The following is a 115,343-nucleotide window of genomic DNA, read 5'->3' as shown; positions in this document are numbered from 1 at the left end:
TAACGCTTCTTATTGTCATAGTTTTATTAGACAAATTCCAGTAGGTATAATTCCAACTAGTGAAATAAAGCCTAATAATGCGCAATATTTAGACCACCCAATATCAACAAATCTTCTTGCCTGAAACAGATAACCAACAAGAATAAGTAAAAAAAATAATATTTTTAGAACTGTCAATCACAATTACACCAGTTTCATCAAGCAAGGGGGTAATTCCTCCTCTAGGGCTCTCTAAATAATTAACACCAGTAACTGTATCAACTACAATTTTATATCCTAATTGAGTTAAAGATTCACTTTCTTTTTTCAATGAAACGTTCTTTTTTATTTGGCTTCTCCGTTTTAACCGGAGATTTAAAAAGTTGTTGTTCTTTCACATGATTATCTGGATCAACTCCAAAGCGTATTACATCTAATTTTCTATCGAGATAAAAAGGTAAACCATTTTTATTAACTGGCATAAATATTCTCATTACTGCTTCTCACTTTTTTTGTTTTGCCTATCTACTATCCTTTTGTCTTATTTCATATTTCCGTCAAAAAAAGCAATTCCTACTGCACCTGAAGAAAAGACAAATTCTAAAGCTGACCAACGAAACAGTACCGTCAAAATTAAGATAATGAATATTACGATCACTAAAACGGCGTCTTTTGTTCCATGTGCTGATTTCGATCCCCCAATGATCATATGTTTTTCGAACTACCATTTGTTATCCTCCTTATAACTATATTCTTTAATCATTTCCTTGAATTCTTGTTTTGTTTTAGGGTTCGTTCGTATGACTTCTTCAGCTAATTCTAAAAATACCTGTTCAACCTTTTCTGTCATGCTCTCAAAAATAATCAATGGGTTCTCTTCTTTCTTTACTCGATTCTTATATCTTTGGAAGTTTGCTGAATAAAGTCGCCCATTTGACATTATCTCAATCCCATAACCTGTTACTAAAGGATTTTTCAACAACTGAATAATTTTCTCTCTATTTTCCATTATAACTACTCCTGAATTATTTCTCACTAAGTAACTGTTCTTCCTTTGCTTGTTTCTTAATTCGTTTGAGAGTAGATAAAGAAATACCTGTTTTTCTTTCCACTTCTCGCATGCTGTTTGTTTCCATTAACTCTAGTGCATGTTTGTATTTATCATTTAGAACTCTTTTCGGACGTCCTTCTCGATAATTTTTATTGTTCGCTCGATGCCACTGTTTCCCTTCTTGCGTTCTCGTCACGATTAAATCTCTTTCAAATTGCGCAAAGCTACCCAGAATATTCATCATTAACGTTTGCATAGAGTCCTTCTTATCAGGTTCAAACGTTAAGTGATCATCTAAAAAAGAAATAGTCACACCTTCATGATTTAATGTAGAAATAATTGAATTTAAATCAACGATACTTCTGACCAAGCGATCAATTTTTGGCTCCAAAACTTTATCTCCAGCTTTTACAATTGAAAGCAGCTCTTCTAATTCTTTTCTTCCTTCTTTTTTTGTACCTGTATATTTCTCACTAAAAATTTTTTCTGCTCCAGCTTCTTCTAATTTTCGAATTTGGGTCTTGTAATCTTGATTACTAGTACTCACTCTTGAATACCCATAAATGGCCAATTTTCACTCACCTTTTCTGAACATAAGTTTTTGACCTCATAAATATTTATCTATCCTTATGGTTTATATTTGATTTCTTATATTTCCTCTTATCATTATAATTCTTATCTATAATAAAAATATGATAGTACCACAGATACTATTAATGCTATTAAAACTAATACTAATGTCAATATATCATTGGATAAAATTGTCTTTCTTCTTCCTCTGTAGTGCGGATTTACGCGTATGGTATTGAAATCTGTAAATGCAAAGTCAACTGACGGAACCAAAAAAACTAAAAGTACAAAGTAAATAGCTCCAGAAATAGCAAAAAATGGTATATTCCATATTAATGAACCACAAACTCCTAATAACAATGGTAAGATTACAAAATTTAAATTTTTCATTTTTTTCTTCTTCATTAAATTTGTTCCTCCCTTAAATAATTTCTTATGAAAAATATTACAAATATACTCTTAAAATAAATTGTACTTCAATACAAATTTACAACCAAGCATATCTAATAGTAATAAACATGTACAGGCTAACAGTAATCTGTTGACTTCACTTATTTTCATCATTATTTATAAAATCTTTAGCTGTTAACTTGGCACTATATGAATCTATTGGTTCTATATTATAAAATGTAAAAATTTTAACCCTTATATTGTTCAATAATTTTTCTTCTTCTTTTTTAAACATATTTGATAAAATAAGCATAAGCCAAGAAACAAACGTAGCACCCCCATATGTTCCAGCATCCACTATAAATTTAGCATCCTCAGATACATCCGACTGTTTTATGTCTTTAGCTAACGCATTCATCGGTCCCTTTACAATAAACTGAACTGTATTAGCATTTAGTGCTTGTTGAACTTCTTTAGCATTTGTAGCTACGTATAGATTTTTTTCATTTTTAATATCTAATAATTTCCTCAAAGTTTGTTCTGGTAGAATTCCAACAGCCTGTGCAAGAGACTCAACTATTTTTATACTGTAAGTTTCTGGATTTCTATTGTTGGCTTTTGATAAAACTTGTTCTGATATCCCTGTTTTTTTAGATACTTCATATCTTGTCTTACCGTAATCTTTTAAAAAAATATCAATATACATAATATCGCTCCTTTTTTTACTCAATTCTATTTTAGTAAATAAAGACAAAAAAGACCATTAAAATTGTTATTTCAGTCCTAAAAAGTGACTAGAAAACTATACTTATTTGAATGATTCTGTCTTATTTTAATTACTGTCTTTTGGAACAAAAATGAAGTATACTCAACTTGAATGACCTACTAAATTCCTAACAGTAATCACCATAAGAAAAGAACCAACAAGGTATAACCTATTGGCTCTATTGCATTAGTAACTTCATACTAGTTATTATTATATTTTATTTTCAGCAAATTTTTCTAATTTTTTCTTTATACTAGCAGCATTTTTTGTTTGTAAATCTATATATGATACAGGCAATCCAGTGTTCTTTATTTTTTCATCAAGATATGCCATATCTATCTCATTGTACATAATAATATCTGCATCAGGCATATCATTTTTAGCTATATCATAACTAATAACGGATAGATTCCATTCTGGTAGTAATTCTTTTTTTAGTTTGTCTTGAAATTTTTTTGAGCTTATCCACATCATACCAGAACCACTGCTTCTAATCACAACTCCATCAGTATTTACTGTATAAATTCATACTACACTTTTCATATTTATTCTCTCCTTAAACTATAATAAAATCTACTATATTTAGTCTCCAACCAACGAAAAACAAATTAGCTGTTCATCTGGTAAAATGCTGACTAGATTTCTCAAAAAATATTTGATCTAATTTTTAGTTTTTTGTTTCTTAATTAAACCAATAGTACAATTTTTCTGAGATAACCATTATCGAAAAAATTAAGATAGCCCCCTGCAATAACAACTACTGCTTTGATAAATCAAATCCATTATAATAAAGATCTTGACAAAATTGTAAAAGCACTAGCCTCCAAAATATTAAAAGATTGGTCGGTTTTAAAAAATCTTTCTTCTTCATACTATCTCTCCATCTTTTAAAATATTCAATTCAAAAAAAGTAAACTCTCATATCTAATTTACATTAAAAAGTGTATCTTTTATTTCCTGCCAATAAGTTTTCTTCCCAATAATAAGGGATAACTCACCAGTAAGACCATAACGACTGGTAAAATTACTGGATGGATTTAGAATTCCTTTTATAGTATAAAATGTTCCTTGGTCGGTGGTTGTACTGTTTTCTGAAATTTATTTTAGCGTACCATTGATTGTTTTAGTGGCAACACCTTTTTTATCTAGCTTAAAGTGAACATCCATTCCTGATTTAACTCTCATACTTTCACTAGTAGGTAAAAGAGCGGTAAAGCTAAGTTCTGAGTTTTTATGTTCCGGATAAACTTCTGCAAGCGTCGTTCCTTTAGGAACTTCCAGCTGATTTTCTACTTCTGCGTTTAAGTGAATCGTTCCCGTAATCGGTGCTTTCAATGTACTTTGTGTGAGCTGCTCATTGATTGTTTTCAGCGCTATGTCATTTTTCTTTTGGGTCTCAGTTAGTTCTGCTACTTTCTCTTTAGCTGTCGCTAAAGCTAACTCTTTACTTTGTTTTCCTTTCTCTTTTTGGCTATTTATCTCATTTTCATTCGTGCTAGGTACTACTAATTTTGCCTGTTCTGCCTGCAATTGTTCAATTTCCTTTTTTTTCTGAGTGATCAACTCGTCAATTGTGGCCAATATTGTTGCTTTTACCTGCTTCTTCTGTTCTTCTGGTGCGTCAGTTAACTGAACTTTCCACAGCTGATATTTAGAAGTGATTTCAGGTGAAAATCCCTCTAGGGATTGTTCATCAATCCACGCCGTTCGTACTTGTTCTAATTCTCGTTGTTCTTTTTGACGCATAGTCAGCTGTTTCTCTAATTGTTCTTTGGCTTTATCGTATGTTTCTTGTTCCTTTTGTGTCGCTACTTCACTTTGTTTTAAAGCGTAGAGCGTCGCTTCTTTTTCGGCAAGAAAGCTCTTTACTTGATTACTGTAACCAAAGGCATCCTCTGTTTCAAACAAGTTCTGTTCACTCATCAAACTATCAATAAATATTTGTGCAGCACTCTTTTGTTGTTCAATAGTAGTATTTTCTTGTTCTATTTGTGTTTTTTCATTTTGTAAGGAGGTTGTATCAAAGGTTACTAATAGTTCACCCTTTTTTACTGTTTGGTTTTCTTTTAGATTATTTGCTTTTATCTTTGCTTCTATTGGTACTTGTAGTTTTTCTACCTTTTGTGCTGTCAGTTGAGCAGGCGTTCGAATCACAATTTCTTTTTTTGCAAAAACTAAAAAGAAACCACCTAAACAAAGGAAAAGAATCACTGGATATAAAACCCAGCGATAAAAGGTATGGTGTTGTTGGCTATAAATACTTGATTGATCCAACCAATCTTTTTGTTCCATAGATACTCTAGTCCTTTCCTAAATATCCCATAACCGCTGATATATCCCTTGGTTGTAGCGTAGTTCAGCATGGGTCCCTTGTTCGACTAGTTGTCCTTCATGAAGAACTAGAATTTGCTCACAATTTTTAGCGATTGATAAATGATGGGCAATAAAAAGTACAGTTTTATCTTCTAACGTTAATAAATAGTCAAGAATGGCATGCTCTAATAATGTATCTAAACCACTTGTTGCTTCATCTAAAATTAAAATATCAGTATTCTTCAAAAGAGCCCTTGCAATCGCTAATCTTTGTCTTTGCCCTCCAGAAAGATTAGTGCCTCCTTCCTCTAAAATCGTATCATAACGTAAAGGCTGTTGCTCAATAAATGTGCTTAACTGAACCGCTTCACAAACTTCGATAATTCGCTCAAAACTAGGGATTTCTTGTAAGCCAAAAGTTAAATTTTCAACAATCGTTCCACTGAAGAAAAAGGATTCTTGAGGAACATAGGTAACATGTTTTCGCAATTGCTGAAACGGAATATCTAAATGATTCATCTTCCCATAACGAATAACTCCCTCTGAAGGAGCATAAAAATTGACCAGCAATTTGGCCAAAGTTGATTTCCCCGAACCACTGACTCCTACCAAAGCAATTTTGCTTTTAGGTGGTATCGTGCAAGAAATATTGTTTAACGTTGGTGCTTTCATGTTATAAGAAAAGGATACATTCTCTAAAGCAATTCCTTCTCGGAATATTTGATTGGAAATTTCACCGAATGAAGAATCATTTGTTTTCTCTGGCTCAATTGCAAATATTTCGTTTAAGCGCTTATTAGCTACTTGCGCTGTCTGCATTTTAACTTGTAAATTGATAATATTCTGTAAAGGATCCGTGAAGAAAACCAATAATGCATTGTAAGTAATAAGCTGACCAAGGCTAATTTTTCCTTTCATCACGTAAAAAGAACCTAACCACAGAATAAGTGCACTGCTAATTAATTGAATAGTCTGTTTAATTCCTTGTTGTACGTTGTCTAAGGTAACCGTCCGAAAGGATTTTTTCATTAATTTGATAAATTCTCTATCTACTCGATCATATACTTTTTCTTCCCCACTATAAGCTTTAATTGTTTCAATACCCTTTAAGCTTTCAATAATACTTGAATTTAGGGTAGCACCGGCAGCCATTTCTTCTTGATTGGCTTTCTCATAGCTCTTGACGAAAGTCAGAATAGCAACTACATAAAAGGGTAATGAAGTCAAAGTGAGTAAGAATAACGTTCCATTTTGAATCGCCAAGGTAATTCCTACCAATAGCACCATACCTATATCTAAAAAAACAGATAAAGTAGCACTGGCAAGTGCATCGATAATTTTATTTGCATCTAAAAAGCGAGAGATAATTTCTCCTGATTTCCGGGTTGCGAAAAAGTTCATTGGTAACGTGAGTACATGTTTGAAGTATTGAAGCATCACGGCCATACTCATACGCTGACCCAATACAACTAAGAGATAACTCCGACTATATTCGAATACTACACGAAACAAATAAACAAAAAGTAGTCCAATTGAAACAATGTTTAACGTGGACTTTGCTTGGTTGGGGATAAAATAATCTAACAGTCCTTGAAAATAATAAGAACTACCAATACCAAAAAGAGTAATAAAGAGAGAAGCTAAAACGATATGGAACACCAATCCTTTTTGGCGCCAAATAATGGGCAAAAAAGAACTTAAGCCTGCCACTTTTTCTCGAGTAGGCGAATACGATTCTTTTGGTGTTGGTAAAAGTAAAATACCTGTCCACTCTTTGGAAAACTCTTCAATTGTTTTTTTTACTTTTCCTTTGGCGGGGTCAGCGATTAATAAAGTCCCCCCTTTTACTTCATGGACAACTACATAGTGCATATAGCTATTGTCAATTATCACATGAGCAATTAAAGGTAAAGGTAATTCTTTTTCTTTCCACACCTCACTGCCAGTTTGAATAGCAGGAGAATCAAAGCCAATTCTTTCAAATGTTTTTTTTAAGCCAAAAGCAGAAGTCCCTTCTAAGTCTGACCCTGATAATTCACGTAATTTATGGATTGGTATTTCTGATTTATAGTGTTTTAAAATCATAGCGACACAAGCAACGCCACAATCTTTTTCATCTTGTTGTAGTACATAGGTAAATGATTTAAACATAAGTTGTGATCCTTTCAAAAATTACTAAGAATTAAGATTTTTTAGATGTTCCTTAATCCTTGTTGCTTTACCTAACGAAAAAGATCGTATTAAGTTAGAGTTAAAATAAACGGAGCGTGTCTTGAAATCAATTTTTTCAACCTGCTGAAGGTTAGCTAAACATGAACGATTGATTCTAATTAACATAGGATATTTTTTTTGCAAGTCTGCTAGTTTTCCGTAAAATTCATATTGTTCATTTTTTGAATACACGATAACCCTGTGAGGGAGTTTCGAGGGCTCAACAAAAAGGATTTCCTGTAAGTCAAGAGTATAGGTTTGAGACCCTACGGAAAAAATGAATGCTTGCTTTTTGTTGTCTCTTGTCGCATCAATTCTTTTTTGTGCAAGGCAAAGCAACTCTGTAATCTCTGCTCGATATGATTCTAACGGCTGATCTTTTATAATAAAGCCTAATGCCTCCACTCGCCTCTGTATTGTTAATGGTAACATTTCATCATGTGTCGTAATAAAGATAATTTTAGCTTGAACATCTTGTGTACGTATCTTTTCTGCTAAATCGATACCATCAATACTATGATTTAAGTCAATATCTAAAAAGTATATTCCTTGAACAGGTTTAAACTTTTTTAGGTATTTTTCAACTTCTACAGGACTTTGTGTTTTTAAACTAATTTTAAACAGATCATTATGAAATAAAATAAAATTTTGAATAATCGTATCTAATTGATTTAATTGAATTAATTGGTCTTCACAAATAATAATTGGATAACTCATTTCTTCTCCTTACTCACCACATTAAAATAATTTGAGTGACGAATTGTTTGGAATTTTTTTTGTATTGAACAAATATATTTTTATTCTTTTCTTTTATATCTTGAATAGTATTTAAACCTAAACCTTCGTGACCCACTTTCGTGGAAATGTTAGCTTTAATCAACTCATTTAATGAAAGGCTTGTTTCTTTACAACTATTTTTGATTAAAAATTCAACTTGTTCATCATCTTGATAAATCATCACAGAAAGACTTTTATTTTCGCTTTCTTTTGTTGCTTCTATTGCATTATCGAGTATAATTCCTAATATCCGAACACAATCAAATATAGCAATAGGTATATTTTCAATTATTTCAGTACATTCAAAGCGACAGTGAATCTTATGCTCACTTGCTTCATAAAATTTAGAGATAAGCAGGCTTTTTAGAAAGTCATTTTTTACATTCTTAAAGTATCTATATTCAAAAGTTTTTATAGAAAGATATGAATCTGAATAATTTTCTAATTGCTGAATTTGATCCAACAATTGTTTTGTATCTCCATTTAAAGCAAGTTCTTTAAAACTTAATAGTAAGTTCTTATAGTCGTGTTTAAACTTCGATAAACGTTCTTGATTTTTTTCTAACTGATAAGTATATTTTTTTAGATTTTTAAGTTCTTGAACTTCTATTTTTTGTTCATAATCTTCTTTTTGTTTAATATTTATTTTAAGAAATAAGAACAGAACGAATATTGTCTGAATAACCAAAAAAGTGGCTACTCCCATAATAAAATTATCGAATACTTGATATTGATGAGCTACATAGGAAGAAAATAAAGATATTACCCACAAATAAATCATAAATAATAATGTTGTTTTTGTGCTATATCTTTTAATAAAAATTGAAAAATTTACTTTTTTTACAAAAAAAGTAAATCCCACCAAAAATAAAATTTCTATGGCTATTTGAATACCAACATATGCATACCCTTTTATACCATTGTGAGAAAACCCTAAAGTCATAATTGTTGAACTTAAAATAGACATACCATACTTTATAAGTATACTTAGAACAAGACTATTCAAGAGAAGAACGTCCTGTTTTTTCTTTTGTTTTAATATTAAATAGCTACTCAAAACAGGAACAAAATCAAAAAAAGAACTAAATATTTCAAGAAAAAAAGTAATTCCCATAAAAATTGTTATTTTTAAACCATTTTTTCTCACAGACTTTCTATTAAATAAAAATATTAAAAAATAAAGGCAAACAATATCTACGAACATACGAAGTAAGTATGCTTTTGTATCAATGATAATCAAGAAATCACCTCCTGATTAAATCATACCAAATTATTTCCTTTACTAACACTTTTTAAATAAAGAGAATATGCATTGTGCTAAATTCGAAGCAGCCCCTCCTTGTTTAACTACACTGTTTCCACCTGTAATTTTTTTTAATTGTTGTTCTGTGTATTCTTTTCCTTTTAATTGTTTCGTCTTCATCGTTTTATTAAACTCCTTACTAATACTAAAATTTTGTATGGTTAGTATGCCACACATTCAGCCTCACTATGAAAAACATTCCTGAAACGCACTTAAATAATTCCTGAAGGCTATAATCCAGTATTATTTACTATTCAAGAAACATTACTGGGGTATTTAGGAAGGTTTTCCCAAGAAATAGAAAAGTTATGCTATAGTCAATTTGTACTAAAAATAATTTAAAAGGAGCGTGTGTAACATGCAAAATACTAAAGAGTTAAATACTATTCAATTACAACAAATTACTGGTGGAGGAAACGTAAAGCAGTGTGGAGCGGGTATTCTAGGTGGGGTAATCGCAGGTAGCACTGGTGGTCCAATCGGTCAATTTCTTGGAGCTGTTGGAGGAGGTATTGCTGCAGGGTGCTTATCAAAATAATATCTACAGTAATTTGGTTTAGTTTAATACTATTCTTAATTCTAATAAACGGAGAATTTTCTTTAAAGAATTATCTTATGGGTGTAATAATTTTTAGCATTGGATATACGATAATCAGCTACTTTTATAATTATAAAAATAATAGGTAGTGAAATAAAAATATTTTGGGGTTTAAAGATTTCCTAATCACTTGAAAAACGTAAATCTTACAAAAGTTTTATTGATAAAAAATAATCGCTATGAATTTGAATTCATAGTGTAAAAACAAGTAGGAGAAATATTAGTTGGGGTTCTAATGACGGATTTTGGGAAAGAGTAGGAGTTAGACCAGCGGTATTTTTAGCACCTCTAGGAATCTATTTAGCAAAACAAGCTTTTGAACATACTGATCAAATTGGTAAAGGAATTAAAAAAGTCTGGAATAAATACTAATGATATTAAATATTATTAACAAATGGTGGATCGACTCTTCATACATTGAAAAAGTATTAGCTTTTTTTATAGGTTTCTTTATAGGTGATTTAGTTAATGAGTTACTGTATAAATATTTATCTATAGATAGTTTCGTAATAACCACTATAAGCGGTATTTTTTCTTTATTTTTAACTTTTTTAATTTTTCAGATAGTAAAAGATAAATTTAAAAAAAGTTCATAAAATCTGTATATTGTTAATGATAAATGGGAGTGTAAAATAAACTGTGTAAGTTGCTAATTCTAGATAAAGCAACTTCACAGTTTTTCTTTTTGTTTTGATCCAAAATTGGATAAAATTAGACGAGGCATGATTACACTATGACTAAACAAAAACGAGACAAAAAATCTGTGGAGTTAGCCTAATCCATTATTGATGCCTATCAGCCTGAAAGTGTAGAAGATATGCAAAATGCTTTGAAAGACATTTTTGGCACCATGTTTGAAGCTATCTTACAAGGCAAATTGAATCACCATTTTTTGAGTACTTTTTACAAAGATCGATTGCTTTTTGACTGTAATTCATAAACTTCACTTCTTCTTATTGATGTCAATCAATATTGGTCTTATTTTTGTATGCCTCTGTTATAAAGTTTTTATCAGCACAAAAAGAATTTATGATAGAGTATCTATCTTTTATTTGTACTCCCTTTGAATTGATGTATTTAAACAATGCACAAAATACTTTTCTCTCTAAGGAGTTTGGGTAAAACGCAACATCTAAGTTAAGGGCTATTCTATTTTGATTTTTCTGAATAATTATGAAAGTAAACTCTTCCCTTGCAAAATATAAATATCTAGGACGAAATATTACTGATGTGTTGAAGCCTTTAAATCCATCAGTGTCAAAATTAATTTTTCCAAACTTAATTTCTTTAAACGGTACAAACACCTCTTTCCGCTTCCCGATGGCACCCTTTATTATTTCTACAAACGGAAAGAATGTATATTTGTTTTGATAAGGACTATAGATAATACTTTGATCCGTAATTACAAAATATGAATAATACCTTCTAAAATCATAAAAACCAGAGCCGTAAATCATGAAAAGTAATAATATGGCAAATACAATACTAAATAAATTGAAAAATATTAAAGAAAAGACAAATATTATACCGGGAACAACGAAAAGACAAAGTAATGGAAACACTGATTGTGGTTTCCCGAAACAAAAAGGTATTGAAATATTTTTAATCGTAATATTTTTTTGATTATCATTCATTTTAATTCCTCCTTTTTTATCTATTATAGTTTGCTGTTTAATATTTATGAAAAATTATTATATTTTATCTGACAGATATCGTTCTTGTATTAATTAATATATATTGTAATTGTCCCTATAGGAGAAACAAAACAAAGAAATTCCTATTGATCTTTTTTTAGTTTTCAATCAAACCTTTAAAATTATTAGGTGTATAAATAATAATTTTTCTATCACTATTACCACTTTTTTTAAATAAATCAATAGAGAAAAACTGCTTGATTGACTCTGAATCTTGTCCCCCATAACATGAAAAATCTATTGTCGTATCTTTTTCATGTTATAATCCCATTATTTATTTGTTACCACCAAATAAAAATGCACTCATAATTTTAAGTTAATTAAAGCAAGTCTATGTGTATCTGTCAATAATAATTAATAAAAGATATTTTTTATTAAAATAAAATATAAAAGCAACTAAATTAGAATCCTTTGTTAATTTATCATTAATATCAATATCCTCCTTATATTTTTTATGTTGAGACATCAAAACTTCAAATACCTTACATAAATTGTTTTTCGCATTTCGGTTTATTAAAATGCTTCAACGTTTATTCATAATTGCTAGATTGTCAATAGAAATGTATTTATACAAGAGAAAGCTGACTATGGATGAAAGCGTTGAGGATAGAAGGCTCTTCTCAAAGATTTAATAAAAATCATTTTCTTGGTTCTCTTTAAAGTAGCTTCTAAGATCGTATGGTGAATAAAAACCACGGTCCGTTACCACTGCGCCGATAAATTCAGGCGGAGTAATATCGAATGATGGATAGATCGCTTGAACACCATTCAATGTATGCTTAATTCCGTTCAGCTCCATCACTTGTTCTGGATCGCGCATTTCGATTTTGATACTGCTTTTATCTTGTTTGTCTGCATCAGGAATTCCTGTAACAAAATAATGAACGCCAAAGCATTTGGCTAGCAGAGCAATCTGATAAGTTCCTACTTTATTAGCAATATGCCCATCTTGTGAAATACTGTCTGCGGCTGATGTAAATAAATCGATTTTTTGCGAGCTCATTAAGTAAGCAACCATATTATCGGAGATCACTGTTGTTTCAAAGCACATTTCCGTACAGCAGCTGGCAGTTAAGCGAGCTCTTTGCAGGTAGGGACGTGTCTCTGCACAAAAGAACTTAATGTCTTTCTTCTGTTCGATGGCTTCTCGTAAAAGCATTCCAATAATGGTTTCACCATAACACTGATCCGTCATTTGGAATTTTTTCGATTAAGAACTTAGCGACTTTATTCATCGTAAAGTAACGACGATTTAAAGAATCAATCGTATTTTGCTTGATCGCTTCTGTTGGTATTGTGCCATTGTCTAAAGCATCCTTTATTATATCCAAACATTTTTCAGTAATCAAACGCACGCGATTGGCGGTGGTCGGTCTGGCTGTCGCGATCGTTTCACTTGCTTCTGCTAAATAAGCTATTTGATAGCTTGCTAAAGTCATACCCATTCCTGATGCTGTGTATGGGCCGGCACTTTGTGTGACCATATCCTTGATGGCCTGCGCAACCTCTTGATAGGTACGACAATCGACAAATTTAATTTCTCAGGGGTAAATCCGCCGATCAAGAATGCGAACTTTCCCATTTTCATACCAAGCAACATTCTCATATTGTAAAAGCTTTGGCATCATATAGTCTTGACGTTCCATCTAAATTTCTTCTTTACATTGGTTAAAAAGATCTACCAGTTCTTTTCCAGTAGTAATATTTACCCGATTTTTTATGAGATATATTCCATACTTAACTAACGATCTCTCAGCCTGTATTTTCTGATCTTTAGCGATTAGTAAGAGTTCTTTGACTTTCGAATCCCCGACAACTCGACGAATGATTTCTGTCCCGGTGCATCCTAAGGTATCAGCCATAATAGCTTTCAAATAGCTTTGTTTAAATTGTTCATTTCGATAAAGCTTAAAATGAACATTCGTTTCATAAATTGGCTCAGATATCTATCGAAGCCAATCCACCGTTTCTCGTGAGCTGAATAGAAATAGCAAAAAAGATTACTCTCCCTCTCGTGCAGATAAAAAGTATAAACTCCGCAGAAAGAATTGTGGACGACACAAACTCTTAGATGACTCACGAATTTGGTCAATTGTTCGCCGGCTATTCGTTGATCTGCAATGGTCACCGGAAGAAATTTCTAATCGGTTAGCTTACGAGCAAGCAGATTTTCATATCAGTTTTGTGACGATTTATCGGGCAATCTACGATGGAAAATTTGAGATAAATCCTTTATCTCACGGGAATCAAGGCTTGATTCGCTCTTTACGTCATAGAGGAAAAACACGTCATACTAAGAACCACACAGAAACTCGTTGGAAAATCCGAATCACAAACTCGATTTATGACCGTCCACAAGCTGCTGAAAAACGGAGTGAAATTGGGCATTGGGAAGCCGATACAGTGGCTGGGAAAACGGGTGGGGCCTGTTTAGTAACGTTAACAGACCGCAATTCTCATTTCCTTATAGCAGGTAAGGCACAAAAGAAAAAAGCACAATATGTTTGCGAAAAGATGATTGAACTATTCAACACAATTGACAGAGATCTTGTCAAAACTATCACTCCTGACAGAGGAAAGGAATTTTCTAAACATTTTGATGTTACAGAGTCTTTGGACAATGTGCCATTTTACTTTCCAGACCCTCATGCCCCTTGGCAACGAGGAACAAATGAGAATACAAAGGTTTGATTAGAGAATATCTACCAAAATCAAAGGAAATGGATACAGTAGAGGATTCAAAGATTTATCGAATGGTTGAGAAGTTAAACAGCAGACCAAGAAAATGTTTAGGTTGGAAAACACATTATGAAGTCTTTTTCGATAAAGTGTTGCACTTGATTTGACAATTCACCGTGCTAAAAAAGTACAAAGAATTGGAAAGGATGTGGAACCAGAAATATTTGTAGAATTAGTCAAAAGAATGAAAGAGAAATTAACTCTTACTGCATTGCGTCAACTTTTTGGGATTTCGTGAGCTACCTATTATCGTTGGACTCATCGAAAAGTCTTGGGCAAGTCAAATGCCCTTGAAGAAGCTGTTCGTCACCTATGCTTCCAGCATAAGCTTCGATATATATCAAAATATTACTGCGTTTATTAACTAAGAATACAAAGTTAATAAAAATACTATACAAAAGATTATTCAGAAATATCATTGGAATTGTCGTGTAAAAATGAAGAAACGTAGTAACGTGGAGCAACCTTATACGGTTGTCGAAAACCAGTTAAGCAGACAATCTTCTTCAGATTTCCAATTGATTCCTCGAGTATTCCTAGAAGCGAAACTAGTCATTGACTGTTTTCATGTTGTTCAACACCTGAACCGAGCCTTTAATACTATGTGGATAAAAGAGGTCGCTCGATTGAGAAAGGAAAACTAACACATACAAGCAAATAAATTGAAAAGCAATTGGCGTTTTTTGTTAAAAGATCGAACCATAATTGATCATTTAAATTATAAAACATGTCGTAGTTTTCTAGAACCTAATTTTCTCTATCTAACAAAAGCTATGATTATTGATAGACTTCTTGACTTATCGCCTAAACTTTGTTTTACCTATCAAGTATTTCACGAATTAACAGAATCTTTCCGAAGAAAAAATCCTCAACAATTATTTGAACAATTATGCACTATTCCAGAAAAATTAGATGAAACGTTTAGTAAAAACATAAATAATTTATTAACCTATGAAGAAGGGATTCGTAACGCCATGATTTATCCGTATTCCAACGGAAAGGCAAAAGTAATGAATACACTTATAAAAGCAATGAACGGGTACTTCAAGTAGGTGCTCTGTATTTATCAATCATAATAACTACAAATTAATTACTCAAATTCTATTATAGTCATTATATTTATCTCGTAGAAATCAAGTATTACATACTGCAGATGGCAATCTATAAATCAACATTTTTCAATAGTGAAGTAATTTTTTCGTGAGCGGGAAATAATCCCCACATATAAATTCCAGGCCCAATTCCTTATATTTATTTACAATCATATTTTATAAATAAGTGGTACTAAAAAACCGCCTCACAAAAAGAGGCGATTCAATTATTTTAATTAGGCTGCTAATTCTTTTGCTTTATCTTGTTCTTCTTTTAACAGTTTATTGTCATAGAATCTGATAAATGGAAACCAGATTGCAAAAGCTAATATTGCACATAACAAAGCTAAAACAGCTGCTTTCCAGTCACCACCAGAACCAATGAATGCTCCAATTCCTATAGGAGATGGCCAAGGCATTTGTGCTAGCATTGGTTTAACAATTTCAAATTTAATAGCAAAATATGCTAAAGATGCTGAAGCCATTGGTGCTAAGAAGAATGGTAATGCTAAAAATGGGTTGTACACAATAGGCATACCAAAAATAATCGGCTCATTAATATTAAAGATACCTGGTACAAGAGAAGCTTTTCCTAGAACTTTTAATTGATCTGATTTTGCCACGAAAGCAATAAAGATAATCAATCCTAATGTTGCTCCAGAACCACCAACAGTTACATAAGAGTTATTGAATTCACCAGCTAATGGATAATTTGCCCCTGCAGCATTGGCAGCCATATTGGCTAGTACGATTGGCGTTAAAAAAGAAGTAATAATATTTGCTCCATGGATCCCGACAATCCATAATGCATGGATTAAGAAGTAAATTACCATAATCCCTAGCCATGTATTGGTCAAATTAGTTACAAAACTAAACGGAATGTAGATTACTTTAAAAATATCTGTACCAAGTACAATCAAAATACCATTAATAATCATTACAACAAAGGCGATTACAAAAGTTGGAATTAATGCGGTAAAAGAACGTGCAACACCTGGTGGCACGACATCCGGCATTTTAATTACTAAATTACGTTTTACACACAAGCAATATAGTTCAACTGCAATAACAGACATGATAATACCAGTAAAAATACCAGACGTCCCTAAACGTTCAGCAAAAGATCCCATACGAATCCCATTTACTACTTTTTCAGCATCCGTAATAGAGTTAACTAACGTCATTTTCCCCCCTTCCCAGACAATTTCAGGGATACACATAAAGAATGCTAAGACTGCTAAGAGTGCCCCTGTTAAGGGGTTAACATTTAAACCTTGTTCATCTCGTTCAATAGATGTTAATTCATAAGCGAAAACGATTGAAAAATAAATGGCTAAAATACCCATTGTCATAGTATTAGCTACCATATATAAGTCACTGATCTTGAAAAAACTAGCTTCAAATATTCCCTCTAACCCAGAAAATGCTACTGGCAACACGTTTAAAACCAAAAACATTGAACCAACAATAGTAAATGGAATGGAAGCCATTCCGGCTGCCATGACAGCGCGTACTATTTTCATTTGAGCAACTTTCCCCATCGGTCCCATTAAATATTTTTGTAAAAAGTTAAACATATCTTACTCCCCTTTCATAGATACAACGATTTTTCATATTGTTTAATACATTGATAGTGCTTGTCATTATTGCTACTGATATCTCGTAAACGATGTTGAATCCATAAACATAAAAAACAACCAATTAAAAGTACGGCCACAATAAAAGTACGGCCATTTATTCCTTGCTTCATAAAAGGAAACAACACTTGGAATAATGGCGTAAAAGTGGCTAGTAACAATCCAACATTGACGATTAACTGCAACCAGTAATACCCCCTTGTCCGCGGTGTTATATTTTGAGGTGTACTGTACAATTTTGCTTGTTCAAAGACAGCTGGTAAAATACTGAGAATTAAAAGAGCTGGAATAAAAATCATTTTTCCTTGAACTAAAAACAATGCAATCAACCAGTATAAATTAATAAAGAAAAAGCCCGCGCTCAGATAAAGAACGAAAAGATAACGATTAAAATACATTGTTTTAAGACTTAGCTTTTTACGATTTAAATTGAGGGCTTTTTTATCGGCATCTTTCATGATTTTACCTCCTTTTAATTTTTTATATTTTGTGCAATTTGCTCATAAAGACATTTCATTTCTTGGGCAACTTCTAGTAAGGTCATCGTCGTCATCAAATGATCTTGTGCATGAACCATGATAATTTCCATTTCAATTTTTTTTCCGCCAGCATAATCTTTTAATAATGCTGTTTGCGATTTATGTGCTTGTAAAATTTCCTCATTTGCTTCCGTTAAGAGCTGATCTGCATGACTAAAATCACTTTTTCTCATAGCTGCAAATGATTTATGAATAGTAGTACGGGCGTTACCGCTGTTTAAAATAATCTCAAAAGCTGCCACTTGAATTTCTTCACTACTCATAACCTTTTCAATGTCTTGTGTCATAATCTTCCTCCTTCCTTTTTACATTAGTTGTAAAAATAGTTGCCTAAAATTCGCAAAAGTTGGTTCTGCTAACATTTTTTCCTGAAATGATAAACAATCTACTAACTTCACAATCGCTTTAGTCATAACGGTAATTTCTTTATTTTCAATATAAGAAGGAGAAATCAAAAAGACAAAATGAATTTTCTTTTCTTCATCCCAGCTCATTCCCCCTGGAATCAACGCTACAGCAATTTTGGTAGATATCCCCACCGGTAGCGCCGGATGCGGGACTACAATACTTTCACTAAAAATAATCTGTCCCATTTGTTCACGGTGATTAATTTGTTCTAATAATTCCTTGGGATAATTTTCAGCTTCATTAATACGTAATAATTCTGCCAATTCTTTTAAAACCTGCTTTTTGGTTGGCTCAACGTCATAGAGTTTAAAATATTTTTCTCCCATCTGTTCCATGAGCATGTTTTCTTTACACTGATTTTTTATATCATTTAACCTAAGGATTGTTATCTGCCGGCTTTTGGTACTAATTTTATGAATCGCTTTACGAATTCTTGAAACATCATCATCATTTAGAAAAACACTAACCTGAATAACTGGAATGAGAAAAACCATAGCCGAAAAATCAATAGAAGAAATGATTAAATCTACATCATTTAAACTAGTCTCGTTAATTTCATAATAGCCCTGAACATTGGTAACTGTAATATGATTATCAAATTCATTAACAACTCGATTTTTTAACAATTGTGCGCTGCCATAACCAGTAGCACAAATAATCAAAGCTTGGACCTTTTGCATATCTTTTGCTTTTTCCATCGCCGCCATTACGTGTAAAGTTAAATACGCCCATTCATCATCGGTAATTTGATAATCCTTTAAAACTGGAATCTGACCTAAATATTTTTTAGTCAACTCAAAGGCCTGAGGATAATTATTTTTTATTTCTCCTGTTAATGGATTATCCAAAGAAATTTTTCTTTCTAGTCGAACTAACATCGGCTTTAGATGATCCAATAGGCCACTTTTCAGCTGGTAATCTTCGCTTAGAGAATAACCTAGACTGTTACTTAATAGCGCAATAGCCTGTGTTAATGCTCCTTTTAGTTCTTGATTTTCTTTTCCAACAGGATGATTTGATTTTGCCATTAAGTGTAAGGCAAGATAAGATATCTCTTCTGAGGGAAATGCAATTTTAGAAGATATCTCTATCCGGATGACTATTTTTCTAGCAACTTCATATTCTATCTTTTCAGAAATGTCAGCTGTTATCCCAAGTTCCTTAATTTCAAAACCTTCTTTTAAACGCTTAATACTTAAGGCAATATGCAGAACTAAATTTTGAATTATAATGTCAGATATTTTTAATTTAGCCTCTCTAATCTCATCCAAAATAATAATCGTCAATTCTTCAAAACTAATATCTTGAAAAAGTGGACTATTACCTAGATATTTTTTAAGCGAATTAGTATAATTTTTCCCAAAAAAAGTATCTAAAATAAAATGACGTTTACTCCGTTCATCACCCTTAACAAAAAGACCCACACCATGCTTTGAAGCAAGTGTTAATGTGTATGGTTTTAGTTTCTCTTTAATTTTTTGCATATCTTTACTCAAAGAAGAGCGACTAATAAACAATTCTTCAGCCAAGTCATCTAAATTTATTGTTGCCTCTTCAAGTAACAGCTTATTTAGAATATAATTTCCCCGATCTGTAATATCAGAAATTAAGGGGGGCTTTTCTTCATTAATTAAGGTAATCTCTTGTTTTGCCAAAAAAAGATCAAAATTCAATTTATTGACAATGGTCAAACAATAACCATAACCTTGTTTGGAAGTGATCACGCCCCCATTTTCTACAACAAGTTCTTTTAGACGCGTGATATATGTGCGGACTGTACGGTCAGACAATGACAACTCAGAGGCCAAATGCTGGCTAGTAACAAAATCATCTTGATACTGGATTAAGCGCAAGAGCAATTCTCTTTCCTTTGGTCTCATTATCTTCCCTCATTTTCTAAATATTTTCTTCAATAACTTCACTTAATTTTTGAATACCCGTTGGAATTGGCACATAGGCTTGAAATGGAATACTAACGACAGGTTTACCAACTTCTGAACCTAATTTTTTAAATTTATCTAAAAACATGGTCGTTTGTGGCGAAATTAAAAATAAATCAAAATCACTCGTTTTAATCATTTTGTCACCTTCTGTCGCAGAGACAGCATCAACAGCAATTTCTTCTCCTTTATTTTTAAAGTATTCTGTTGTTTTTGCTGCCATCATTGAAGATGACATCCCAGCTGCACAAATTATTAAAGCTTTTTTCATATCCATACACTCCCTAAATTTATCTAAATTTTTTCACCATTTGCTTTTATCACTTCTTGATACCAATAAAACGAATCTTTTTTACTTCTTTCTAAAGTTCCATTGCCTTTATTATCTTTATCAACGTAGATAAAGCCATAACGTTTTTCCATTTCTCCCGTTCCAGCCGAAACTAAATCAATACAGCCCCATGGGGTATACCCCATCAAGTAAACCCCATCTTCAATTACTGCTAACTTCATTTGTTCAAGATGTGATTTTAAATAGGCAATACGATAGTCATCATGGACACTACCATCTGCTTCTTTTTTATCGTAAGCACCAAAACCATTTTCGACAATAAATAATGGTAAGTGGTACATGTCTGTAAACCAGTTTAATGAATAACGTAAGCCAACAGGATCGATTTGCCAGCCCCAATCAGAGGCTTTAACAAATTCATTACGTACTAAATCTTTTGTTTCGTCATAATCATAGTGAACATTTTTTCCATGGTGAACAACTGCATGAGACATATAATAACTAAAACCGATATAATCGACCGTGCCTTCTTTCAATGCTTTTTCATCTTCACTTGTAAAATCAATTTTAATTCCTTTACGTTCCCAATACTTCAAGATGTGATTTGGATAAAAGCCATGAACATGAACATCACAGAAGTAATAACGTTTCTCCATTGATTTTAACGACATCAATGCATTTTCAGGCTTGTCATTTAACGCATATAATGGGGCAAAGGCAATCATACAGCCAATTTGAAAATCTGGATTAATAGATTTTCCAATTTTTACCGCTTTGGCACTAGCAACAAGCTCATAATGAGCAGCCTGATACATAATGGCTTCTCTATCTTCTCCTTCTTGATAAAAAATACCAGAGTTTGTAAATGGGGCAAAATCTTCATGGAAGTTTGCTTGATTATTAATTTCGTTAAACGTCATCCAATAGTTCACTTTATCTTTGTATCGTCTAAAGCAAACTTCAGCAAAGCGGAGGAAAAAATCAATTAACTTGCGATTACGAAATCCACCGTACTCTGTTACTAAGTGATAAGGCAATTCAAAATGTGATAACGTTACTACTGGTTCAATATTATGTTTAAGACATTCATCAAATAAGTCATCATAAAATTTCAACCCCGCTTCGTTAGGCTCTGTCTCGTCCCCATTAGGAAAAATTCGTGTCCAAGCAATTGATGTTCGAAAACATTTGAAACCCATTTCTGCAAAAAGGGCAATATCTCCTTTATAACAGTAATAAAAATCTATTCCTTCATGATTTGGGTAATATTCGTTTGGTAAGACACCATCTGTAATGGCACGGTATTGGGTTGGGGAACCTACAGTCATAACGTCAGCAACACTGACACCTTTGCCACCAGCTTGCCACGCACCTTCCAATTGATGAGCTGAAACTGCCCCACCCCAAAGAAAATCTTTTGGAAAACTCGTTGTCATTTCTTCTCCTCCTTATTTGTTATTTACATGTATAGTATATTTCGAAACCGCTTTCTTAACAAATGAAATATTTCCTTAGTACTCCGGAAAAAAATTCCATTATCCTCTTTGAAACAGTATCTTTATAAAAACATCGAATTCGTCTGTTTTCTCCTTATTTCATAAAAAAATAGCGAAAGATAAGCTTGACGTTATCTAATTGTGATATCAAATTATTAGGTATTGGATTTACTTATTTTATTATTTATATATTATAGAACTTTCTACGAACTAAAAATCCTTGTCAGACAGACAAGGATTTTTAGTTCGTTTACTATTTCTCAAATAGTAAAGTTATTTTAATCTAGTTTGCTCTCTTTTTATTATTTTTTGTGTGCTAAGAAAAGTCTTAAAAACTTTTCTATCTCCTTCAGTATAAAAAGCCCATACTACCTGCCAACAAAACTCTGGTAAGCATAGCAAGTGTACATACACTTGCTGGGTAGTTACCCACTAATCGAAAAAAAGAGCGGGAAAGTTCCCTGTTCTTTTTCCATTTTGGTGCATGTTCCAAAAAACTGGTATGTTCACTCAAAATTTTGGTCTACTTACCATGTGCCCATGTGTGAAAATCACACGTTTATTTACCGCGTCCAAGATTGTGATTGAAAAAGCACCTACTTGTTTAAATTCATTTTAACTTGAATTCAATAAGTGGTGCTTTTTTGTCTCAGTTTATTTGGGTAGTTCCATTGTTAAAAAGAAGAACTTTAATTTTCTAGAAAAAGTAATTTCCATATTTACAATCTAAAAATTACTTGTATTTTTAATCGCCACCCGAAAAAATCTCTTCACGATTATAGATTGGTGTACGCCTTTTCAAATCTTCAAGTGTCCCCACTTGTTTACCTTTTGAGTAGTAGCCGTCTAATAGGCCTAATGATTGGAAAATCGTTTGTTTGTAAGCAATCTCTGCATTCCATTCTGTTGTATCAAGGATTTGTAAGGCTTTATGGATCGCTTCAATACCTGTTTCACCTGGAGCGCTGATCAATACACCGTGGCTGTTCAACAGCAGCATATTAGGCAGTTCCAGCTTCTCTTTTTCCATATAGTTGGAGACGAGCTCCGCTAATTCTGGTGAGCAATTCGGTTCAAAATCAAGCACAGGTACATATCCGATCTTTTGTGTTGCCTCTGTCAGATTCGGCATGTCTAATCCGGCAGTAGCCCAGAACATTGAATTAGGCGCATGGGCATGCAACACCGATTTGATTTCTGGATTTGTATCATAAACTGCCTCATGTAAATTAATTTCCCGCGTCAGTTTTCCAACGCCGTCTATTACTTTTCGTGTATGAGGTTCAACTACTAAAATTTGCGCTGGTGATACTTCCCCTAAATAGGCTTCCGACATCATCGTTGGCGTCATAATAATATATTCTTTACCGTCTTGATCCGTTGTTTTGAATGAAAAATTACCGCCTGCGACATTTGTGTTCTTTCTTGTAAAAATCAATTTCACAATTCGTGCTAAATCTTCACGCTCTCTCTCAAAAATCATCCGTCCATCTGACATAGTTGAGACCACCTTTTCTATTTTTTGAAAATTTTTTTACTAGTAATAGCCTTTTGTGCCGCTTGCCTAACCTGCATCGCCTCTTCGTATTTTTTCCTTCGGCGTTCGTCGTATTCCTTGAAAAGCACAGGATTTCCATATTTATAAACACAGATGGCAAGGCCGATGGCAATAAAATTGAAGATTATTTGCTGCATCATAAAGGCTAGGATAAAGCTTATGATCGCAAGAAATAGAACAAACAGCCATTTAGTTTTCTCTTTATTTTCGCTTCTCTTACTCATTTACTTTACCTGCCCTTCAATCACACTATTCCCCTGCGACTTTTGCATTCCTGACTTTTTTATCTGCTGTTTCTTCATATCTTTGGCTTGGAACTTTTGCTTTGTTCATATATTTGTATAGCCAAACGAACATCCCAATAAAGACAACCGCACTAACGATTCCTAAAATATTTCCTTTAAAGGCTTCCGCAAACAGAATTCTAAATTCCGGTCCTTCGATTGAAGACCATGTAATCTGCTGACCTTTTTTGATTCCTTCCACCGCTCCTGTTTTATCTGCTAAACCTGTTAAAATTGGTGTTAAGTACGTTGCCGAATACAGGTAGATTGGCATTGAAATGACACCCATGATCAGCATTCTAACAAGATTCCCGCCAGTCAGCAGCAGACCGCCTACTGCGATCGAATAATTGATAATACCAGCTAGCGGCAATACCGCATTGCCTGGTAAAATAATCGCGTAACCAATAAACACAGGAACTAACAGAATCGCCGTAACCCAAATTTCAGAACGACCAGCCAAAACCGGCCAGTCTAATCCGATATAAACTTCACGATCCTTAAAGCGTTTTTTCATCATTTCCGACATTGCATCTGCCAGTGGAGAGAGTGATTGCATAAACATTTTTGAAATCATTGGGAATAACGCCATCGCTGTTGCAATTTGGATCGCTAAATTCAATGAACCTGACACACTATATGCTGCAGCCAGCCCAAGACCCAGACCGATAATGAAGCCCATCACAGAATTTTCAGAGAAGACCCCGATTTTTTTCTTCAATGCTTTGGTATCTGCCCGCTTATTAAAGAACGGAATCTTGTCCATGATTACATTGATTGGCAATAACAATACGGCCGAAATATTCATTAAATGCGTAACTGTTACAAAAGGAATACCAGTCAAATCCTCAATATGACGCTGGAACATATCCCCCATCTTCAATTCTAAAATGACTTGAACGATTGCCGTAGCAAAACCGGCTATCAAACTACCGCTAATAAAGTAAACAAGATAGGCGGTTAAGGCTTTTCCCCAAATATTCCACATGTCGACATTCAGCGTTTTGGTCCAATTTAAGACCAACATCACAAAATTCACACCAAGTACTACTACAAAGAATACAAAAGCATACGACCAAGACCATGTGATACTGGCTGCACCTGTCCATCCTAAGTCTAGCGCCGGCAGGTTAATCCCAGTATTTTTCGCTAAGGCTTCTGATGCTGGACTGACAGCATTGGACATAAAGCCAATGACCATAGACATGCCGGTAAAGGCGATCCCTAAAGTAATCGCTGACATAAAGGCCTTCTTGAATTTCATTCCGGCAACAAGTCCTAAAATCAAAATAATCAATGGAACAAAAATTGCTGAACCTAACCCTAAGATATAATTAATAATGTCCTGAAATATTTCCACACTTCTCACTTCTTTCCCTACTTATTTTTTTGTTCGTTATTCAACCAACGCCTTGATATCATCATAGATTTGATCAGCACCCATCCCCGTTAAAAATGGGATTCCAGGGAAAACCTTTACGCCAAGCTTATCAGCCTTCTCCAACACCTCATCATCTGGTTGTGCGACATAAACATAAATTCCAGTGGATGGCAGTTCATTTTGAATTGATTTATAATCCACTGCTTCAACCGGGAAATCAATTCCATCATCTTCTAACAAACTAGCGATCTTACTAGCAATCGTTTGACTCGTAGCTACTCCACTTCCACATGCAACAATCAATCTTCTTTTCATCTCAAATTCCTCCAGCTTCTATAATTTATTGTGTTTAAACTTCTGATTAAATATTTTGAGTAAATAATTGATAGATCTTTATTTTGTCCTTTTCTTGCATAAAGGCTGTAACAAATTCTTCTTTCATAAATAATTCCATAAACGCTTGAAGCAATCCGACCTGTCCTTTAGGATCCTTGATACCAAGGAAAAATAAGTTCCTTACCCCCATTTCCTGACTGTCCCCCATCTGCTTAACCTTTACCTCATTTTTCAGCCTTGCAATGTAAACAAAGGGGCTTTCGATATATTCAGGATTGGAATGCGGCAAAGCAATATTTAGATGCTGCGTAATCAGTCCTGTAGGAAATTGTCGTTCCCTCATAGTGATTCCCTTCATATACCCTTCATTGACAAAGCCCAAAGCCTTCAATTCTGCAGCAATTTTCTCGAAAACCTCTGTATAACTTTCCCCATCAACTTCAAGATTGATCAGTCGCTCATCAAACATCTCTTTATAGTTCATTGATGACCTGCTCCTTTCCAACATTTATTGAAATATTTTGTTAATATTTGTTAACTTATGTTTTACAATGTAAATATACAACGCTTAAATTTATTTGTCAACGCTTTCTTTTCTTTTTGTTTCAAAAAAAAAGATTCATTAAATGAAATCACAAGACTTAAACAAACATTAACATAGATGAACATTTTTTCCTTGCTTTTTCCGACTTTAAATGTTATTAATTAATGTATAGACACGGTCGAATGAATTATGATCGATTGTAAGAGTTTACTTATACGAGGTGATTTCATGTTAAAAAAAGAGCGACAAGAAAGAATTTTGGATTTGTTACACAAAAATGACTACTTATCCATTCCAGAAATATCTTCAAATTTAGGTGTTTCGGATATGACGATCCGCAGAGACATCAATGAGCTTGCCGAACAATCTTTATTAGTAAAAATCTACGGCGGTGCGCAAAAGCTTGAAAAAGTTGAGCAGGAACTCTCCACTCAAGAGAAAATTGATACAAACGTTCCAGAGAAAAGGTTTATCGGAAAAGTGATGAACAGTATTATTTCAGATAACGATACGATCTACATCGGCGCTGGAACGACAATGCTTCATGCCCTGCCAGAAATCAAAAAAGCAAACTTATTTGTCATCACAAATAGTCTGCTGGCTTTTAATTATTTGATTTATAACACGGATTATCGTGTGTTACTAGCTGGCGGTGAATTCTCACGAACGACTGAAGAGTTTTATGGCGAAATTGCGGAAAAAAGCTTTGACAACTTGAATATTGATATTGCCTTTGCGTCTACCAATGGCGTCTTTGATAACAACATCACTACTGCCAATTCAATCGAAGGCTCGATTCAACGGGTGGCCTTTGCTCACTCTCGCAAGAAGTGTGTTGTTGCTGACAGCTCTAAATTCAATCGTTCAGATGTTTATACTTTCTATTCATTGTCTGATATAGACTATTTAGTGACTGACTATAAATTATCAAATAGCTTAAAGGAATACTATAGTACCTTTGTAAAAATCCTTAAGGAGGAGAAAAAATGATTTTGACCATTACACTAAATCCCTCAATGGATTACACTTATTTTATTCCTTCATTAAATTTGAACCAAGTAAACCGTGTAGAAAATCCCCCCACATCAATTGGTGGCAAAGGTGTCAACGCCGGCAGGGTAATTGCGCAATCCGGTGAGAATGTCATATTGACTGGTGTTCTAGGTGGTCCCGTTGGAAAAATGATTTTGGATACCTTGATTGCTGAAAATCGTTACCAGCTCGAATTTTTGACGGTTGATGGCAACTCACGAAACGCAATTACCATCATGCATAATGGCAACACTCATACTGAACTAGTAGAGAAAGGACTTTATCTTAATCAAAAAAATGAGCAGCTATTCTTTGAACATGTTGCTCATCTCTTAAATAAATACACGATTAATGTAATTTGTATCTCAGGATCCGTAAATTCTGATGATCCTAATTTTCATCTCCACCTGCTGAGCTTCATTCGATCGATTGTAGGCGAGCAATTTCCAATTTTAATGGATATTTCCGGTGAGCAATTAGAAAACATACTCACCCAGCAGATCGTTCGTCCCAATTTTATCAAGCCTAATATCCATGAATTAGAAGAATTAGTTGAAAAAAAAATCCAAACAACGGAAGAAATTATTGCTATCTTGCATAAACCGATTTTTGATAATATTGAAACAATCATGATCTCTCAAGGCGAAGATGGTGCGATTGTTAAACACAATTCAATAGTCTATAATGTAAAAATTCCAAAGGTGTCGATTGTGAATACTACCGGATGCGGTGATTCTACCGTTGGCGGAATGGCATTCGCTATAAGTAATAACTATTCATTTGAAAATTCGATCAAATATGCAATGGCTTGCGGTATCTCCAACTCTTTATTCGAAACAAATGGTACTATCGATAAAGACCAGACCTATCGCTTTATGGAAAATATCCATCTAGTAAAAATTAATGAACTAAGTGCCAATAAATAATAGCTACTAAAAATCGCTTTTTCTTTTGTACTAATATGCATATATAACTGCAAAAATTTTTGACTTCTATGACATTATATTTGAATCAATATCTTAGATACATTTTAGTAAAGATAATTAAACCATTCTTTTTTCTGATTTTCAAATGCCTGTTTAGTTAGATAGTTAATCTAACCAAAAATTTAATTAAGACTATAAAAATCTTCTACGTAACTAATCAAACTCTATAATTTCTGATGTTGGTATTTTTACCAACATCTTTTTTATATGAAAAATGAATTGGTAATCCCATTCCGATTTCAGCAGTATCCATAACTGCTTCTGAGAGTGTTGGAAGTCCATGAATAATTAATGAAATATCTTCAAGAGTTAAATAGTTTTCAATTGCCATTATTAACTCAGTAATTAAATCACTTTCATTTACTCCTACAATCTGAGCTCCAACTAATTCTTTTGTATCACTTAAATAAACTAATCTAACAAAACCACTTGTTTGATTTAACGTTATAGTGCGTCCATTTGCCTGTAATGGAAATTGGCTAACACTGACATTAAGTTTCTCAGTTTTTGCTTTTTATTCAAATAAACCAACCATAGAGACTTCTGGATCCGTAAAACAAATAGATGGGATACAGCGATAATCTTTAATAATATTCTCTCCTGCAATGACACCAGCCGCAATTTTAGCATCATAACTCGCTTTATGAGCTAAAACTAAACCAGTTACTACATCTCCAATGGCATAAACATTACTTACAGAGGATTGATATTTATTATTAACCTGAAGTAAACCATTCTTTTCGAGTTTCACGCCTATTTTTTCTAGATTTAGTTTCTCTGTATTAGGTCTTCTACCCACTGTTACTCAGTTATAAACTATAATAAAATTAGATAATTTCAATAAATAACAAAGAGGGTGTATTTATGGAGAATCTATTCGATTATAAGAAAAAATACAAAGATTAGATTTTTGGAAAGTTAGTTTTTGTATATTTTTTGCTGGCATTATCTTAGAAGGTGTTTCTAGATTAGCATTCAATAAAGCAACGCTAGTTTAGTACTATTGGCAAGATTTTTTCTTAACTGGGCCAATATTACATTTAATCCTTAATTGGTTGATGTTTGCACTTATGCTAATTTCTTTTTATTTCCCATTTAAACGACTACAAGATACTAACTTAAATAAATGGTTAGTTTTATTAAATGTAGTCCCCTATTTAAGTTGTATTCCATTCTTAATTTGTCTATTTAAAAAAGGAGCATCAAAAGATTAAGGAACTGATCCAATAAGCTTAGACAAAATAAAAAAGCACCTCTTGTTGAATTCAAGTTAAAATGAATTTAAACAAGTAGTTGCTTTTTCAATGGTAAATCGCGTATCTTATCCGATTCACATCAAAGAAATAGCTATACTGATAAAAAAAGAATATTCCTGTAAAAACGATTATGAAATAATTAGGGATTAAAAACAAAACACAAGTAGAAACATGGTTGCGTTGGTACCGTAACGGTGAGAATCATTGGTTGGTTCAACCAGTTGTAAAACAGTATTCTTATAGAAAAGGTCCAGAAAATCAATCCAATGAAAAGCAGCTTAAAATGAAAATAAATACTTAAAAATGCACATTAAAGTGCTAAAAAAGTACAAAGAATTGGAAAGGATGTGGAACCAGAAATATTTGTAGAATTAGTCAAAAGAATGAAAGGAAAATTAACCATTACTGCATTGTGTCAACTTTTTGGGATTTCGTGAGCGGGACCCTGCAAAAGTTTAGTTAACGGTCGGATAGATTACTTCCTTTCTTCGCATCAAATTATTGAGGAGTTATCATAAATTTTGTATGGATTCTTTTGTTTGGATAGTAGTCTTCTAAATAATCTTGGATCAACACCTTCATCTCTATTTTACTTTTATACTTGTTGGGTTCGATTAATTATCGTTTGATTGATCGATGAAACGATTCGATTACCGCATTGTAAATAGGAGTTCCAGGTTGTCCCATTGAATGTGTGATGTGGTGGTCGGTCGACAGCTCTTGACAGCTAAGAGACCGATATTGGCTACCTCTATCGGAATGAATTACCGTAGGAAATTCTCATTTATAAATTTGTAATGAATTGATGACAATTTCTTTTTTCATGTTTGAATCCACCATATAGCAAAGTGGAATACGAGTTGCTAAGTCAATGTAGGTGAACAAATAAAGGCGAGCATCATTACAAGGAATGTAAGTAATATCTGTCACCCAAACAGCATCGATTTGGCTCTGTTCAAATTGTCGATTCAATAAATTTTCTTTTACTATGCTTTTCCTCTGCCATAAGAAGATTGTCGTCGATGAAATCCTTTTGCGCATAAATTCATTCTACGCATAAGGATTGCCATAACACGTTTATTGGTTTCGATTCCCTCATCATAAAGCTGTTGAGCGATTCTTGGAGTCCGTATCGACGATATTCTGAAACCCATCGGGAAATTGTTAGACGAGATATGTTGTACTCTTCAGATATTATTTTGGTAGCTACTTTCTTCTCAAGGATATCCCGTAAAATCTTTAGTTTAAATTCACGATCATATGTTTTTCTCAATAGAGTTCATTCCTTCCGGTAATGTAACTGATAGTCAAGAAAAGTGTACCATAGTCCCTATTGGTATTTGCACTTGATAATTCACTAATTATGACTGGATCTTTTAGGATCTCAAACAATTTCATTATTTGAGAATTATCTGATATTTTGAAAAATTCGTTGTAATAACCAACTGTACTCGGTAATACACTATTGCAATAGTTAACACGGATTCTTCCGATCCAATAATGAGGGTCTTTAAAAGTTGGAGTTCTTCAATCTTGCTTATTGTCCCAATGTGCACATCCAGTAAGAATACCTCCGCTCCCCCTTAAAACCACCAATTGCCGCACTGATTCCAATATTATCAGCACAAGTATATCCATCTCTACCGAAAACAGTTTTCATTTCCTTATTTGCATCATATTTAACACATCCTGACTTTTATTTTGAACAATTTCTTGTTCTAAAATCAATTTATCATGTAAAATGCAGGAATTGTTAGAATACTCATAAGACATAGATATCACATCAAACCTTTTCTTCGTTCATGAGATGCTTTGGAGCAATTAATCATGGTAATTTTATGTTTAATTGTTGGTGATAAAACATAGAATCTTGTAACCCATGTACTTCTTCCCTTATTATTTCACTAGCCCCAAATCAGCTAAAATTTCAGACACACTAGCAATTTTAGTGACTTTATTAATTCCTTTACCGCAGGGAATACAAGTTTTTTTTGTTGTAGCTATTCGTAATTTCAGCTGTTGTTCAGTCAAAATCACTTTTGTTTCACTGACTTCCTTTGCTAGCAATACTTTACTAGTTTGCGGTAATGAAGATTCTTGACTAATAAGAAAAAGCGTACCTACTTGAATACCAGCAGCGCCATTTTGCAAATGTTTTTCTATACTATCTCCGTCCGCAATGCCTCCCGCTGCAACAACTGGTAAATTTGTTATCGGTAAAATTTCAGATAAAAGGATTTCCAGCGGCACCTCACCAATATGTCCTCCCGCTTCGCTTCCTTCTGCTACCAGACAATCTACCCCAGCACTGATAACTTTTTCAGCTTGTTTTTTGCTACCAACAACCGCAATGACTTTGATATGATTTTCTTGCAGCCGGTGAATTATATCTGATTTGAAACCAGCACTAACACTAACAATGGGTACGTTTTCTTCAATAATAACTTCCACCAACGCTTCAACATTTGATTGTTGCATCATTAAGTTACAGGCAAAAACATTACAGGTTTTATCTTTTACGTTTTTAATTTCCTGCCGCAATTCTACTGGTGTCCGCCCATAAGAAGTCAGTGTCCCTAATGCGCCACTTTGAGAAACCGCGGCAACAAGCTCGGAGTTAGAAATGCGGGCCATTCCGCCTTGAATAATCGGACATTTTAAATTAAACAGTTTAGTAATCATCTTTGGCCCTCAATTTCAAAAGGGACTTTAATTGCTGGTTGATAAACTTCAATCTTATAACCGTTTACGGAAAAAATTTGACCAGTTCCTGTTTGAGGTAAGTTGGCAAGTTGATATACACTTTCAGCTACTTCGGCAGCCGAACCGATTTTCCAAGATGCAGGAAACGGTTGCCGTTTTTTTTTGCAATAGTTACTGGTTTTTTCAATAATCGGCGCCGTCATATCAGTCAAAGCAGCCGGTGAAATAGCATTTACTTCAATTCCAGTTTTTTTCCCTTCTAACGCTAAAGTTTTACTTAATCCAATCAATCCTGCTTTACTGGCAGCATAATTCCCTTGTCCGAAAGATCCATCAATACCAGCTAAAGATGTCATGAAAAAGATTTTTTTCACTCCAGTTTGGGTTTGCATTTGTTGAAAAATAGCCTGCGTCATTGAAAAAGTGGCAATTAAATTAACCGTCAGAACCTCTTGCCATTGCTTTTCTGACATTTTGCTAAAGCTTTTATCCTGACAAATTCCGCTGTTAAAAATATAAATGTCGATCTTACCAAATTTATCAAGAACTTTTTCAACGAAAACCTCACTGGCTTTAGCCTCTTTAATATCCAATGTTTCTATATATAGCTTTTCTTCCCCAAGATGGTCTTGCCGCAAAGTATCAGTGTGCTCTCTTTTGCTGGAAAATGTAGCTACTGAGCAACCATTTTTTAAATAAGTTTCAACCAACGCTCGCCCAATTCCTCGAGTACCTCCCGTGATTACCACCATTTTAGACATTTCCAATTACTCCTTCTCCAACTTTTTTCCCACAACACCATACTTCAAACATATGATTATCTTTTCCAAATAACTCAATTTGTGTTTCAACCATTATCTTAGCTAAAAAATAATATGAAAAGTTTCGAGTTTCTTTTAATTGCCATTTTTCTATCAAAATTTCTTCAATGCATGCCATAAGCTGAATACCAAAAATTACTCCTGTTTGATGAATAGGATTTTCGTCTCTCGAAAAGGCATGATAAGCTTTTAAATCCTCCTGCGAAAAACTAAATACTGCTAACAATTTTAACGTAGATCTTGGTTTTGCATTCAGCATATAACATGTCTTCCTTTCTAATTTGTAACGAATAAGTCCAAAAAGCAATTTTTTCTTTTGCTATAGTTTCAGTTCTCACTAATGACACATCATATTCTTCATCTAACTGTATTTCGTTTAAGCAATCAATGTGTTGTTCCACTAATAAATGCTCTTTATCCCTTAACTCAGGAACAGTAAAATAGCTCCATAAAGTTAATAAGAAAGCTTGAGGCCAATTTGAACCCTTATACCCAGTTATTTGTTTATACTGACTGACTTCAGAAGCAGAAATATGAATTTGTTTTTTCATTATAACTAAACCTTTCGTAGAAGTAGTGAGGTGCCTTGACCTCCACCGACACACATCGTGACTAAACCTGTTTCTAATTGCTGTTTTTGTTGTAATTCTGTTAATAAGCGACGAACTAATATAGCACCTGTTGCACCAAAAGGATGACCAAAGGCCAACGCTCCACCAGAAGAATTGATTCGCTCTTTTGGCCACTTTCCTACACTCACACAGGCTATAGTTTGAGCGGCAAACGCTTCATTTACTTCGATACGATCGATTTCTGCAATACTTAGCTGATTTTTTTGCAATAATTTTTCAGTGGCATAGACTGGACCTAAAATAAATTCTGCTGGTAATATACCAACAGATGTACCATCGATAATTTCTGCTAAAGGTTTGATCTGATAAGTTCGACAAAAGTTTGCATTGGCCACCAGTAAAAAAGCAGCACCGTCGTTTAAGGGACAACAATTTCCTGCTGTTAATGTGCCATTTTTTTGAAAAACCGGAGGTAAAGCAGCTAACTTTTCCCGACTTGTGTTAGGACGTGGACTTTCATCTTCGGTAACCGTTCGAAAAGGAGTTATCTCATTTTGAAAAACACTCGCTATTTGGGCTGCTTGATATTTTTTTTGACTTTGGTAAGCGTACTCATCTTGCTCTTCACGACTGATTTTTAATTTTTGTGCTAACTTTTCGCAAGCTTCCCCCATCGCTGGATCACCATAGCTTTCAATACTTAAGGGTGCTCTAGCTAAAATTTGTGGATTACTGCCATAAAGTCGCTTGGGACGTTCCATCAACCAAGGAGCACGACTAGTGCTTTCCACACCACCACAAGCAATACAGTCGGCCATGCCGCTTTTAATCTTTGCCGATGCCAACAAAATACTTTCTAACCCTGAAGCGCATTGGCGATCAATGGTGAATGCTGGAACTTCAACAGGTAACCCCGATGCTAAAGTTACTCTACGCCCTAAATTCCCACCACCACCGACTACATTACCAATAATTACTTCATCGACGTTATGCAGATTGTTCCGTTGCAACAGTTCTTTTAGTAAACTTCCACCTAATTCTTCTGGTGATACTTTCGCTAAAACGCCACCGTATTTACCAATTGGTAAGCGGGTAGCATCAATAATGTAGACTGATTCCATTTTATGCTCCTATAATTTGTTTAATTTTTTTCCACTATCTCCATAAGCCAGTAGATTGACTGTCAAGATGGTATCAATTTTCCCTTTGCTATACGCAGTTTTTGCGATAAATTGATTTACTTCCGCTAATGAAAGCGGCTGGTCTTGCCACACTATCTCTGCGATTACTCGTTCGCCTAATTTTTCATCTGGTCGACCATAAACTACTGTATCTTGAATTTGCGGTAATTTTCGTAATAGCTTTTCTATCTGCAAGGGAAAAATTTTTTCTCCTTTACGATTGATTCGCTCATCTTTTCTACCATAATAATAAAGCTCACCAGTATAGCTCCCTAAATCACCAGTTGCAATTGCATTTTGTGGAGGATAAATTTTTCCTTTTTTCAAATATCCTTGAAAATTTATAGGACTTTCAACAACTATTTCTCCCACCCCATCACCTTCATCTTGCAAAGTAACCTTCACTTTAGGAAAAGTTTTGCCTACACAATGTTCATCCGGAAAAGGTTGGTAATTGTAACTAATAAAACTCGTTTCTGACGCACCATAAAAATCAAATAATCTAGCTTGCGGACATTTCGCTACAATTTTCTTTCTCTGAGTCAACGTGACAGTTTCACCACCTAAGATGATATCAAAGTTACCATGTTTTTCTTGTTCTACTTCTTCCAACCCATGTTGAAACACCGTCGGTACTGAAAAAAGCTGGAGATTATTTAAAATTGTTGACGTCAGTAAAGGATCTGTTAACTTTTTCACTCCGACTAAAAAAGTTTGTCCGGAGCATAAAGTTTGTAAGAGTACATATAAGCCTAAGGAATAATGCAAGGGCGTTAAACAAGTCACGTATTTTTTTGGTTGAAAAACTGGAATGGAATGAAAAATTTTAAAGCTTTCCAGCCAACTAATTTGATTGCGAATAAATCCTTTTCTCTCACCAGTTGTCCCCGAAGTAAACCCAATAAAAAGCGTATCTTCAGGAAAAATTAGAGGTGGTCTATCTGATTGAAAATAAACAAATTCTCTTCCCCATAATATCGAAGTGGAAAATTCTCGAGAAAGTTTTCTTGCGTATTCTAATGTGTTTTCTGATGACAAAGGTACAAAAATTTTTTTCGCTAAAATGCAACCGATCAGTTTATAAATCGTTTCAAGCTGCGGCTTCATAGGAAGAAATACCACTGGTTCAGATAATTTTTGAATTCTTTGTTGATACTTCTTACTGATTTTCTGTAACTCTCCATAGCTAATTGCTTGATCATGATCTAACAGCGCAATTTTTGCTGAAGGTATTTTATCAAAAGGAATCATTTTTCTACCCCAAGGTAGGTGAATTTTTGTAATCGTTGATGAATAATCGCCGCGATAATTGCTTTAACCGTATCAATCGGAACAAAAAAAGCTGCCATTTTCAAACCTGTTAGCCATGAAACATGGCTATAATATGCCAGAGAAAAACTTCCCATAAAATCAATAAATAGAGTACCGCCAATCAAGTATGCTAACATGATTTTCCAAAAACTTTGTGTACCTAATTTTTCCAAAATCAAACAAATAATTACGGAACAAAACAAATAGCCTACTAAAAATCCACCACTAGGACTCAAAAAAATTGCAGCGCCTCCCCGACCACCAGATAATAATGGCAACCCTATAAAAACTAAACTTAAAAAAAGCCCCGTCGTCAGCACGCCGTATTTTTTCCCTAAAAAGCCTCCCGCTAACATGATGATCATATTTTGTAAAACTACAGGTATCCCTAAAGCTGGAACTGGAATTGCTACCATGCCTGAAACTATTGTTAAGGCTAAAAATAACGCCATTTTTGCCATAGTATCAGTACTTAATTCTTTTGATGCTTTTATTTTCGTTTTCATTTTTATGCTTCCTTTTCCACATTTTTTAATTTTCAGCTAAAGCAATGGTAAAACCTAATTCCCATCTTTATATCGGTAGCAATCGTAATGTCATCTGTAGTCAACATATCTCCCGAAATAGCAGCGTTTGCTCCTGCTTGAAAACAGGCACGACCTTTATCTGCTAAAAGTTTTCGGCCACCAGCTAAACGAATAAAGACATTCGGTAGAATAAAGCGTTATAACGCTCCGATTTGGTAAACTTTTTCTATCCCTAAAGGCACGCGATTTTCATATTCTGTTTCTAAGATTGGATTTAATATATTTATAGGAACACTTTCAATACCTAATGACTATAAAGAAAAAGCCAGATCAATTTGGTCTTGCCAACTTTCGTCCATTTCAAAAAGTCCACCACTGCAAACAGTCATTCCACAAGCTTGTGCTGCCTTAATTGCTGTTACTTTATCGTGAAAAGTATGGGTTGAGCACATTTCTGGAAAGTAATTTTCTGACGTTTCTAAATTATTGTGCATCCGTGTCATGCCAGCTTGATACAACCGATGATATTGTGTTTCTTCTAATAAACCCAATGAATCGCAAATTTTTACTAGTAATTCTACATTCATTTTTTCAACAACATTACACAGTTGATTAACGTCTCGAGTATTTAATTGTTTCACAGAAGTGGCAATTGAATACCGTAAAGCGCCTTGCTCCCCATTGTATTTTCTCTAACCATAAATTTTTTCCATTAGCAAAAGTGGATACTAAGGTACCACTGCTTGGCACTCCACTGATTACACACAAAATTTACAATCTTCATTACACATACCACTTTTAGCATTAATAATCGTACATAAATCAAATAGGTTGCCTCAAAAATAATGGCGAATTTCATTGGCTGCCTGTGTCACTTCTGCTAGTGGCTTTTTGCAATAATATCGCTACTTCTTTTTTTGAAAGCTGGTCTTTGTTTTTTTACCTTTTCTTTTAACTTCTTCACTTTACTCATTTAACTTTTGAATCCAATCTCTTTCTTTTGTTAACCAAATTATAAATTGTGGTTAACAATAAAATATCACACTTATTTCCACTTGGCAATAACTTTTGTTGTAAAAAAAAATAATGATATTCAGCTAATATTAGATATAAATATAAAAAAGACTTTTACTTGTTAAAAAAGTTTAAAAAAATCCCTCTCCAAATTAACTATGCATCTATTAGCAATCCAACATACAATTCGAGTATTTCTAACGTTAGCATCGTACTACGGGTATGCCTCGAGTTTAATCTAATGGTAACTCCCTTTTTCCTTATATAATTTTAGATAAAACAGCACAGCAAACAAGAAATGATAGGCTCCCTATAAATCCTGCAAATAAAAAGTCAACCATAAATTACTATAAGGTTCATCTATTTTTGAAGGCACAACAAATATAACCACCGAAAATCGCTGGTTTCAAATTGATTCTTCCTGGATAGTATTATTCGATTTCTGGGAGAAAAAATAGATATTCTTTTACTCGTCCGTAATAGATACGTAAAAATTTATTTGCACCTGCAGTCATATAGACATAGTAAGATTTTCCTTAAGCTCTTTTTCTTGAAATGAACATATAAACAGGCTCGTCTTAAGTTGAGCTTTTCACTAAGACATTCATTACTTGGAAAAGTGTCTTGCGAAGCTGAGCAGATCCACGCTTACTAGTACGGACACCTTTCATTGCCATGATCACATGGTATTCGGTCAATTGAGCCATTTGTAAACGAAGCTGCTCAATCGCCTGCATAATCAACGTTTTTGTCATTCGATCTTTTGGTAAGATAGCAACCAACTCTTTGGACTCTTCATAAATTTGTGCAGGTTTATTTGGCTGAAAATCATAACCTTTACATCTGTAAAACTTCTGATATCGTTCGATGAAAGCAGTAAAAGACATGTTTCTAACACAATCAACATACCAAAAAATTGTGACAAAATCGACCCATTTCTGGCTCCCGTTACTTCGAACGGGATTGGCGAAAAAAGCATTAACTCCGGGGAAAGTTTGATCCAAAAGATAAATAAAATTATTTTTGTGTAGTGACCCCCAAAAGTTAAACTTTTGGGGGTCACTACATCTTTAATTGTCTTAACTCCCTTCAAATAATAAATTCTACATAGAGAAGAGAATCTACTTCCTATTTTAAAAAGACTTATTTTCCTATTTTGAGAAAAGAGAAGAGAAACAAAATCCTTAAAAATAGTTCCCCTATAAGGAGGTTTCTATGTAGTTAAAACTATTATAACTAAACGTAAATAAAATAAATTACATAATTATTATTTCTATTTATTCAAATAAAGTAGTCTATCTAAGCAACTATGTTAAGTATTATACAAAAAATGCGAATAACGAGTCTTTTTTGAGAGTGTAATATTAACTGTGTAAGTAACCACTGGGCTATGGTACACTTTTTTGACTATCAGTTACATTACCGGAAGGAATGAACTCTATTGAGAAAAACATATGATCGTGAATTTAAACTAAAGATTTTACGGGATATCCTTGAGAAGAAAGTAGCTACCAAAATAATATCTGAAGAGTACAACATATCTCGTCCAACAATTTCCCGATGGGTTTCAGAATATCGTCGATACGGACCCCAAGAATCGCTCAACAGCTTTATGATGAGGGAATCGAAACCAATAAACGTGTTATGGCAATCCTTATGCGTAGAATGAATTTATGCGCAAAAGGATTTCATCGACGACAATCTTCTTATGGCAGAGGAAAAGCATAGTAAAAGAAAATTTATTGAATCGACAATTTGAACAGAGCCAAATCGATGCTGTTTGGGTGACAGATATTACTTACATTCCTTGTAATGATGCTCGCCTTTATTTGTCCACCTACATTGACTTAGCAACTCGTATTCCACTTTGCTATATGGTGGATTCAAACATGAAAAAAGAAATTGTCATCAATTCATTACAAATTTATAAATGAGAATTTCCTACGGTAATTCATTCCGATAGAGGTAGCCAATATCGGTCTCTTAGCTGTCAAGAGCTGTCGACCGACCACCACATCACACATTCAATGGGACAACCTGGAACTCCTATTTACAATGCGGTAATCGAATCGTTTCATCGATCAATCAAACGATAATTAATCGAACCCAACAAGTATAAAAGTAAAATAGAGATGAAGGTGTTGATTCAAGATTATTTAGAAGACTACTATCCAAACAAAAGAATCCATACAAAATTTATGATAACTCCTCAATAATTTGATGCGAAGAAAGGAAGTAATCTATCCGACTGTTAACTAAACTTTTGCAGGTCCCATCTGACTATTGTCCCACTATCTTATTCCGTGAAAATTAAATTTTCTATACCTACTCATTGGCAATATTTCAGGGTTTTCTAGAAACAAAACAAGTCAGTTTAACAATCGGTCGAACATTATTTTTCAAAATTACTGCGGTTTTTTACTTTCCACCACTAGTATACTACAATTTATGCCTTTAATCCTTCATGGTGAGTAGGTTCGCGAAGTCATATATGTTCCAAAACTATTTAATATGACTAATACTATTAAAAAACTACTCCTAGGAACCACTCTATTTATTAAATAGGAAATACATGTGTTTAGTAAGAAAAGAAAGAGAGAATTTATCAGTAATACCCATGATAGATCAATGCTTCGTAAGGTCTTAAAGTAATAATTTTGGACAATACCCTCGAAGAATCATAGTAGTTTGATAAAAGTAATTTGAAGTTATCTAAGTTAAACTCATCAGGCACTTCATAATTTACTTTGTATTTTGAAAATGAGCAAATGACAATTAATTTTTCATTGTTGTATTCGCGGACATAACTATATATGTCTGAATCTGTTTCATTAATCAAACGATAATCACCTTCAATAATCACTTCATAATTTTTACGTAATAAAATTAATTTTTTGTAATGATAAAAGACTGAATTTTTATCATTTAAAGCATTCTCAACGTTAATCTGCTTATTATCTGGAGAATAAGTAATCCAAGGAACTGTTTCTGAGAAACCAGCATTTTCTTCACCATTCCACGGCATTGGTGTCCGAGCATTGTCACGAGATTTCAAATAGGAAACTTTTTTAATATATTCTTCAGTTTCACCATTTTCTCGCATTTCTTGAATAAAATATCTTGTTTCAATATCTTTATAGTCCTCTAAAGAAGGAAACGGCACATTTTTCATCCCAATTTCTTCCCCCTGAAAGACATAAGGCGTACCCTTCATCATATGCAACAATGTTCCTAGCATCTTACTCGATTCCACACGATAGTTTTCTTCATCACCAAAGCGGGTTACCATACGAGGTTGATCATGGTTATTTAAATAGAGGGAATTCCATCCGTTTTTTAATTGATATTGCCATTTTGTTAACGTGTCTCGCAAATCACTCATTTTAAAACGAATATCAGAAAATTTTCCGTATTTTCCATAATCCAAATGCATATGATCAAAATGAAAAACCATATTTAATTCTTCTCTTTCTGGATGAGTATAAAGCTTGGCTTGTTCACTATTCGTATTTGGCGTTTCCCCAACAGTCAGAACGTCATATTTACTTAATACTTCTTGATACATCTCGTGCAAAAATTCATGTACACGAGGACCGTTGGACGCACCCGCATAATAGGATTTGGTGTACGCTAAGCTCGGATCTTCTGGATAATCGGGACTCTTACTGATTAAACTTATAACATCCATTCGAAAACCATCTACACCCAAGTCAAACCAATCTTTCATCATATCAAAGATATGTTGACGTACCGCGGGGTTCTCCCAATTCAAATCTGGCTGTTCTTTCGCAAAACAGTGCAAATAGTATTGCTTACGGCTCTCTACATATTCCCAAGCAGGACCACCGAATGTGGAACCCCAATTGGTGGGTGCGGAACCATCTTTTAAAGGCTCTTTCCAAATATAAAAGTCCGCGTAGGGGTTGTCTTTGCTTATTTTGGATTGCTTAAACCATTCATGTTGGTCGCTTGTATGATTCACGACTAAATCAAGAATTATTTTAATCCCCAGTATATGTGCTTCTGTTAATAATTCTTTAAAGTCTTTAATATTTCCATATTGCGTTAAGGTTTTTGTATAATCACTAATATCGTAGCCATTATCTACTAATGGTGATTCAAAGATTGGATTTAACCAAATCACATTGATGCCTAATTTTTTTAAGTAGGGTAGCTTTTCAATGATTCCTTGAAAATCACCAATCCCATCATTATTCGAATCCTTGAAACTTTGAGGGTAAACCTGATAAACAACGCTACTCTTCCACCATTTTTCCTCCATTACTCATCATCCTCATCCATTTCCTGCGCTTTTAAATAGTCATTAACATATATAAGTTGATTTCTTGCTTCTTCGATTGCTTCATGAATCCTCTCTTTTGAAAGCTTATTTTCTCCTAATTGTAAAATAATAGTAATGATTAATGGAAGATTCACTCCAGTGATTAACTCAATTTTACTTTCTGATAATTGTTTAACAAATTCTTGATTTACTGATCCGCCTAATAAGTCAGTAAAAACAAATATTTGTTCATCTTTACTAAAACCTTTTAAACTTTTTATAATTTGTGATTCTATAGAAATGTTATCAATATATGCATTAATGTCAATCACTTTAACTGTATTCGGTACAATATATTCTAAAGTATCTTTAAACCCTTTTGCCAAATAATGATGTGTAGCGATAATAATTTTTTTCATTTATATAACCATTCCTTTCGCATTTCGCTTAAGGCACAACACCCAATGAAAAGAAATTTTTTTCCTCACGAAACTTTTTGTAGTAAACTTTTTTGAAGGTTTAAAATCATAAAAATACAAAGGGGCAAAATATCACCCCAAAAAAAACTTCTCTTCTTAACAACAAGTTGACTTATAAAGTGAATATCTACGTTTTATAACCGTATCCATTTATTATGACGCTACACCTAATACACCGAAAAATGCACCAATCAATGAAAGAACAATGATAGAAAAAATCACTTTTAAGAATCCCCATTTTTTCTTTTCCATCAACCAATAAACAATAAGTGTTAACAAAACAGGTAGCAATGCAGGTAAAATCTTATTAAATATTTCTTCTTGTAAACCTAGAGAAACATCACCAAAAGTAAATTTAAGTGGTGTATAAACTTTAACAACTGTTGCAATCAAACTTCCTACGACAGTCAACCCCATTACTGATGCTGCTTCCGTAATGGTATTTAATTTATCTGCCATATCTGTAATCAAACGAGTTCCTGATTCATAACCTAAATCAAATAATTTTATTCTCATCCATATTAAAGCAACATTTAAAACTATCCATATAATCGCACCTAAAGGATTACCATCTAACGCCATATATCCACTAATTGACCCCATAATTGTTGGATAAAGCACCCATAAAAGAGAATCACCTATACCAGATAACGGACCCATTAACGATGTTTTAATTGAACGAACCGCTTCTAGTGCCCCTGTTCCTTCCTTTTCTTGCATTGCTATATCTGCACCGATTACGAGAGGACCCATATATGGTGTAATATTAAAATATTCGTATTCCATTTTCATAGCTTCAACATAGTCATCATCATTTTTGTAAATTTTACGAAGTGAGCGAGCTATTGACCAAGCATATCCCGTTCCTTGCAAAGTTCCATAGTTTACATTATTACTTCCAATAAATGACCAACGCCAAGCGGCATTTCTACGTTCTTTTTTTGAAAATGTTTTTACTTCAGACGATACTGTTGTGTTTCTATTTTTATTCATCAAAGTCATCTCCCATCTCGATATTGATTGCCTCGTCAGTAGAGACCACCAGTTTCTTACTTGTCAGTTGGTTATACGTATATATTGCTAAAGAAAATCCAATAATTGAAATTGCCAGAATCGGCATTGAGGCATAAGCAGCCATTACAAAACCAACCAATAATGCCCAAATATAGCGGCCTGTGGGCATATAGCGCATTAACATTGCTACCCCAACGACTGGTAGCATTCCACCAGCAACGTTTAGCCCCGTTGTTACCCATTGAGGAACCCATTTAATAATTGATTGAACTGCTGTTGGTCCAAATGCAACTAAAATTATCATTGGAATAAAAGCTTGCATTGCTACTAACAAAATACTTACAAAATTAATTGTTTGCATTTTCTTGAATTCTCTTTGTTCTAAATATTTTTTTGATTTTTCAGTAATAAATGAGTTTAAAGTACGTGTTAATACATCTAAATTAATTGCTAAAATACCAACTGGTAGGCCAATTGCAACTGAAGATCCAACATCTAATCCAGTGCGTGCATTTAAATAAATAGCTACAACTGTTGCTAACGCATAATCTGGAACCGATGATCCCCCAAGGGCAGCAACTCCTAAACTCATTAGTTGAAATGTTCCTGCAATCGCTAATGCTGTTGGGAGATCTCCCATAATCAACCCAGCAAATAATCCTACAGTTACTGGCCAAGTGTTCATGATTGTAATACCTCGATTATCAATCAAAGCATACATTGGTAATAAAATAATTAGGATATTCTGTAAAAATTCAGGCATAATAATTTCCTCTTTTCAATTTTATCGTATTCTGTACGTCTTGTTTAATAACAAAAATTTATGTCAATCGCTCCTTAGTCCTTCTAATTCTATAAAACTTATATATCTATAAGAATTTTGATAATGGTTCTTCTTTATCTGATGGTGTAAATTGATAAGATATTGAAATACCCTTATCAGATAATTCTTTAAGTTGGCGCAACTCTTCTTCCGAGGCGGCAAAGCTTTTTGCATATTTTTTTCGATCTTCCCGATCTAGCATTATCCCAATATTTACTTTTGGTATCTCTACCCCATTATTCACTAAATCCAGTAACACTTGTACATTATTCACTACGAGTAATACGTTGTGGTTGTCGTACTTTTTCGCTTTAAAATTGGTGATTGCTGTTTCTGTATCAATTAAAGACATTCCAGTCCCTGCTGGCTTACTCATACGCATTGCTGCTTTTCTAGCCTCATCTCCTGCCACAACATCATCAACTACCATAATCCGTTTTGCTTTCACTGCACTTGCCCACTGTGTCACAACAATTCCATGTACTAACCTTTGATCAATTCTTGCAATAATTACTCCCATTTAAAACAATCCCTTCAATTTTATTTATTAACAAATATTTCGTCTAATTTTTCTTCTAGCCGTGAACCTTCACGACAAAAAACAGGTAACGTCTCGATTGAAATGTTAATATTATAAGTCCGACCACCAATGAACTTCTCTTTTGTAAAAACATCAATCCAATTAGTATCATTTGGTAAATATATGACCATATTTTCTATAGATTCTTCTACCACTGGTACAATAAGTAACGAACTTCCTAGCATAAAATTAGTTGTCTCTTCCCATGCTTTTTTATCTTCTGGAAACTCAAAAAATAAACTTCTCATAATTGGGTAACCTTGTTCTGAACTCTCCTGATAAATAGAGAGTAAATAATCTTTTAGCTTTTCTCTAATACTGATAAATCGTAGGAGTATACTTTCAACTTTATTTCCAAAGGACCAAATCTCATTTGGTCCACCACTTGTTCTCACTCCCCCACCGTCTAGTCCAATTTTTGGAGTATGTGGTTGTCTATCACCATGCATACGTAAAATTGGGCTAAATACAGAAAATTGGAACCAACGAATCATTAACTCTTTAAAAGCAGGGCTTTCACTATTGCCACTATGAAATCCAGCGATATCACTTGTCCACCAAGAAATACCACTCATCCCCATATTCAATCCAATTTGAATTTGTCTTCGGAGCGATTCAAATGAACTATCAATATCTCCAGACCAAGCTAATGCACCATATTTTTGTGAATTAAACCAAGCAGAACGAATGAGCACGGGATTATTCGACCACTCTCCATTATTTTGAGATTGAACTGCTCTAATATAATGATAGGGATAACGACTAGCAACTTTTACCAATTCCCCTTCATAAACAGTATAGTCTTCATGATTATACCTATTCATTTCTGGCTCTGCTTGATCCGCCCAAAAGAGATCAATTCCATTTTTTCGATAATTTTGATCTAACAAACTCCTAATCTTAGAGGATGTTTTAGGGTTTGAAAAATCTAAAATTTCCTTGCCATCAAACATTTGATTTTCTCCATAGTGCGACTGAATAACCAACTTATTTCTATGATATTCTTCATAGTATTTACTATCCTTTGTAACAGTTGGCCATAACGACACCATTAATTTCGTTTTTGTTGCATTTAAAGTTTTCGTAAATTGATGGATTCCCTTCCAATATTTAGAATCAAATTCAAAGTCTCCATCTGCTGTCCAATGGAAATAATCTATAACCAAGACTGATAAATTAACTGATCTTTTCTGGTATCCTTCATATACTTTCCGGAGTTCATCGATTGTTTGATACCTTAGTTTGCTCTGCCATAAACCTAAATATTCTTGATTTATTTGAGGCGCTCTCCCAATCATAGTGGTCAGGTAATCCATGATTGTTTTTGGATTTTTTCCTACCATTACTATATAATCAATCGTTTGAGTACTCCTACTTGTCCATTTTTTCTGATTTTTACTAAAAGTGACCTCACCAATCGATGCATTGTTCCAAATAAATCCATAATTCTTATTCGATAAATAAAACGGTATTGTTGTTTGAGAATTACGCTGCATTAACTCATAAGATCCTAAATTTTTATCTAGGTTTTCTTCTTGGTAACCACCTAAACCAAAAATTTTTTCAGAAGGATCTCCTTCAAATCTAAGAATCGCTTCGTATGTGTAAGCGCTCTTAAACTTGAATGTTCTTGGTGATATTTTAAGTGAAGAGGAAGGCGAATCACTTATTGGTATGTGATCATCTATACCAATTGTTCGTCTCACATCGCTCTGTTTCCTTGAATATTCTTCTAAAACTTTAGTGTCTTTATAATAAAAAATAATTTTTTCTCCATCATAAATCACTTTTAGGTCATTGTTTAATAATTGAATCAACGTTTCAGTTCTAGTGATGGAGATTGTCACTTTCCTGTTTTTCTCTAATTCTTCGATTCCCTGATTCTTAACGCCTCGGATGGATGGTTCAGGAGAACTTATAACCCTTACAGAATCTCTCCCCCACTCTTGAACTGCTAATGATTGTTCGCCATCTCTAATTATAAAAGAAGTTGGCGTTATCTCAACTTCTTGATTGAGAAACACAGATCACCACTTCCTTTCCTCAATAATTTTAATTGAAGTTCTTCTTTGCATATTCAAGTACGCCACCCATTTTATCAATAGCGGATTTTCTTACAAAGACTGGAATTTGATGAAGCGGCGCATCCACATTATAAGTAGTTCCGCCTGCTAGTTCTTCATGGGTGTAAAGATTAATCCAAGTATCCCCTTGAGGCAAGTAAACATCTCTTTCTCTACCTAGATAGTTCATGATTGGTGCAACTAATAAATCCGAACCAAACAGATAGGTATTGTCAACTTTCCATGACATTTCATCATTAGGATATTCATAAAATAATGTTCGCATTAACGGCAACCCATCTTCATGTGCTTCTCTCATTAAATCGTGAATATAATCTTTTAACAGTTCTCTCACTTGTAAATACTTTTGTAAAGCGTCTTCTACTTCTGTACCAAATGACCAAATTTCATTTGGTGCACCAGTAGGCATTGAACCTCCTCCACTATTTGATAATGGGGCACTGTGTGGCAAACGGTCTCCATGCATTCTTAAAATAGGTGAGAACGTTGAATACTGGAACCAACGTACTATCAATTCTCTAAATTCTGTATCTTTCGGGTCACCCCCATGGAACCCTCCAATATCCGTCGTCCACCAGGGTAATCCAGCCATACCAACATTTAATCCTGTATTTACTTGATTATTAAAGGATTCAAAACTTGAATCAATATCACCTGACCAGCCAAGAGCACCATATTTTTGAGCTCCCGCCCAAGCACCCCTTACTAAAGTAATCACACTATGATTTTTTGAATTCATACCATCATATATCATTTTCAAGAACCCTATTGGATAAAGGTTCGCTGTCTCTAACGCTTGACCACTTTCATAGCGATAATTATCAAAATCATAAACTGCATATCCTGGTTCAGCCACATCTACCCAGTAGTAATCAATTCCCAATTCTTTATAGTTATGTTTGATACGAGACCAGACATAGTCTCTTGCTTCAGGATTTGTCGTATCTAAGAAAACCGTGGTTCCTTGAATCAACATTGTCAAGCGAACACCTCTGTTCACATTAATTAAGTAACCACCTTCTAAAAAATCATTATAATTAGCTGCATCGGATTGAACTGTGGGCCAAACAGAAATAATTGGTTCTACTTTATATTTTTCTTTCAATTCTTGAATCATTTTTTCCGGTTCTGGCCAAAAGTCAGAATCAAACTTATACTCGCCTTGTTTTGGCCAGTGGAAATAGTCAATCGCAATCGTTGATAATTGAATTCCCTTACTATCATATTTTTTGACGACATCAAGAACTTCTTCTGGGGTACGGTATCTTAGTTTACTTTGCCATAAACCTAACATATTCTTAGGCATTAACGGGACTTTCCCTGTTACTTCAGCATACTTTTTGGAAATTTCTTTTAAATTATCACCTGTTGTAATCCAGTAATCAATTGAATGTGTTGCTTGCATATGCCATTCTGTTATATTTTTAGCAAAAGTAACTTCTCCAATTCCTGGGTTGTTCCAAAGGAAACCATAATTCAAACTCGACATATAAAACGGTATCGACATTTGAGAGTTTCTCTGCGAAAGTTCTAATTTAGTGTTTTTTAAATCTAAAAATTCATGCTGGTATTGTCCCATCCCATATATTTTTTCATTTGAAGTTGATTCAAAACGTGTCATCGTTTCAAATGAACCACCATAATTTGCTCTGAACTCTCTTGATTTTAATTTTAAGGTTGAATTAAAATCCTTGGTAATTTCGATTGTACCAACATCTTCCGCCCCATCATCGTGCTTAACGGCGCGTAGACGAATAAACTCTCGTAACAATACTCTGTCGTTCTCATCATAAAAAGTAATGCGGTCTCTATGGTCAATCACTGCTTTAATACGACCATTCTTCACAGTAATCTCATTATCATGATGCTCTAAGATTTCAATCTCACATGGTTCCAATTCTTCTTTTGCTATTAAAGCAAAATTTTCATCATTATACTTTCTATCTGCAAATGAACGTACTCGAAAGCCATCCCTTCCCCATGCATCAATCCTTAGTAACTCAGAGTCATATTTTTTCTCAATATAACTTTTGTGAATTGTAATCATTGTTATCCTCCTTTTTATTATAGAATTCCCTAATTCACTCGTATAAATATTGCAGAATAGCACAATTTTATTTGAAAACTTCAGCATTTTTCGCTTTCATCCTTGAGAGTGAATAGGTTTGCCAATTCATGAGTGTTTGACAAAGAGCCTTTTTGTTATTAGTTATTCCTTAACAATTCTGCACATATTCCTTTTGTCGCAGGATACACTTCGCGATATAGCGCATATTGTTTTTCATATTTTGCAACATTTTCCACGTTCGGTGTTGCTGCTTTTCGATAGGATACAAAGGTTCGTGCGCATGTTGGTAAATCTTTAAACCAACCAACACCCACAGCTGCTAGCATCGCTGCCCCTAAGCCTGGGCCTTCTTCTACGGTTAAACATGTAATTTCCGTATTAAAGATATCGGCTTGCATTTGCAACCAGTCTTGATTTTTTGCACCGCCACCAACGGAAACAATTTGCTTGAATTTTTTGCCAGTAATTTCTTCCATTAAGTTTTGGCTATCTTTTAAAGAAAAAGTAATACCTTCTAATACTGCTCTGACAAAATGTTGCAGGGTATGCTTCGTATTAATACCAATAAAACTTCCCCGTATCTGACTGTCTGGATACGGAGTTCGCTCACCCACAATATAGGGTGTAAATAATAGCCCCTCCGTACCAGGAGCAATCTGATCAATGCCCGTCAACAGTTCATCAAAACTTAAATTTTTTGCGAAAGTGTCTTTAAACCAACTTAAACTATGACCAGCAGCAAGCGTGACCCCCATCGAATAATGGGTATTAGGTAAGCTATGGTTAAACAAATGTAAATCCCCTTGATAATCAGGTAAGGCGTGATCTTCAAAAGATAAGAAGACCCCCGATGTCCCAATACTTGCCATTCCGATATCGCTACTTAAAATCCCAGCACCTAAAGCCCCACAAGCATTATCTGCACCACCTGCAAAGACTTTGATAGATTGTTTAAAGCCATATTTTTCAACAAAATTGGCTTTTAACGTTCCCGTTTGCCCTTGGGAGTCAATGAGCGTTGGCAAGTAGGCGGGTGGAATTGCAAAAGTTTCTAAAATCGTATTTGACCATTGTTTCTTTTGTACATCAAGGAGTAACGTGCCGGCCGCATCAGAATAATCCATGTGTTGCGTACCAGTTAACCAAAAACCTAAGTAGTCTTTTGGCAGTAAAATGTGACGGACTTTTGCCCAAGTTTCTGGTTCATTTTCTTGTAGCCATAAAATCTTTGGTAAAGTAAATCCTTCAAGTGCCTTGTTTTTTGTCACTTGAATAAGGGATGCACCCAGTTTGGCCATGATTCGCTGGCATTGTTTTGTCGTTCGAACATCATTCCATAGAATCGCTGGTCGTAAAACCTTTTGCTTTTCATCAAGTACGACCAAGCTATGCATTTGGCCGGAAAAGCTAATTCCGACCAAATGTGCACTAAAATCAACGACTTGCTCTGCGAGAGTATCAAAGACTTTTTCACATGCTTTTGTCCATTCAACAGGGTCTTGTTCACTATAATCGGATTGTAAATGAATTAATGGATATTCTATACTGGCCCGATAAATGACTTCTCCTTGCTCATTTAACAATAACCCTTTTAGGGCACTCGTTCCTAAATCTAATCCTAAGACATATGCCATATTTTTTCTCCTTTAGCGTTTAAAATAAGTAATCATTTAAACGTGATTTGACAAACTCTAAGTGATTGGACTCCACTTTTATTTCTTCATTTTTCAATGCATAATAAGTTAAACTTTCTAAATCTTCATCACCTGAGACAATGCTTGCGCCAATCCCTGTATGATAGCTTGCATAACGTTTTTCTTTGATTTCATCAAAGAAGCGGTCTTCTTTTAGCGCAGCCGCCGCTTTTAAGCCACGTGCATACGTGTCAATGCCAGCAATGTGCGCTAAGAATAGATCATCCATTTCAAAAGAAGAACGGCGAACTTTCGAGTCAAAGTTAATTCCACCAGGGGCAATTCCACCATTTTCTAAAATCTCATACATTGCTAACGTCGTATCAAAGACATTCGTTGGAAATTCATCCGTATCCCAGCCAAGTAATGGATCGCCTTGGTTGGCATCAATCGAACCTAATGCATCGTAACAACGCGCTACGTTTAACTCATGTTCAAATGTGTGACCGGCTAATGTTGCATGGTTAGCTTCTAGATTTAATTTGAAGTTGCCTTCTAAATCATATTTTTGAATAAAGGCCATGGCTGTTGCTGCATCAAAATCATATTGGTGCGTAGATGGCTCTTTTGGTTTTGGTTCAATTAAGAATTGAGGTTTGTGTCCGATTTTTTCACCGTAAACAACTGCCATTTTGAATAACCGGGCAATATTGTCTTGCTCAAATTTCATATCGGTATTTAATAGTGATTCGTAACCTTCACGACCACCCCAGAAAACATAATTTTCGCCACCTAATTTTTTACTAATGTCTAAGCCTTTTTTCACTTGTGCTGCGGCATACGCAAAAACATCCGCATTGCTTGAAGAAGCTGCCCCGTGAACAAAGCGAGGATTCGTAAACATATTCGCAGTATTCCATAATAACTTAATTCCTGTTTGATCCATTTTTTCTTTAATCAAATCGGTAATTGTATCAATGTTTGCAAAAAATTCTTCTAAAGAATCTCCTTCTGGCGCAATATCAATGTCATGGAAACAGAAGTATTCTACGCCTAATTTTTCTAGAATTTCAAAAAAAGCTTCTACGCGATTTTCCGCTGTTTTCATTGGTGTTTCGCCCCACCAGTTACGCACATTGGTTGCATCACCAAAAGGATCTGAACCATCTTGAGTCATGGTATGCCAATAAGCAACCGCAAAACGTAAATGTTCTTTCATTGTTTTCCCTAATACGATTTCCTCTGGGTTATAGTGACGATACGCAAAAGGATTGTCTGTATGTTTCCCTTCGTACTGAATTTTTCCGATGTTTTCAAAATATGCCATGTTTGTTTCCTCCATTTTTTGTTTTTATATTTGCTTCCTTATTTCCCATCCTTTATAGTGAGAGAAGGAAAGGAGTGAGCTGATGTCTACTACTGAATTTGAATTAGTCGAACACCATAAGTTACAAGGAATTAAAGCCTTTTTAATTGATATGAATTATCGTCGACCACATTTGCATTCGGACTTAGAGATTATTTATGTCTTACGCGGAATTCTCGTTTTAACGATCGATTCAAAAACTTATTACGTGCGTAAAAATGAGTTTATTGTGATTAATGCTTACCAGCTACATGAATTAGCGACGCCACAACAGGTAAAATTGTTAATTTTACAAATCAAACCAAAAGAATTTGAAGCTTTTTTTCCACAAATTAATGAAATTCTTTTTCAAAATCAAGTTTTAACCAAAACCAATTTGGCGAATTTTACGCCTGTCAGACAACATTTTTTACAAACTTGTCTGGTTTATTTTCAAGAACAATCTTTCTTTCAGTTAGAGTGTCATGGCTATGCAGCTTTAACGCTGTTTGCCTTAATTGAACAAGTACCGTATGATACGGTTTCTGAAAAAGAACAAAATACGCTTTTATCACGTGAAGAGCGTCTTCGCCGAATAATTGATTATATCCAACAACATTTTCATGAAAAATTACTTTTAGCCGATTTAGCTAAATACGAAAATTTATCCATCAACTACCTTTCTCATTTTTTTCAAAATCATCTCGGTATGTCGTTTCAAAATTATTTAAACCATATTCGCTGTGAGAAAGCTCGTTCCTTAATCAAAAATACCAAAATGAGTTTACTAACGATTAGCGAGGCTTGTGGTTTTTCTGACTTGCGTTACTTAAATCGAGCGTTTGGGCATATTTATCACTTAACACCCAAAGAATATCGTAAACAACTACAAATTGATACAACACATCCTGAAAGAGAACCCAAAAAAAATTTTCGAGAACAGGAATTGATCCATAATAAAGCCGAAAGTCTAGTCGTTACATCTCAATTATTGGTAAACGACTTCTTTGACAAATAAGTGCATTGCGTTAAAACGCTTTCATTTTTATGCCTTTATCTTAACAAGGTTTGTTTGGAATTTCTTGAACGTTCTTACTATTTTTTATAGACTATCTTGCTATTTTACTTCATTCATGGACAAATCGTTTAAAGAGTTTAATCATAACGACCCTTCAAAGAGTGGTTTGCTCTAAAACTATAAGTTGCTTTACTAGCAGCTGTAAATGGCAGTATTAAAATGGTTCTTTCCTGACTATGATACTATAGTTCTGCAATAATCATTTTTGTTCTTAAAGTTCGAAAAGAGCAGCGACCAAACATAATTTGTTTAATCTTTTTCAATTTATTTGCTTTTCCTTCAACCAGTCCATTTGATAGTTCTGGATAGATCATGGCATTTTCTATGGCATATTTGTCTCGTTCCAGTCCATTGATGAATTTATTTAATTCTGAGTTTTCCAGTTCTCTGACTTGTTCCACCCATTGATTCAACTGCTCAAAACTGCAATCAGACAAGATTTTTCGGAATTTCTGAACGAATTGGATAATAGTGACCAACAAAGGCGAGCTTTCAAGAACCGTTTTTGACACATTATCTAATTGACTCCAGTTCAAAGAATATTTAAAAATAAGCCGATTGATTGGCCTTCTATATACTTTGGGTCGTGACACATCAGTGTACGTTTTAGTTAGAACTTGTTTATAACTTCTTTGAAAGGTTTCTAAAGTGCGGTCTTAACCTGCTTCGACCAAGACTTCATAGGCTTGATTTAGCTTTGAGCGGATAGTCATTGTTTTTACCAATAGATTTTTATACTGATCCAAGCTGATAAGTGTTTCTTTTCGCTGATGTTCTGCCAATATAGTGACCGAACGGCCCCGATACCGTTTGATGATTCTGGTATCCAGAGAAAAATATCGACTAATATTAGCGAAGAGCCAACATAATTCTCTTTTTTGACAAACTTGTTCTACTAAGTTCTGTTTGACTTACTGACTGATCGTGGGTGCTGTTCTTTCAGGCGACAAAACCTTTTCAGATTTTGTTTATATTTGACTAGGAATCAACGGTCCAATAGCTTGAAGGTCATTGACGGTAAGTGATTTTAACACATGGAAACGATCGGCAATTTGTATTGCTTCAGGAAAAGCTTGAGAAATGGTATTCCGAAAAGCTGCTGTGCCATCTCGAATGACAAAGGGCATACTATTCCTTTATCTTTAGTCAGTTTGATGACCTCTCTGACTTTCGGGCGGCCATGTCCCAGACCGTTGGCAATAGCACGAACACTAATACTTCATTAGCCAACTCCAATATCCTACAATAATGATTCATAAAAAAACTCCTGTATAAGAATTTGCACAAGATTGTACATCATCATTATATAGGAGGTATTGTCTATAAAATTGAAGGTGGTACTTTATGGTACTATTTGTGTCACTGAGTGGTAATAATCGTGTCATTGAGTGGAATTTCGGTCAGGATTGCTTTTCTTTCTGCCCATAATAAAATCACCTCATAGACTCATTTCAAGAAAAACTGTGAAGCAACCATTTATACATGATTATTGGCTAGTTACATAGTTAATATTACGTTACCTAAAAAAATGGTTATGTTGCATAAGTTTAAAGAAATTCCTTACTTTTTTAGTACAGAAACATATGCTAAACCAAAATTCATTACAATATCAGCTCATTAAGTACCAAGGATACAATACTCCCTATTGAGCTAACTTTAAAATTTCAAAGATATCTTCATTGTAAAGTGGTTTTAAATGACCAACATGTTGAGTGTTTCCATTTGTCGCACGATTTGCCATCGATTCAAACTGCTTATCATCAATACTCATTTCATTCAATATTGTTCTCATACCCAATTTAACAAAGAATTCTTTCGTTTTTTCAATTGAATACTCTATGATTTCTTCATCAGAACAGATAATTGGATCAATATTAAAAATCCGTACACCATATTTTACGAATTGTTTAGGGTTAAATTGACTAACATATTTCATCCATGCTAAAGTAACAACACACATCTCTTCACTATGAACAATTCCATATTAACCACTTAATTCGTGCTCAATTCGATGAGAACCCCAATCAGCTTCACGTCCTAGTTCTAAACTATTATTGTGAGCAGTGATAGCAGTAAGAGACATTTCTGCCCTTAAATTATAATTTTGTAAATCTGAAATCAACTTAAGCCCTTTTATAAGTGTCAATTTAATAGCTCCCTCTAATAAAAAATCTGTTAAATCCGTATGTTCTACTTCACTAAAATAGCGTTCTAAAAGATGGGATAAAATATCAGCAGTACCAACGGGCTATGGTACACTTTTCTTGACTATCAGTTACATTACTGAAAGGAATGAACTCTATTGAGAGAAACATATGACCGTGAATTTAAACTTAAGATTTCTCAGGATATCCTTGAGAAGAAAGTAACTATCAAGAGACTCTCTGAAGAATACAGTATCTCTCGCCCAACAATCGCTCGGTGGATCTCAGAATACCGTCGATACGGAAAAAATGCTTTTGCCGGACAAGGAAGAAGATTACCTGATAAAGCATATTTCTACATTCTTGAGCAGGAAAATAAACGACTAAAAGAGGAAAATGACATTCTAAAAAAGTTCAACACTTTTGTGAAGCAAAAAAAGTAGTTCGTTTTGAGTTTGTTCACAAACATCATCAACAATATTCAGTTCAAGCATTATGCAAAATTTTAAATGTAAGTAGGCAGGGATATTATTTATGGCGGAATCGTCGTCCAAGTAGGACACAACTCCGCCATAATTTTTAAAAGAGAATATCAAGCGAGTCTTCTACAAGCACAAAGGTCGATACGGATCTCCAAGAATCGCTCAACAGCTTTATGATGAGGGAATCGAAACTAATAAACACGTTGTGGCTGTCCTAATGCGTGAAATGAATTTATGTGCACAAGGATTTCATCGACGAAAATCTTCTTATAGTAGGGGAAAAAGCAATTGAAGAAATTATAAAAGAAAACCTGTTTAATCGTCAATTTGAACAGAGTCAAATCAATGCTGTTTGGGTGTCGGACATTACTTACATTCCTTGTAGTGATGCTCGCCTCTATTTGTCCACCTATATTGACTTAGCAACCCGTATTCCACGTTTCTACATGGTAGATTCACGCATGAAAAAAGAAATTATCGTCCAGTCATTAGAAATTTACAAAGGTGAATTGCCTACGGTAATTCATTCCGATAGAGGTAGCCAATATCGTTCTCTTACCTATCAAGAACTGTTGACCGACTATCATATCACACATTCAATGAGCCAACCTGGAACTCCTGTTGATAACGCAGTAATCGAATCGTTTCATCGTTCAATCAAACGAGAATTAATCGAACCCAACAAGCACAAAAGTAAAATAGAAATGAAGGTGCTGATCCAAGACTATTTAGAAGACTACTATCCAAACAAAAGAATCCACACAAAATTTATGATGACTCCTCGACAATTTGAAATGAAAAAAATAAGTAATCTAACCGGCTGTTAATTAAAGTGTTGCAGGTTCCGTTGTTCTTTCTCAATCAGAAATTTCTTTCAAATCTGGAATAGTAATACTGATTTTATTTTTCATAGATAAAAGCCTTCATCTTAAATAACATTTCAAATTTCATTTTTTGAACATTGTCCGTTTTATTAAGCTTCCTGATTCATTAAACCATTAACGAAATACGTACATAATTATACCAACTATACCAACGTATATAACTGTCAACAATTACTGTAGCTTCTTCAATACTTTTAAATTTTGTAAATATACATATTCACTTTTTTAAATTGATTGATAGCTGTCAATTCTCCCGTTATCTAGATAATACCCTTTTTCGGGAATAGAAATGTTTGATACCATATCTACTCAGATTATATATGTCTTTAGCTTCTTTACTTTTTTGCAATTCTTGATGGAATGCCTAATTCACTCATCAATTTATAAACAAGCCTTTCACTGATACCCAATTGAAGTGAGTGCAGAAAAATCACATTTTTGATTGCGATAACAGGTACTTCTCAAAATATCAAATAACTCAATCAAACTCACAATCTACAGTTCATTGATATGCTGGTTAATAAAATTAACAATGTTTTCTAGAGTCATTACCTTTTTTGAGAGAAAAGTTTTTTAAGAACACCAATTCCTTAATTTTCTATTCTAACTCTTGTTGAACTTTTTGACTTACTTTTATAGGACAAACAGAATAAAAACCAAGCATTTTTAAATCATGAATTAGATACCATTTTTCCAAGTTGAAACCGTTCCCGTACTAGAGATGTGTAACCATATTGAAATACAGTAGCTGATCCCTCCCTCCAACAGGCATTACACAATCTGAATTTTTAATTGTTTCGGTTAATAATTATGTTTTACCATGATAAAAAAACTCCAAATTGATTTTGCTAAGTTTGATATTATTTTCTTAATTTATACTTTCCGTTACTTCATAATTTGTATTACAAATTAATTTATAAGTTTATGTATAGCAATAATGGTTATGCTAACAATACATTTGACATTTGTTTTTTGTCTTATTTAATTAAAATTTCTTTACAATGAAACTAGTTACATGTCATAATTACGTTAGTTGTCATTTGCATGGTGATCAACTCCTTTAATCGGCCAGCTGTGCAGTTCAGTTGGCCATTTTACTGTATGCATAGAAAAATAGCTACACACCCTACGAATGGATTCGCAATCCCATTCATCCCAAAAGGTTAGAAGCAAATACTATAGTATACTAATGGTAACACGGAAAAAGACACCATCATTTTTGAAAAGAACATTATGTATATTGTTAAACTGCCTTGATTTGTTTCTCGAAAACCCCGAAACATTACTAATGAGCGTGCATATAAAAACTCATTTTATATGAAATAAAAAGCTCTTTTCCTAAAATTTTTGTTCCAGAGTAACCCATACAAGATCTACGTGAATTAGCATGTTTAAAGAAAATGTGGATTCAATCTCAAAATAGAAAAAAATCGAACACACAAAATTTTACAGACTGCTAGGATTAAGTTAACTTCATACATGACCGATATATTTGGATTACCTAGAAGAAGTTTAGTAAATCTACTGATCAATGAAGGAGGATTACTGTCACAAAAGTTGAAGTATCAGTTTATACTTCACTAAAATTTAAAATATCAGAATTAGGTGTCAAACGTGACACAATGGTAGTTTTACATCTCATTACTAGAATTATCTATTATATGTTATTAAGAAATGCAGCCTTCAGTTACTCTTAAGTTAATTAATAATAACTGAAGGCCACTTTTCAGAAAATAAATTTAGTTACTTCCCACTTATCCTTGTCTTTTAAGCCTTCTTTTTATTACTAAAAACATTGAATATATTGACAATAATATACCACTTATTAGTAAATAACTCGAATTATTTTCTCCTGTTTCAGGTAATTTATTATGGTATTTTTTATTGTTTCTCCCCAGCTTTTCTACTGTCGGATTAGTTACTTCTGCCGTTGTTTTTGGCGTTACTTCGATTGGTACTTCTACTTCCTCTGTTGATCCATCTAGGTAGGTCACTGTTACGGTTACAGTTCCTTTATCTCCTGCTGCTTCTGTGCTTGGGATTTGACTAGGGGCTTTTACTTTTAATGTTGTACCTGCTGGTACATTACTTACTTTGCCAGTTATATCATTTTCTGTAATTGTTGTCCCTTGTTTTACTACCAATTTTTCTACTGTCGGATCAGTTACTTCTGCCGTTGTTTTTGACGTTACTTCGATTGGTACTTCTACTTCCTCTGTTGATCCATCTAGGTAGGTCACTGTTACGGTTACAGTTCCTTTATCTCCTGCTGCTTCTGTGCTTGGGATTTGACTAGGGTCTTTTACTTTTAATGTTGTACCTGCTGGTACATTACTTACTTTGCCAGTTATATCATTTTCTGTAATTGTTGTCCCTTGTTTTACTACCAATTTTTCTACTGTCGGATCAGTTACTTCTGCCGTTGTTTTTGGCGTTACTTCGATTGGTACTTCTACTTCCTCTGTTGATCCATCTAGGTAGGTCACTGTTACGGTTACAGTTCCTTTATCTCCTGCTGCTTCTGTGCTTGGGATTTGGCTAGGGTCTTTTACTTTTAATGTTGTACCTGCTGGTACATCACTTACTTTGCCAGTTATATCATTTTCTGTAATTGTTGTCCCTTGTTTTACTACCAATTTTTCTACTGTCGGATCAGTTACTTCTGCCGTTGTTTTTGGCGTTACTTCGATTGGTACTTCTACTTCCTCTGTTGATCCATCTAGGTAGGTCACTGTTACGGTTACAGTTCCTTTATCTCCTGCTGCTTCTGTGCTTGGGATTTGGCTAGGGTCTTTTACTTTTAATGTTGTACCTGCTGGTACATCACTTACTTTGCCAGTTATATCATTTTCTGTAATTGTTGTCCCTTGTTTTACTACCAATTTTTCTACTGTCGGATCAGTTACTTCTGCCGTTGTTTTTGGCGTTACTTCGATTGGTACTTCTACTTCCTCTGTTGATCCATCTAGGTAGGTCACTGTTACGGTTACAGTTCCTTTATCTCCTGCTGCTTCTGTGCTTGGGATTTGGCTAGGGTCTTTTACTTTTAATGTTGTACCTGCTGGTACATCACTTACTTTGCCAGTTATATCATTTTCTGTAATTGTTGTCCCTTGTTTTACTACTAATTTTTCTACTGTCGGATTAGTTACTTCTGCCGTTGTTTTTGGCGTTACTTCGATTGGTACTTCTACTTCCTCTGTTGATCCATCTAGATAGGTCACTGTTACGGTTACAGTTCCTTTATCTCCTGCTGCTTCTGTGCTTGGGATTTGACTAGGGTCTTTTACTTTTAATGTTGTACCTGCTGGTACATTACTTACTTTGCCAGTTATATCATTTTCTGTAATTGTTGTCCCTTGTTTTACTACCAATTTTTCTACTGTCGGATCAGTTACTTCTGCCGTTGTTTTTGGCGTTACTTCGATTGGTACTTCTACTTCCTCTGTTGATCCATCTAGGTAGGTCACTGTTACGGTTACAGTTCCTTTATCTCCTGCTGCTTCTGTGCTTGGGATTTGACTAGGGTCTTTTACTTTTAATGTTGTACCTGCTGGTACATTACTTACTTTGCCAGTTATATCATTTTCTGTAATTGTTGTCCCTTGTTTTACTACCAATTTTTCTACTGTCGGATTAGTTACTTCTGCCGTTGTTTTTGGCGTTACTTCGATTGGTACTTCTACTTCCTCTGTTGATCCATCTAGGTAGGTCACTGTTACGGTTACAGTTCCTTTATCTCCTGCTGCTTCTGTGCTTGGGATTTGGCTAGGGTCTTTTACTTTTAATGTTGTACCTGCTGGTACATTACTTACTTTGCCAGTTATATCATTTTCTGTAATTGTTGTCCCTTGTTTTACTACCAATTTTTCTACTGTCGGATTAGTTACTTCTGCCGTTGTTTTTGGCGTTACTTCGATTGGTACTTCTACTTCCTCTGTTGATCCATCTAGGTAGGTCACTGTTACGGTTACAGTTCCTTTATCTCCTGCTGCTTCTGTGCTTGGGATTTGGCTAGGGTCTTTTACTTTTAATATTGTACCTGCTGGTACATTACTTACTTTGCCAGTTATATCATTTTCTGTAATTGTTGTTCCTTGTTTTACTACCAATTTTTCTACTGTTGGATCAGTTACTTCTGCCGTTGTCTTCCTCTCTTTTAATTTAGCAATAATGTTTGGTATAGAACTAATATAATCATTAATATCTTTTTGAGTTGTAGGAGGTGTGTTTACATTGATAACTAAATCGTCTAATTCTTTCTTAACTTCAACTCCATTAACATATTTAGGATTACTATCAATCTTCTCCTTTTCTTCATTAATTTTTTTTACTAAATCAGTCTCATCATATATGTGCACATTAACATTTACAGTTACAAGTTGCCCTTTATTAGGACCGGAATCATAGTATACATTACTACCATCTAATCCTTTAAGTGTGTATTTAATTGTAGTAATACCATTTATTCTTTTTGATTCTACAATGTTATCATTAAAATAATATTCATTACTATTAGGAGATTTAAAATAGTAATCTACTTTGTAACCTTCTGGAAACACAATATATTTTTCCGGATTCACAGCGTCCATGGAACTAGCATATAGTACTGAACCACTAACATATTCTGGTTTTAAATTTATATAAACTGAAGAGTTTAATTCTTCTGCCTCTACAATCCCACCTGTTGAAAATAATGAAAATTCTGTTGGTGGAATATACAAACTAATAATACTACATACTAATACTGATGCCATACCTGTAGAGAATTTTTTTAAATTAAACACCTGTTTTTCATTTTTTATTTCAACTAATATATCTTTATCCCACGTGTGTTTTTTCAATATATTCATCCCTTTCACAATAAATTCTGTAAAACATTTTTGGATTTTTTAACTACATTTTTTCAACTCCTTATATTATTCTATATATTATAAACAAGTAACTATTAATTTTTATGAAAGCTCGTAGCATTTAAATTAATAGCTAATGTAAATTTTTACATCTTGAATATACACTTTAAGTGCAACAGTTAATAAAAAAGACACATAGCTAAATTCCAGTTAAAATAGGTTTGTCTAGAACACTATTTGAAAGGAAGATAGCTATGCGTCACTATAACCATCTTACAATACTTGAACGAGAAAATATATTTTTATTATTCAATAAAGGCTATTCTATTCGCGTTATTGCTTCTAATATAAAACGTAGCCCATCTACAGTTTCAAGAGAATTAAAACGTAATACAAAAAATAATACGTATTCTCCCACAGTAGCTCAAACCTTATATTCTTATAGAAAACAGAATTGTGGTCGGAAACTACTACTATCTAACATATCTCTTTGGAAACTTGTTCGAAGACTATTCGTTGAAGAACAATGGTCTCCTGAAGAAATTGCTTATCGTTTAAAACATGAGAAATTTGCTCTCTCTATAAGTTACACAACTATCTATCGTGCTATTTATAATGGTCTATTCGAAACGGAACCCTTAAATCATGGAAGTCGTGGACTCATTCGTTCTCTTAGACATCGTGGAAAAACTAGACATAACAAAAAAACACGTTGAAAAAAGAGGGAAAATACAAATATCAAATACGATTCATGAACGTCCTGCATCCGATAATAATCGTTCAGAAATAGGGCATTGGGAAGCAGATACAGTAGCTGGTAAAACTGGAGGTTCTTGCTTAGTTACTTTGACTGATCGTAAGTCAAGGTATTTATTGGGAGGGAAAATCGAGAAAAAGTTATCCCTATTAGTTCGGGATAAAATAATCCAACTACTCTCTTCTATTTCTTCAAACAAAGTGAAAACAATAACTCCTGACAGAGGAAAAGAATTTTCAAAACATTCAGAAGTAACTAAGACATTGAATAATATTCAATTTTATTTTCCTGATCCACATGCTCCTTGGCAACGCGGAACAAATGAAAATACGAATGGTTTGCTTAGAGAATATTCCCCTAAAAACAAAGATATGGATACTGTTCCTGATAGCTATATTGAGCAAATTATTCTTAAGTTAAACTTGCGACCAAAAAAATGTCTAAACTGGAAAACACCCTATGAAGTATTTTTTGATGAAACGTTGCACTTAATTTGACAATTCAAGATACAAAAAATCATTATTTTTATTTTATAGACTAAATTTAGTCAACTAAATCAATTTTTATTTAACTGTATTACAATTAGTTTGGACAATACATCACAAAAGTATTACAAAACTTAAACTTGAAACTTATCGATTAAAAATTCATATTAAAAAAATTACTAAATATACCTTTGCACGTAAGGATATATATCATTATAAAAAGCTATTAAAAAATTCTTCTGATTTTATATATCTAAATATTAACATAAATGTGCTATTTTTCACAAAAGATATCTTAATTTCTAATATAAAATTAATGCAAAGAAACATTTAAAAAATTTTAAAGAAATTAAATTTAAGTTAATATTTGAAATACAAGTTATGAGATTATTTTTCAAAATTCCAACAGACCTAATTACATATGTCGATGGATTCAATAGTATGAAAAACATGGAGAACATGCCTTTCTCGAAAGAGTGAGCATTGAATTCGTTCGTAGAAATGAGATTACGAGCCTCGAAAATATGATAAACGCTCAAACGAAGAAGTGGTAATCCTAAAAAAAGTTGAAGTCTTACTAAAAGAAAAAGGAAAACTTCGTTAATTTTTAAGTTTATAAAAGGTCATCGAGGAACTCTATCTATTTAAGAGGCTTGTCATTGTCTTAATGTTTCACACGCAAGCTATTATTTGTTCTGTCAGCGGGATTCACCAAACCTTGAAATTGAAAATGAAACCTCAGCTAAACTGATGAAAGAAATTTTTCTTGAACATAAAGGACTCTATGCAGTCAGAAGAATCAAATATGTCTTACAAAAAGAACCCTAATTAGAAATCAGTTGTAGACATATTAGTAGACTTATTATTGAGGAAAAGCTAAAGGCTGCGTTAATTATTTCATGTGGAACAAAGGTCTCAATATATGAATCATTGCTTTTTTGAAATGATTCATATATTGAGACTTTTAATTAGCCATTCAAGAAAAGTATGTCCTATGACAACGCTATGATGGAATCATTTTATAAATCATTTAAATGATAAGTATTAAACAAATACGGTTTCAAAGATAAATTGGAGGCTGTTATGCAACTGCAAAGGTCCAAGATTAAATGTAGGAAAATATAGATTGAATTCAAATCTGATAGTCTTTTTCATGAAAACATTCAAGGAGAGTGAATCATGAGAAAAGATGTCTTAGAAGGAGTTCTACGCCACATTATTAACGATATTCAACCAAATTACATAGAGCCTTGGCCAAACAATACTACAGGACTGTTAAATGCTATTACGAAGCTGGTAAAAAAACTCGAATTGTCAAATTAAGTGCAACAATCTATCGTAAAAAACTTCATACGTTGTTTTCCAGTTTAAGCATTTTCGGGTCTAGTGTTTAATTTATGCATAAATGATTGAATATAACTATCTGGAATTAAGGTCATATCTTTCCCTTTTGGCAGGTATTCTCGTAGTATTCCATTTGTATTTTCATTTGTTCCGCGTTGCCAAGGAGCCTGTGGATCAGAAAAATAACAATCAATATTAGCAGCTTTACTGAACTTCTGATATAAAGCGAATTCACTTCATCTATCAGGAGTTATCGTTCTTCTATCGAAAGGCAACTCAGAGAATAGATTAATGATAACATTCGAAACAGATAGAGCATCCTTTTTGCAGCTTTAGAAGTTAATAGAAATCTAGATTTACGATCAAATAGCATAACTAAACAGGCTCTTCCTTTCGCACCAATAACTGTATCAGCTTCCCAATGACCTAAGGTCTTTCTGTTCTAAGCTTCAAGTGGGAGCTCATGTATTGTAGGAGCATCATTGAATTTCCCACGACCGTCCTCTAATAGTTTGCGTCTAGTTTTTCCTTTTCGTCTAAGTTTTCTACGAGCGCCACGACTGTCTTTAGTGAATCCTTTATTAAACAAACCACGATAAATGGAACGGTAAATATTGTTGTAGCTAATCGTTGTATGCTTTTCCATTTTAATTCTATTCGCTATTTGTTCAGGAGACCATTGGTGTTCAAGGAAAAGTTTACAAACCGTTTCTTTAAGTGGAGAAGTATCTAATACACGTTTTCTACCGCATTTTTGTTTGTTTTTATGATAGGATTTCTGCGCTAAAGAAGGAGAATACGGTTTTATTTTTGTGGAATGTCGTTTAATTTCCCTCATAACTGTTGATGGCGACCGTTTGATTAACCGGCCTATTCTTCTGAAAGAAAAACCAAAACTATGATATAAAAATATCATTTCTCGCTCTTGCTTAGTAAGATGAGTATATAAAGTCATAGATAAAATTCCTCCTAATGCGTTTGTTAGTCCACACCATTATACAAGAATTTTATCTATGATTTTTGTGTTGCACTTAAATTGTAAATCCGTCTATAAAAAATGAACGTTCTTTCGATTTTTTATTTGCCCAGGAACATATCTACTGTACAGTGATTGAATGATTTCCAGAATTACAGAAAACATTAGTTGAGTATTTGTATAGATTTCGATCTATTTAGGTTGACTTTGCATAGAATATTCACTCATTTCGTCGTTGCTTTGAGCTTATTCTATCGCAAAGTTTTTTATTTCACCCAGTTTTAAATCAATTAGCACCACGGGTAAGACTATATATTTTCCATAAAAACTAGATAATTTTCTTAATGATTTTATCCCTGATACGTTTTAATTAATAATCTGGGTTATTATGTTTATGTCTTTCGAAAAATAAATTTATTATTCTTAATTATGATCACGCAAACGATAGCCCACTCCGATCTCAGTAATCAAATATTCTGGTTTCAATGTATCACTTTCGATCTTTTTACGAATGTTAGACATATTCACCCGCAATGTCTGCGAGTCATCGCTGTAAGGGCCCCATACTTCTGTCATCAAAGTTTGATACGTAACTACCTTCCCCAACTGACGAAACATCAGCGCTAAAATTCGATATTCGTTTTTTGTAAGATGGATTTCTTGTCCCTTTTTATAAACTAACTGTTTTTCGAAGTCAATTTTCAAGTCTTTGTTTTCCACGACAGTTAGTGATTCCGTTTGAACGTTTTGATGACGCCAGGCTGTACGAATCCTTGCAAGTAATTCATTCGTTCCAAATGGTTTAGTTACATAATCATCCGCACCTAAATCCAACGCTTTAACTTTCTCCTCTTCATTATTTCTAGCAGAAATAATGATGATGGGCAGATGCATTCGCTTGCGAAGGATTTTTAACAAATCAATACCATCAATATCTGGTAATCCTAAGTCTAACAAAGCTAAATCAAACGATGTTGTTTGAAAAGCATTCAATGCCTCCATTCCAGTACTAGCAATCGTTAACTGATAGCGTTCCTGTCTCAAAACGACTTCCATAAAATCCGTAATATTTGGATCATCTTCAATCAATAAAATGGATTGCTTCATAATTCTACCCCTCACTTCAAATAAATTCGAACCAATGTTTTGCCCCCACCTATCGTCATTTCCATTTTACCATTGTGCGCATGGACGATTGTTTTTACAATACTCAATCCGATTCCTAAACCATTTTTTGAGTCAACCGGTACTTCATTTGTGCTGGACAAGTTTGATTGGATCTTTTGAAATTGTTTTAATGGAATTTCACCGTGATTTTCAATTTCAAAAACTGTTTGTTCTTTTTTCTGGTAGACGTTTAGTTTGACTGGTAGATCATTTTCTCCATGACGAAACGCATTTTCTATCAGATTAAACAACGCTTGTTCAATCAAAATGGGATCCGCTTGAATAAAAATGACCTCTTCTGGCAGGTGAACATCCACTTGGCCGTCTGTATAGACCTTCCTCAAATGCTTATAAACAGCCTCGATTACCTCTTCTACTGGTTCAGCAGATTTATTAACCTTCATAGTATCCATGTTGATTCGCGTGATGGATAAAAGATTTTCAACCATCCGAATCAGCCATTGTGACTCTTCTTGAATATCCTTTAATAATTTTCGCTGTGTATCTTCTTTTAAATCATTTCCAATACCTAATGTTTCAGCAGTCCCTGAGATAACAGTTAATGGTGTTCTCAAATCATGAGATACGGCTCGTAATAAATTGCTGCGGACTTTTTCCCGTTCATTTTCTAACTCAACTTGCTCTTTCTCATCTTTCAATTCTGTTTGTTCCAAGATGACTGCAATTTGAGTCAGCACCAATTTTAAGTAATTGAGCTGATCATTTTCCAAATCAAGATCTGCATTTCGTTCAATGCCTAATACCGCCAACGTCTTCCTGCCTGCAACAATCGGTAAATAGAATCCTTTAGCACCATTTAGTGTGTCTGTACCATTCCCAGCTTCTTTTTGGTTATTTGCTGCCCAAAAGGCTACAGCTGCTTCGTCTTCATTATTTAATATTGATTTTTTTTCGTTGATACAATGAACACTCTCTGTCTTCGCTTGACGATCAAAAATAATCACTTCTCGTTCCAATAATCTTGATAAATAAGTAGCAGAAATATCAAGAATTTGTTTTCGACTTTCCACTAAAACATATCGTTTGTTCAACTCGTACAAGATTTCCATCTGGTGCTCTTTTTTCATAGAAGTATCTGCTTGTTTCTTTAATCGAATCATTAAATTACTGCTCATCAGGGCAACAACTAGCATGAGCAATAAAGTAAAAGGATATCCCTGTTTATATACTGTCAGAGAATATAATGGTTCGACAAAAAACCAGTTAAAAGACAAAACACTTAAAATAGAGGATAATGAGCTCCAAAAATAACCGGATGTCGTTCGAGCGACTAATAATACAAATGAAATATAAATAAGCATCAGATTTTGATCGCCAACGTGGATATATTGCATCAATTCCGTCACAACCGTCGCTAGAAAAACACCACCAATTGCAATCACTAAATCTTTTCCGCCGCCCTCAATGACTTTACGAGTCTTAAAAAATAAAGACCGCTTTTCTTCATTGAAAGGAATTAAATGAAGTTCCGTATCTTTCAATCGTTTTAACAAGCGATCATCAAACGCTTCAATAAAGATTTTTTCATACCACGGCTGCCTTAGATTTTTCCCCATAATAATATCAGTAACACCCGTCATTTTTGAGAACTCGACAATCGTCTCAAAACTATCATCCTCTTCAATACTAATGACCTCCGCACCTAATTTATCGGCTAAAGGAATGTTCGTTGATGTATTTTCTTGCGTACGAACTTGAATCACTGTCCAATCGGCAGCTAGACCTTGAGCTAAACGTGCTGTCCAGCGAATACATTTTTCGGTCATTTTTGGAAAAGCATCGTTCACCACCGTCAATAATTTACTTTGTATCCCAATTGTCTTTCCACTAATTCGATTAATATGATCCGACGCTCGCTGAATTGCTAATCCACGTAATTGGTCCAATTTTTGTGGAATAAAAAAATTTTTTAAGGCACGTTTCGCGTTTTCATTCGCATATATTTTTCCTTGTTCAAGTCGTTCGATCAGCTCATCGGGCTCCACATCAATCACTCTTATTGTCGCTTGCTGTAGAAAAGTGTCCGGCACCGTTTCCTTGACCTCGATTCCGGTAACTTCTTCAACGATATCATTCAAACTTTCGATATGTTGAACATTGACCGTAGTAAAAACATCGATTCCTGCATTCAACAGTTCATCAATATCCTGGTATCGTTTACGATTTCGAGAACCTTCCGCATTGGAATGAGCCAGCTCATCAATCAACACGATTTCGGGCTTCTGTTGAATGATTCGATCAATATCCGGCTCTGTTAAAACCATTTGTTTATAAAAAATATTCTTAGGAGGAATTTGCGGTAATCCTTCTAATAATCGATTGGTATCTGGACGATCATGAGGTTCGATATAGCCGACAACAACATGTTTTCCCATCATCAATAATTCATGAGCCTCTGTCAACATACCATAGGTTTTCCCAACACCAGCCGCAAAGCCAAAAAATATCCGCAATCGACCTCGGCGTCCATCGCCAGATTGCATTTCTTCTGTTGCCTGCATCAACAGTTCTCCTCTCTTTGTATGCAGAACAATTCCCTAACCATTTTTGGTTAGAGAATTGTTCTGTATTATATTCCTAGTTTATCTAATGCTAGGTTTAACTGCAAAACATTGACATAAAATCGGGCTGAAAACCAATCTTTTTGGATATGTTTATCGATGAGTTTACGAATTGATTGTTGAGACAAGCCACGTTCTTTAGAAATTCGGGCAACTTGAAAATGAGCTGCTGCCAAACTAATATCCGGATCCACACCACTGGCAGATGCTGTCACGAGATCATTCGGAACTTTTTTCTCTGTTGGATTTTTTTCCAATTCTGCAACGGTACGCTTCTCAACTAATTGCTTTTGCTCCGCCGAAACAGGTGATAGCTGACTAACTTCCTCACTACGTCCTGAAAAATATTTTGCCTGTTCAAAAGTTTGCCCAATCAACTTTGAACCAACAACTTGATTATTCACTGAAATCTGACTGCCGTTAGCCTGATCTGAAAAGAACAATTGACCAATGCCGGTAACTGCAACGGTATATAGCCCACCAAAAACGATCAGGCTAAAAATCAAAAAACGCAAACTACCTAGAATACTTTTTTTCATTGTTTCTACTCCTTTATAAAATGATCAGTGAGAGAATCAGATCTATAATCTTGATAAAAATAAATGGCGCAATAATTCCCCCAAGTCCATAAATCAGCAGATTATTACGCAAAATTTGACTGGCCGGTTTTTCTTGATACTTCACACCTTTTAATGCTAGTGGAATCAAGGCCACGATAACGACTGCATTATAAATGACAGCTGATAGAATCGCAGTCAGTGGACTACCTAATCCCATAATATTCAATCGATCCAGTTGCGGATAAATACTGTAAAACAGTACTGGAATCACCGCAAAATACTTAGCGATATCATTTGCGATACTAAATGTAGTTAACGCGCCGCGAGTCATCAACAATTGTTTCCCAATCTGTACGACTTGCAGCAATTTTGTTGGACTGGAATCCAAATCAATCATGTTCCCCGCTTCCTTCGCGGCTTGTGTTCCTGTATTCATCGCCATCGCAACGTCGGCTTGCGCTAATGCTGGTGCATCGTTTGTCCCGTCACCAGTCATTGCAACTAAGTGACCCTTTTCTTGATACTCGCGAATCAGATTCATTTTATTTTCTGGGGTAGCTTCTGCCAAGAAATCATCTACTCCAGATTCCGCTGCTATCGCTGCCGCTGTTAAGGGGTTATCCCCAGTGATCATGATGGTCTTGATACCCATCTTACGCATATCAGCAAATTTTTCCTTTACACCATTCTTAACGATGTCTTTCAAATAGACGACACCCATCACACGATTATTTTTTACAACTACTAGAGGTGTTCCACCTGCTCGAGCGATTTTATCAACAATCTTGTCACATTCAGATGGATAGTCCTCTCCTTTAGATTCTACATATTTTTTCATGGTGTCTGCGGCACCTTTGCGAATCACGTCACCGCGATAATCAATTCCGCTCATGCGTGTTTTGGCACTGAAATCGATAAATTTAACCTCTGATTGCTTGAATTCTCTTTCTCGCAAGTTGAAACGTTCTTTTGCTAAAATCACGATACTTCGACCTTCTGCTGTCTCATCAGCTAAAGAAGATAATTGCGCCGCATCCGCTAACTGTTCTTCACTAACACCATGGACTGGCAAAAAATCGCTTGCTCGTCGATTTCCCAATGTTATGGTTCCTGTTTTGTCGAGTAAAAGAACATCCACGTCACCAGCTGCTTCGATCGCACGACCACTCATGGCAATGACGTTTTCCTTCGTCAAGCGGCTCATACCTGCAATCCCGATCGAAGAGATTAAGGCCCCAATCGTCGTTGGCGCCAGACAGATTAGTAAAGCAATCACAATAACCAGTGATAAAGCTTCTCCTTTACCAGATAACTGACTGCTGAAATCAGTAAATGGGACTAAAGTAATTGATACAGTTAAGAAAATAATGGTCAAAGTAATCAAGAAAATCTGCAAACCAATCTCATTCGGAGTCTTTTTTCGTTGAGTTCCCTCTACCATGGCAATCATTTTATCTAAGAAGGATTGACCGTTTTCAGAGGTAACACGAATCACTAAATAATCGGAAACGACGGTTGTTCCGCCAGTAACCGCACTGCGATCCCCACCAGATTCACGAATTACTGGCGCTGATTCGCCAGTAATGGCACTTTCATCTACTGATGCAGCCCCCTCGATTACATCACCATCAGCTGGGATTTGCTCTCCTGCACGTACATAGACCAAATCGTTTCGCTTTAAATCAGAAGACTGTAATTCAATGAAATTCTCTTCTTTGATATCTTCTAAACTGTTAATTTTATAAGTCATGACTTCCTTTTTTGCTTGTTTCAAACTATCGGCCTGTGCTTTTCCTCGTCCTTCTGCAACAGCTTCAGCAAAATTCGCAAAAAGCAAAGTCAACCAAAGAAAAATGGTTATTGAAATGTTAAACCATAACGGTACACCCATTGGGTAGAAGCATAATATTGTAGTGATGAGCGCACCTAAATAAACGACAAACATCACGGGATTTTTAACTTGTTGGCGTGGATCCAATTTTTTAAAGGATTGTCCCACTGCCCATTGATAGATTTTTTTCATTTTTACTCACTCCATCTATTTCATCGTAAAGAATTCCGCAATCGGACCTAGTGCCAATGATGGTAAGAAACTTAAAGCTCCAATTACCAAAATAACAATAATCAACATAGAAACAAATGTTGGACTAACCGTGGATAATGTTCCTGAACTTAAAGCTGCTTTCTTTTTACTTCCCATATTTTCCGCTAAAAGTAAGATGACGATGATCGGCAAGTATCTTGAAACAGCCATCATTAAACTGGCTAAAAGGTTTAAGAATGTCGTATTAGCTAGCAACCCACCGAAAGCACTTCCGTTGTTGTTGGCTAATGAAGTTGCCCCATAAAGCAATTCAGTGAAAGCATGGGGACCATGGTTCGTTAACCAAGACATTACCTCTGGATGTAGGACTAGAGCCATTGCCCCGAAAAGCGTCAACATCAATGGTGTTAAGATAACTAGACTAGCCATTTTGATATCAAAAGCTTCGATTTTTTTACCTAAATATTCAGGTGTCCGCCCAACTAAAAGACCTGCTATAAAAACTGCTAGCAATAGAAATGCCAACATTCCATACAGTCCGCTCCCAACACCACCAAAAATTATCTCGCCAAGCTGCATTAAGAACATTGGAATGGCGCCACCAAGCGGTGTAAAACTATCCAACACCGCGTTCACCGAACCATTCGAAGCGGCGGTCGTACCGACGGACCATAAGCTAGACCAGCCAATGCCGAAGCGAATTTCTTTTCCTTCCAAATTGGTCGATCCAAGAACATACGTAAATTCAGGCCCGTAATACTCGCTAAAAGCAACGCCGACGAAAGCTAATAGTAAGAAAAACAAGGATACTATCATGATCGTTCGTCCTTGTCTCCAATCCTTGACCCAAAAACCAAAAGCAAAGATCAATGCCGCTGGGAGCAACAGAATCGCAATATTCTCTAAAAAGTTTGAGAATAGTGTTGGGTTTTCAAATGGGTAGGCTGAGTTAGCACCAAAGAAACCACCGCCATTTGTACCAAGTTGTTTGATTGCCACCTGACTAGCTACCGGACCTAAATGCAACCAAAGACTTTTCCCTTCCAAACCTTGATAAGCGACTCCGGATTGGAAAGACTGAACGGTTCCTTGTGAAATTAATAAAACAGCAAGAATGATTGATAGCGGCAACATAATGTAAACTAAACTGCGGGTTAAATCTTGCCAAAAATTTCCTAATGCTTTCTTTTTGACTTGTGAAAGTCCCCGAAGCAATGCTACCAGAACAGAAAGTCCCACACCTGCTGAAACAAAATTTTGAACTGTCAAACCAAACATTTGCGATGCATTTGATAAAGTCGTTTCACCCACATATGCTTGCCAGTTGGTATTCGTAACAAAACTGACGGCCGTATTTATCGCTAACGGCAGCGTTAGATTTTTTACTGAGGAACCTCCCGGTAAAAAGTGCTGTGTCATTAAAATAACAATCAAAAGTACGATCGAGAAGAAACTTAACAGCAGCACATTCAGTGCATAACGTTTCGCTGACATTTCTTTTTTGCTGATAGGCCCAATCGCTTTATAAAATAAACATTCTATTGGCTGTAAGAAGCGTACTCCTTTAGGGATCTCCCCCTGCATGATTTCTTTAATGTACCAGCCTAGCGGCGCTGCCAATAACAATAATATGAATAGGAAAAATAATCCTTGATAAATCACGCTGCTCATAACTCTTCCCCCTTAAATAAAAACAAGAAAAGATAGATCATTAATAAGAGTCCAATAATTCCTAAAATAATCGTCATTTCACTTCACTCCTTTTCAAAACAACCAGTTAAATAAACTAACTGATTTTCTTTACTCTTTAAGCATAAAAAAAAAAAACTAAAGATAGTGTGAAACTTGCGTTCATTTCTTTACACTATCTTTATATCGTTTTTTAACGTTTTTGGCTTTTGTTTATATAGCATCGATTTTCAAAATTAACGCAATAGTTTTCAAACTGGAATGGTTATACTAAAGTGGACAGAAAAAATAAGAGAATTCGAGAAAGGAAACTTTAGTATGAAACGAAAACACTATTCCAAAAAATTTAAATTCCAAGCTGTTAGCCTTATCTTAAAAGAGAAACATCCCGTAAGATTTATATCAAATCAACTAGATGTCCATGAAAATACCTTATATCGTTGGATATCTGAATATGAAAAATATGGAGAGCTTACCTTTCCTGGTAATGGCAGTCGTGAATTTGCTTCTCAAAAAGAAGTAAAACGCTTAGAAAAAGAAAATAAAAAACTCAAGGAGGAGCTTGAGATACTAAAAAAGTTCCAAGTTTTTCTCAAGCAAAACCAAGAGTAATCTATTCCTATATCAACAATCATTTACAAAATATTTCTGTAAAAAGAGCGTGCGCCTATTTGGGTGTCTCTCGTTCAGGTTATTACAAATCTTTGCAACACGAATCTTCCAACTTAGAACTAGAAAATAGTGTGTTGAGTGAGATCATTCGAATGATTTTCTTTGCTCATAAAGGAAGATATGGTGCAAGACGAATTCAAGTGGAGTTAAGAGGAAAGCATCAACTCTTTGTCAGTCGTAAAAGAATCGGACGTTTACTTAGTAAACAAGGGCTTTATACTAAAGGAAAACGTCGTAAGTATTTAAAACAAAGACCTTCAATTTATTCCTCTGCTAATTTATTAAAACAAAATTTTCATGTCCAAAGTCCGAATCAATTATGGTTTGGTGATATCAGTTACATACCAACACATGAAGGAATGTCGTATTGTAGTGTTTTTATTAATTGTTTTACAATAAAATGTGTCGGGTTCTCCATTCGTGAGCACATGCATGATAACTTAGTCATAGAGAGCCTCGAAGAGGCTATACAACGAGAAAAACCTAAAAATGGGTTAATGATTCATACGGATCAAGGGTCACAATATACTGGACACCGTTTTTACGAATATTCGATGAATCATTACTTTATTCACAGTCAATCATGCAAAGGAAATCATTATGATAATGCAGTAATGGAATCTTTTTATAAATCCCTAAAACGAGTAGTGCTTCCACCAAAACAGTATCCAACTAAGGCACAAGCCCGATTAGAATTAACGGATTATTTGGAGACTTATTATAAATATAAACGCATTCATTCAAGTTTAAACTATCAGACACCGGCAGATTTTGAACGAAATCACCAATTCTCTTAATTTCAATGTCTACTTTTCTATTGACACTCCAATATTTGAATCAATATCTTATATACATTTTAGTAAAGATAATTAAACCACTCTTTTTTCTGATTTTCAAATGCCTGTTTAGTTAGATAGTCAATCGAACCAAAAATTTAATTAAGACTATAAAAATCTTCTACGTAACTAATCAAACTCTATAATTTCTGATGTTGGTATTTTTACCAACATCTTTTTTTATCTAAAATAGCTATCTTCTTATTTTCACACAAAGTATCCTAACCTGCAGCACAAGACTTTCCTGTTGAAAATACTATCATACTGCACTAGTACTTTATTTGCAAAGGATATACTTTTGTGAATACGTTATTTTATATTTCTATATAAATACCAAAATATTCTGAAATCTTCTTATAGAAATTAACGATAAGGAAAGTAGAATAGATTAAAAAAACATTAAGTTTTTGACCTCATATATCGTAAATATTTCTTCTATGGCCTACCTGAATTTCTGTAAAAGCAAGACCCTCATCTTCTAATTTCTCCAATTGGGATCGAGCAGCTAACTCGTTCATATAAATAAAGATATTGCAGACATAACTCGCGCAATAATTCAATTTTTTTATTTTGCCATTCTATTTCTATACCTCTCTGCTATATTTTATTACTTGTAGTGTTTAAAAATAAAAAGCTAACTATAGTCAGCTTTTTATTTTTAGTTTTCAACTTGTTTATTTCATATTATTTTCTTGAAAATTTTTTAATCTTTATTGTCAATAACTAATTTTTCATTACTCCAATCATAATAACGGCCTCTTAGTACCCAGCAATCTTGTAACTCTTCCCAATAAAACTCTCTTTTAGAATTTAGAAATGCTCTAAAGCAAGTAGAATCAATTATTCCATGGTCGTTAACTTCTGTTACTACATAAGTATAGCTATAATCCCCATTATTTTCTACTATACTCATTACGATAACTGTTCCATCAATCCAATACTTCTCTATTCCATTAAAATAAGCTGGTTCTTTCAAATCATTCACTAAACATAGTGCATATTCTTCTTTTACTGAAATAATAGTAATATCATTCAAAGAAATAGCTAATATATTTAATGCTTTTTCTCTAGATATAGTATTTCTATATACAATTATTCTAGAGTAATTGTGTTTCAATTCCTTATTATGGAATTCAACTGTTAATAGGACATAATAATTTTTACATTTTATATTAGTTCCAATAGCCAATAACTTATTCCTCTTTTCACAAAGTATTGTTAAGCGACTACTATTTTATCAACAAGCAAGATTCTAACTACTTATATTTAAAGTTCTACTTGCCAAAAATTTCTTGAATCAAAAAAATGATTAGATTTTCTTTTTAAATTTTTTAATGAACAGTTATTCAGTAACTATAACTTCTTAATTATTTAGATAATCAGATAAAGATAAAGCTATGATCCTAGTATATCATATTAGAAAAAAGTTTTCTTGAACCCAAAACTGAATCGCCTTTAAACAGTGCTACAAATTAAATACCTCTAAAAATTTATCTTAATAATTAGTTATGTATTGATTAAAATCTCATAATTTATAGAAACTTTTATCTTTAAATATAAATATGAGCCTTACAAAACTAAAATTAAGCTAAATTAATGTGCTTATCAACTCAGAAAACTCAATATCTCCATTAAAAGGATGTATATAGATATACTCTTCTCCGCCACTATCTAAAAAGTATTTTTTATTTTCATGTTCAATTTCTTCAAGAGTTTCTAAACAGTCTACAACAAATCCTGGCGCAACAATCAGTACTTTTTTGACTCCTTGAGAAGGTAAATTTTTTAAAGTTTCATCCGTCGCTGGACTCAACCATTCAGATGGACCAAACTTTGATTGATATGTTTGATAGTATGGTATATCTCCCACTTTAGCCATAATTAATTTTGTTGTTTCAGTACATTCATCTGGATAATTATCTCCATCTTTTACATATGATATAGGTATACCGTGATATGAAAAGATAATAGCATCTATCGAATTATTCTTCAAAAAAACTTTTATTTTTTTTGAAAAATACTCTATATAATCAGGATGTTTGTAAAAAGACCGTATAAATTTAATATCTACTATACTATCTTTTTTAATAAAATAATTCATAACGGAATCAAACACTGATCCTACAGTTGTTCCAGAATATTGCGGATACATTGGTATGATATTGAGTTCTTCAATTCCTTTTTTTAACAATGTATTTAATGCAGTTTCTATACTTGGTTCACTATATGACATTCCAATCTCAACTTCTACATCTGGTAATATATTTTGTATATTATTCTTTTGTTTTTCAGTGTATTCCAAAAGAGGAAAACCATTTTCAGTATATATTTTTTCATAAAGTTTCGCTGATTTCTTTGGACGTATATTTAAAATAATACCATTTAAAATTGGTTTCCAAATCATGGGATGGGTTTTTATTACCCTTCTGTCCGATAAGAAAGTTTTTAAATACTTCTTTACCTCTAACTTAGAGGTATCTTTTGGCGTTCCTAAATTTATTAGTAGGATCCCTTTTCTTTTCATTATAATTCACTACCTATCTTATAAAGTTACGGACTTAACAGTTATTGTACCTGTAATTTAATTGAAAATTTTCATTTCATCCAAGTAGGTGAACTAACAACTATGAATACCGTTAATTATATAGTAAAAAGCTACTTATATGTGTGGTAACCACAAAGAGTTAAACTTTTTAGGGTCACTATATTAGTAAGAATGAGTTCAAATAAATTCTTTCTTAAATTCAATCAAGTACATCTTTTATAATCTGTCTTCTAACATGTATAATTGTTTTTGAGAAACATAGGCTTTATCCCATCTCCAATCAATTAAATCATAGCGGCGTATATCAACAATTTGACGAATATCTTCAATGAATAATCCAAATTAAAAATAGAATGATTGAATATGGTAAATCGATTTTTTCATTCACAACTCTTATAGATTCTATCTTCCTTTTCATAAAACCATGCTCTTTAAACCGTAAAATAACTGCTTTCTCTCCGTATTAATTTTTGTTAAACGTTTATTATCATAATCTATAACTGATATTCCCTCCACTTTTAACTTCTTACAGTTTTAGGAAATATTATTCAAAAAACCTACTACAAATGGAATGATCGCTGAAATTATTAACAATAATAAACTGGATTTTTGTAATAATGTTAAATCTTTAAACTGCTTTCAAAAACTAAAGAGTAGGACAAAACTACATAAAAAAGTCAACATACTTGATAAAATGTAAATTAATTGGACAGCCATTATTAATTCCTTCTTTCCAATTTACTAAGTGTGGAATATTCCTATTCATAAATTATAGACTCTGCTGTATCTAATTTCCTACTTTAAAAGTAGAAACTATTAAAGCAAGAATTCCAACTAATTATACGGATAACTAATTGATTATAAAATAATGAAATTTTTGCAGTTTTTTATCTGCATTATAATCTCTAAAGAATGAACTCCTGCATAAGACTGTTTAAGCCCTTATTTATCAATACCTTAAACGATTTATACTAATACCTTAACAAATAAAAATACCCTATTCGTAAATAATCTTGTAGATAAAATCTATTATATGAGATATTGATATAGATAAGTTCCTTATATTATAGTACTTCATTAATAAACAAAGGATTTAAAAAACTGGTTTCAATTAATCACTTAGTTTTACTGACTGTTTCAGTATGTATCACTTTATTTTCGTAAACTTCTATTTTTTATATCAATATAATTTAGTTAGCTACCCTATTTCTATTATATTACGATATTCCTTTTAGTTTAAAACAAATGAAAACAAGACACATCAATATGGCTATCCTCTATCTCAACATATAGTAATCAAAACATTCAATTGGTATAATTTCATTACCCCATTATGTAAAAGCATAAAAAATATTTTTATTGAATAACATTTATTAGTACTTCTTTTCAGTATATAACCTTATAAAATCACATATTCATAATCTACTTATTCAATAATTCATTGATTTATTCATCAAATAAAGTTAGTAAATAAAAATAGATTAAAAAATTTACTGCCGCAATACCTGCTCCAATTAAATCATTGGTATATATAAAAAGAATCAAAAATATACCTGATAGCAGAAACATTAAAAATATGGCAAAAAAAGGGGACCTCATTTAAATTTCTCCTCACTAGATAATCAACTAACTAATATTCCTTCTTTAACGTGTAATAAGTCATCTTAGTCACCTGATTCTCTTTCACTGTTATGCTTAAAAGAATCGTCACATTGACTTTATTTTGAGTACATTCTAATAAAATGGCATATTCATCTTTAGATTCTTTTACTGGCTGATAAATATGTTTGACAAATCCTTTCGAGTGCAAGGCATTACCACTATTTTTATCATCCAAATAAATCCCATTTTCTTCCGCCGCTTGTTTCGATCTTGTAAACCTTTATAATTCGCATAGGCTTTGCCAAATTTTTTTAGAAGTTCTAATGGGACATCAGACTTTTTCACCTCTTTCTGGTTTGAATCAGAAATCGAGTTACTTTCTTTTAATGTACCTAAAGATTGATTTGTCATTTCATATTGCTCCTCTTATTGATCAAACGATAAAGAATACTTATTACTATTTTCTTGTTCGACTTCATAACCTACTTTCGTGGCTTGTTCTTCTTGTTGTGTTTGACAAGCCGTTAACAGAAACATTCCCAAGCACCCTAAAGCTAAACCGCCTATTTTTTTACTTTTTTTCATTTTGCACCTCACTTAAATCATCATAATATATTGTGTACATTTTATTATATCCAAAATGCGAAGAAGGAAATTCTAATTATTTATAAGTTGTCCCCTTAGAAAAAGGAGTTTTGATTCCTTTTAAAGATTCAACTAAATTAGATAAGGTGATTGTGAATAGATCCCCTCCATATCTTGTTTTTAATCGTAGAAACTTAGTAACTGTATAGATTGATCAATGACTAATTATTTAGTAACTAACTAGGCATCAGACAAAACTACCGGGTATTGATTCATTCTACAAACACACTGGTTATAGCTGATAATGTGTATTTTGCGATAAACTCTTTTTTCACATTAAAAGGAATATCTCTTAGCCCAATATTTTCTAATTGAAATGGCAACACCTATTTTGACAAAAATTATAAGGTGAGTTGTGGAATGGCAAGACTTTTATAAAAGAAAAGATAAGTTAATTTTGTGGACGAGTTATACTAGATATCAAGTTAAGGGAATTTGAGGGGAATTACTATAAAGCGCAAATCATTCACACAAGAATTCAAACGTCAAGCTGTTTTACTCGCCTTAGATGAAGGAATACCTGTCAAAACTGTTTCAAAAAATTTGGGAGTCCATCCTAATTCCTTCTACCGATGGATTCAAGAGTATAAATAACAAGGAGAACATGCCTTCCCCGGAAGAGGGAGCCATGAATTCATTCGTAAAAATGAAATTACGCGCCTCGAAAAAGAGAATAAAAGGTTAAAGGAAGAAGTGGAACTCCTAAAAAAGTTCGAAGTCTTCCTTAAAGAAAAAGGAAGACTTCGGTAATTTTTGAGTTTATAAACGGTCATCGAGAAATACTATCTATTTCATAGGCTTGTCGTTGCCTTAATGTCTCACATGCAGGTTATTTTTTATTCTGTCATCAGGAACCATCAAACCTTAAAATTGAAAACGAAACCTTAGTTAAACTTTTGAAAGAAATTTTTTGAACATAAAGGATGCTATGGATTCAGAAGAATTAAATTTGTTTTACAAAAAAACAATTTATTAATAAAATGTTATACTAAAGAAAGGTGGTGAAATCTATGTACGCCATTAAATTTTTCCATGGATATCTAACACCGGATGGAACACGAATTAAATCTGCAGCACTATTATATAATAATAAAGAAGATGCAGAACGGTTTGCAGATTCTATTGGTGGGAGAGTTAAGAAAATTGGATAATCTATTTTAAGGGTAGCTTAGTCATTCAAAACTAACTACCCTTTTAGGGTATATTACATACATAAAACACCGCGCACTATCAACTCCTAATAGTGCGCGGTGTTTCACTAGAGATACGAAATAGACCATGTCTAATTGAAATATATCATAGTATTAACTAAATTCACAAAAAAATAGCCTTGCATGGACAAAACTATTGGTAGTTAGTGAGGTGATTTCATTTTAAACCTATTGAATAAAATATGTAAAGTTTTCCTCAATAGGTTCGACAAAAAAAGCCCTCTGAAGAGGGCATACGTCCTTTTGTAACAAAGGAGGTTATAAATGAAAAAGTTTTGTTGTGACATACTCATATTAATTCTTTTTCAATAAATTGTAAAGCGTTTTTCATAATATAGGCAACAAAAAAGCTGCCTTATTGGGGCAAGACAGTTTTTAAGTAACGTGAAAATTATGGTTGAGCAATTACATTCTAATACTTACCGCCTAAATTGTAAACCGTTTTCTGAAAAAAAGCCCTACAAAGAGGGCGTACGTCCTTTTGCAGCAAAGGAGGTAAAGTGAAAAAGATTTATTCTTAGCTTAATTAAAGTTTAATACCTTTTATTTTAATTGTACAGTTTTTCTCTACTTCATGGACATTTTTTTACCCATAAATCAACTTTTCAATACTTGGCGTATACAACCAAATAAACTCATCGGGAAATTGAACATGAAATAATGTTTTACCTGCTGTGTTTACTTGTTAGGAAATAATCCCCCACATTTAACGTTTGGTCTGGCGTATTTTCTCCGGTTCCTGGATCAATTTTATCGATATAAGCGACATTAATCCCTTTATCCGTCCATTCAAAGTCTGGTTGCCCTAATACATCATTTCTTACTTGCCAAATACCGTTCACAAATTGTAATTCGTCTACTCGGTAACCATAGCGACGTTTATGTTTTGGTGCTGGTGTTTCTTGGGCTAATGCTTGTACTTGCGGTCCTGGTTGGCTATTATTAACTCACCATACTTCAATATAATTAGGTTGCGTTACTGCATAATACTCATTCCAATTATGTTGTGTGATCGCTGTTCCTGGTTGACCACTCGTCCAATAATCACAACTGATAAAATCATTTTCATTCATCATAACACCGATATGTCCACCAGCTCCTCCACTTGTGCTCATATCTTTGCCCCAACTCAGTAGAACTACATCGCTTGAATTGAACTGCCCGATGGGCAGGACAAATATGCATGTCTGCTTAAAGATAGAGCCAGTGGGATGTCTCCATAAGTCTTTTTATTTTCTTTATGATAAATAGTATAGGTAATTAATGAAATTTTATTCAAGATATCGTTAATATACATATAATTTTCTTAATTTCCATATACGGCATCCGCTACAATATACTCGTAGAATTCATTGTGTTGTTCCAAAAAAACTGTCTAAAAACAGATTTAAGTTTTTTTATCTGTTGGATTTGGAAACAGATCATACGCTAAGACATATTGATTTTCTTTTACGATTTGTAAATTATAGCACATATTTAGCTGATCATTGTGTATGTAATCGTCTTTCATTCTTATAAATGTGACATATTTCCCTGTTTCAGAAAAAATATTTTGCTATTGAAAAAGGTAGTTATAGGTTTCATATTTTTGTTTTCTTCGTAGATAATCATCTTGGATTTTGCTTAGATATTTTTTGTAGGTTCTTCTTTTTTTATTTGATTGACTTTGTTTTTCTTTCATTTTTTAGTTGCTCTACTGCCACCGCTAACTATTTTTCCAAGTAATAAGCGATTTCTTATAATTGATTGATTATAAAAAACAGTTTCATAACGATTCGTAGCGTTACGCCAAACGAAACTTAATTAGTTGCATCTACTTTTGTTTTTGTACCATCAATAAAGATCACTTCCTTATCAACAACTTGATTGGTAATCAATTAACGGCAAAATAAGACAAATGCTTAATCTAAAAGGTAAGAGGTTGTTTTCTGAATCTAGAATCGATTGATGACAAGATAGATATCATCTAATAGAAATTCAATTATCAAACCAGAAAGTAAGCGCCGAACCACTGAGTACCTACAATCAACAACCACTTCCGACTATACTGACAGTACAAGTACAAATCGGAGGTGGTTGTTTTATGAAAGAAAAACAAGAGGTCGTTGCCATTAAGCTCGAGGGTCAGCCGCAAGAAAAACGCGCACTTCCTGCTAAAATAGGAATAAAAATCAAAGCGGAAATGCATGACATTTTTATCTACAATGGCGCGAGTCAATATCTTGTGCAGACGGTTTTGAAGGAGCTGATGGCTCATGATACTTGATTATCAAAAAGTCGCTCATATCTTTATTGTTTGTGGAAAAACAGATCTAAGGAAAGGAATCGATGGCCTAGCTGCCATCGTCCAGCATGAGTATAATCTGGATGTGTATGACGATGCTCTTTTCTTATTTTGTGGCGGCAGACGAGATCGTTTCAAAATGTTGTATTACGAAAAAGATGGTTTCCTTCTTTTATACAAGCGATTGGATCAAGGACAACTTCGTTGGCCGAGATCAAAAAAAAAATTCGTTGCCTTACGCACCAACAGATTCGATGGTTATTGGAAGGATTAAGCATCGATCAACCCAAAGCAATTTCTGTTGGGAAACGTGGTATTTTTTAATTTAAAGAAACAAAGGAGAATCGGCAAGAAACAGTGATTTCATGCGATTTCTCCTTCTTTTTGCGTCTGTTTAATGGTATAATAATAACAGAATATATATTTAGAAAGTGGTGTGATTACTTGTTAGATCAAGCAAACGATAAAAATGAAAATAACGAATCCACCACAGAATTAATCGCTATGCTTCATGAACAAATGCGTGCAAATCAAGAACAATCGAAAGTAATTGAGACACTGACTGGAGAAGTACAATTACTCAGAGAACAAATCGCTTATTTGACTAATAAACTTTATGGAAAATCTAAGGAGTCCTTGCCAGAACAACTCTCTGGTCAGATGAGCTTGGATCTATTTGATGTGCCTACAGCTCCACAACCTCTTGCAGAAGAGGTCACCATCAAAGCCCATCAGCGAAGAAAAGGGCTGAAAGCAAAGAAATTGGCGGATTTCCCAACAAAAGAAGTTCATCATGAGCTGTCAGAAGATGACCGTCTTTGCGCTCACTGTGGAACCTTGATGATTGACATGGGAACGAAAAAGGTTCGAGATGAAATTGCTTTCCATCAAGCACGAATCGAAACGCTTCAACATGTCCAACATAGTTATTGTTGTAAAGCGTGCGAACGAACAGGAGAAACTTCTCTAAAGAAAGCACCTGTTCCAAAACCGCTTCTTCAAAATAGCTTGGCTTCACCAAGCGTAGTGGCCGAAACGATTCGCTTGAAATTCAAGCAAAAGGTTCCTGCCTATCGGCAGGAAGAGTATTGGCAACAATTGGGCTTGGATATTTCACGAGATAATATCTCGAACTGGCATATTCGAGTGAGCCAAGACTACTTGTCTCTTATAGTCGAACGATTTCACCAAGAAATACCAAAAAGGAACGTTGCTTACGCAGACGAAACGACTTATCGAGTACTGGAGAGCAATAAGACAAACACCTATTATTGGATCTTTAGTAGCTCTCTTCAGGAAAAACATCCAGTCGCAATTTACCATCATAGTGAGACCCGCAGCAAGGAAATTCCCCAAAAATTCTTGAAATCCTATGAAGGATAGCTTCATTGTGATGGGTACACGGGCTATGATGACCTTCCCAACATTTTCACCGTTCGGTGTTGGGCCCATGTCCGCAGGAAATTCTATGAAGCTATGCCCAAAGCTAAAGGCAAGACAGAGCATCCAACTGCTCATGTTCTGGCAGTCTTTAAAACTTGTTTCAAAAAAGAGCAAGACTGGAAAAACCTGCCTCCAGAAGAGCGCCTTCAAAAAAGAAAAGAAGAATTAAAACCGTTGCTCAACCACCTTTTTTCTTATATCGCAACAATTCCAGCTGTTCCAAAATCGAAATTAGATAAAGCAATTCAGTACATGGGGAAACATCGAATCTCAATGGAGCGAGTATTTGAAGATGGTCGTCTGGAGTTGACAAATAATCAAAGTGAGCGGTTGGTCAAGGAGTTGGTGATGTGTAGAAAAAATCAATTATTTTCTACTAGTTTGAGTGGCGCACAGACATCAGGAGATATCCTAAGTGTCATTAAAACGGCTGAACTTAATGGTCTCAACAGTACTAAGTATCTTCAGTACCTATTTGAGGAGCTGCCAAACTTGTCTGTTCTTACCGCTGATCATTTGGATGAGTACCTTCCTTGGGCAGTAGGCATTCAAGAGAAGTGTAAATAATCGAAAAAAACGACTCTCGCCTGATTGTAGAATAACAATCGGGCCCAAAGTCGTCTAGGTACTTTGTGTTTCGGCGCTTACGGTGGTTTTCAATACATACAAAAAATGCACTCCTTTCCAATTAGTTTTTGGAAAGGAGTGCTTTATTCCATGAAAATCAAATTTTTATATACCTGCTCATTGGAATATTTCAGGGTTTTCAAGAAAAAATCAAAACAGTTTGACAATCGGTATAAATTTATTTTCCAAAATGGTGACGGTTTTTTCCTTTCCACCATTAGTATACTACAGTTTCTACATATCAAATGTACTTACGAATTCATGCGTATGTTTAGCAAAGAAACATTTTTTACTCAACAGACTTTACTTCTTATGCTAACGCACCCATTGGGTCCCAAGGTGCCAAAACAGTTGGTGCTTGTTCCCAAGCTTTTTTCTGTTCATCAGTTAATAAATCTTTGTGCACAACGATTTGATAAGTGTATTCGTCCATCCACGCATCGCTCATGACGAAGAAGCCATTTTCACCGACTTTTTCGCCCCAGCTATTTTCCACTTTCCATTTTGTTGTTTGGCCATCAACGATATCAACACCTGTTAAAACCATGGCGTGTGTCATTAAGCTTTCACCAAAGTCTAAACGTTCTGCTTTAGTCATCGTAAAATCAATATCAAAAAGATCGTTCATATCGTAAACGTCTAATGCCATAATTCCTGTGTCACGTGTTGAAGATTGTCCGACATCACAACCAAACCAAACAGATTCGCCTTGTTCCAATTGTGCAGCAGCTAATTTTTTGAAAGCAGCCATTTCTACATTTAAATATTTAACTTCTTTGCCGCCGACAACATTCCCTAACATTTCAACAGTGTATGTTTTGTTGAAGGGTTTATCTTCTGTAGGAGCATTAATAATACTTACATAATCATGTAAATTAACGCCAACGTATTTTTCAAAGAATGTTTGCGGTGTTAGATTTTGATCCAAATGATAATTTTTTTCTTCGTCACGGTATTCAAAATCAAAGGTTTCTGGCGGCGTTCCTAAAGAGATTGCTAAGAAATTATAAATTTCTTGTAACATTGCTTCTTTGTTTTTTTGGACTTCTTCAGCAGAAGCGCCTTTTTCAATTAAACTACGTAAAATTGTTGCATCTTTGCGTAATTTTTTATTTAAATAGTTGTTTAAATCACGTGAATTGGAACTGTTGCTGCTTTCAGGCATTGCCGTTTTAGGCACTACGCCATATTTATCAAAAATTGAAACGATCATATCCCATTGCCCACCATCTTGTTGTGGTGTAGCTAATAAAAAGGCCACTTTACGACTAGTCAACGGTTGATCGGCTGTTGCAATAATATTTTCATAGAAATAATTTGATTTTTCATATTTATCCCAGAAAAATGTATAGTTTTGTGATAATTCAAAATCTTTTAATTGAAACGCATTTAACATTCTATGTCTAAATGTATTTAATGCCGCAAACATCCAGCAGCGACCGCTTTGTTTTTGATTGGCCACTTTTCCAGTAGCTAAGTCGACTGAAAAGACGGGTACGTTATTCACGGCTCCTTGTACAGATTCACCTGAAGCGCTGATACCATTTTTTACTACACTACGTTGTAAGGCATTTTGTTTATTATTGTTCAAGAAATCTTGATGGAATTTCTCTGTTAATTTTGGTTCAATTGCTGTCATTTTTTCATCGTCCTTCTTTTTACTATTTTTTATTGTTATATAATTTATATTTGCATATAAAGCTCCAAATGAAAAGAATAGCCATAACTATTGATAAACCAATTAGCATTAACCAATAATTAGTATTGCCTCCAGTTTGCGGCAATATAGCTTCAGATTTCCCTGAAATAATTGAATCTTGCTTTGCAGAGTCAAGATATGTTTTTTCAAATTGAGTGTCATTCTTCCCAACATCATCATTCTTTAAAAAGGTTTCTTCATAATCAGAAGAGGTTACTGTGTTTTCTTGAACTAGAGCATAGTAAGAAAAGTGTGTAGTTTCAAAAACGTAATACTCACCATCGACATAACCGTTCATTGTTATACGTGTACCATTGTCATTAATATAATATACTTTAGTTTTACTTGTGTCAAAATTATCAGGAATAGGTAAATGTACTAAAACATTACCTTTCGGCTGAACTTTATTTCCGCTACTATCTAGCAAAGAAATATCGAATAGTTTTATTTTATTATAGTCTGATTTTAATGAATCATAGACACTACCGATTGTAATTTCAGATACAGACATCGTACTTTCTTTTGGCGTAACACCATTTAAAAAGCTGATGTAAACTCTTGTACTTCTATCAATAAGCGAGGTTTCTTGCTGATTTTTTAGAGTAGTTGTTGTTGGTTGTTCTGTTTCTGTTGGTTCTTTTTCAGCGCTTGTTGTTGGTTGCTCTGTTGCTGTTGGCTCTTTCTCAGCGCTTGTTGTTGGTTGCTCTGTTGCTGTTGGTTCTTTTTCAGCGTTTGTTGTTGGTTGCTCTGTTGCTGTTGGTTCTTTCTCAGCGTTTGTTATTGGTTGCTCTGTTGCTGTTGGTTCTTTTTCAGCGTTTGTTACTGGTTGCTCTGTTGCTATTGGCTCTTTCTCAGCGCTTGTTGTTGGTTGCTCTGTTGCTGTTGGTTCTTTTTCAGCGTTTGTTGTTGGTTGCTCTGTTGCTGTTGGTTCTTTCTCAGCGTTTGTTATTGGTTGCTCTGTTGCTGTTGGTTCTTTTTCAGCGTTTGTTACTGGTTGCTCTGTTGCTGTTGGTTCTTTTTCAGCGCTTGTTGTTGGTTGCTCTGTTGCTGTTGGCTCTTTCTCAGCGCTTGTTGTTGGTTGCTCTGTTGCTGTTGGTTCTTTTTCAGCGCTTGTTGTTGGTTGCTCTGTTGCTGTTGGTTCTTTTTCAGCGCTTGTTGTTGGTTGCTCTGTTGCTGTTGGTTCTTTTTCAGCGCTTGTTGTTGGTTGCTCTGTTGCTGTTGGTTCTTTTTCAGCGCTATTTTCATTCAATGGTAATAGTTCTATATTATATTCTGGAATACCTAACTTCGCTATTAGTTCTTCTTTTACTTGTTGTGATGAAACATTATATTTAATTTTTTTGCTATCATTTGAAGAATAAAAATTAAGTGCATCAGGATCAATAATTATATTCTCACTTTTTAGAACAATATCTTCGAGAACAGGGAATTCTCCACCTATAAATCCATAAACAAGATTATTGGTGTTCTTCCCAAATACAATTTTTCTCAAACCTTCCAAATTATAAAAAGGATTACTTCCATAAGAAGACACTGAATCAGGTATTACAAGTTGTGTTAAATTTGCAATATTATAAAATGCTAATCTCCCAATAGTTTCAACTTGATTTCCCATGTTAAATTCCTCAAGCCTTAACATGTTTTTAAAAACAAAATCCCCGATTTCTTTTAGCTCATCGTTTAATGTAATTTTTCTTAAACTTGTATTGTATTCAAAGGCATAATCAGCTATTTTACTTACAGATTTTGGCAATGTGTATTCTAAGTCGATTTTATCAGCTGGATAAACAATTAATTCTGTTAAGTCTTTAGTAAATAAAACTCCATTTAATGACGCATATGCTAGATTTTTTGAATCTACAATTATATTTTTGAGTCCAATATCCCCTGAAAATACAGCATCACCAATACTTAATACTCCTTCTGGAATATATATTTCCTTTAATTTAGGATTTGTTTTAAAAGCACCTTGTCCTACTTTTTTCAATTTTGATTCTTTATTTATGTTTAACTCAACTAAATTATTATTGTATATAAAAGCGTTATTTCCTATAGTCTCTACACTATCAGGTAATGTAAACTTAGTTAAGCCTGCAAACTCAAATGCATTATCAGCTATTTCACGTAGAGAACTATCTAGAGGAAAACTAATGGTTTTCAAATTAGTAGCACTATGAAAAGCTTTTTTATCTATAACTTCAATTGTTTTTGGTAAATTCAAATTTTCAACATTTGATCCGCTAAATTGAACTAAACCTGATTCATCTTCAAAAGTACTAAAAGCAAAAGCCCCTACTTTAGTCACACTGTATTGCTTTTCATTAAATTCTACTATTTCTGGAATAGTAAGATCTGTCGGTAAATCAAGTATGGAATTTTCTCCATCTCCTATTTGTACTTCTGATTCATTGATAACTTTATATATAACACCTTGTTCCGATTTGAAAACTATATTTGAAGTCTCCTCTGCTTTCGTTATAACTGCGTTACCTAAAACAAAAATAAAAGCTATTAAAGTAAAAATAAAAGTATTCTTACCAATGAGTTTATAGTGTAAATTATTCATAATGAACCTCCTTTAATTATTTTAATCAAAACATAATAGAGACTAAAAATAATTTACCCTAAATAATCATTTTAACAACACACAATATTTAAGGGTAACCTTATTTTTTTATTAGCTATACCTTAAATTACTTCAATTTCTTAGAAAAGTAAAGAAAAATTAGGGTTTATAGGACAAATTTTACAACTAACCCAATAATATTAATCAATATAATTGATCTAAATCAAAATTAGTATGGTAACCTTGATAGAAAAATAATACAAGATAAACTATGTGAATTGTCTTGTATATTTAAATCATATTCATATTTACTTCATTAAAATCAACTAGTGATTTAGTTTAAACAAAAAAATTGTAAGATAAATTGTGTCTCTATACTTTCTGATGCTGGTATTTTTTCCAACATTTTTTTGATTCACAAAAAAGACACCTCGAAATCCTGTAGAATTAAAGTTGCCTAACCCATTCTATGGAGGAATCAAGATGTCCTATACTGAGCTTATCAAAGAAACCCTAAATATTCTAGACCTAAATGTTACTTTTTAAGAAAATTGTTTGCGAAAAGAGAAAATAAACGAACAAATTTGTAAAGTTTATATAGGAAAATTAACCTATTCTCCAGATTCCTGTGAACATTGTAAAAGTCATTCCACGATTATTCGCTGGGGAATGACAACCGTTCGGTTGTTACTGAATGAAGTCGCAGAATTCAAAACATATCTGGAATTGAGAAAACAACGGTTTAAATGTCATACCTGTCAACGAACTTTTGTTACGGATACAAGCATTGCAGAAAAGCACTGTTTCATTAGTCAATCTGTCAAACTGAATCCGTTTAAAACAACCTTATTTAAATCCGTTCGTCAGGTTTCTGGTGCCATGAGCTTTATCATTTTAAATGGGCAAACAAGAAAATTATTTGATATTGTTGAAAACCGACAACTGCCTTATTTAGAACGTTATTTTAATCGTTTTCCACTGTCTGTATTAGAAAAAGTCCAATTTATTGTCATTGACATGTATGCACCTTACGTTTCTATAGTGAAAAAATGTTTCCCTAAGGCGAAGCTCATCATTGATCGCTTCCATATAGTTAAACACATCGGTCGGACCTTTCGAAACCATAGAATCACTTGGACAAATCATCTATTAAAAAGTTCAAGTTTGGCTAAAAAACGACAAGGAAAACAACTCAAAAAATACTGGAAGTTATTACAAAAAAATCAAGAAAAGTTGGATAGTTTAAACCGCCGTTGCCACCCTTCGTTTAAAATTTATTTGACCGAAACAAAGCTTGTGGGCAGGCTACTTTCCTATAGCGTTGAGTTATCACAAGGCTACACATTATACCAAGACTTTTTGTATGCCATTCATAAATGAAACCAAACGTATTTTAATACCTTGCTTACGAAAAGTGTTTCTCACTTGCCAGCTATTTATCAAACCACCTTACGAACCTTTAAAAAACACCAAAAACATATTCATCATGCTTTGAATTATTTTTATTCGAATGGACAATTAGTGTGTCTAAATAATCATATCAAAGTGTTAAAGCGGAATACCTATGGTTTTCGTAACTTTTATAATTTTAAATTGCGTATTTTCGTCCAACAAGGACAAGCCATACAAACCAAATCAAAACCACCCGTGTGAACGTGTGGTTTGTTCTGCGTCTGTAAGCCTCTATTACCGGCCTAAGCCTAAAAGGCTTACCAAAAAAGTTCCATTCCGCACCACATTTACTCACAGCTCCTTAAAGGAGCTATTTCATTTTTTATAATTTTTTTGTCTTGTGAACGGATATACTTCTTCAAACAATGTTAGCTGATCTGCTAAATAATATTCACTAAGTTGATTACGAATATATTCTTCTATCTGCTTTTTATTTCTTCCTACTGTATCCACGTAGTAACCGCGACACCATAATTTTCTATTTTCATAACGATATTTTAATTCCGCATGCCTATCAAATATCATTAAGCTACTCTTTCCTTTTAAATAACCAATGAATTGAGAGACACTTAATTTCGGAGGAATACTTACTAGCATATGAATATGATCCATACATGCATTTGCCTCTATTATTTCCACGTTTTTCCTTTCACATAATTCTCGAATTATTTTTCCAATACTCTCTTTATACTTTCCATAGACAATTTGTCGACGATATTTTGGTGCAAAAACAATATGATAATTACATTTCCATCTTGTGTGTGATAAACTTTCTATGTCCTTTTTCATAAGGATTACCTCCTAAACTTTTGATGTGGTGGTCGGGAAACTAACTTCATCTTAACAGTTTGGGAGGCTTTTTAATACCTTGCTAGAAGCTATCCTGGAGAGTGGGACAATAGTCCTTTCTCCAAAAGAAACCAAGTCCGATTTTGATGATTACTTTCAAAATCGGACTTGGTTTTTCATTTTTACGTTGCTTTTTCTCCATATATTTCCCTAATTTTCTTAAATTTAATGCCATGAGCGCCAAGCCAATGTCAATCTTGGCTCCTTGTTTCCCTCGTAAGTGGAAACGTTGGAACGCCAAATGAGCCTTTAGGTGGCCAAACACTGGTTCGACATCGATTTTCCGTTTCCGATAAATCGAACCTGTTTTTTCCTCTAAAAGCTTCTTTTTACATTCGGCTTTGAAATAGCGCCATGTATTATTCACTAAAATTTGTCGGTTTTGCTCACTTTTTGCTTTCGTACATTGACTACGAACAGGACAATCTCGACAATTTTCACATTCATAAATTTTTAAGTCACGGACAAATCCGCCTTTATCTTTTCTTCGACTATATCGCTTGAAGGGAACTGCCCGGTGGGCAGGACAAATATATGTATCTTCTTCTTCCAAATAGCGCCAGTTATCAACCATAAAAGGACTGTTTCTATAGGTCTTTTTATTTTCTTTATGATAACTAGCATAAGTGATTAATGGCGTTTTATGCAAGATATCGTTGATATACGTATAATTTTCTTCACTTCCATAGCCGGCATCCGCTACAATATACTCGGGTAATTCGTTGTGTTGTTCCAAAAAGCTGTCTAAAAATGGATGTAAGGTTTTTGTATCTGTTGGATTTAGGAACAGATTATACGCTAGGACATATTGATTTTCTGTTGCGATTTGTAAATTGTAGCATGGCTTTAGTTGACCATTGCGCATATAATCGTCTTTCATTCGCATAAATGTGGTATCTGTTTTAGAAAAACTATTTCGCTCTTTAAAAAGGCGGTTATAGGTTTCATATTTTTGTTTTCTTGGTAAATAATCCGCTTGGATTTTGCGTAGATACTTTTTGTAGGTTCTTCTTTTTTTCTTTAATTGGCTTTGTTTTTCTTTCTTCTTTTCCTTTTGTAGTTGTTCTTCTGTCGCCACCAACTCTGTTTCCAAGTGCTGCGCGATTTCTTCCAATTGGGTGCTTGTCAATCTATCACTTTGGTTTTCTTCTTTTAAAGAAGGCAAGATTTCTTCTTTATAAAGGGGTTGATAGAATTCGTTTGATTGTTTATCCAAAGCAGCTTCATACCGATTTGTTGCTTTGCGCCAGACAAAACTGAATTTATTGGCATCCGCTTCGATTTTTGTACCATCAATAAATAGCGCTTCATTGTCAATTACCTGATTGGTGATTAATTGACGGCGGAATAAGACAAAGGCTTCTGCTAAAAGGTGAGCAGTTGTTTCCTGACTTCGGAAGCGATTGATGGTCCGATAACTGACTTGTTCGTGGTTAGCCAGCCAACGCATACGATAACTGTCATCTAATAGAAATTCAATTTTACGACCTGAAAAAAACGTTGCGTATAAACATATAAAATAATTTTTAACATCATTTTAGGGTGGTAGGCCTAGTTGTTCTTCTAATTTAAGAAAGAGTGTTTGTGGCATGGCTTCGACTAAAGCATTAACCGCAAAAGCGACATCTGTTTCAGGAATATATTGTTCCATATCTAATGGTAAAGTTGTTTGATTGATGGTATAATTTTTAAACATAAAGCACTCGCTTCCTTTCTGATTGGGTTTCGTCACTTTAATCTTACAGGAATGAGTGCTTTTTGTGTACTTTGAAATCAAAAAAATGGGGCAATAATCAGATTTTTTTCTGATTATTGTCCCATTCTCTTCAATACATACAATAAAAATTCCAGAGGACTTTCTCCTCTGGACTCGACATGATTCTACAATTTCTCTTTATCAACATTATTTGACAAAGAGCCACTTTGTTATGCTCAAGGACTCTATACTCGCGGCGTTCACCGAAAATATCGGAGACAAAAGACTGGTTGTTGTAGTGCGCAAAAGAACCTGATTAATCAGAATTTTTCCGTTAAATCCCCTAACTCTGCGTGGTTTGGAGAGATTACTTACATACCTATTGCAGAAGGCACCCTTTACCTCAGTACGTATATTGATGCTTATTCAAGTCGAGTGATTAACTACCGTATCGACCATCATATGAGAGATGAATTAGTTATTGAAAGTCTAAAAACAGCTCTTCTTAAGAAACATCTAACAGCTGGATTCATTATCCATGTGGACCAAGGTTCTCAATATACGAGTCATCATTTTTTAAAATAATTCAAGCAAATAAACTTTTACTGCACCATTCAAGAAAAGGCACTCCCTATGATAACGCTGTGATGGAATCATTTTATAAATCACTTACACGAGAAGTATTAAACAAAAACGGTTTTAAGAACAAATCGGAGGCTATCATACAGCTTGTAGACTACCTAGAAAATTACTACAACATAAAAAGAATACATTCTAGTTTGGGCTATAAAACACCAGACGAATTTCTACTTTCACAAAATCAAATTATCTTTTTTGTTCATAAAAACTTGCTCTTAGCAATATTTCCGATAAAAAGGATTTTCCATGCTGAAGCATACTTACACCAAAAAATTCTGCTGCAGTCGCAGCTACATCCGCCATTGTTTCTCTTTCTCCAATTACTTTCCCTTCAATACCTTTACTATAAATCAGCAATGGTACAAATTCCCGAGTGTGTTGGCTACTATCAATCTCTGGATCATTTCCGTGGTATGCCATTACAATCAAGATATCCCCCTCGTTTAAATAAGGAAGTAATTCCGCTAGTTTTTTATCACTGACCTCCAAACGGTCTGCATAACGAGATGTATCCTCCGCATGTCCAGCTAAATCCGTTTCCTGTATATTAGCCATTTTCATTTTTCTTAACCTCAGAAATTAAATAGAATAAGTAAAAGAGAATACTTCGATCCATTCAAAATTAAGAAAAAGAAATAAAGTAGCGAGTGATGAGTGATTGGCGGTCTTTTAAAAAATTCCATTTATGGAGTAGGCGAGTAGGGACCTCTTCTATAGATGTTAAAAAGCCACCCGTTTTCACGGGTGGATAGGTTACTAATGACTTTAGTCAGTTGAGTAAAGTCATTATTTAAAAATTAAATTATATTATATTTTTTAACCATTTAAATTAATAACTTTTTCACTAATCTTCAAAAACGGTAGGTAAATAAACACTCCCAAAACAATAATAAATAATTGAACAATTACAGCTCTCCAATCTCCACCAGTTGCCAGATAAGCAGAGATAAATGGAGGGCTTGTCCAAGGAATAAGAACAACCACACGATTCATCCAACCAATTGAAGTAGCTATATAAACTATTAAAATTCCTAACGCTGGAACAGTTACAAATGGAATCATCATTGGAATATTGAATACTATAGGCAACCCAAAAATAATCGGTTCGTTGATATTAAAAATCCCTGGAGCTATTGATAATTTTGATACATTTCTCATCGCTTTATTTTTTGTAAATAAGAACACAGCAATTAATAAAGAAATAGTGTTGCCTGTTCCACCAATCATTCCAAAGGTCCATACAAAAGTATTTGTTATAATATGAGGAATGTCATTACTATTTGCAAATGCTAGCATATTATCATTCATATTTGCTAATAAAAAGGGATCTAATAGAGCCCCATTTACAACAGTTTGATGACTTCCTAGTGTAAATAGAAAGTTACCAAAACTATATATAGATAACGTACCTAATAAACTAGTATTAATTTTGCGTAACGGTTCTTGAATAATAGTTGAAACTAATTCAACAATATTTGTATTAAAAAATACAGATAAAACTAATGATATTGTACCAAAAATCGATAAAACAATTAATGCAGGGATTAATATATTAAATGAATCTGAAACAGCTGTCGGAACCCCTTCATCCATTTTAATCTGTATTTTTTTGATCTTTGATAATTTAATAAACAATTCACCTGCAGCAAATCCTACAAAAATACCTGCAAACATTGCTGTTGTTCCTAAATTATTATAGCTTAAAACACCTGATACATTAACTGCAGAACCATTCTGCAAAGGAGATATGTTTAATACATTAGGCATCATAATTATTAGCGCTGATAAGCATATAATAGCAACAGCGATCGCATTTTTAAAATTACGATTGCCTGATAATCTATAACCAATTAAAGGTGCAATTAGCAGTCCTGAAATATTCAATGTTCCATTGGTAATAGTTATACCCCAATATTGCGCATTATTAAGTATATTTCCTTTAAAAAAAAGGGAAAAATTACATTATTAACCAATATAGCAATGCCTGCTAAAATAAATAACGGCATAGCAACAGCGAACGCATCTCTTAATGTCCTAAGATATACTTGATTCCCAATTTTAGCAGCTATTATAGTAAACTTTTCTGTAAAACTCATTTTTTCCACTATATAATCCTAACCTTTCAAATTTTTATATCAGTTCTATTCTTATAATTAATTGAAATTTGCGTTAATTTAAATTTACATTACTATTAAAACATTTCCGATAAAAAGGATTTTCCATGCTGAGGCATACTTACACCAAAAAATTCTGCTGCAGTCGCAGCTACATCCGCCATTGTTTCTCTTTCTCCAATTACTTTCCCTTCAATACCTTTACTATAAATCAGCAATGGTACAAATTCCCGAGTGTGTTGGCTACTACCAATCTCTGGATCATTTCCGTGGTCTGCCATTACAATCAAGATATCCCCCTCGTTTAAATAAGGAAGTAATTCCGCTAGTTTTTTATCACTGACCTCCAAACGGTCTGCATAACGAGATGTATCCTCCGCATGTCCAGCTAAATCCGTTTCCTGTATATTAAGAAAGAATAAGCCATTTTCATTTTTCTTAACCTCAGAAATTAACTGGTCATAAAGTTCTTCTGTATCTACCCCAGGAAATAGATGTGTGCTTGATGTTTGAATAATATCGGCTGCTTTTCCAAACAATTCTACCGAAATCCCTGCCTTATCTAAAATAGTAGGAATTTGAACATTTGGATCAATCCCATAGCCTAAATGAATCACATGATAATCATCATCGTAAACACACGATTCTGGTGCATCTACGCCAGCAAATTTCCCAATGACTTTCCTAGCGGCAAGTAAATTTCCCAAATGAATACCACGCCCTCCAAAGGTAATTACTCTAGAAACTTTTACTACTTCACGAACGGTTTTCCCTAATGTAATAACCTCTTCAAAAGAAATATCATCTAGCGCAGAAGAGACATTGAATACTTGGCCTAAATCCGTCTCTAAATTATCTCCAACAGTGGCAACTTCATTTACGACTAGAATCTTTGGTTCATCTTTTTCCCCAACATAACGTACTTGGTATCCTTTTTCCTTTAAATGCTCTGCTACATCATCTATTACTTCATTAAAGGCTTGATTCAAAGGCTCTTTAGGTGTTGTTCCTGAGATTTCTTGATGGCCTAAAAATGAATCTGCCCCATGATGAGTTAAATTGGCTTTGCCATAATTTGCTTGCTCTGAATATTTCAATGTATCTGTTTCAAATCCTAAAAGATTCATCAAACCAAGTTTTTCCAAAGTGGGTATTTCTATTGAAGAAACGTTCTCAATAATATGCTTCGCTGTGTTTGATCCTATATCTGCAGGTCTAACAAAGGGAACATCACGCATCGCACCCACACCAAAACCATCTAAAACATTAATAATAAATCTACTCATAATTAACCTCTTTTCCTTGGCTATCAAATATCCCCAAAATTTCTGGTTTTCCTTGACTAATTCCTTTTACAACAGCGACATCACTTCTAGTAACAAAAATTTGTGTACGAAAGGTGGCAATAACTGTTTCTCCAACAGAATGTTCAGAGGAGGTAGAAAGATAATAATCAATATTTTCATCAGAAAAACGTTCAACTTGATCTTCTACTTGTCGTCTTGTATCTCCTATTACTACTGAATTTAAATGACCTCTACGATAATATCCTCCACCATAAAAATAGGATTTACCATTAAAATTATGAGAAATTTCACTGACATAAAGTAACGCTGGCTTTTCTGGTTGTTTTTTATACGCATGTAAAGGCGTAGTTCCAGTTAATGCATGACCAGGTTCAGCCTGCGTCCCGCCAATTTGTTTAATAAAGGGAATCGTTGTACTACATGATGCAGAAGGAACATTCAGCTCTGAAATAGGAAAGCCTTCCTCATACAGAATTTTTTTTGCAACTTCAATAGTTTTCACATTATTCGTTTGTGACAATGTTGTATATCTATCATCAAATAAGAAGCACGGAAATGAAGTAATGCCGCTAAATTCGATTGCATCAAACTGATGAAATGCTTTGCTTTCCTCTACCAAATTCTTCAATAAGAAACCGCCAAATTGACCTTCATAAATCTGATCATCGTCATCCACTACTTTTAATAAAACCTTTTGTTTTATTCCATGTTTCTTTGCAATTGCTTGAATTTTTTCTAATTTCTCCATAGAATAGACAGTCATGTATTCCGTACCGTAAAGCATAATTTTTTCCAAAAGGCTATCTGGAATTTGAACCAGATGGCCCACGTTACATAACGGAATATGATTCTCCATCATGATTAGTGCTTCTTTAAAATCAACTACTACTGCCCCGTGATAGCCAATAGCCATCAGCTCTTTTGCAATCAATGGATTTCTGCCAATTTGCTTAAGCATAAAAAACAGATCAATTCCTTCTTTTTTTGCACGCTCTAGCATAACAGCCCCATTAGAGACAATGGTATCTAAATCTAAAACATAGGTATCAGGAAGAATTTGTCTAGATTGGTGTAAATGAATCCCTGCATCAATTAATGCAGGATTCTCTTGTTTCATCATTGTTAGAAACAAATTAATTCCTCCCTTAGTTCTCTTTATTCAAAATATTTATAATATGCATATAAACAAACCATAATTCATCCGCATTGAATTCTGTTGAGGAGTACTGTGACAGCTCTTTCCACAATTCTTTTGATTGTTCTAACTTTTCATCATTTTGAATTTGTGAAAGAATCATCTCATCCATTCCTGTAATCGATTCGTTCTTTTTTTGTCGAGTATCTGCCATTGCTAAGTGTGTCAAGAACATATCCAGATGTTCTACGTTATCAATGACTTGTTTTCCTATTAAATACTTGCTTACGGATAATACAAATTGCTTCGTCTCTTCTGTAATTACATTGGATTCTTTTAAAATATCTAATTTTTTTTCAATCATTTTGGACTTCCTTTAATAATGAGGGATCATTTTACCTTCTAAAACATTTGTTTGAATAGATAAAATCGTTTCTACATCTATCACACTCATCAAGATTTTTTTTAACAACAGATTATCTTTACTCAACACGCAGACTGCGGTGCTTGATAAACTATCTTCTTTACTACCTTCAAGAAACTGGTAATTTAAATGGTCTAATTTTCTATCTTTTATTTCATCGTAATTCCAAATGCCTACATCAATCATTCCTTGTTCCAGAGAATAGATTAGCTGATGGCTTGGTACTTCAACGAATGTAACCTTTTTTCCAATCGTTGCATTTTCTGTTAATATCTGTTGATCATAGGAACTATGGTCAATACCTACTCTCATCCCCTCTTCAATTTGTGCACTTTTTGAATTTGAGAAGATGATTACATGGTTAGACAGATAACTTTGTGGACCAAAGTCTTTGTAAATTTCTAAGCTCTCTCCAGCTTCTATCGCCTGCATTGCTGCCAGCTTTGAAACAATTGAAAAGTGCATTGTTTTTTCACTAGTCAGCTCCATTCGTTCTTTTGATCCTCTTACATAAGCCATGCTTAAAGGAATTTCTGCCCGTTGAAACACTTCATACAAACCAGTAGCGAATCCTTCATACAACTTTGAATACGGTAAAGGCATCGTCCCTCGAATCGTTCCCTCAAGAACAATTTTTTGTAACCTTCGATAATCAATAGTTGTTAGAATCGTTCCATAGCGTCCTTGACTTAGGGTATGAATAATATTTTCGTCTTTAAGATAACTAAAGGCGTTCTGTACAGTTCCTCTAGACAGTCCATATTTTTCTTGTAAATCTGAAATTACAGGTAATCTACTTCCCTCTGACAGTAAAATTAAATCACACGCTAACTGTTGAATGGCTTTCCCCGTTTTATTTAGAAATTCCTCTTGCATTAGCTTAACCCCTCTCGATTGCTTCTTTTATGATTCGAATAATTGTTTCTGCACCTGCTCTCATCGGATTGATACGAATCATTGTTTTTACATTTTCTGGACTGGCAGCTCTAAATGTTGCTGATAACCGATAAAACATCGGGACAAATTCATATTTTGACTCAGCCCCTACTGGATTGGGTGAAGCACCCAATTCTTCTGCTTTTTCTAAGACTTGTGCAGCAATAGGCTGCTCAAATTCCACAATGATGACTTTTGATTGGGCATTTGCAATAAATGCTTGTTTTACCCCTTTTACTTCTCCGGCATTTAATCGTAACTCAACTTCTGAAGAAACTTGTGATGAAACAGCTAATGCAACAGGAGCATAAATAAGTCCTTGCAGCACAGAAATTGCCTCAAAGCCTTGAACTTGTAATCCACCTGAATAGTTTTCCTCACGCAAATCACTGAGTAAATCAGCATCACCAATAATACAGCCTACACCTTCTGGTCCTAGTAATTTAAAGGTTGAAAAACAAGATAAATCAGCACCGCATTCCGTTCCAATATTAGGAACCTTTAGTACAGAATAATTATCGTCTGTAATCACTATAATCTCTTTTTTCACTGCTTTAATCTTTTTTATCACAGCTTCCGGATCATAAGAATCCGATGGTTTTTGTCGTGTGAATTGAACTATCGCTAATTGAACGTCTTGCTCATTAATCACCTGCTCAATAGAATCAAGCTGATTAAAGTCAGCAATTACTTCGTTTAACCCTAACATATCTATTGACGTTTGGGTTGTTGGATAGACAGGGGCATCATGTAACAAAACCGTCTTTCCATACTTTTTACTTGCAGCATGTAGCGATAAACGAATTGCCATTGTACCTGATCCTCGAACAAGCATAGTTGCTTGAGCTGAGAAGAAATCTTTTAACACTTTTTCTACCTTATGTGTCGTTATAGGCTGATTTAGCCCTTGAACCACACCTAAATCTCCTCTTGTAAGAATTTCTGAACCTTTAAAATTTTGTGTAACACAATCAACTAACTGAAATTGTTTTTTCATTGCCTCTTCTAAATTGATTGTATTTAAAATAAATTTATTCATAGGCTCCTCCATTTATATGCGATCATTTATTATAAAACTAACGAAATTCTTTATAAAATTCTTTAGGATTTTTTTTAAGCATTAATTGAATACTTTTTTCAGAAATCCCACCTTTTCGCATCATTGGAACAAATTCATCTAATAAGTAACTATAACCCAAGCCGCCAAATTTCTCTAAATGAGATTTCCTTGTAATATCCATAGATAAACAAACATGATCAATTAATTGACGCTTTTCAATTTCTTTTAACATTTCAATTCTTTTTTCATCTGGTTGATAACCTTTTTTTCCAATAGTGTCAAACTCAACAAATATCCCTTTATAAAGCATATCAAGGACGTATTCTACAGTATCAAATAAATCAACATGGCCTATTATTACTTTTTCTAAATCAATTCCTTGATTCCCAAAATAATTAACCTGTTCGGTGCCTAAAGTTCCAATTGAAGTATGTGTGCTAATTGGACAATTGGTTTCTTTATGCGCAATAATTGCAGCATCAAACACTTTCTTTTCTGCTTGCGTCCATTGCCCTTCACTAGTAGCTATTTCACCAATAACACTCGCCTTAACTCCTGTTTCTTTAATCCCTACAATTATTTCACTAATCATTCTTTCAGCTAGTTGTTCTACTGAGTCCATATATACCCAATTAGGTAAGAACAATTCTTGATAATAACCAGTAGCAACCAAAATATTAATTCCTGTCTCTTGACTCACTCTTTTTACATAGCCAATATTCCTTCCCATTCCTGAGTTAGTTACATCAACTATATTTCTAACACCCTTTTGATATAACTTTTTAAATTCTTTTACTGTCTCTGAATAAGTATCTAATAGACAATCTTCGTTATTCTTTACTTCAGAAAGATCAATAGTTACATGTTCATGAACATATGTTATTCCGTCATTTAACATTTAATTTCATTCCTTTCATCAAATTAAATGGATTAATTTTAATACGTTCACTAAAATACCTAAGCAAATTACAGATATTGGTCCAACTGCTAGTTCTACTATAGGTTTTTTGGAAGATTTATTTAATAAGAAGAAACCTATTACCCAAAGAAAACCAATCTTATCATTTATTTGATTTGCAGCTATAGCGCTTCCAATTAATAGCGCCATTTCAATTACTTTAGTCATAGAATTTCTGATGTGTTCTCCCATATCTCTAATTCCAGGAAACTTATCAAGACTTTTTGTAACAGAAGATACCAGCATAACTTCTAAAAACATCCAGATAAACCCTGCTAAAAATGCTAAAAAAGGATGGCCTTGCATCACTAAACCTATACCAAAAATCATTGTTGTTCCAGCCATTCCATATACTCCAGTTACAATAGCTGTTGAAAAAACTAATGGAATAAAACCAATAGCTCTTGCAATCGTAGCAATAGCTGCTTCATTTATTTTATTTTGAACTAATAGCTGTTGCGGAAGAATATCTACAGCTAGGATTAACAGACTGGATGCTGAACATATTAATCCACCCATTAAAGCTAACCATATCCAATTTTTCTTAATCCGCATTACCCTTTCAGAAAAAATACTTAACAAAGCCGCATTTGAGCCTGTATTCGTTCCTTTTTGTTTCATTGCAAAAACAATCATTATTATCATAGAAACAAGTAAGGACATTCCTTCAGGTGATAAGTTAATTGCGGTATTATTGTTAATTTGTATTTTACCAAATTTAGCAATTAATAAATAAGAAAGCAAAGTTATTCCAAATGCATATATTCCTTTTTTGAATCCATGTTGATAAGCGACAGCAATACAAGGGAAAACAGCAAAAGCAACAAACACTGGGCCAGATATATATCCTAAGGCCGCTAAAAAATTAATTGGTAGCAGAGCAAACAAATCAACAATAAATTGTAGCCCAATCATAATCCCTATACTATATAGGGCTCCCACTACACCAGCAAGTATCATTCCTATCTTATTATCTGGCGCCCATATACCAATAATGTCACATGCTAATAAAATACTGTGAGCAACTATAATTGTAGTGCCAATAGAAATAGGAATTCCAAAACCTATTACCAAGCCAAAGCTAAGTGCAAAACTTGTTGCAGCTAATTCCTTTCTGCCAATCTTTCCTTCAAAATATTCTGGCATAACTGGTCTTAGACCATCATTAAAGACAGCAATCCCTTTATTGGCTAATATGGAACCTAAGCCTCCAATGCAAGCCATAACAATATAATCTAAAAACTTAATATAATCCATTTACGTCTCCTTAGTTAAATATATATTTTTTTGTATATTCAAAAAGAAAAGATTCAACTACAATAAAACTAATTTAGGAATTAACACCTTCAAGACATTTTCTGCCTGGTTTAACGTAAATCCAAATGCTCTCTTACCGTCATCTACTGCTTTAATAATTTCGTCAGGAGATAATACTTTACTTGGAGATGCTAACGTAATAGTATAAGTTGCTCCAACTAAAGCTGTTGCCATTGCTAAAGCACCACCAGATCCAGTTTCACATGCACCTACATAATAATCTGCTTTCCCCTCTTTTAATGCTACTGCTGCCTCTAAATCTGATTTAATCTCTAGTGTTATTTTACCTTCACCTAGTTCATTAATCATAGACGCTAGTTCTTGTTTTCCTAATTGCCCACCAATAACTATCCTCATTTCTTACACCCTTTCTTAAATATACATTTTTTTGTATTTTCGTTCGAACAAATTAATTATAGCGGCAATTCACAGTAATTTCAATAAAATATATTAATGAAAATCTATGAAAACGAATGTATTTTTAATATTGTATTTTTAATACTATGTTACCAACAAGAATTATATGACTTTTTTAAAAAAATATATTCTTCTATCAAAATAACCATTATCTGAATGAAAACACTTTGTGTTTTCATTTCAATTAAACAGCAAAGTTAAAATGGCTCTTTTAGTGGATACACGTAAGTGTAGCCAATATACTGATTATGAAGCAGGAATATTGTATTACAACACATATTTATTCACATGATTTTTTTGGGTGATTAACTGAAGTATTAGTTCCAGATAATTTAAAAACTAGTATATATCAATCCCGATTTTCAAATGTAATTTTCCTACATTAATACCGCCATTTACATTTCTTTTTAAATTTTATCTAATTGACCAAATAATTATTTTTACATGAAATCCATATTTTCAGCAATTGCTTTATACATTTCGTGTTCATCAAAAGAATGTATCGAGTGAGGCGCTTAACTGGATAATCAACCAATAGAACATTTTTTAGGTTACGTTTCGTTTAAAGAAGATAAATTTTATCAAAAACGTTATCAGAACTTTGATTAGTTAAAGAAATCTGTGTATAGCTGCATACGACACTACACTAATTATTGCTGTAAAACTAGTGACTGAAGAAGGATTTTCTGTTAAAAAAACAGTCTACAGCTAGAATTTAACGTTAATAGCTGGTATCGATAGGTTCAAGAAGTTGAAAAATATGGAGAAAGCGTGTTTCCTAGAAAAGGGACCACTACTAACTCACAATAATTAAAGAATCAATTTACTTATTGGAGGTCTTAGAGTGATAACTTTTATGGATAAATTAACAGTCATTCGTCTGTTATAAAGTGGCCGTTATCAGCGTTCTGTTGCTAAAGAATCGGGCCTTAATCGCAATTATTGGTGGCAATATCAAGCCGCACAAAGAGTATTGAAACAAGATCCTGCCAATCCGATAAAAAAGGAGTAGCTAACGGATCCACCGACTTATCAAACAAATAATAGACAGCCATTTGGAAGTGAAAATGAAGAAACAAATCAAAGAGCTGAGAACGTTACGATTAATTAATCAAAAAGAGAACCTCATTTTAATGGGCAATCCTGGCGTTGGAAAAACACATTTAGCGACTGTTCTGGGAATGGAAGCTTGTCTGGCTGGAAAAAGTGTCTTATTTACGAATATTCCTAATTTAGTCATCGAACTTAAAGAATCCATGAGCGCGAACCAGTTGAACTTTTATAAGCGCCGATTTAGCAAATACGATTTGGTGATTCTGGACTAATTAGGTTATGTTTCATTTGAACAAATAGAAAATGAAATACTTTTTAATCTTCTCTCAAATCGAACGACAGTCGGTTCGATTATTATTACGACGAATCTGTCCTTTGATCGTTGGGAAGAGACCTTCAAAGATCCAATGCTTACAACAGCAATGGTGGACCGTTTGACCCATCGGGCTCATGTATTGGATCTCAGTGGTCCATCTTTTCGTGTAGAAGATACAAAGAAGTGGCTAAAATAATTTTTACCCCCTTTTTGAATCATTCGGTGGCCCCTTTTTCAGTTGCGTTTAACAACTTATCGGTGGAACAGACGAAAGAACTATTGATGATCACCGATTCAGAAAAAAATTCTGGTCGCAGAGATATAACTTTACTAAGTGTTCCTTACGATACTGGTGCACGGGTACAAGAATTATGTGATCTACATGTCCGAGACGTCCGTTTAGAATCTCCTGCAATGATCACATTGACTGGGAAAGGTAGAAAAATAAGAAACGTACCCATCATTGGAAACACAGTCAAACTTTTACAGCAATATATGTCTGAACAAGGTCTTCTGCAAAACGGAAAACAAGATCACCTACTATTTTTCAATCAGCAACGCAATAAATTAACTCGTGGCGGCATAACTTATATACTACAAAAACATGCATCGTCACTAAAAGAAAAGTTTCCAAATTTAACCATTAAACTGACTCCTCATATAATGCGACATTCAAAAGCTATGCATCTATATCAAGCTGGGATAAGTCTTATATACATTCGAGATATCTTGGGGCACGTAGATATCTCTACAACAGATATTTATGCCCGACTAGATATGGAGGCAAAACGTCACATACTTGAAAAAGCTTTCCCGGAGGTCACCCCAGAAGAACTCCCTGAATGGAACAACGACGAAAATTTGCTTGAATTTTTAAATAGTCTCTAACACTAATCAATTTATTATGCATAGTCTTTATGCCGTAAGGCTCCTATCCATACGGCGTCTACGCTTTAGCTTAACATTTTTCTTTGCTGTGCATTATGTGCATTATGCTAAGCTACACATAACGCTCCTTGCGGCGTCCCAACTGTTATCTTTTGGTATTTACCATTTATCATAACGCCACTAACTAGATATTTTCTGATTAATGAAATGACGTCTCCATCTTTTATTGTATTCGAGATAAGGCACATCAGTTTATCGTGATGGACCGTGTAGAAAAATCGCTCCAAATCAATATATACCATCCAATTGTAACCATCATTTAAATAGTCGAGTGCTTGGATTACTGTCATTTCACAATTTCTTCCTGGTCTAAATCCGTAGCTAAATTGACTAAATTCTTTTTCGAATAGAGGCATCAGTATTTGACTTATTGCTTGTTGGACCACTCGGTCCACTACCGTTGGTATTCCAAGTTCATGAGTTTTTACATTCCCTTTTGGAATTTCTATCCTAAGTGTTGGCTGTGGCTGATAGCTTCTTGATCGAATCTGTTCTCGCAGTCTCTCTTTATTTTCTTTGAGATACGCTTTGAGTTCGACTACTGTGACGCCATCAATTCCACTTGCCCCCTTGTTCTAGTAAACACGTTTGTAAGCTTGGTTCATATTCACATTTCCTAAAATCGTTTCTAACAGTTCCATACTCGTTTCTTCCTTCCGTTTACTTAATGAAGATTTCCACATTTTTGATTATCCTTTGGGATACGCTCAAATTTCCGTCATTAACACATTCTGTGGTTTGTCTTCATGCATTCATGGTGTAGAAACACTATAAATTGTTCAGCCCTTCGCAACTATTTGTAACTACTATGGCCTCGGCTGACTTCTCACGACAAACCATTTTCGACCGACTTTCTTATTAGGGTTATCCTCAGTCGTCCGTGAGATCTACCAGGATAAGACCACTATCTTTCCTCTTTTACTCTCCTTATTTACCAGATAGGATTACGCACATCTTTAGAATTTTAGCTTGTTATGGAGCCTTTTCCACCTATATAGCCTTATTATCAGATTTCTGTTCGTCGAGCCAAGATTTTGATACACGCTTCCTTCAGCCACACCCTCACGGGTGACAACTTACGTTTCTCTAGCGGTTAGTTGATGTGTACCCCCGCAACGGACTTTCACCGTCTAGATAGTGCCCATGCCTGGCGCACATAAAAAAAACTTAAATCAGGGATTCTTATGTTTTTATTTGTGTTGAAGTTTAGCGTCTCAAAAATGAACGTTTTTGAGACGCTAAACTACTTTTTATAAATGGTACTTCTATGACCAATTGAAAATATTTGTATTACAATTTCAGAATCACAAATGTTAGCCAATATCCTATAATTTCCAATTCTATAACGCCATTCTCCACTTCTGTTTCCTATCAACCCTTTTCCATGCTGACGAGGGTCAGCAATACCTTCTAAATTTTTTCTAATCCATGCAACTATAATTTTGGCTTGGTTTCTATCCATTTTTTTTAATTGTTTCTGTGCTTGTGGCATATACATAACTTTATATTTCATTTAACAAATTCTCCATTTCCTCTTGAGAAATCCCAACTTCTTTTTTCTCTTTGGAAATTTTCATTGCGTTTCGCAAAGTTTTTAAGTCAATTTCATCTTCAATTTTATCTAGTACAGCATTCCGATAAAGTTCGGTTAATGAAAAATTATGAGCTTTTGCATATTCTAATACCAGTTCCTTTTCATCATCAGGAATTCTAAATGTAATTGTTGATTGAGACATGTAATTACCTCCATTCGTTTTTTGTAATAACATTGTACTAAATAAATTCTAAGTTATCAATACAAAGTTAGTACAAACGATAAACTATTCCCCATTATTTTCAAAAACATGTGCCACATATAGGCTATCAATACTAGTCATTAATAGTTTTTCTAGTTCTTCATAAGTGAAGTCACTGTTTCGTACAATCAATATTATTTTTTCTTCTTTAGTCATGATCCCCAACTCACTTTCATTATTATATCAATTTTACTTATGCCATCTTCGTAGCTAAACACGACGTATGGCTGCATGTTGTATTCATAAACGTTGAAGTTCAGCGTACCCGCACTATCAACCGCTTGTAGCCAATAACCTTGAGGCATTAATTCATTTCCATGAAAAACTGTCACAATCTGATAAAGAATTCTATTTCCTTTAATTTTTTGTGCATCTCTTATCAGTTTTTCATAGTACATCTTCACTTTTTGATTGGAAAAAGTAGTTTGTGTCGCCAGGTTTTTGGGATTATCTTGACTTCCATTTTCATCTATCTGAAAGTTTCCGTCAATATCAAAGTTAAAGCTTGAAGTATAGGAAAGTAAATGCCGCGATTAATAATCTGTTCCCCATCGACCTTTTTAGTGCCAGCCTGGTTTACATACTTGACGTTCTCGCCCTTCAGAACGTCCTAAATTATTTTTATCAAGATAGACCGTCACAAACGTTGTCCGATTCAAGGGATCTAACTCCCCATAAATCACTTTGTTCTCTTTTCAGTTGTCAATGTTTAGCATTTATTGGCCATTATTCAAGTATAAGGCAGATTATCAATAGAAATGCGAATTTTTTTATTACAAATATGTTACAGAGTTTTTCTTGTTAAACGACAAGGTTTTAGATATTTTTGTACTTTTTAAACATGATAAAATAGAGGGTGCCTGTCTGAAATTATAGAGTCAAAATGGTTTTTAGGTCGATTGTTTTCATTATGGTTGGTGAGGGTGGTTAGCCCTTATGGGTGTTTGTCCTGACCTCATTAAAACAACGTATCCTAAACTAATCCTTTCCGCTTAATTTTGGGTAGCCAGCAGTATCAGTTTCAGTGCGGGTAAATAAAATTGCTTGAGTAAAACATTTAATAGGCATTTTTTGCAATACATGCTAAAAATTTTTGATTCATTTATTTTCCCAACTTCTACAGCAATTTCTTTTTATTGTCTCACTTAACTCTATTCTAAGCTTCAATAAATATTAAAATTTTTCTGTAAATAAAATGACCAAAATTAGCGCTTACTCAAAAAAGATTATCGATAAATAATACGATATTCTAACATAATAAGCTGAGACCAATGTCCTAATTAGTAAAAATCAGACTTTAATAGCTCTGCTATATTTCGCTAATAAACTTATAGCGAACCTCTGTAATCAATTCTTTAAAAAAACCTTCTTGATACGCAACTTTTTGATTTTGATAAATCAACTGGCCCAAATTCACCAATCATGGCTCCTTTATATTAGCTAATTTTTTCAAACGACTGGCACTTAAAGGGATACTAGATTTTGCAAATTGAAAGTTTTGTTGGTCCATACCTAACAGGTTAAGCTGCGAAGCAAAGATATTTTTTAATTTTTGTGCCATTACTAAACCTTCCGGATCAATATCTCCGCTATAGTAGATAACTGCTCCACTGCTTGCTAATTTACGCAATAACTGCCAAACTGCAAAGGTAAAGTGTCCACTGGAACAAAGAATAGGCGCTTTTGGGAGTAATGCCACCAATATTGAATAGATACCGGAATTTTCTACGACCAAAACCTTTTTTCTAGAATAAGGTTGAATCGTTTCCATCCTTAAAATCTCTTTCAGTGGTACATTCCAACTAATATCTTCGAGACAAGCTTGACGCCACATTTGATTTTCTTTCTTTTGGGCATTGCTTGCAGTCAATCCCCTAATTGCAGCATAATTCATGCTGTCATCTTTTAATAAGTAAAATTCATTTAACAAACCATGGCGTTGTTCCGCCTTTTCTATCTCAAGAAATTCCTCTGGTAATCGTGTCGATAGTGCTGTCAGCATTTGAAGCAAAAGTACTCCAGCCTCTTGATTTTCATCAAACGTATGTGGATTGCCTGTTACGTTATAAGAAAATACTGGCATGCGAATAAACTCACATTTAGGCAAACTTGCCAACGCTTTTGATACTTGACTAAAAATAAGTAAAGTCGGTAATTCTTTCTTCCACCATTCTTTCAATTGCCGTGATGTTAAGCACTTTGTGAAACAAGGATTAATGTTTTCAATCGACTTTTTAAATTGTTGAAAAGCCAGGGCTTCTGACTTTTCAAATTCTGTTTTTAAGGCCAAGGGCTTCTGCATCGTAAAAACAATAAAATCCAATAATGTCCAAGCCATGATACTATCTGTAAAAGCTTGTTCTAAATCCTTTATATGAATCCGTTTTTTTGATTCCAATCTAAGATTGATATTCCCAAAAAAGAGCGCAACGGTTCACTGTCTATTTTTCGAAAAATCCCTAACCCAAGACTACTTCCAAATGTTCCTTTTAGCCAATATCGGCGCCACAACTCTTTGCCTAACAAATGAAAAACAGGTTGTTTAAAGTATGTTTTAGGATCAGACACGATACTCACCTCCTGTTAACAAATGTTTCTTCTGTCCATTCCAATAATAGCGAATGGTTGTCACAAAATTAACGTTCTGTGGTCGCAATAATTCATAAACAGCTAATTTTGACACAGTAGGGTAATCTCCAAAAAGCGCTTGCGAATTCATCACATAGTTAAAATCAAGCTGTTCACAGGCTTTAAATAGTTCTGCAATGTTCTGGCCATCAATACCAGCAAAGGCTTCGTCCAACGTAATCACTCGTGGGCATTGACTTCCAGCTTCTTCATAACGAGAATAGGTTGCAACAAACAGTGGCAAATACATCGCAATTGCTTTTTCTCCACCAGAAAATTGATTGAAACGTCGATCGGTTAATGGCTGTGGCTGATACCCTTCGTTTGACCGCTTATATTTCAGTTCAAATTCAAACCAGTCTCGATAATCTAGCACACTTTCAATCGCTTGAAATAATGTACTACGATCATCGATTTGATTTTGCAATTGCTCTTGCGCTAACCAAACTTTTTCTTGAAAATGTATAGAAACGGCTTCTTTATCCTTTTCTGACAACAGTTCTGCTGGCTTTTCTAAGAGATGCACAAGTTGATTCGTGCTAAGATCTTGCTCAGAAGTAGCAGATATCCCTTTCCAATTGATACTTAAAGATAACCCTGAAGAGTTTTTCTGCTCTTGAAGTAGTTCATTCATTTGTGCGACCCATTGCTGTGCTATAGCTGCTAATTCAGCATTTTTGGTTGTTAATTCATTTTCCTTGAACGCTAATGCGAAGGCTAAGTCTTTTGTTTCTCTATAGGTTTGATACACTTCAATTCCTTTAGGTCGCTCTTGATAGACCGCTTCAATCCATTCAATCCTTTCATTCTGATGTTTAATTTGATTAAGCAAACCCTGACTAACTTCTTCTAAGCGCTGTATCTCTATTGTTAAGTTCTCAATTTGCTCTTGACGATATCGCTCTTGACTGGTTGCACCAATGAATGAAGCTTGATAAGCAACAGGCATCTCCCCATTAAGATTGCTTATTTGAAAGCTACCATCTTGATTAATTATGGGTATATCTATCGTTGGATCTGTTTCATGATAAAAAATACTATCTAATATATTGGCAACTTGACTTTGTAACTGAAGAGATAAATTTTGATTAACAGTTAACACGCTGGCTAAAGTCGAGGTCATTAACTGTGGACTGGCTTTAATCATCAAATCGTCCGCTAGCTGTAGCGATTCCTCACTGATTACACTGTCCAAAATACCAGAGTCAAATAACGCACCTTCAGTTCGATTCCGTTCTTCTTCTGTCACAGTCGTTTGAAAATCGGCGCCTTCATAAAATAATACATATTCAGCAGTATCTGTCCAATTTTTCCGATTATTTTTTCTTCCTTCGTTGTGATGTGGTTTTGGTGTTTTTTGTGCTTTCCAATCTTCAATATCTAACTGAAGTTCTGCTCTTTTACTTTTGTTTTCTTCTAAACGAGATTCTAACGAAAGTAAGGTTAATTTTTACTGTGTCAAATTCTCTTGATAACAATCTCTCAAAGGCGCTAGCACTTCTTCTTCACGCTCTTCCACTTCTAACAAACAGTCCATACGATAAAGTAACAGCTGATACTGATTTTTTGACAAATAGAACGGATCGTTAGCCAACCAGTACTTCCATTCAGAATCTGTCATCTTTTTTCGTAGTTTTTCTGAATAGACCGCATCTAATTCTTCAAAATTCAAATAGGAAAGATACTGTTGATTATCTTGAATCAGCTCTTCTACTTCATCGGCCAAAGTATCTTGTAAGGATTTTTGATTTTCTAATTCCGCTTGTTCCGCCTTCAAACTATGTTCTTTTTCCCGTAACTGCTCTTTCATATCTGCTAAATCCTTTGTGGTTTGTGTCAATTGCCGGTTAAGCACTAAGCCCTGATTTACTAAGTCCATCCCTTCATGTTGGTTTAATTGTGAAATAGTGGTCGTCAATACTTCTATTTGCTATTCATTTTTTTCGAAATCCTGCCTATTTTCCAATAGTGTCTCTTGATGTACTACCAATTGTTGGCTAAGCTGTGTAACTGATTTTTCTAATTGATTCAGTTCATTGAAAATCTGATGCCATTTGCCAGTAATTTGAGCAATCAACTCATCATGCAAGCTATGATAATTTTTAGCAAAAGCATTCAATTCTTTCATTTCACGACCTAAATCCTCCATCCGTTCCCGATAAAGATTCAAGCGCTCAATCGTTGTTGATAAGGTTAATAATTCATCTTCTTTCATTTTTGGCAAAGAATTCCTCAAGATGTCATAAATCACAGAGGGGCGAAAATCCTTCGATAATTTCGGCGAACGCAACTGCAAAAGTAAGACAATCAACTCATCTAATTGTTCCAAACTATCAAACCCAAAAATCCGCTGATTGACAAATTGTTTATATTCCTTTTGCAAATTAAAGATACGTCCTTTTCCAGCTAAACGTTTTTTTAATTTTGCCTTTGTTAAGGGAGTTAATTCCTCTCGGTGAAGTTCTTCGTAAAGCTCAAAATCTTTGCCTACTCGCTGATTATTTTCAATAGCAAAAAACCACTTTTTAAGTGAGCCACCACGATTAGCGTGCATACCAATGCCTATAGTCAAATATCCTTCTCTATTTTCTTTCTTCATTTCTAAAAATAGATACCCAATTCCTTCGTCTCGCTCAGAAACCCCTTTTTCGCCTAATAAATCTTGAATTGTCAAATTAAGTGCAAAATTTTATCAAAAAATACTTCATAGGGTGTTTTCCAGTTTAGACATTTTCTTGGTCGTAAGTTTAGCTTAAGAATAATTTGTTCAATATAGCTATCAGGAATAGTACCCATTTCTTTGTTTTTAGGAAAATATTCTCTAAGCAATCCATTTGTATTTTCATTTGTTCCTTGTTGCCAAGGAGAATATGGGTCAGAAAAATAAAATTGAATATTATTAAATGCCTTAGTTACTTCTGAATGTTTTGAAAATTCTTTTCCTCTGTCAGGAGTTATTGTTTTCACTTTTTTGAAGAAATAAGAGAGAATAATTGGATTATTTTATCACGAACTAATAGGGATAACTTTTTATTAATTTTCCTCCCAATAAATACCTTAACTTACGATCAGTCAAAGTAACTAAACAAACACCTCCAGTTTTACCATCTACTGTATCTGCTTCCCAATGTCCTATTTCTGAACGATTATTATCGGATGAAGGACGTTCATGAATCGTATTTGATATTTATATTCCCCTTTTTTTCAACATGTTTTTTGTTATGTCTAGTTTTCCCATGATGTCTAAGAGAACGAATGAATCCACGATTTCCATGATTTAAAGGTTCAGTTTCGAATAAACCATGATAAATAGCACGATAGATAGTTGTATAACTTATTGAGATATTAAATTTCTCATGTTTCAAACGATAAGTAATTTCTTCAGGAGACAATTGTTCTTCAACGAATAGTCTTCGAACAAGTTTCCAAAGAGATACGTTAGCTATTAGTAGTTTCTAACCACCATTCTGTTTTCTATAGGAATACAAGGTTTGAGCTACTGTGAAAGAATACGTATTATTTTTTGTATTACGTTTTAATTCTCTTGAAACTGTAGATGGGCTACGTTTTATGTTAGAAGCAATAGCACGAATAGAATAGCCTTTATTGAATAATAAAAATATATTTTCTCGTTCAAGTATTGTAAAATGGTTATAGTAACACATAGCTATCTTCCTTTCAAATAGTATTCTAGACAAACCTATTCTACCCGGAATTTAGCTATGTGTCTTTTTGTTATTAGCTGTTGCACTTAAAGTGTATATTAAAGATACATAAAAAAAGATACATAAAAAATCGACATACAAAAAGTTACATTTTTTGTATGTCGATTCAATGAGAAAGTATTTTTCCTAAAAAGGTATAACTATAAAAATTTTCATTTATTGAGGTAGCTTTTATTTTAAACCTATGAATAAAATATGTAAAGTTTTTCTTAATGTGTTGGACAAATACCTATCTTTAACTTATGGATTTTAGCCAACATCCGGATAAGTCCTTTATACGAATAAAAAAAATTATGGGAATAAAAAATTATTTAGCATCATGTTACTTATTTCATAGTAGGATGCAATAAAGTTTTTATTTTAATCCTACATAATGCGTAGTTCGGTAATATTTATTATTTTGTATTGTATAAGACTGTCCACATGTTGGACACAAATAAATATTTTTATTATACTGTTTCCTTGCTATTTCTCCATATCTACAATCTATATATAGGTTTCATATTTATTGTATCTGACTTTTTTTGAATATATTGGATTCTTGAAGAAATCATACCCCATTTTATTCACCTATATTCTATCTTACTTAGAAAAAGCTTACCAAAATGGAGCTGGAAGTTATCAAACACTAGCGAATCAATTTGATATTGATTCGCTTTCGACTGTTCGTAAATGGGTTAAAACAGTCTAAAAATTTGAATTTAATGTACTTCATCGAAGGGTAAATTACCAACATTACTCTTCCAAATTCAAGCGGGATGTCATACACTATTATTTAACGAGTGGTGACTCTTATCTGACTGTCGCATTGAAATATGGTCTGCCAAATGATACCTTAGTCCTGGCTTGGCACCATAAATTTCTAGAAACAGGCATAGAAGGGCTTTCACCAAAACAGAAAGGAAGACCTTCTATGTAAAAGAAAAAGAAACCCGTTCAGGTGAAAAAAACACGAACACGTGAACAAGAATTAGAACATGAGAATGAACTATTTGCGGGCGGAACTAGCCTTCATAAAAAGCTCTGCTCTTTAGGAATGAATATCCCGGAACGACTCAAGAACGAGATGCCCGAATCATCCACGAACTCCGAAAAAAATTCCGATTAACAATCTTACTGGAAGCAACCAAATTTCCTAAAGCGACGTATATGTATTGGTAAAAGCGATTTGAGCGAAAAAATTCCAATCAAAAATTAGAAGCCCTGATTAAGAAAATTTTTGATGAAAACAAAGGAAACTATGGCTATCGCCGTATTCAATTAGCTTTAAAAGAACAAGGATTGAACGTAAATCAGAAAAAAATTCGTCGTCTTATGCGTAAACTTGGCCTAAAAGGTACAAAATTTATTCGTAAATAAAGAAAATATAATTCCTACAAAGGAACCGTTGGCTATGGCGAAAAAAGCCGTCTACATCGTCGTTTCTACACTTCAGTACCCCATCAAAAACTAACAACAGATACCTCTGAATTTAAGTATTATGAACGTGATCAAAACGGGAATATTCAAATAAAAAAAATCTATTTAGATCCTTTTCTTGATTTATTTAATGGTGAAATCTTGTCTTACCGTATTTCTAAAAAGCCGAATGCCAAAGTAATTCTTGAGGCACAAAAAGAATCCATTGATAAAACGCAAGATTGTCCATATCGCCGCACTTTTCATTCTGACCAAGGTTGGGGGTACCAAATGAAGCAGTACAAAAAGCAATTAACTAGTCACCAGATCTTTCAAAGCATGTCTCGAAAAGGAAATTGTTTTGATAATTCTCCTATGGAGAATTTCTTTG

At 34.0% G+C, this 115,343-nt stretch carries 105 protein-coding genes and 19 pseudogenes (1 of these 124 running past the window's edge); 31 read left to right on the top strand and 93 right to left on the bottom strand.

From position 1 onward, the window contains the following. Positions 1-103: 103 nt before the first annotated feature. The 13 genes from IGI80_RS07110 to IGI80_RS07050 form a co-directional block, all read right to left on the bottom strand. Positions 104-310 (bottom strand): DUF6440 family protein, encoded by a 207-nt coding sequence (locus tag IGI80_RS07110; RefSeq protein ID WP_438723113.1) that lies wholly within the window; start codon positions 308-310, stop codon positions 104-106. Then, positions 294-461, bottom strand: coding sequence for a UvaB protein (locus IGI80_RS07105; protein WP_438723112.1), 168 nt, complete (start codon positions 459-461; stop codon positions 294-296). Before IGI80_RS07105 ends, IGI80_RS07110 begins: the two co-directional genes overlap by 17 nt. 59 nt (positions 462-520) lie before the next feature. Then, the gene (locus IGI80_RS07100; protein ID WP_438723111.1) at positions 521-688 is read right to left on the bottom strand and encodes a hypothetical protein; all 168 of its coding nucleotides are present in this window, start codon (positions 686-688) and stop codon (positions 521-523) included. A 12-nt stretch (positions 689-700) separates the two neighbouring features. Then, positions 701-988 carry a hypothetical protein gene (locus tag IGI80_RS07095; RefSeq protein WP_010711379.1) on the bottom strand — a complete coding sequence of 96 codons (288 nt, stop codon included), beginning with the start codon at positions 986-988 and terminating at the stop codon, positions 701-703. Positions 989-1,004: 16 nt separating this feature from the next. Beyond that, the gene (locus tag IGI80_RS07090; RefSeq protein ID WP_438723109.1) at positions 1,005-1,601 is read right to left on the bottom strand and encodes a recombinase family protein; all 597 of its coding nucleotides are present in this window, start codon (positions 1,599-1,601) and stop codon (positions 1,005-1,007) included. Between the two features lie 104 nt (positions 1,602-1,705). Then, the gene (locus IGI80_RS07085; protein WP_438723107.1) at positions 1,706-2,005 is read right to left on the bottom strand and encodes a hypothetical protein; all 300 of its coding nucleotides are present in this window, start codon (positions 2,003-2,005) and stop codon (positions 1,706-1,708) included. Between the two features lie 142 nt (positions 2,006-2,147). After that, entirely contained in the window at positions 2,148-2,696 is a 549-nt protein-coding gene (locus IGI80_RS07080) for a helix-turn-helix domain-containing protein (RefSeq protein ID WP_438723106.1), read from the bottom strand. A 270-nt stretch (positions 2,697-2,966) separates the two neighbouring features. Continuing rightward, the gene (locus tag IGI80_RS07075) at positions 2,967-3,230 is read right to left on the bottom strand and encodes a hypothetical protein (protein ID WP_438723105.1); all 264 of its coding nucleotides are present in this window, start codon (positions 3,228-3,230) and stop codon (positions 2,967-2,969) included. 624 nt (positions 3,231-3,854) lie between these two features. After that, complete coding sequence (locus IGI80_RS07070) at positions 3,855-5,048, bottom strand: bacteriocin secretion accessory protein (protein ID WP_438723103.1); 1,194 nt, start codon at positions 5,046-5,048, stop codon at positions 3,855-3,857. 18 nt (positions 5,049-5,066) lie between these two features. Next, a complete protein-coding gene (locus IGI80_RS07065) occupies positions 5,067-7,220 on the bottom strand; it encodes a peptide cleavage/export ABC transporter (RefSeq protein WP_438723102.1) in 2,154 nt (717 codons plus the stop codon). Between the two features lie 24 nt (positions 7,221-7,244). Beyond that, positions 7,245-7,997 carry a response regulator transcription factor gene (locus IGI80_RS07060; protein WP_438723101.1) on the bottom strand — a complete coding sequence of 251 codons (753 nt, stop codon included), beginning with the start codon at positions 7,995-7,997 and terminating at the stop codon, positions 7,245-7,247. Between the two features lie 13 nt (positions 7,998-8,010). Beyond that, the gene (locus IGI80_RS07055) at positions 8,011-9,297 is read right to left on the bottom strand and encodes a sensor histidine kinase (protein ID WP_438723100.1); all 1,287 of its coding nucleotides are present in this window, start codon (positions 9,295-9,297) and stop codon (positions 8,011-8,013) included. A 42-nt stretch (positions 9,298-9,339) separates the two neighbouring features. After that, positions 9,340-9,480 (bottom strand): EntF family bacteriocin induction factor, encoded by a 141-nt coding sequence (locus IGI80_RS07050; RefSeq protein WP_438723098.1) that lies wholly within the window; start codon positions 9,478-9,480, stop codon positions 9,340-9,342. A 238-nt stretch (positions 9,481-9,718) separates the two neighbouring features. Here IGI80_RS07050 and IGI80_RS07045 point away from each other — a divergent pair, with 238 nt between their 5' ends. Further along, positions 9,719-9,898, top strand: a complete 180-nt coding sequence (locus IGI80_RS07045) for a Blp family class II bacteriocin (protein WP_010815373.1) — start codon at positions 9,719-9,721, stop codon at positions 9,896-9,898. A 1,022-nt stretch (positions 9,899-10,920) separates the two neighbouring features. Here IGI80_RS07045 and IGI80_RS07040 read toward each other — a convergent pair. The 4 genes from IGI80_RS07040 to IGI80_RS07025 form a co-directional block, all read right to left on the bottom strand. Beyond that, the gene (locus tag IGI80_RS07040; protein WP_438723096.1) at positions 10,921-11,592 is read right to left on the bottom strand and encodes a hypothetical protein; all 672 of its coding nucleotides are present in this window, start codon (positions 11,590-11,592) and stop codon (positions 10,921-10,923) included. 688 nt (positions 11,593-12,280) lie between these two features. Continuing rightward, positions 12,281-12,847 carry a hypothetical protein gene (locus IGI80_RS07035; protein WP_438723095.1) on the bottom strand — a complete coding sequence of 189 codons (567 nt, stop codon included), beginning with the start codon at positions 12,845-12,847 and terminating at the stop codon, positions 12,281-12,283. Continuing rightward, entirely contained in the window at positions 12,825-13,136 is a 312-nt protein-coding gene (locus tag IGI80_RS07030; protein WP_438723094.1) for a hypothetical protein, read from the bottom strand. Before IGI80_RS07030 ends, IGI80_RS07035 begins: the two co-directional genes overlap by 23 nt. Before the next feature lie 162 nt (positions 13,137-13,298). Next, positions 13,299-13,514 carry a hypothetical protein gene (locus IGI80_RS07025; protein WP_438723092.1) on the bottom strand — a complete coding sequence of 72 codons (216 nt, stop codon included), beginning with the start codon at positions 13,512-13,514 and terminating at the stop codon, positions 13,299-13,301. 70 nt (positions 13,515-13,584) lie between these two features. On the opposite strand from IGI80_RS07025, the gene IGI80_RS07020 reads away from it, so the two are divergent. Both IGI80_RS07020 and IGI80_RS07015 read left to right on the top strand, forming a co-directional pair. Beyond that, on the top strand, positions 13,585-14,343 hold the full coding sequence (locus tag IGI80_RS07020; RefSeq protein WP_438723429.1) for an IS30 family transposase: 759 nt from the start codon (positions 13,585-13,587) through the stop codon (positions 14,341-14,343). 710 nt (positions 14,344-15,053) lie between these two features. Continuing rightward, on the top strand, positions 15,054-15,443 hold the full coding sequence (locus IGI80_RS07015) for a transposase (protein ID WP_438723091.1): 390 nt from the start codon (positions 15,054-15,056) through the stop codon (positions 15,441-15,443). Between the two features lie 275 nt (positions 15,444-15,718). Here the strand turns inward: IGI80_RS07015 and celB are convergent, their stop codons facing one another. The 11 genes from celB to IGI80_RS06960 all read right to left on the bottom strand — a co-directional run bounded on the left by celB (position 15,719) and on the right by IGI80_RS06960 (position 25,837). Then, on the bottom strand, positions 15,719-17,059 hold the full coding sequence (gene celB / locus IGI80_RS07010) for a PTS cellobiose transporter subunit IIC (protein ID WP_438723090.1): 1,341 nt from the start codon (positions 17,057-17,059) through the stop codon (positions 15,719-15,721). A 14-nt stretch (positions 17,060-17,073) separates the two neighbouring features. Next, a complete protein-coding gene (locus IGI80_RS07005) occupies positions 17,074-17,577 on the bottom strand; it encodes a hypothetical protein (protein WP_438723089.1) in 504 nt (167 codons plus the stop codon). A 14-nt stretch (positions 17,578-17,591) separates the two neighbouring features. Continuing rightward, complete coding sequence (locus IGI80_RS07000; RefSeq protein WP_438723087.1) at positions 17,592-17,945, bottom strand: PTS cellobiose transporter subunit IIA; 354 nt, start codon at positions 17,943-17,945, stop codon at positions 17,592-17,594. Positions 17,946-17,963: 18 nt separating this feature from the next. Beyond that, the gene (locus IGI80_RS06995; protein ID WP_438723085.1) at positions 17,964-19,946 is read right to left on the bottom strand and encodes a BglG family transcription antiterminator; all 1,983 of its coding nucleotides are present in this window, start codon (positions 19,944-19,946) and stop codon (positions 17,964-17,966) included. Between the two features lie 16 nt (positions 19,947-19,962). Next, positions 19,963-20,277, bottom strand: coding sequence for a PTS cellobiose transporter subunit IIB (locus tag IGI80_RS06990; protein WP_010766735.1), 315 nt, complete (start codon positions 20,275-20,277; stop codon positions 19,963-19,965). A gap of 23 nt (positions 20,278-20,300) precedes the next feature. After that, entirely contained in the window at positions 20,301-21,734 is a 1,434-nt protein-coding gene (locus IGI80_RS06985) for a 6-phospho-beta-glucosidase (protein ID WP_438723082.1), read from the bottom strand. An 805-nt stretch (positions 21,735-22,539) separates the two neighbouring features. Continuing rightward, a complete protein-coding gene (locus tag IGI80_RS06980) occupies positions 22,540-23,292 on the bottom strand; it encodes a class II aldolase/adducin family protein (RefSeq protein WP_438723080.1) in 753 nt (250 codons plus the stop codon). 17 nt (positions 23,293-23,309) lie between these two features. Next, positions 23,310-23,576, bottom strand: coding sequence for a hypothetical protein (locus IGI80_RS06975; RefSeq protein ID WP_438723078.1), 267 nt, complete (start codon positions 23,574-23,576; stop codon positions 23,310-23,312). A gap of 25 nt (positions 23,577-23,601) precedes the next feature. Beyond that, positions 23,602-24,996 (bottom strand): PTS galactitol transporter subunit IIC, encoded by a 1,395-nt coding sequence (locus tag IGI80_RS06970; protein ID WP_438723077.1) that lies wholly within the window; start codon positions 24,994-24,996, stop codon positions 23,602-23,604. Between the two features lie 36 nt (positions 24,997-25,032). Continuing rightward, entirely contained in the window at positions 25,033-25,332 is a 300-nt protein-coding gene (locus IGI80_RS06965; RefSeq protein WP_438723075.1) for a PTS sugar transporter subunit IIB, read from the bottom strand. Positions 25,333-25,378: 46 nt separating this feature from the next. Beyond that, positions 25,379-25,837, bottom strand: coding sequence for a PTS sugar transporter subunit IIA (locus IGI80_RS06960; RefSeq protein ID WP_438723074.1), 459 nt, complete (start codon positions 25,835-25,837; stop codon positions 25,379-25,381). 288 nt (positions 25,838-26,125) lie between these two features. On the opposite strand from IGI80_RS06960, the gene IGI80_RS06955 reads away from it, so the two are divergent. Both IGI80_RS06955 and IGI80_RS06950 read left to right on the top strand, forming a co-directional pair. Continuing rightward, positions 26,126-26,887: a DeoR/GlpR family DNA-binding transcription regulator gene (locus IGI80_RS06955; protein ID WP_438723073.1), complete on the top strand. Its 762-nt coding sequence runs from the start codon at positions 26,126-26,128 to the stop codon at positions 26,885-26,887. Next, positions 26,884-27,855, top strand: coding sequence for a 1-phosphofructokinase family hexose kinase (locus IGI80_RS06950; RefSeq protein WP_438723072.1), 972 nt, complete (start codon positions 26,884-26,886; stop codon positions 27,853-27,855). Before IGI80_RS06955 ends, IGI80_RS06950 begins: the two co-directional genes overlap by 4 nt. Before the next feature lie 217 nt (positions 27,856-28,072). On the opposite strand, the pseudogene IGI80_RS06945 reads toward IGI80_RS06950, so the two are convergent. Both IGI80_RS06945 and IGI80_RS06940 read right to left on the bottom strand, forming a co-directional pair. Next, positions 28,073-28,414 (bottom strand): annotated as a pseudogene (locus IGI80_RS06945) (hypothetical protein); the annotation flags it as partial. 15 nt (positions 28,415-28,429) lie between these two features. Then, entirely contained in the window at positions 28,430-28,714 is a 285-nt protein-coding gene (locus tag IGI80_RS06940) for an FAD-dependent oxidoreductase (RefSeq protein ID WP_438723070.1), read from the bottom strand. Positions 28,715-28,946: 232 nt separating this feature from the next. On the opposite strand from IGI80_RS06940, the gene IGI80_RS06935 reads away from it, so the two are divergent. Further along, entirely contained in the window at positions 28,947-29,129 is a 183-nt protein-coding gene (locus IGI80_RS06935; RefSeq protein ID WP_438723427.1) for a DUF805 domain-containing protein, read from the top strand. 660 nt (positions 29,130-29,789) lie between these two features. Here the strand turns inward: IGI80_RS06935 and IGI80_RS06930 are convergent. The 12 genes and pseudogenes from IGI80_RS06930 to IGI80_RS06875 all read right to left on the bottom strand — a co-directional run bounded on the left by IGI80_RS06930 (position 29,790) and on the right by IGI80_RS06875 (position 38,304). Continuing rightward, a pseudogene (locus tag IGI80_RS06930) lies at positions 29,790-30,101 on the bottom strand (transposase). 115 nt (positions 30,102-30,216) lie between these two features. Next, positions 30,217-30,444 (bottom strand): transposase, encoded by a 228-nt coding sequence (locus IGI80_RS06925; protein WP_438723069.1) that lies wholly within the window; start codon positions 30,442-30,444, stop codon positions 30,217-30,219. 623 nt (positions 30,445-31,067) lie between these two features. After that, entirely contained in the window at positions 31,068-31,853 is a 786-nt protein-coding gene (locus IGI80_RS06920; protein WP_438723067.1) for an NAD(P)H-dependent flavin oxidoreductase, read from the bottom strand. Then, positions 31,850-32,635 (bottom strand): SDR family NAD(P)-dependent oxidoreductase, encoded by a 786-nt coding sequence (locus tag IGI80_RS06915; protein WP_438723066.1) that lies wholly within the window; start codon positions 32,633-32,635, stop codon positions 31,850-31,852. The genes IGI80_RS06920 and IGI80_RS06915 overlap by 4 nt, the downstream gene beginning before the upstream one ends. After that, the gene (locus IGI80_RS06910; RefSeq protein WP_438723064.1) at positions 32,628-32,921 is read right to left on the bottom strand and encodes a hypothetical protein; all 294 of its coding nucleotides are present in this window, start codon (positions 32,919-32,921) and stop codon (positions 32,628-32,630) included. Before IGI80_RS06910 ends, IGI80_RS06915 begins: the two co-directional genes overlap by 8 nt. Continuing rightward, positions 32,905-33,246 (bottom strand): hypothetical protein, encoded by a 342-nt coding sequence (locus IGI80_RS06905; protein ID WP_438723063.1) that lies wholly within the window; start codon positions 33,244-33,246, stop codon positions 32,905-32,907. Before IGI80_RS06905 ends, IGI80_RS06910 begins: the two co-directional genes overlap by 17 nt. Before the next feature lie 5 nt (positions 33,247-33,251). Further along, positions 33,252-34,388, bottom strand: coding sequence for a thiolase family protein (locus IGI80_RS06900; protein WP_438723062.1), 1,137 nt, complete (start codon positions 34,386-34,388; stop codon positions 33,252-33,254). A 9-nt stretch (positions 34,389-34,397) separates the two neighbouring features. Next, positions 34,398-35,699 carry an AMP-binding protein gene (locus tag IGI80_RS06895; protein WP_438723060.1) on the bottom strand — a complete coding sequence of 434 codons (1,302 nt, stop codon included), beginning with the start codon at positions 35,697-35,699 and terminating at the stop codon, positions 34,398-34,400. After that, the gene (locus IGI80_RS06890; RefSeq protein ID WP_438723058.1) at positions 35,696-36,265 is read right to left on the bottom strand and encodes a biotin transporter BioY; all 570 of its coding nucleotides are present in this window, start codon (positions 36,263-36,265) and stop codon (positions 35,696-35,698) included. Before IGI80_RS06890 ends, IGI80_RS06895 begins: the two co-directional genes overlap by 4 nt. Before the next feature lie 32 nt (positions 36,266-36,297). Beyond that, the gene (locus tag IGI80_RS06885; RefSeq protein ID WP_438723426.1) at positions 36,298-36,477 is read right to left on the bottom strand and encodes a hypothetical protein; all 180 of its coding nucleotides are present in this window, start codon (positions 36,475-36,477) and stop codon (positions 36,298-36,300) included. Positions 36,478-36,597: 120 nt separating this feature from the next. Continuing rightward, the gene (locus IGI80_RS06880) at positions 36,598-36,927 is read right to left on the bottom strand and encodes a hypothetical protein (protein ID WP_438723057.1); all 330 of its coding nucleotides are present in this window, start codon (positions 36,925-36,927) and stop codon (positions 36,598-36,600) included. Positions 36,928-37,878: 951 nt separating this feature from the next. Continuing rightward, positions 37,879-38,304, bottom strand: a complete 426-nt coding sequence (locus IGI80_RS06875; RefSeq protein WP_438723055.1) for a hypothetical protein — start codon at positions 38,302-38,304, stop codon at positions 37,879-37,881. A gap of 437 nt (positions 38,305-38,741) precedes the next feature. Here IGI80_RS06875 and IGI80_RS06870 point away from each other — a divergent pair, with 437 nt between their 5' ends. Together IGI80_RS06870 and IGI80_RS06865 are read left to right on the top strand one after the other, a co-directional pair. Continuing rightward, a complete protein-coding gene (locus IGI80_RS06870; protein WP_438723053.1) occupies positions 38,742-38,969 on the top strand; it encodes a transposase in 228 nt (75 codons plus the stop codon). Positions 38,970-38,973: 4 nt separating this feature from the next. Beyond that, positions 38,974-39,396, top strand: a pseudogene (locus IGI80_RS06865) (transposase). Between the two features lie 509 nt (positions 39,397-39,905). Here the strand turns inward: IGI80_RS06865 and IGI80_RS06860 are convergent. The 9 genes from IGI80_RS06860 to xylA all read right to left on the bottom strand — a co-directional run bounded on the left by IGI80_RS06860 (position 39,906) and on the right by xylA (position 51,591). Continuing rightward, positions 39,906-41,582, bottom strand: a complete 1,677-nt coding sequence (locus tag IGI80_RS06860; protein ID WP_438723052.1) for a glycoside hydrolase family 13 protein — start codon at positions 41,580-41,582, stop codon at positions 39,906-39,908. Continuing rightward, positions 41,582-42,001, bottom strand: coding sequence for a PTS sugar transporter subunit IIA (locus tag IGI80_RS06855; RefSeq protein ID WP_438723051.1), 420 nt, complete (start codon positions 41,999-42,001; stop codon positions 41,582-41,584). Before IGI80_RS06855 ends, IGI80_RS06860 begins: the two co-directional genes overlap by 1 nt. A 213-nt stretch (positions 42,002-42,214) precedes the next feature. After that, the gene (locus tag IGI80_RS06850) at positions 42,215-43,054 is read right to left on the bottom strand and encodes a PTS system mannose/fructose/sorbose family transporter subunit IID (RefSeq protein ID WP_438723049.1); all 840 of its coding nucleotides are present in this window, start codon (positions 43,052-43,054) and stop codon (positions 42,215-42,217) included. Then, complete coding sequence (locus IGI80_RS06845) at positions 43,047-43,838, bottom strand: PTS mannose/fructose/sorbose/N-acetylgalactosamine transporter subunit IIC (protein WP_438723048.1); 792 nt, start codon at positions 43,836-43,838, stop codon at positions 43,047-43,049. The genes IGI80_RS06850 and IGI80_RS06845 overlap by 8 nt, the downstream gene beginning before the upstream one ends. A gap of 106 nt (positions 43,839-43,944) precedes the next feature. Next, positions 43,945-44,418 carry a PTS system mannose/fructose/N-acetylgalactosamine-transporter subunit IIB gene (locus IGI80_RS06840; RefSeq protein WP_438723047.1) on the bottom strand — a complete coding sequence of 158 codons (474 nt, stop codon included), beginning with the start codon at positions 44,416-44,418 and terminating at the stop codon, positions 43,945-43,947. Positions 44,419-44,438: 20 nt separating this feature from the next. Then, positions 44,439-46,502 (bottom strand): TIM-barrel domain-containing protein, encoded by a 2,064-nt coding sequence (locus IGI80_RS06835; RefSeq protein WP_438723046.1) that lies wholly within the window; start codon positions 46,500-46,502, stop codon positions 44,439-44,441. A gap of 28 nt (positions 46,503-46,530) precedes the next feature. Next, entirely contained in the window at positions 46,531-48,609 is a 2,079-nt protein-coding gene (locus IGI80_RS06830; protein WP_438723044.1) for a TIM-barrel domain-containing protein, read from the bottom strand. A gap of 158 nt (positions 48,610-48,767) precedes the next feature. Continuing rightward, positions 48,768-50,264 carry a xylulokinase gene (xylB, locus tag IGI80_RS06825; protein WP_438723043.1) on the bottom strand — a complete coding sequence of 499 codons (1,497 nt, stop codon included), beginning with the start codon at positions 50,262-50,264 and terminating at the stop codon, positions 48,768-48,770. Positions 50,265-50,283: 19 nt separating this feature from the next. Beyond that, the gene (gene xylA / locus IGI80_RS06820) at positions 50,284-51,591 is read right to left on the bottom strand and encodes a xylose isomerase (protein ID WP_438723042.1); all 1,308 of its coding nucleotides are present in this window, start codon (positions 51,589-51,591) and stop codon (positions 50,284-50,286) included. A gap of 82 nt (positions 51,592-51,673) precedes the next feature. Here xylA and IGI80_RS06815 point away from each other — a divergent pair, with 82 nt between their 5' ends. After that, entirely contained in the window at positions 51,674-52,627 is a 954-nt protein-coding gene (locus IGI80_RS06815) for a helix-turn-helix domain-containing protein (protein WP_438723040.1), read from the top strand. Between the two features lie 242 nt (positions 52,628-52,869). Here IGI80_RS06815 and IGI80_RS06810 read toward each other — a convergent pair whose 3' ends face one another. From IGI80_RS06810 to IGI80_RS06795, 4 genes and pseudogenes are all read right to left on the bottom strand, one after another. Further along, positions 52,870-53,280 carry a transposase gene (locus tag IGI80_RS06810; protein WP_438723039.1) on the bottom strand — a complete coding sequence of 137 codons (411 nt, stop codon included), beginning with the start codon at positions 53,278-53,280 and terminating at the stop codon, positions 52,870-52,872. A gap of 63 nt (positions 53,281-53,343) precedes the next feature. Next, positions 53,344-53,469, bottom strand: coding sequence for a hypothetical protein (locus IGI80_RS06805; RefSeq protein WP_438723038.1), 126 nt, complete (start codon positions 53,467-53,469; stop codon positions 53,344-53,346). 186 nt (positions 53,470-53,655) lie between these two features. Further along, on the bottom strand, positions 53,656-53,814 hold the full coding sequence (locus IGI80_RS06800; protein WP_438723037.1) for a transposase: 159 nt from the start codon (positions 53,812-53,814) through the stop codon (positions 53,656-53,658). Between the two features lie 515 nt (positions 53,815-54,329). Continuing rightward, positions 54,330-54,917, bottom strand: a pseudogene (locus IGI80_RS06795) (hypothetical protein). Between the two features lie 72 nt (positions 54,918-54,989). On the opposite strand from IGI80_RS06795, the gene IGI80_RS06790 reads away from it, so the two are divergent. The 3 genes from IGI80_RS06790 to IGI80_RS06780 all read left to right on the top strand — a co-directional run bounded on the left by IGI80_RS06790 (position 54,990) and on the right by IGI80_RS06780 (position 56,140). Next, the gene (locus IGI80_RS06790) at positions 54,990-55,274 is read left to right on the top strand and encodes a transposase (RefSeq protein WP_438723035.1); all 285 of its coding nucleotides are present in this window, start codon (positions 54,990-54,992) and stop codon (positions 55,272-55,274) included. Between the two features lie 148 nt (positions 55,275-55,422). After that, positions 55,423-55,605, top strand: coding sequence for an IS3 family transposase (locus IGI80_RS06785; protein WP_438723424.1), 183 nt, complete (start codon positions 55,423-55,425; stop codon positions 55,603-55,605). Beyond that, on the top strand, positions 55,550-56,140 hold the full coding sequence (locus IGI80_RS06780; RefSeq protein ID WP_438723033.1) for an IS3 family transposase: 591 nt from the start codon (positions 55,550-55,552) through the stop codon (positions 56,138-56,140). Before IGI80_RS06785 ends, IGI80_RS06780 begins: the two co-directional genes overlap by 56 nt. Positions 56,141-57,951: 1,811 nt before the next feature. On the opposite strand, the gene IGI80_RS06775 is transcribed toward IGI80_RS06780, so the two are convergent. After that, the gene (locus IGI80_RS06775) at positions 57,952-60,954 is read right to left on the bottom strand and encodes a Rib/alpha-like domain-containing protein (RefSeq protein WP_438723031.1); all 3,003 of its coding nucleotides are present in this window, start codon (positions 60,952-60,954) and stop codon (positions 57,952-57,954) included. A gap of 350 nt (positions 60,955-61,304) precedes the next feature. Here IGI80_RS06775 and IGI80_RS06770 point away from each other — a divergent pair. Together IGI80_RS06770 and IGI80_RS06765 are read left to right on the top strand one after the other, a co-directional pair. After that, a pseudogene (locus IGI80_RS06770) lies at positions 61,305-62,304 on the top strand (IS30 family transposase). A 1,167-nt stretch (positions 62,305-63,471) separates the two neighbouring features. Next, positions 63,472-63,615, top strand: coding sequence for a hypothetical protein (locus IGI80_RS06765; protein ID WP_438723029.1), 144 nt, complete (start codon positions 63,472-63,474; stop codon positions 63,613-63,615). Here the strand turns inward: IGI80_RS06765 and IGI80_RS06760 are convergent. The 6 genes and pseudogenes from IGI80_RS06760 to kdpA form a co-directional block, all read right to left on the bottom strand. Further along, a pseudogene (locus IGI80_RS06760) lies at positions 63,607-64,591 on the bottom strand (IS30 family transposase). The gene IGI80_RS06765 and the pseudogene IGI80_RS06760 sit on opposite strands and share 9 nt — an antisense overlap. A gap of 444 nt (positions 64,592-65,035) precedes the next feature. Beyond that, complete coding sequence (locus IGI80_RS06755; RefSeq protein WP_438723028.1) at positions 65,036-65,719, bottom strand: response regulator transcription factor; 684 nt, start codon at positions 65,717-65,719, stop codon at positions 65,036-65,038. A gap of 11 nt (positions 65,720-65,730) precedes the next feature. Next, positions 65,731-68,301, bottom strand: a complete 2,571-nt coding sequence (locus IGI80_RS06750; protein WP_438723026.1) for a DUF4118 domain-containing protein — start codon at positions 68,299-68,301, stop codon at positions 65,731-65,733. Between the two features lie 68 nt (positions 68,302-68,369). Next, positions 68,370-68,900, bottom strand: coding sequence for a potassium-transporting ATPase subunit C (locus IGI80_RS06745; RefSeq protein ID WP_438723024.1), 531 nt, complete (start codon positions 68,898-68,900; stop codon positions 68,370-68,372). A gap of 13 nt (positions 68,901-68,913) precedes the next feature. Beyond that, entirely contained in the window at positions 68,914-70,944 is a 2,031-nt protein-coding gene (kdpB, locus tag IGI80_RS06740) for a potassium-transporting ATPase subunit KdpB (RefSeq protein WP_438723022.1), read from the bottom strand. A gap of 15 nt (positions 70,945-70,959) precedes the next feature. Continuing rightward, the gene (kdpA, locus tag IGI80_RS06735; protein WP_438723021.1) at positions 70,960-72,636 is read right to left on the bottom strand and encodes a potassium-transporting ATPase subunit KdpA; all 1,677 of its coding nucleotides are present in this window, start codon (positions 72,634-72,636) and stop codon (positions 70,960-70,962) included. 336 nt (positions 72,637-72,972) lie between these two features. On the opposite strand from kdpA, the gene IGI80_RS06730 reads away from it, so the two are divergent. After that, positions 72,973-73,266 (top strand): transposase, encoded by a 294-nt coding sequence (locus IGI80_RS06730; protein WP_438723019.1) that lies wholly within the window; start codon positions 72,973-72,975, stop codon positions 73,264-73,266. Further along, positions 73,266-74,123 (top strand): IS3 family transposase, encoded by an 858-nt coding sequence (locus IGI80_RS06725; RefSeq protein ID WP_438723423.1) that lies wholly within the window; start codon positions 73,266-73,268, stop codon positions 74,121-74,123. Before IGI80_RS06730 ends, IGI80_RS06725 begins: the two co-directional genes overlap by 1 nt. Positions 74,124-74,865: 742 nt before the next feature. Here the strand turns inward: IGI80_RS06725 and IGI80_RS06720 are convergent. The 4 genes from IGI80_RS06720 to IGI80_RS06705 form a co-directional block, all read right to left on the bottom strand. Next, on the bottom strand, positions 74,866-75,351 hold the full coding sequence (locus IGI80_RS06720; protein WP_438723017.1) for a hypothetical protein: 486 nt from the start codon (positions 75,349-75,351) through the stop codon (positions 74,866-74,868). Positions 75,352-75,750: 399 nt separating this feature from the next. Beyond that, a complete protein-coding gene (gene hemH, locus IGI80_RS06715; protein WP_438723015.1) occupies positions 75,751-76,686 on the bottom strand; it encodes a ferrochelatase in 936 nt (311 codons plus the stop codon). 1,788 nt (positions 76,687-78,474) lie between these two features. Then, positions 78,475-78,720 (bottom strand): hypothetical protein, encoded by a 246-nt coding sequence (locus IGI80_RS06710; RefSeq protein ID WP_438723014.1) that lies wholly within the window; start codon positions 78,718-78,720, stop codon positions 78,475-78,477. A gap of 15 nt (positions 78,721-78,735) precedes the next feature. Continuing rightward, a complete protein-coding gene (locus IGI80_RS06705) occupies positions 78,736-78,894 on the bottom strand; it encodes a hypothetical protein (protein WP_438723013.1) in 159 nt (52 codons plus the stop codon). A gap of 495 nt (positions 78,895-79,389) precedes the next feature. On the opposite strand from IGI80_RS06705, the gene IGI80_RS06700 reads away from it, so the two are divergent. Both IGI80_RS06700 and IGI80_RS06695 read left to right on the top strand, forming a co-directional pair. Beyond that, positions 79,390-79,548 carry a transposase gene (locus IGI80_RS06700; RefSeq protein WP_438723012.1) on the top strand — a complete coding sequence of 53 codons (159 nt, stop codon included), beginning with the start codon at positions 79,390-79,392 and terminating at the stop codon, positions 79,546-79,548. A gap of 416 nt (positions 79,549-79,964) precedes the next feature. Further along, positions 79,965-80,105, top strand: a complete 141-nt coding sequence (locus IGI80_RS06695) for a hypothetical protein (protein WP_438723011.1) — start codon at positions 79,965-79,967, stop codon at positions 80,103-80,105. A gap of 646 nt (positions 80,106-80,751) precedes the next feature. On the opposite strand, the pseudogene IGI80_RS06690 reads toward IGI80_RS06695, so the two are convergent. Together IGI80_RS06690 and IGI80_RS06685 are read right to left on the bottom strand one after the other, a co-directional pair. Continuing rightward, positions 80,752-81,310 (bottom strand): annotated as a pseudogene (locus tag IGI80_RS06690) (lytic exoenzyme target recognition domain-containing protein); the annotation flags it as partial. Next, positions 81,303-81,851: pseudogene (locus IGI80_RS06685) on the bottom strand (IS5/IS1182 family transposase); the annotation flags it as partial. The pseudogenes IGI80_RS06685 and IGI80_RS06690, both read right to left, overlap by 8 nt. A 397-nt stretch (positions 81,852-82,248) precedes the next feature. Here IGI80_RS06685 and IGI80_RS06680 point away from each other — a divergent pair. The 4 genes and pseudogenes from IGI80_RS06680 to IGI80_RS06665 all read left to right on the top strand — a co-directional run bounded on the left by IGI80_RS06680 (position 82,249) and on the right by IGI80_RS06665 (position 84,459). Next, positions 82,249-82,431 carry a hypothetical protein gene (locus IGI80_RS06680; protein ID WP_220426256.1) on the top strand — a complete coding sequence of 61 codons (183 nt, stop codon included), beginning with the start codon at positions 82,249-82,251 and terminating at the stop codon, positions 82,429-82,431. Continuing rightward, positions 82,421-82,723, top strand: coding sequence for an IS66 family insertion sequence element accessory protein TnpB (tnpB, locus tag IGI80_RS06675; protein WP_438723010.1), 303 nt, complete (start codon positions 82,421-82,423; stop codon positions 82,721-82,723). The genes IGI80_RS06680 and tnpB overlap by 11 nt, the downstream gene beginning before the upstream one ends. Before the next feature lie 230 nt (positions 82,724-82,953). After that, positions 82,954-84,276, top strand: a pseudogene (tnpC, locus tag IGI80_RS06670) (IS66 family transposase); the annotation flags it as partial. Beyond that, positions 84,274-84,459, top strand: coding sequence for a transposase domain-containing protein (locus IGI80_RS06665; protein WP_438723421.1), 186 nt, complete (start codon positions 84,274-84,276; stop codon positions 84,457-84,459). The pseudogene tnpC and the gene IGI80_RS06665, both read left to right, overlap by 3 nt. Before the next feature lie 370 nt (positions 84,460-84,829). Here the strand turns inward: IGI80_RS06665 and IGI80_RS06660 are convergent, their stop codons facing one another. Then, a complete protein-coding gene (locus tag IGI80_RS06660) occupies positions 84,830-86,158 on the bottom strand; it encodes an aminopeptidase C (protein ID WP_002358357.1) in 1,329 nt (442 codons plus the stop codon). Positions 86,159-86,180: 22 nt separating this feature from the next. Further along, positions 86,181-88,784 (bottom strand): leucine-rich repeat protein, encoded by a 2,604-nt coding sequence (locus tag IGI80_RS06655; RefSeq protein ID WP_438723009.1) that lies wholly within the window; start codon positions 88,782-88,784, stop codon positions 86,181-86,183. A 483-nt stretch (positions 88,785-89,267) separates the two neighbouring features. On the opposite strand from IGI80_RS06655, the pseudogene IGI80_RS06650 reads away from it, so the two are divergent. Beyond that, positions 89,268-90,437, top strand: a pseudogene (locus IGI80_RS06650) (ISL3 family transposase). A gap of 114 nt (positions 90,438-90,551) precedes the next feature. Here the strand turns inward: IGI80_RS06650 and tnpA are convergent. Together tnpA and IGI80_RS06640 are read right to left on the bottom strand one after the other, a co-directional pair. Next, entirely contained in the window at positions 90,552-91,025 is a 474-nt protein-coding gene (gene tnpA, locus IGI80_RS06645) for an IS200/IS605 family transposase (RefSeq protein ID WP_438723007.1), read from the bottom strand. Between the two features lie 82 nt (positions 91,026-91,107). After that, positions 91,108-92,781, bottom strand: a pseudogene (locus IGI80_RS06640) (IS1182 family transposase). A gap of 312 nt (positions 92,782-93,093) precedes the next feature. Between IGI80_RS06640 and IGI80_RS06635 the strand changes: the two are divergent. Both IGI80_RS06635 and IGI80_RS06630 read left to right on the top strand, forming a co-directional pair. Then, on the top strand, positions 93,094-93,366 hold the full coding sequence (locus tag IGI80_RS06635; protein WP_438723420.1) for a DDE-type integrase/transposase/recombinase: 273 nt from the start codon (positions 93,094-93,096) through the stop codon (positions 93,364-93,366). Next, positions 93,309-93,575, top strand: a pseudogene (locus IGI80_RS06630) (integrase core domain-containing protein); the annotation flags it as partial. The gene IGI80_RS06635 and the pseudogene IGI80_RS06630, both read left to right, overlap by 58 nt. A 31-nt stretch (positions 93,576-93,606) precedes the next feature. Here the strand turns inward: IGI80_RS06630 and IGI80_RS06625 are convergent. The 10 genes and pseudogenes from IGI80_RS06625 to IGI80_RS06580 form a co-directional block, all read right to left on the bottom strand. Continuing rightward, positions 93,607-93,969, bottom strand: a pseudogene (locus IGI80_RS06625) (phosphopentomutase); the annotation flags it as partial. 267 nt (positions 93,970-94,236) lie between these two features. Next, a pseudogene (locus IGI80_RS06620) lies at positions 94,237-95,516 on the bottom strand (PTS sugar transporter subunit IIC). A gap of 95 nt (positions 95,517-95,611) precedes the next feature. Beyond that, positions 95,612-96,820: a phosphopentomutase gene (locus tag IGI80_RS06615; protein WP_438723006.1), complete on the bottom strand. Its 1,209-nt coding sequence runs from the start codon at positions 96,818-96,820 to the stop codon at positions 95,612-95,614. Next, the gene (locus tag IGI80_RS06610) at positions 96,813-97,973 is read right to left on the bottom strand and encodes a YhfX family PLP-dependent enzyme (protein WP_438723005.1); all 1,161 of its coding nucleotides are present in this window, start codon (positions 97,971-97,973) and stop codon (positions 96,813-96,815) included. The genes IGI80_RS06615 and IGI80_RS06610 overlap by 8 nt, the downstream gene beginning before the upstream one ends. A 13-nt stretch (positions 97,974-97,986) precedes the next feature. Beyond that, the gene (locus tag IGI80_RS06605; protein WP_438723004.1) at positions 97,987-98,340 is read right to left on the bottom strand and encodes a PRD domain-containing protein; all 354 of its coding nucleotides are present in this window, start codon (positions 98,338-98,340) and stop codon (positions 97,987-97,989) included. Positions 98,341-98,352: 12 nt separating this feature from the next. Next, complete coding sequence (yhfZ, locus tag IGI80_RS06600) at positions 98,353-99,276, bottom strand: GntR family transcriptional regulator YhfZ (RefSeq protein ID WP_438723003.1); 924 nt, start codon at positions 99,274-99,276, stop codon at positions 98,353-98,355. Positions 99,277-99,280: 4 nt separating this feature from the next. After that, a complete protein-coding gene (locus tag IGI80_RS06595) occupies positions 99,281-100,375 on the bottom strand; it encodes an aminotransferase class V-fold PLP-dependent enzyme (RefSeq protein WP_438723001.1) in 1,095 nt (364 codons plus the stop codon). 37 nt (positions 100,376-100,412) lie between these two features. After that, on the bottom strand, positions 100,413-101,294 hold the full coding sequence (locus tag IGI80_RS06590) for a phosphotriesterase family protein (protein WP_438723000.1): 882 nt from the start codon (positions 101,292-101,294) through the stop codon (positions 100,413-100,415). Between the two features lie 18 nt (positions 101,295-101,312). After that, positions 101,313-102,611 carry a YhfT family protein gene (locus tag IGI80_RS06585; protein ID WP_438722999.1) on the bottom strand — a complete coding sequence of 433 codons (1,299 nt, stop codon included), beginning with the start codon at positions 102,609-102,611 and terminating at the stop codon, positions 101,313-101,315. A 57-nt stretch (positions 102,612-102,668) separates the two neighbouring features. Further along, the gene (locus IGI80_RS06580; RefSeq protein WP_438722998.1) at positions 102,669-103,028 is read right to left on the bottom strand and encodes a DUF2620 domain-containing protein; all 360 of its coding nucleotides are present in this window, start codon (positions 103,026-103,028) and stop codon (positions 102,669-102,671) included. Between the two features lie 1,127 nt (positions 103,029-104,155). Between IGI80_RS06580 and IGI80_RS06575 the strand changes: the two are divergent. After that, positions 104,156-104,653 (top strand): annotated as a pseudogene (locus tag IGI80_RS06575) (ATP-binding protein). Next, a complete protein-coding gene (locus IGI80_RS06570) occupies positions 104,641-105,345 on the top strand; it encodes a tyrosine-type recombinase/integrase (protein ID WP_438722997.1) in 705 nt (234 codons plus the stop codon). Before IGI80_RS06575 ends, IGI80_RS06570 begins: the two are co-directional and overlap by 13 nt. A 107-nt stretch (positions 105,346-105,452) precedes the next feature. Here the strand turns inward: IGI80_RS06570 and IGI80_RS06565 are convergent, their stop codons facing one another. The 11 genes and pseudogenes from IGI80_RS06565 to IGI80_RS06515 all read right to left on the bottom strand — a co-directional run bounded on the left by IGI80_RS06565 (position 105,453) and on the right by IGI80_RS06515 (position 113,494). Then, a complete protein-coding gene (locus tag IGI80_RS06565; RefSeq protein ID WP_438723419.1) occupies positions 105,453-105,848 on the bottom strand; it encodes a reverse transcriptase domain-containing protein in 396 nt (131 codons plus the stop codon). Between the two features lie 800 nt (positions 105,849-106,648). Next, positions 106,649-106,918, bottom strand: coding sequence for a type II toxin-antitoxin system RelE family toxin (locus IGI80_RS06560; RefSeq protein WP_438722995.1), 270 nt, complete (start codon positions 106,916-106,918; stop codon positions 106,649-106,651). Continuing rightward, on the bottom strand, positions 106,908-107,141 hold the full coding sequence (gene relB, locus IGI80_RS06555; protein ID WP_438722994.1) for a type II toxin-antitoxin system RelB family antitoxin: 234 nt from the start codon (positions 107,139-107,141) through the stop codon (positions 106,908-106,910). Before relB ends, IGI80_RS06560 begins: the two co-directional genes overlap by 11 nt. An 84-nt stretch (positions 107,142-107,225) precedes the next feature. Beyond that, entirely contained in the window at positions 107,226-107,357 is a 132-nt protein-coding gene (locus IGI80_RS06550) for a hypothetical protein (protein WP_438722993.1), read from the bottom strand. Then, positions 107,354-107,896, bottom strand: a pseudogene (locus IGI80_RS06545) (DNA/RNA non-specific endonuclease); the annotation flags it as partial. The pseudogene IGI80_RS06545 and the gene IGI80_RS06550, both read right to left, overlap by 4 nt. 725 nt (positions 107,897-108,621) lie before the next feature. Beyond that, positions 108,622-109,599: a DUF2399 domain-containing protein gene (locus tag IGI80_RS06540; protein ID WP_438722991.1), complete on the bottom strand. Its 978-nt coding sequence runs from the start codon at positions 109,597-109,599 to the stop codon at positions 108,622-108,624. After that, positions 109,572-109,769 (bottom strand): hypothetical protein, encoded by a 198-nt coding sequence (locus tag IGI80_RS06535; protein ID WP_438722990.1) that lies wholly within the window; start codon positions 109,767-109,769, stop codon positions 109,572-109,574. The genes IGI80_RS06540 and IGI80_RS06535 overlap by 28 nt, the downstream gene beginning before the upstream one ends. Next, a complete protein-coding gene (locus IGI80_RS06530; RefSeq protein ID WP_438722989.1) occupies positions 109,762-111,078 on the bottom strand; it encodes an SbcC/MukB-like Walker B domain-containing protein in 1,317 nt (438 codons plus the stop codon). The genes IGI80_RS06535 and IGI80_RS06530 overlap by 8 nt, the downstream gene beginning before the upstream one ends. Before the next feature lie 201 nt (positions 111,079-111,279). Next, positions 111,280-111,747 (bottom strand): hypothetical protein, encoded by a 468-nt coding sequence (locus IGI80_RS06525; RefSeq protein WP_438722987.1) that lies wholly within the window; start codon positions 111,745-111,747, stop codon positions 111,280-111,282. Positions 111,748-111,759: 12 nt separating this feature from the next. After that, the gene (locus IGI80_RS06520) at positions 111,760-112,503 is read right to left on the bottom strand and encodes a hypothetical protein (RefSeq protein WP_438722986.1); all 744 of its coding nucleotides are present in this window, start codon (positions 112,501-112,503) and stop codon (positions 111,760-111,762) included. Then, positions 112,500-113,494 (bottom strand): annotated as a pseudogene (locus IGI80_RS06515) (IS30 family transposase). Before IGI80_RS06515 ends, IGI80_RS06520 begins: the two are co-directional and overlap by 4 nt. 601 nt (positions 113,495-114,095) lie before the next feature. On the opposite strand from IGI80_RS06515, the gene IGI80_RS06510 reads away from it, so the two are divergent. The 4 genes and pseudogenes from IGI80_RS06510 to IGI80_RS06495 all read left to right on the top strand — a co-directional run. Further along, the gene (locus IGI80_RS06510) at positions 114,096-114,245 is read left to right on the top strand and encodes a hypothetical protein (RefSeq protein ID WP_438722984.1); all 150 of its coding nucleotides are present in this window, start codon (positions 114,096-114,098) and stop codon (positions 114,243-114,245) included. Between the two features lie 249 nt (positions 114,246-114,494). Next, positions 114,495-114,662 (top strand): hypothetical protein, encoded by a 168-nt coding sequence (locus tag IGI80_RS06505; RefSeq protein WP_438722983.1) that lies wholly within the window; start codon positions 114,495-114,497, stop codon positions 114,660-114,662. Positions 114,663-114,751: 89 nt separating this feature from the next. Further along, positions 114,752-114,913 (top strand): annotated as a pseudogene (locus IGI80_RS06500) (IS3 family transposase); the annotation flags it as partial. 90 nt (positions 114,914-115,003) lie between these two features. Next, positions 115,004-115,343, top strand: a pseudogene (locus tag IGI80_RS06495) (DDE-type integrase/transposase/recombinase); its annotated part runs 14 nt beyond the window's last position; the annotation flags it as partial.

It is taken from the genome of Enterococcus sp. DIV1420a, assembly GCF_051712165.1.
Classification (GTDB): Bacteria; Bacillota; Bacilli; order Lactobacillales; family Enterococcaceae; genus Enterococcus; species Enterococcus faecalis.
Note: the sequence above shows the minus strand (reverse complement) of the source record. Positions and strands in the feature narration are given on the sequence as shown.

Coding starts and splice junctions, on each gene's coding strand:
- relB (WP_438722994.1), bottom strand. CDS start 107,141: ATGTCTCAATCAACAATTACATTTAGAATTCCTGATGATGAAAAGGAA.
- IGI80_RS06705 (WP_438723013.1), bottom strand. CDS start 78,894: ATGAAAAAAAGTAAAAAAATAGGCGGTTTAGCTTTAGGGTGCTTGGGA.
- IGI80_RS07080 (WP_438723106.1), bottom strand. CDS start 2,696: ATGTATATTGATATTTTTTTAAAAGATTACGGTAAGACAAGATATGAA.
- IGI80_RS07070 (WP_438723103.1), bottom strand. CDS start 5,048: ATGGAACAAAAAGATTGGTTGGATCAATCAAGTATTTATAGCCAACAA.
- IGI80_RS06560 (WP_438722995.1), bottom strand. CDS start 106,918: ATGAAATATAAAGTTATGTATATGCCACAAGCACAGAAACAATTAAAA.
- IGI80_RS06895 (WP_438723060.1), bottom strand. CDS start 35,699: ATGATTCCTTTTGATAAAATACCTTCAGCAAAAATTGCGCTGTTAGAT.
- IGI80_RS06905 (WP_438723063.1), bottom strand. CDS start 33,246: ATGAAAAAACAAATTCATATTTCTGCTTCTGAAGTCAGTCAGTATAAA.
- IGI80_RS06750 (WP_438723026.1), bottom strand. CDS start 68,301: ATGCAGGCAACAGAAGAAATGCAATCTGGCGATGGACGCCGAGGTCGA.
- IGI80_RS07095 (WP_010711379.1), bottom strand. CDS start 988: ATGGAAAATAGAGAGAAAATTATTCAGTTGTTGAAAAATCCTTTAGTA.
- IGI80_RS07045 (WP_010815373.1), top strand. CDS start 9,719: ATGCAAAATACTAAAGAGTTAAATACTATTCAATTACAACAAATTACT.
- IGI80_RS06660 (WP_002358357.1), bottom strand. CDS start 86,158: ATGACAGCAATTGAACCAAAATTAACAGAGAAATTCCATCAAGATTTC.
- IGI80_RS06830 (WP_438723044.1), bottom strand. CDS start 48,609: ATGATTACAATTCACAAAAGTTATATTGAGAAAAAATATGACTCTGAG.
- IGI80_RS07085 (WP_438723107.1), bottom strand. CDS start 2,005: ATGAAGAAGAAAAAAATGAAAAATTTAAATTTTGTAATCTTACCATTG.
- IGI80_RS06995 (WP_438723085.1), bottom strand. CDS start 19,946: ATGAGACCAAAGGAAAGAGAATTGCTCTTGCGCTTAATCCAGTATCAA.
- IGI80_RS06850 (WP_438723049.1), bottom strand. CDS start 43,054: ATGAATAAAAATAGAAACACAACAGTATCGTCTGAAGTAAAAACATTT.
- IGI80_RS06615 (WP_438723006.1), bottom strand. CDS start 96,820: ATGAGTAGATTTATTATTAATGTTTTAGATGGTTTTGGTGTGGGTGCG.
- IGI80_RS07025 (WP_438723092.1), bottom strand. CDS start 13,514: ATGGCTGATACCTTAGGATGCACCGGGACAGAAATCATTCGTCGAGTT.
- IGI80_RS07040 (WP_438723096.1), bottom strand. CDS start 11,592: ATGAATGATAATCAAAAAAATATTACGATTAAAAATATTTCAATACCT.
- IGI80_RS07065 (WP_438723102.1), bottom strand. CDS start 7,220: ATGTTTAAATCATTTACCTATGTACTACAACAAGATGAAAAAGATTGT.
- IGI80_RS06695 (WP_438723011.1), top strand. CDS start 79,965: ATGTACGCCATTAAATTTTTCCATGGATATCTAACACCGGATGGAACA.
- IGI80_RS06765 (WP_438723029.1), top strand. CDS start 63,472: ATGAGAAAAGATGTCTTAGAAGGAGTTCTACGCCACATTATTAACGAT.
- IGI80_RS06950 (WP_438723072.1), top strand. CDS start 26,884: ATGATTTTGACCATTACACTAAATCCCTCAATGGATTACACTTATTTT.
- IGI80_RS06920 (WP_438723067.1), bottom strand. CDS start 31,853: ATGATTACTAAACTGTTTAATTTAAAATGTCCGATTATTCAAGGCGGA.
- IGI80_RS07005 (WP_438723089.1), bottom strand. CDS start 17,577: ATGAAAGATGCCGATAAAAAAGCCCTCAATTTAAATCGTAAAAAGCTA.
- tnpA (WP_438723007.1), bottom strand. CDS start 91,025: ATGAAAAAGGACATAGAAAGTTTATCACACACAAGATGGAAATGTAAT.
- IGI80_RS06730 (WP_438723019.1), top strand. CDS start 72,973: ATGAAACGAAAACACTATTCCAAAAAATTTAAATTCCAAGCTGTTAGC.
- IGI80_RS06585 (WP_438722999.1), bottom strand. CDS start 102,611: ATGGATTATATTAAGTTTTTAGATTATATTGTTATGGCTTGCATTGGA.
- IGI80_RS06955 (WP_438723073.1), top strand. CDS start 26,126: ATGTTAAAAAAAGAGCGACAAGAAAGAATTTTGGATTTGTTACACAAA.
- IGI80_RS07030 (WP_438723094.1), bottom strand. CDS start 13,136: ATGGTCACACAAAGTGCCGGCCCATACACAGCATCAGGAATGGGTATG.
- IGI80_RS06845 (WP_438723048.1), bottom strand. CDS start 43,838: ATGCCTGAATTTTTACAGAATATCCTAATTATTTTATTACCAATGTAT.
- IGI80_RS06595 (WP_438723001.1), bottom strand. CDS start 100,375: ATGAATAAATTTATTTTAAATACAATCAATTTAGAAGAGGCAATGAAA.
- IGI80_RS06655 (WP_438723009.1), bottom strand. CDS start 88,784: ATGAATAATTTACACTATAAACTCATTGGTAAGAATACTTTTATTTTT.
- yhfZ (WP_438723003.1), bottom strand. CDS start 99,276: ATGCAAGAGGAATTTCTAAATAAAACGGGGAAAGCCATTCAACAGTTA.
- IGI80_RS06775 (WP_438723031.1), bottom strand. CDS start 60,954: ATGGCATCAGTATTAGTATGTAGTATTATTAGTTTGTATATTCCACCA.
- IGI80_RS07000 (WP_438723087.1), bottom strand. CDS start 17,945: ATGACACAAGACATTGAAAAGGTTATGAGTAGTGAAGAAATTCAAGTG.
- celB (WP_438723090.1), bottom strand. CDS start 17,059: ATGTTTAACTTTTTACAAAAATATTTAATGGGACCGATGGGGAAAGTT.
- IGI80_RS06860 (WP_438723052.1), bottom strand. CDS start 41,582: ATGGAGGAAAAATGGTGGAAGAGTAGCGTTGTTTATCAGGTTTACCCT.
- IGI80_RS06890 (WP_438723058.1), bottom strand. CDS start 36,265: ATGAAAACGAAAATAAAAGCATCAAAAGAATTAAGTACTGATACTATG.
- tnpB (WP_438723010.1), top strand. CDS start 82,421: ATGATACTTGATTATCAAAAAGTCGCTCATATCTTTATTGTTTGTGGA.
- xylA (WP_438723042.1), bottom strand. CDS start 51,591: ATGGCATATTTTGAAAACATCGGAAAAATTCAGTACGAAGGGAAACAT.
- IGI80_RS06590 (WP_438723000.1), bottom strand. CDS start 101,294: ATGTTAAATGACGGAATAACATATGTTCATGAACATGTAACTATTGAT.
- IGI80_RS06990 (WP_010766735.1), bottom strand. CDS start 20,277: ATGAAAAAAGCTTTAATAATTTGTGCAGCTGGGATGTCATCTTCAATG.
- IGI80_RS06710 (WP_438723014.1), bottom strand. CDS start 78,720: ATGACAAATCAATCTTTAGGTACATTAAAAGAAAGTAACTCGATTTCT.
- IGI80_RS07050 (WP_438723098.1), bottom strand. CDS start 9,480: ATGAAGACGAAACAATTAAAAGGAAAAGAATACACAGAACAACAATTA.
- IGI80_RS07060 (WP_438723101.1), bottom strand. CDS start 7,997: ATGAGTTATCCAATTATTATTTGTGAAGACCAATTAATTCAATTAAAT.
- IGI80_RS06965 (WP_438723075.1), bottom strand. CDS start 25,332: ATGAAAAGAAGATTGATTGTTGCATGTGGAAGTGGAGTAGCTACGAGT.
- IGI80_RS06900 (WP_438723062.1), bottom strand. CDS start 34,388: ATGGAATCAGTCTACATTATTGATGCTACCCGCTTACCAATTGGTAAA.
- xylB (WP_438723043.1), bottom strand. CDS start 50,264: ATGGCATATGTCTTAGGATTAGATTTAGGAACGAGTGCCCTAAAAGGG.
- IGI80_RS06855 (WP_438723051.1), bottom strand. CDS start 42,001: ATGAAAAAAATTATTATCGCTACACATCATTATTTGGCAAAAGGGTTT.
- IGI80_RS06550 (WP_438722993.1), bottom strand. CDS start 107,357: ATGACTAAAGAAGAAAAAATAATATTGATTGTACGAAACAGTGACTTC.
- IGI80_RS06580 (WP_438722998.1), bottom strand. CDS start 103,028: ATGAGGATAGTTATTGGTGGGCAATTAGGAAAACAAGAACTAGCGTCT.
- IGI80_RS06840 (WP_438723047.1), bottom strand. CDS start 44,418: ATGGGAGTAATTATTGCAAGAATTGATCAAAGGTTAGTACATGGAATT.
- IGI80_RS06745 (WP_438723024.1), bottom strand. CDS start 68,900: ATGAAAAAAAGTATTCTAGGTAGTTTGCGTTTTTTGATTTTTAGCCTG.
- IGI80_RS07035 (WP_438723095.1), bottom strand. CDS start 12,847: ATGACGGATCAGTGTTATGGTGAAACCATTATTGGAATGCTTTTACGA.
- hemH (WP_438723015.1), bottom strand. CDS start 76,686: ATGAAAAGAAAAGGGATCCTACTAATAAATTTAGGAACGCCAAAAGAT.
- IGI80_RS06605 (WP_438723004.1), bottom strand. CDS start 98,340: ATGATTGAAAAAAAATTAGATATTTTAAAAGAATCCAATGTAATTACA.
- IGI80_RS06915 (WP_438723066.1), bottom strand. CDS start 32,635: ATGTCTAAAATGGTGGTAATCACGGGAGGTACTCGAGGAATTGGGCGA.
- IGI80_RS06985 (WP_438723082.1), bottom strand. CDS start 21,734: ATGACAACGAGTTTTCCAAAAGATTTTCTTTGGGGTGGGGCAGTTTCA.
- IGI80_RS06800 (WP_438723037.1), bottom strand. CDS start 53,814: ATGCCCTTTGTCATTCGAGATGGCACAGCAGCTTTTCGGAATACCATT.
- IGI80_RS06755 (WP_438723028.1), bottom strand. CDS start 65,719: ATGAAGCAATCCATTTTATTGATTGAAGATGATCCAAATATTACGGAT.
- IGI80_RS07075 (WP_438723105.1), bottom strand. CDS start 3,230: ATGATGTGGATAAGCTCAAAAAAATTTCAAGACAAACTAAAAAAAGAA.
- IGI80_RS07105 (WP_438723112.1), bottom strand. CDS start 461: ATGCCAGTTAATAAAAATGGTTTACCTTTTTATCTCGATAGAAAATTA.
- kdpA (WP_438723021.1), bottom strand. CDS start 72,636: ATGAGCAGCGTGATTTATCAAGGATTATTTTTCCTATTCATATTATTG.
- IGI80_RS06975 (WP_438723078.1), bottom strand. CDS start 23,576: ATGAGTAAGAGAAGCGAAAATAAAGAGAAAACTAAATGGCTGTTTGTT.
- IGI80_RS07100 (WP_438723111.1), bottom strand. CDS start 688: ATGATCATTGGGGGATCGAAATCAGCACATGGAACAAAAGACGCCGTT.
- IGI80_RS06815 (WP_438723040.1), top strand. CDS start 51,674: ATGTCTACTACTGAATTTGAATTAGTCGAACACCATAAGTTACAAGGA.
- IGI80_RS06960 (WP_438723074.1), bottom strand. CDS start 25,837: ATGAACTATAAAGAGATGTTTGATGAGCGACTGATCAATCTTGAAGTT.
- kdpB (WP_438723022.1), bottom strand. CDS start 70,944: ATGAAAAAAATCTATCAATGGGCAGTGGGACAATCCTTTAAAAAATTG.
- IGI80_RS06680 (WP_220426256.1), top strand. CDS start 82,249: ATGAAAGAAAAACAAGAGGTCGTTGCCATTAAGCTCGAGGGTCAGCCG.
- IGI80_RS06980 (WP_438723080.1), bottom strand. CDS start 23,292: ATGTCAGATGGACGGATGATTTTTGAGAGAGAGCGTGAAGATTTAGCA.